Source organism: Serratia sp. JSRIV001, assembly GCF_019968745.1.
In the GTDB taxonomy this organism is placed as follows: domain Bacteria; phylum Pseudomonadota; class Gammaproteobacteria; order Enterobacterales; family Enterobacteriaceae; genus Chania; species Chania fonticola_B.
In genome coordinates this window covers 633,329-748,671 of the sequence record NZ_CP074147.1, presented here as the reverse complement: position 1 = coordinate 748,671, position 115,343 = coordinate 633,329, and the positions used below count along the sequence as shown (strand labels likewise).

Genomic DNA, 115,343 nt, shown 5'->3' with positions numbered 1-115,343 from the left:
CGCCTTTCTGCCTGGCCAGTTCACTGACCTTGGTGACCAGCTCCAGATTGCGAGCAAAGTTTTCCCCTTGAAAACGTGGATTGTCGCGGCGGAAATCGTCTGCAGCCAAGTCCTCGATACTCTGGATCGCCCCGGTCAGGAAGCCACGCCCAAGCGGGCTATAGGCGACAAAGCCAATGCCCAAACGTTGGCAAGCGGCCAGTTGCCCCTGCTCGGCATCCCTGCTCCACAAGGAATATTCAGTCTGCAGCGCGGTGATCGGATGCACCTGGTGAGCGCGTTCCAACGTGGCAACCGAGGCTTCACTCAGGCCAATATGACGGATCTTACCTTCTTTGATCAGATCCGCCAGGGTGCCAACCACCTCTTCGATAGGTACCGTAGGGTCGACCCGATGCTGGTAGTAAAGATCGATGGTTTCTACCCCCAGCCGCTGCAAGCTGCCTTCTACCGAGCGACGGATATAGTCCGGTTTACTGCTCACGCCCCGCGCTGTGGGATCTGCCGGATCGCGCACAATACCGAACTTGGTGGCCAGAAATACCTGGTCGCGTTTGCCTTTGATCGCCTTGCCGATCAGTTGTTCATTGGTGTGCGGGCCGTACATATCTGCGGTGTCCAGCAGCGTCACCCCCAGTTCCAGAGCCCGATGTAGCGTGGCGATCGCTTCCTGCTCGTCATAGCCGGTGAAGTAAAAATCGCTCATCCCCATGCAACCTAAACCCAGGGCAGAGACGAGGGGGCCATTAGTACCTAATTTGCGCTGTTGCATTGTGTGGTCCTTGTTGAACATGGATGTCGAAACAAAGTCTGGTTGTTTATGCCACAAAGATAAATAATGCAGATTGCACATCACTGTTCATAAATCACCAACAATGCGGGCGGAAAAATGGATCAGGTTCAGGCTATGCGCATCTTTACCCGGATCGTGGAACTAGGCAGCTTCAGCCGCGCGGCCGAAAGGTTGCAACTGCCGCGAGCCACGGTAAGCAACGTGCTCAAACGCCTGGAGCAACGGCTTGGCGTCAGATTATTGGTGCGCACCACGCGCCAGGTTCAGGTCACCGCCGAGGGGACGCTGTACTACCAACGTTGTCTGCACCTGCTGGACGCCCTGGAAGAAGCAGATACCCTGTTCAGCCACCACAAGCTGCAACCTACCGGCAAGGTGCGGATCGATATGCCCCATTCGCTGGCGCGGGAAATCGTTATCCCGGCGCTCGATGAGTTCTATCAACGCTATCCAGAAATAGAAATTGCGCTGGGGGCCAACGACACCCACGTTGATCTGCTGCGCGAAGGTGTGGACTGCGTGCTGCGGGCTTGGGAAACCGCAGACGATACGCTGGTTGCCCGGCGGATTGCCCAACTGCCGCAGCTCACCTGCGCCTCCCCCGATTATCTAAAAGCGTTTGGTACCCCACAATCGATCGACGAGCTGCAACATCATCGGGCGGTGGGCTATTTCTCTTTGGTGAATAACCGCAACTACCCGCTGGAATTTTGCCGTGATGGTCACCTTGAGCTTCGCGAATTGCCAAGCAGATTGAGCGTTAGCGGAGCCGATGCCTACACCAGTGCCTGCCGTGCCGGATTGGGCCTCATCCAGGGGGCGCGTTATACGCTCTCTCCCTGGTTGCAAAGTGGTGAAATGGTGGAAGTGCTGGCCGATACGCCACCACCGCCGATGCCGATCTACATCATGTATCCGCCTGGCCGTTTCCTTGCCCCTCGTGTCAGGGTATTGATTGATTGGCTGATTACGTTGTTCGAGGGCCATAAAAGCGCTGATATGCCGTTTTTTACAGCAAACGCCGCTAATCCAGGAAATAACTATTGACGTCCCCGCCAAAATCTCTAGAATTCGCCTCCGTGGTAGCGTTACTCCGGTAACGTATCTGGTATGCGAAGGTGGCGGAATTGGTAGACGCGCTAGCTTCAGGTGTTAGTGTCCTTACGGACGTGAGGGTTCAAGTCCCTCTCTTCGCACCAAATAACCACATGATTTATATTGCACAGCATCGTATGCGAAGGTGGCGGAATTGGTAGACGCGCTAGCTTCAGGTGTTAGTGTTCTTACGGACGTGAGGGTTCAAGTCCCTCTCTTCGCACCAAGCTGGTGATATAAATCGACATCAAAGCAACACATCAAACTGTGCGAAGGTGGCGGAATTGGTAGACGCGCTAGCTTCAGGTGTTAGTGTTCTTACGGACGTGAGGGTTCAAGTCCCTCTCTTCGCACCACTTGATGAGTTCTCTTCTAGCTGTTCCTGCATTAAAACTCACTGAAAAAACCAACACGCTCAGGCGTGGTTTTGTCGTTTCAGTTAAAGCTGAAATGCAGGCTGATTGCGGCCAGTCCTCCGGCTAGAGCCATGCAGGAAGGGAGCAGCAGGTAATGACACCAGCGGCTGTTAAACAGCATCACCAGCGTGGCCAGCATAGCAACCACGATCAGAGTACGTAGTTGCATCATATCCAGGTCGATCAACGCCAGAAACGGCATCAGAGCACAGGGCAGCAACACGCCCCAGGCGCTGGCAAGCCGATTCCCCAGGCACCAACTGATGCCCCACAATCCACAAGCGGTAACCATGGCTGCTAACATGATAACCCCACCCTTTAAGTGATAATGATAACCAATATCATATAACACTTTTTTTGGGCCCGCACTCTTTTCAAGATCCGGCTGAACGCGGATGACAGCCTGCGCGAAAAATGTTAGTTTTATATAAGAAAATTCTTAACATTTATAGTCTGTTAATAATAACCAATTGGAATTATTCAGCAGGCATTGTCCAACATTTTTCCTTCGACCGGCCCCATTGGTAAAGAGTGATCCCCGTATGAACTCGCGTTCTTATCAGCAACTGCAAACCAGCAAACAGCGCTTATCCCTGTTTCTTTTCTTGTTGATGAATGCAGCCTCTGCCATTTTTACTTTATTCGTGCCCTTTAAAGAAATCCCGGCATTCACGCTGCCGCTATTGTGCATTCCAGCAATTTGCCTGGCGGCCATGCTATTTACGCTGTATTCACCGCGCCACTATGTCCAAAGGCTCAACCTGCTCGCCATCACCCTTGGGTTGCTATGGGCAGCGCACATCTATAGCAAGAGTCAACTTATCGCCAGTGACAACCACGGCTTTTTGCTGATCAGCCTGTTCAGTATTTTCTTTATCAGCGCGATCTCGCTGACGGATAACCTGCTGGCCTTCTGTCTGCATGCCGTTCCCTCGGCGCTGATAATCCTGTGGCTGGACGGCATGCATAACACCATGCGTATTCTGTTCACCACCCTGCTGCCAATCGTCGCCTTCTCGGTGCATCATTTGCTGTTGAAGCGCAGCGAAATGTTTACCCAACATCTGGTGGCCAACCTGTATCACGAACGGGATAAGTTCAGCGATCTGAGCATGATCGATCCGCTAACCGGCCTGTATAACCGCCGTGGGCTGGAGAGTAAACTGGATCAGTTGCTCTCGCCGACCTCGGGCAACCACTTTGTGCTGCTACTCGATATCGACCACTTCAAGGTCTACAACGATCGCTACGGTCACACCCTGGGCGATCAAGCATTAGTCCAGGTGGCAACGACCATCCGCGATGCGGTGCGCTCACGGGATATCGTGGTGCGTTACGGCGGAGAAGAGTTTTTGGTTCTGCTGACCAACGTCGGTGAAGATTACGCGGCCTATCTGGCGGAAAAGGTGCGCCAATGCGTGCAGGAATTGACCATCACCCATCGTTTCCACGCGCAGGAGACAACCAGGGTGACGTTAAGCGCCGGGATTTCTGCGCTGGATAAGCTGGACATCGACTCTGCGATCTGTGCCGCCGACGCCGCGCTGTACCGGGCCAAAAACAGTGGCCGCAACAATATTCAGCTAGCCCCCCACCCACAGCCAGTCGCCTGATCTTTTCCCCTTCGCCGGAAGGGGAAAGGTGAAAAACTTTTACCTGTCGCCACTTTTACCACATGCCAATCGCGCCGTAGCGCATTACACTAGCGGACAACTTACGCCTTCCCTGCCACATTTTTATATGGAACACGACCGTTGAAGACCTCACTCTCCACGTTATTGCTGGCGCTTGGCCTGTGTGCCACCCCCTTGGCCAGTCAGGCGACCGACGCGCAGCTCACCTCACAGATTGTCGATCGGTATGCTGAACATATCTTCTATAACAGCGGCGCAACCGGTATGGCGCTGGTGGTGATCGATAACAATCAGGTGGTTAACCGCAGTTTTGGCGATACCAAACCGGGCAACGATCTGCGTCCACGGCCAGATTCCCTGATCCGCATCGCCTCCATCACTAAACTGATGACCAGCGAAGTGATGGTCAAAATGGCGGCAGAAGGTAAGGTTAAACTCACCGATCCACTGCGCAAATATGCTCCCAAAGGCGCCGTCGTTCCTGCCTACAATTCTCGCCAGCCGATTACCTTGCTGAACCTGGCAACGCACACCAGCGCCCTGCCGCGTGAGCAACCCGGCAAGAAACCGCCAAAAACGCCGGTGTTTACCTGGCCCACCAAGTCGCAGCGCTGGCAGTGGTTGTCTCATGCCACCATTACCGTGCCACCGGGCGTGCGGGCGGCCTACTCCAACCTGGCCTACGACCTATTGGCCGATGCGTTGTCACGTGCCGCTGGCAAGCCTTATAACGTCTTGTTGCGCGAGAAAGTCACTGGTCCACTGGGAATGGTTGATACCACGCTGACGCCAAGCGCAGAGCAGTGCTCACGCCTGATGGTGGCTGCCTCTGGGCCAAGCGCCTGCCGCGATACCACAGCCGCCAGTGGCAGCGGTGGCGTTTACTCGACGCCGCGCGATATGCAGCGCTGGATGCAGCAGTTCCTCTCCTCCAACGTAAGCGGCTCGCGCAAGCCAACGGCTTTAACCGAACAAACCATGTATTTCCAGCGCAAAGATCTGACGTCACTGAAAGGCATGGACGTACCGGGTGAAGCCTCTGCTTTAGGGCTGGGCTGGGTCTATATGGCGCCGAAAGACGGTCTGCCAGGGATCATCCAGAAAACCGGCGGCGGCGGCGGCTTCATCACCTATATGGCGATGGTGCCGCAGCAAAATATCGGTGTGTTTGTGGTTGTTACCCGCTCGGAGTTGACCAAGTTCACCAATATGAGCGATCCGGTCAACCGGCTAGTCGCGGATTTGGTGGCCAACAAAGGCTGACCCGCTCCTGGTTATGACAGCACGTGTTGCGTAGCACGATAGGCGGAAGGCGAACAGCCTTCCAGCCGATTGAAGAAGCGTGCGAAGTAGGCGGGATCTTTGAACCCCAGGCTGTAAGCCGTTTCATGTACCGTGCAGGCGCTGAACAGCAGCAGCCGTTTGGCTTCACGCAGCAGGCGATCGAAGATTAACCGCTTGGGTGGCCGATTGGCAAAACGGCGGCACAGGTCGTTGAGGCGTGATTCCGTCACTCCCAGCGACTGGGCATATTCCGGCACCGACAGGTGATCGCGAAAACGCTCGTCCACCATCTTGTTAAAACGCTGGAACAGCTTCAGTTCGCCGCGCACGCCGCTAGCGGCCTTGTCATCCAATGAGGTATTGCGCAGCATCAACGTGAAGACCGCTTGGGCCAGCAATGCCAGCGTCTGCTCGCGCCCGGCCATCTTTTGGCTGAACTCGCGGGCGATCAGTTCCCAATAATGCCCAAGCGCCGCCAACTCTTGCGGTACTGCGGCCAGCGAAAGGCAAATTCCCGGCATATCCAGCGCCAGATTACTGCCCGGATACAGGCGTTCCAGCAACGGCCAGATCAGTTCCTGCCGCACCGTTAACACGTGACCATCACTGTCTGGTTCGGTGAAAAAGGCGTGTGGTACTGAGGGTGGGGTGAGGATAAACAGCGGAGCCTGCACCGAATAGTGCTGATCGTCGAGCTGTAGCTCTATCCTGCCAGTGGCCAGATAATGCAACTGGAAGAAGCGGTCGTGCCAGTGCACCTGCATATCCCGGCCAAAAAATGCCGCCAGCCCGGCAAAAGTTTCGTAGTGCACCTCATCAGCGGCGTAACGCGCGTCATACTCTTTGCCAATATCGATATTGGCGATAAAGCCGTTACTTTTCTGCACGTTATCCTCCGGTGAAAATAAGAGAAGGAATGGGTGAAAAGGAAAATATTACCGATTCAATTTCCCCTCATCCCGACCCTCTCCCAAAGGGAGAGGGGGCGTATCCTCAAGCACTATCAAAGTTTATGGCGTGGCCCGCGGGCGCGAGTCCTTCATCGGGATTCGCCATACCAGCACGGCCCCGATAATCAACAACGCCGAGACAAAATAGAGCCCGGAGTTAAAGCTGCCGGTCACATCCTTGAACCAGCCGATCAGCAGCGGGCTGACCGCCGAGCCGATGTTACCGGTGGCGTTGATCACCGCGATCCCCACCGCTCGAGCTTCGAAGCTGATTGACTGATCCGGCGTGGTCCAGAAGATCGCCATCGCGGTAAACGAGCCGACCGACGCCATCACGATCCCTAATAGCTGAACCATGCTGTGGTTGGTCGCCGAAGCCAACAGCCAACCTGCCGCCGCAAACAGATATGGCAGCGCGGTGTGGAACTTGCGCTCCTGCAAGCGATCCGAACGTTTACTCCACCAGATCATACCGGCGATGGTACAGATTTGGGGGATTGCCGCCAGAAAACCGATCATGATGTTACTGCTGCTCTGGTTGAAGCTCTGCAAGATCTGCGGCGTCCAGATATTAATGGCGCTCAGGGTATTGGTGAGGCAGAAATAGGCCAGCGTATACATCAACACCACCGGCGTCAGCACCTCACGCCACAGGCTGCGCTGTTGCAATGCCCGGTGGCTGCTTGGCCCTTCCGGCTGCACCAGTTGCAATTTGTCGGCTTCCATCATCGCTTTTAGGCTGGCCTTCTCTTCACTAGTCAGCCACTTGGCTTTGGCCGGTGTGTCGTCCAGATAGAACCACACCACCACGCCAAGGATCACCGAAGGGATCCCTTCCAGCAGGAACAGCCATTGCCAGCCTTTCAGGTTCATCATGCCATCCAGCGCCAGAATATAACCGGACACCAGCGACCCCAATGCCATCGTGACCGGCATGGCAATCATAAACAGCGCGTTGGCCCGGGCACGGTAAAACGCCGGGAACCAGTAGGTGAGATACACCAGGATCCCTGGCAGGAAGCCCGCCTCGGTAATGCCGACGATCATCCGCAGCACGTACAGGCTGGTTGGCCCAGTGGCGAACATGGTGCAGGTAGAAGCAATGCCCCACAGCACCATGATGGTAGCGATCCAACGCCGTGCCCCCACCCTGCTCAGCATCATGTTGCTAGGGATACCGAAGATCACGTAGGTGACGTAAAACAGCGTTGCGGCCAGGCCGAACATGGTGGAGCTAAGACCAAGGTCCTGCTTCATGGTCAAACCGGCAAACCCGATGTTGATGCGATCAAGGAAAGAGAAAACAAACAACACAAATAAGAAAATAATCAGGCGCCGAAATAACTTTTTAATCACCGACTGCTCGGTGGCGGTTAACGCTTTATGTTGCTCTGCCGGGTTCAGCGGCTTGAGCGAATCGACGTTGCTCATGATGACTCCGATTAGTAAACGCCCTGGGATGGTGTCCCCGCCGGTTTATCCTGTTTGAAACTGCTGAGCAGGGAGTCTGCCGCCCGCACCAGCAGGGTGGTATCCACGCCAACGGCAACAAACAACGCGCCGGATGCCAGATAGTGCTGCGCCAATTCCTGCTGTGCCATCAGGATGCCCGGTGCCTTGCCTGCGGCACGGATACGGGCAATGGCATCGTCGATAGTGCGCTGTACTTCGGGATGCTGTGGATTACCGGCAAAGCCCATGTCGGCACTCAGATCCGCCGGGCCGATAAAGACGCCGTCCACCCCTTCTACTTCCAGGATGGCATCCAGATTTTTTACCGCCTCTCGGGTTTCTATCTGCACCAGCACGCACATCTGGCTGTCGGCTAGATGCAGGTAATTCGGCACCCGGTTCCAGCGCGAGGCCCGAGCCAGCGCACTGCCAACCCCGCGAATACCGTTTGGTGGATAACGGGTAGCCCGCACCGCCTCCTGCGCCTGTTCGGCGTTTTGGATCATCGGGATCAACAGGGTTTGCGCACCGACGTCCAGCAGCTGTTTGATCAGCACCGGATCGTTCCAGGCCGGGCGCACCACCGGATGGCTGGCATAAGGCGCAATCGCCTGCAACTGGCCCAATATCGTTTGCACATTGTTGGGCGCATGCTCGCCGTCGATCAGTAGCCAGTCGAACCCGGCTCCGGCCAGCAGTTCAGCGCTGTAGCTGCTGCACAGCCCCAGCCACAGACCGATCTGCGGGCGTTTTTCCTGCAGGGCCTGTTTGAAATGGTTAGTTAGCATGGTGTTTCTCCTTAGACAAACCGGCAACTGATGCAGCCCATAGGGCCATAGTCGGCATGGAAGGTATCGCCGCGCCGCGCCGCCACCGGGCGGGTGAAAGAACCGCCAAGAATGATCTGCCCGGCTTCCAGTTCCACGTCATACGGGGACAGCTTATTAGCCAACCAGGCCACGCCGTTGGCTGGGTGATTGAGCACCGCCGCCGCCACGCCAGACTCTTCAATCACGCCATTGCGATACAGCAAGGCACTGATCCAGCGTAGATCCAGCGCGTCCGGCTTGATCGGCCTGCCCCCCATCACCACACCCGCGTTGGCAGCATTGTCGGAAATGGTGTCGAACACCTTGCGTGGCCGCTGGGTTTGCGGATCGACGTTATGACTGCGAGCATCGATGATCTCCAACGCCGGGATCACATAATCGGTAGCGTTATAGACATCAAACAGCGTGCAGTTCGGCCCGCGCAGCGGCTTCGCCAGCACAAACGCCAGCTCCACTTCGACGCGTGGCACGATAAAGCGATCGATCGGAATGTCGCTGCCATCGTTAAAGAACATGTCGTCCAGCAGCGCGCCGTAGTCCGGCTCGGTGATCTGCGAGCTGACCTGCATGGCGCGCGAGGTCAGCCCGATCTTATGCCCCTTCAGAGTGCGCCCTTCGGCGATCTTCAGCTCAACCCACTGGCGCTGGATAGCATAGGCATCTTCAATAGTGATCTCCGGGTGATCCAGCGATAGCGCGCGGATCTGTTCCCGGCTCTGCTCGGCCTGATGCAGGCGCTGCACGGCTCGGCTCAGTACGTCTTTATCCAGCATTTACCACTCCTTGTTCAGTCCTTGCTAAACAGCGCATGGACGTTGTTCTGCTTATAGTTGAGCACCGGATCCAGCTCTTCGATGGTGAAGGAGAGCGCCAGATAACGGTTAGCCATCAGCGCGGCGAAGTGATCCTTGATCAGGATGAACAGCATTTCGCCCACCTGCTGGCGGCTCTCCAAGCTGCGGCCGTGGCCAATCTTCAGCGTCATATGCACAAAGGCATAATTCTGCTTGCCGTCGGCCATCTGCCAGGTATCCAGCCAGATGGCGCGGCTACGGATGCCCGCCAGCGGGAAGATGCCGGTTTCCGCCAGCGCGTGATTAACCTTGTCGAACAGCGCGGGTAAATCCGCCTCCCGGCGGATGTTGTCGGTACATTCAGCGTAAAAATGGGGCATTGGGTATCCTCAGGCTTCAGCAGGAAGAGGGAATATGCCGTTGACCTGGCCGGTTCCGGAACTGGCAAACAGCGGGGTAACAAACTCCACCTTGCCCTGATACTTGTCCCAGCCCAACAGGCCCAGCAACATCACGGTGTCGTGCATATTGCCTTCGCCATAGCAGTAGTCAGCGTACTCCGGCAGCATTTCGCAGAACTCGCGGAAGCGCCCTTCTTCCCACAGTTTCACTACCCTTTCGTCCATCTGCTGGTCGAACTGGCGGGTGTAGCTGTTCATGCCCTGCTCGGCACGTTGATCGTCGATAAAGCGATGCGACAGCGAGCCGCTGGCCAATACCGCCACGGTGCCGTCGTATTTCTCAATCGCGGTTTTAATCGCTTCACCCAGGCGGCGGCTATCGGCAAAATCATGCACGGTGCAGAAGGCAGAAATGGAGATCACCTTGAAGTGGCGGTCGCTGTTCATGTAGCGCATTGGCACCAGCGTGCCGTATTCCAGCTCCAGGCTTGGGATCTCGTGCGCCATGGCACGTACGCCAAGCTTGCGAGCTTCCTCGGCAATCATCTGGCCCAGCTCCGGGTTGCCGTCATATTCGTAAGTCATGTCACGAATGAAGTGCGGCAGCTCGTTGCTGGTATAAAGCCCTTTGAAATGCGAGTTGCAGTTGATGTGGTAGGCGCTGTTCACCAGCCAGTGGGTATCAAACACGATAATGGTGTCGACGCCCATTTCGCGACAGCGGGCACTGATTTCTTTGTGACCATCAATGGCGGCTTGACGGCAGCCATGGTGTTCTCCTGGCAATTCAGACAGGTACATCGAAGGAACGTGTGTAATCTTTGCGGCTAATGCTAATTTACCCATATGTCCTCCTATTCCCTTTATCTTTCAGCCTGCGGCACGGCTGGCCGCAGGCTGATGTCTATCGGGTCTAGTACTTGGTTGTTGTTTTAAAGGGCACGGAGCTATCTCACACTCCCCAACGTGGGATCGGGTGATCCCCCATGGAGATACAAACGTTTTTCATCTCGGCAAACACTTCGAAGCTGTACTCACCACCTTCCCGGCCGGTGCCAGAGGATTTCACCCCGCCAAACGGCTGGCGCAGATCGCGTACGTTCTGGGTGTTGACGAAAACCATACCCGCTTCAATATTGCGGGCCAGACGCAGTACTTTGCTCACATCCTGCGTCCAGATGTACGACGCCAGGCCGTACTCCACATCGTTGGCCATGCGCAGGCCGTCTTCTTCTGATTTGAACGGCAGGAGGCAGGCCACCGGCCCGAAGATCTCTTCCTGCGCGACACGCATATTGTTGTTAACATCGGCCAGCACCGTTGGGCGCAGGAAGTTGCCGTGGGTCAAACCGGCCGGTTTATCCGGGCCGCCAGCCAGCAAAGTGGCCCCCTCTTCGATACCCAGGCGGATATAACCGGAGACTTTTTCCCAATGCTGCTGGCTGATCAACGCCCCAACCTGAGTATTTGGATCGGTTGGATCCCCCACGCGCAGGCGGTTGGCACGCTCGGCAAAGCGTTTGACGAATTCCGGATAAATGCTTTCTTGAATGAAAATGCGTGAACCTGCGGTGCAACGCTCACCGTTGATCGAGAAGATGGTGAACAGCGCCGCATCCAGCGCCCGTTCTATATCGGCATCCTCAAAGATTAGCACCGGCGACTTGCCGCCCAGCTCCATCGAGAACTTCTTCAGCCCGGCGCTTTCAATAATGCGACGGCCGGTTGAGGTACCACCGGTGAAGGACACCGCACGCACGTCTTTATGGCGCACCAAAGCATCGCCCGCCGTCGCGCCATAACCTTGCACCACGTTCAGCACCCCGGCAGGAATACCGGCTTCCAGCGCCAGTTCACCCAGGCGATCCGCCGTCAGTGGCGAAAGCTCGGACATTTTCAGCACCGCAGTGTTACCCAGCGCCAGGCAAGGCGCGGTCTTCCAGGTGGCAGTCATGAACGGCACGTTCCACGGCGATACCAGCGCACACACGCCCACCGGCTGGATCAGCGTGTAGTTGAGCATCTTGTCGTCCACCGGGTAGGTGCGGCCATTCATCTGCTGGCAGATCTCGGCAAAGAACTCAAAGTTGTGCGAGGCGCGTGGGATCAGCACGTTTTTGGTCTGGTGGATCGGCAACCCGGTGTCCGCGGTCTCCATCTCGGCAATCTGCGGCACGTTCTGGTCGATCAGCTCACCCAGGCGACGCATCAGGCGCGCACGCTCTTTCATCGGCGTATTGGCCCATTTCGGGAAGGCTTCTTTGGCTGCGGCTACTGCCTGGTCGATTTCGAGCTGGCCACCGGACGCCACTTCCGCCAGCACCTCGCCGTTAGCCGGGTTGGTGGTGGTGAAATACTCTTTGCTGGCGACGTTCTTGCCGTTGATCCAATGGTTGATGGTTTTCATCCCTTGCTCTCCTCGTAATCTTTTTCACTGATGATGTGGTTAACCAAGCGGCCAATGCCTTCGATCTCCACCACAATTTCATCCCCAGGCTGCACGTCGGCCAGCCCTTTCGGCGTGCCGGTGGCGATCATGTCGCCAGGCTGCAACGTCATAAATTCACTCAGGTATTCGATCAGGAACGGGATGTCGAAAATCATGTCGGCAGTGGTGCCGCGCTGGCGCAGTTCACCGTTAACATAGGTGCTGAGCGTCAGGTTATGCGGATCCGCGACATCGTCACGATCGACAATGTAGGGGCCGATAGGCGTCAAGGTGTCGCGGCTTTTCACCCGCAGGTTGGGGCGGTAGTAGTTTTCCAGGTAGTCGCGGATGGCGTAGTCGTTACACAGGGTGTAACCGGCCACGTAATCCATCGCCTGCTCGCGGCTGACGTTGCGCGCGGTTTTACCGATCACCGCCACCAGCTCCGCTTCGTAGTGCATGTATTCCACCTGCGCCGGTCGCACGGAAACCTGGCGGTGGCCGGTCAGGCTGTTTGGCCCTTTGAGGAACACCAAAGGCTCTTCCGGCGCTTTAAACTCCAGCTCACTGGCGTGATCGGCATAGTTCAGGCCGAGGGCAAATATCGTGCCCTGCGCCGGTGGCAGCCATTCCACATCGTACTCATCGAGCTTACTGCCATCGGGTAGGGTAACGCTTAGCTGGTCGTCTACGGTGACGTTAACAATCTGGCCATGATGGCGGATACGAGCATGTCTCATGGTTATTCTCCTGCCTGCGTCACTGGGTTGGTAAGGGTTGGCAAACCTGCGGCCCGCACCGTCACTTGGTCACCTGGCTTGATCTCAACCCGCTGGTGTGGCGTGCCAATCAGCACCGCATCCCCCGGTTGCAGGGTAATAAAATCGCTGATGGCGGCGATCAGTTCCGGCACCGAACGCACCAGATCGGCCGTTGACCAGCGATCCTGCTCCACGCCATTGATTTCGGTGATGATTTCCAGGCCGCTGGTACTAGCCAGTGGAGCAACCTCTCCCAACGGGCAGAAACCGTCACGGCATTTGGCTTTGATTGCCGGGCGATAGAAGCTGGTTTCCGGCAGGCTGACGTCGTTTGCCAAGGCGTAACCGGCCACATAATCGGCCACCTTATCCGCTGGCACCTTGCGGGCGGTGCGACCAATCACTACTGCCAGCGTTGCGCCACTTTGTACGGTTTCACCAGCCGGGAACGGGATGCTGCCACCGTTGGCAAGATGGGTATTGCGCGGTTTGATGAACCACACCGGCGTCTTGGGCGGCGTTTGGTAAGGGGCGGCGCGAAACGCCTGATCCCAGGCATCAAGCTGGCTGCGGTGGTTAAGTGCTACGGAAAATACGGTGCCTTTCATGCAGACTCCTTCTACGGAACGCCAATCATTAATATGTTAATGAATACTTTTATACGCTGTTCAGCATTTACGCAACGTTGTTAATTTAATTTGTGATCGTGATAACGAAATATTCACAAATTATGCACATTAGCGTTATTAATCAGCAAATTAACCTTTTTTGCAGGATTTTTACGTGACGGATCGCGTTTTACCGTTCTCCGCCGGTCAAAAATTGGCTACTATTAAGTTGTTAATAAAATTAAGCCAAGGCCATCGACATGCATGAATCGTTAACCATCGCCCTGTTGCAGGCGCGTGAAACCGCCATGGGGTTCTTCCGCCCGATCCTGAAAAGCCACAACCTGACAGAGCAGCAATGGCGCATCATTCGCGTATTGGCCGATAACCGTTCCATTGAGTTTCACGAATTGGCCGCAGAGACCTGCATCCTGCGCCCCAGCCTGACCGGCATCCTGTCGCGCATGGAGCGGGATAAGCTGATCTTTCGCCTCAAGCCGGTTAACGATCAGCGCAAGCTGTACGTGTCCTTGACCCAGCAAGGCCAGGAGCTGTATGAACTGGCACGCCACCAGGTGGAACAGGGATATGGGGAAATAGAAGCAGCATTCTCGAAGCAGAAGATGGATCAGTTGATGACGTTGCTCGATGAGCTGATCCGCTTAGGGGATCAACAGGCTAACAACGTGGTTGCTCACAAATAGGGGTGCTGCTCGCAGCCCCCATCAGCACCTAGAGGGTTCCTCAATTAATGACAGGTTGGGTTTCCGGCAATAGCGCACCGCCATCCACCACCAGCGTCTGGCCGGTGATATAACTCGCAGCCGGCGAGGCCAAAAAGACCATCGCTGCCGCAATATCCTCCGGCTCCCCCAACCTGCCCAGCGGCACCGCAGCGGCTATCGCCTGATTCAGCGCTTCCCCGCCCAGATTTGCCATCGCGGGCGTGCGGATCATCCCCGGCTCCACGCCATTTACCGTGATCCCGTCACATGCCAGTTCCAACGCGGCAGCGCGAATAAAACCATTTACCCCCGCCTTGGAAGCCGCATAGTGCGCCAGCCCTGGGTAGGCTACCCTTGGCCCAGTGACCGACGAGGTCACCAGAAGACGTCCGCCCCCCTGGCGCTTCATCCACGGCAACGCCGCCTGCGCCAGAAAGAACGGGGCCATCAAATTGACGCTCAAGGTGCGTTGCAACAGTTCGGCATCTATCTGGTTAAACGGCCTCAGCGGAAAATAAGCGGCGTTGTGGATCACCACGTCCAGCCGTTGATGCCGCTGCGCTGTCTGTGTGACCAGCTCGGCAATCTGCCCTGCATCGTCCATATCACAGGCGGTCGCCTCCACGTTACAACCCCGTTGGCACAGGCTTTCAGCCGCCTCCAGTGCCTTTTGCAGTTGTAAGTCCGCCATCACCACCTTGGCCCCCAAACGTGCAAAGGCGCTGACGATCGCCAGCCCAATGCCCTGTGCACCGCCGGTCACCAGCACCACCTGCCCGGCAAACGCATCACTGGCATAAATCGCCGTCATCGGCTCAGGCCTTAGGGTAATGCGTGGTGTTAAGGATCTGCGCGTGAGCGCCTACGGCAAAGTTGCTCAGGCTGCTGAAATCACTGCCCTGATAACCGAGGATCTTGCCATCGGTGCGCATCTCTTGCAGGTCGATCATCACTACGCCCAGCGTCGGAATGATCTTCTCGCGCCAGACGAACAGATACAGCTTCTCCGCCACTTTGACGTAATGGCAGCGATCGACATCCGCCAGCCCTTTCTCGACCCCGTCCAAGCACTGCCAAGCGTAGAAATTATTGTTCAGATAAATATGCTCATAGCGCTCCGTCGGGCTGTAGGTATACAGATTACGCATCCCGATCAGTTCGTCGGTAAACTGCGGCAACGCTGCATCGTTCTTGTCCAGACGGCCAAAGCGGAATTCGGCATTCACCGCCGTGAGCGGCAACCCCTGCTCTACCCGGCTAAAAGCATCCAGCCGCGCCTGCGATTCCTCCGGCAACTGACCATAGACGGCGGTAAAGTTACCCTGCTGACGATCGCACACCAGCGTAACGCTGCTGTTGGGCCGCTGCGGATCGAGGAAATCGATAAACAGGATCCCCGGGCGAATGCCGGTTGCCCGGTAATCAACCCGTTGCTCTCCCCACTGCAGGGTTTGATCGTCGTTAAAGCTGCACTGCACCGTTTCCCCTTCGGAAAAATGGAACGCCAACGAAGTACCGGCCAAATCCTGCTGCTCCAGCGTATGGCTGTGAGGGGCGAAACCTTCCGCCAGTGCGCCAACCTGAATAAATACCGCTTCTGAACTCATGACAATCTCCTTACAGGGAAGTGAAAGCTAAGGTCGGCACATCGACAATGGTGGAACCGCCATCGGCCACCAGCGTTGCGCCAGTAATAATTGACGCCTGCGTTGAGCAGAGAAAACGACACACCTGGGCGATCTCTTGCGCACTGGCCGGGCGGCGCAGCGGCACATCGCGACAGACATGTTGATAGGCCTGCTCGAGCGTTAAGTTATGTGCCGCCATCAACGGCTGCATCTCTTCATCGGCCATCGGCGTGGTCACCCAGCCGGGGCAAACCGCGTTGGCACGCACGCCCTTTGGGCCATAGTCACGGGCGATGGAACGCATCAGGCCGATTAGCGCGTGTTTGGCGGTGACATACCCACACACCTCCGGCCCGGCGGCCAACGAGGCGATAGAAGCGACAAACAGCAGATTGCCGCCGTGCTTCACCAGCCCCGGCAAACAGGCCCGGGCGCTGGCAAACGCACTATTGAGATTGCTGTCCAACGCCTGTTGCCATTGGACATCGGTGACGTCGGTGATACGACCCAACCCCATCCCGCCAGCGCTGGCAATCAGGCAGTCGATACGTCCGGCCCGCTGTAAAATGGCTGGCAGGATGTCGGTTTGCCAACTGGCTCCGCTGGCGGCGTCTCCAACTACGGCATACGCCCCAATCTCCGCAGCCAAGGCGTTCAGCGGTTCACGGCGACGTCCGACGATAAATACCCGGTCCCCCTCCTGCACCAGCAGACGAGCACAGGCAGCCCCAATGCCGGTTCCGCCGCCGGTGATCACAACCACTCTACTCATCGCATTGCTCCATCAACTGGCTGACCATCAGGAAACTGCTCAGCAGCAAGCGCCGCTGCTCGGCTTCCAACCGCAGATAGCGACGGCTGGCGGGAAGGCGGCTGACCACTTCGGAAGCGGCAAAATGCTCAATATCCAACTGCCAGTTGCCCTCTGTTATCGTGAGCGTGGCGCGGCGGAAATCGAGCTTGGCTAACGTGTCGCCGATTTGTGGGTATTGCCGCAACGCGGCAATCAACTGCTGGGCACCATCATGTTTGGCCTTGGTGCGATAAACCACGCCATTACGACGCAGCCAACCACCAGTGATGATGTTGAGCACCAGCGGCTCGGTAAAACGTGCGTTGCCCTGCAAGCGGAAACGGTGAGTGACGATGTGCGCCAAAAACAGCGACTGCACCTGCTCTGCCACCTCTATTACCGGCCCCTGTGGCAGCGTGAGCCGTAACTGATTAACGGCAACGCGCTCACAGGCGTAAGGCTGCAGGTTCGCCGTCAACCGGGTGAGCGTGGCCCCTGCCTGATAACCTGGAGGGTCACGCCGCCAATAACGATTAAGTGAGGGAAGTAAGCCGATCAAATTCCACCTCCGCAGCTTCTGCCTTGTTGAAGGCGCTCTCCAGCACCTCTTCCACCGGCACCGGTTTAAACGGATTCACCTTCTGTACGCACAAGGTCCAGAACAGCGCATAGGCGGAGGTCAGGCCGATCATGATGCCAAAGGGAATGTAGACATCGCGTGGGTTCATGCCCGGCGGCGTGATGTAGAAAATCGCCAGCACGATCCCGATGCTGGAGACAATCTGCGGCAGCGGGAACCAAGGCGATTTATAGGCGCGTGGCAGATCTGGACGGCGGATACGCAGGATCACCACCGAGCAGGTCACCAGCAGGTAAGCCACGCCCCAGGCACAGACTGCTGCCAGCACCATCGGCATGATGCGGTCCAGATTGCCCTGAATGGCGAAAGCGTGAACGCAGGGGATCAACACCGCAGCGGCAATCGCCACCACAGGGGTTTTAAAGCGCGGGTGCAGATAAGCGAAGATACGTGGCATAGCGCCATCCAGCACCATGCCGTAGATAATGCGTGGCACCGCCGCCATCAGGGTGTTAATGGTGGCCGCCCCAGCTAACAGCAGCCCAACACCCAGCCAGTATTTACCGAAGTTGCCCATGATCTGGCCAGCAAATGCCGGGATAGCCATCGGCGTATCCAACAGATGTACGTTATTGGCAGCATCTACTACCACGTTCTCCACTTGATGGCTAAGTGCTGCTCCGTATAACGCCATACACAACGCTACACCGCATAGTCCCAAGGACATGGCACGCGGGATCACGCGGTGAGAACGTTTGATCTCCGGCGCCATCGGCGTCACCAACTCGCAGCCGACGAACATAAACATCGCCATACCCACCAGGCTGAACACCGCCAGGGGATCGCCGACATCCAGCGTGGTGCCAAACCAACCTTCTAGCGGTACAGCATGCGGTAAAAGCAACCCGGCGATCGAAAAGATCATCAAGGTGCTCCACATGCAGAACGTCAGCACGACCTCAGCCTTACCGAAGGCTTCAATGCCAAACGCATTCAGAATACCGAAAATGATCACCAAGCCCACGCCGATCATCCACGAGCTGTTGTTGCTTTCCATCAGGGTATTGAGGTGCTCAAAGTTCACCAGCGCCATGATGCCGGAAAGAATGGTTTCGGCGGTACCGGCAAAGATATGCACGATCAGATAGGCAGACAGGGTGCCGGTAATGGCAAAAAATCGCCCCATGCCGCAGGAGATATAGTCATACACCGAGCCGGTGGTGGGCAGGATCGCCGCCGCTTCCGAGAAGGTGGTGAGCTGGGCTTGCATCATGATAAAGGCGATCAGCATCGCCAGCGCGAAGGTGTCGCCACCGATACCAAAACCGCTGGTAACGGTGAGGATCACCGGGCTGGCCATGATCACCCCAACCGAACTGGCTAACGTGGTGGGGAACCCGACCTTGCCCCGTTCTAGCTGGGCACTGAGCCGCGACGACAGGTTCATGGTTACTTCCTCTTATAGTAGTTTTACCCGGTGTTGTAGCCGCCAAGGGCGGTAATCTCACTATAGGAAGGAAAGCGAAAGGCTGGCTATCGTCCTTAAGGACGAGAGACGTAAAGGGAGTAAGGGGGAGTTGAGCTACTGGGCAAAAAGCACCATTAGCGAGAAATTACTTTAAATTCAATAGTAACCGCTCGGCAATTTTTATTAATGTGTTAATGAAAAAGCCACTTTCTGTCAGAAAGACACCCCGTCAATCAGCATGGGGATGTTGTTATTAATGTATTTTATTGCAATCCGGCTCACGTTGTTAATATGTTTTCGTTGTGTTGCATAATTGCTACACCTATGCTGATATCGTTCACATATTGTCCAGATACCTTTGCAGGTGTCCTTCAGGGTACTGAGCGATCAACGGAGGAAAATGCATTATGACAACCACATCATCCTTCATGCGTAACGATGCTTTTATCTCGAGCTGTCTGAATACCATTGCGCATCTGATCCCAGTTTCTGCCGGGGTTTTTTATCTGGTGGACCCGGACCTGCGGCCAGATCACTATATTCTTCATGGTATTAGCGCTGATACTCATCAGCAATATCTCGACCATTTTCAACAGTTGGACCCGTTAAAACCGGCCAACTTCCACCAGCAAGACATCCAGATGGTGAACATGACGCCAGCGGCGATCGCCAATAACCGCCACTATTATCACGACTTTATGCTACCCAATCGCATGCGTGACATGACGGAGATTTTTATCCGCCAGCGTAAGCGGATCATTGCCGGGGTTTCTCTGATCCGCGATACGCCGTTCACCGAATTGGAGCGCAGCCGCTTACGTGCGGTGCTGCCGTTGATCGAGTTGGCCACCCGCGATCTACTGCCAGATAGTGAAGCCCAGTTGCTCACCGCCAAAGAGCAGGAGATCGTCAATATGGTGCGTGAAGGGGCCAGCAATAAGCGCATTGCCTTGCAGCTCGGTATCTCTCTATCGACGGTGAAAACCCATATGCGCAACATCTTTGCCAAAACCGCCGTGGTTAATCGTACCGAACTGGTCTCCAGCGGTTTTATTGCCTACGGCTGATCCTGACTAAAGCAGTAACAATCAACCATACGCCAATGCTGGCGCGGCCTCCCCATGCTTAAAAAGCGTGGAGGGTAATGATTGACGAAACTCAAGGATAATGACGATGTCCAGTGATGCAGTTTCTGTGCCTTCTGCCGGGGCCTTGCTCCCCTGCCCACCCAGGCTGTTAACGGCGATTATCGTGTTTGCCGCCATCGCACCGGGGATCCTGATGACCGCCCCCGCCGTCGCTGCCCAGTTAGCTAGCCAGTGGCACCTCACGCCAGGCCAGATCGGCCATCTGTTTTCCACCGAACTGGGAGCCATGAGCATCGCCACGCTGCCTGCCTGGTGGTGGATCAGCCGGATCAACTGGCGCAAAATCGCCACGCTGGCGGCTGTCGTCTTCCTGATCGGCAATCTGGCCTCGGCGATGGCCACCGATTTCAGCCTGCTATTGGCCTTGCGATTTATCGCTTCACTAGCCGGTGGCACGCTGATGATCCTCTGCATTTCCTGCGCGGCGGGCACCGCCAACCCCAGCCGGGTCTATGCCTTTTGGGTGCTGGGCCAACTGCTGCTAGGCGTATTCGGCTTGCTGGCATTGCCCCCGCTGTTTGCTCATTTCGGCCTGATGGCCGTTTATCTGATCCTGGCGGCGATCATGCTGTGTTGCCTGCCGTTACTGGGCGCATTCCCTAGCGGCTTTCGCCATAGCCACAGCGCGGCCAGTCAGATGCCTCCAAGCCCCCCCATCTACAAGCTGTTTGCCGTGCTGGCGGTATTGGCCTTTTACATCAGCCTGAGCGCGGTCTGGACCTTTATCGGCACTATCGCCGAGGCCGCAGGCCTTTCACCGGTGCACAGCGGGCAGGTGCTGGCCGCCGCCACCCTGTTTGGCATCATCGGGGCTGGTGGGGCGGCACTAGTTGGCGCAAGACGCAGCCACAAACCGCTGCTGTGGATCGGCTACGGCCTGCTGATTGCCAGCGTCCTGCTGCTGAGCCGCAACCCGCTACTCATTCGCTTCACCCTCGCCGCTGTGATGTTCAAGTTTACCTGGACCTTTGTGCTGCCATTTATTCTGGCGCGCGTCTCGGTGCTGGATAACAACGGCAAGCTGATGAACAGCATCAATCTGGTGATTGGCGGCGGCATGGCCATTGGCCCCACGCTGGCAGGTTACCTGATCGAATCTTCCGGCGGGATCAACGCATTGCTGATCGGCGCATTGAGCTGTGCGCTACTGTCACTGCTGCTGATCTCGCTGGCTTCACCGCGCGCGCCGCGCCGTTTAACAGGAGTCATAAGGTGAAAAGAACAACCGGTTTTTTCTTCGATGAACGCTGTTTCTGGCATAGCACCGGCCTACATGCCACCACGCTGCCGGTGGGCGGCTGGGTGCAGCCGCCTTCGGGGGCTGGGCATGCCGAATCGCCGGAAACCAAGCGGCGGATGAAAAACCTGATGGACGTTTCCGGCCTGTCGCGCCAGCTCAAGCTGCTGAGTGCCGAGCTGGCCGATGAGGAAGATTTACTGCGCATCCATCCGGCACATTATCTGCAACGGTTCAAACAACTGAGTGATAACGGCGGCGGTATGTTGGGAGAAGAGGCACCTTTGGGTCCAGGCAGCTATGAGATTGCCAAACTCTCCGCCGGGCTAGCCTGCGCTGCGGTCGAGGCGGTGCTGAAAGGTGAACTGGACAATGCCTATTCCCTGTCGCGCCCACCGGGCCATCACTGCCTGCCGGATCAATCGATGGGGTTCTGCTTCCTGGCTAATATTCCCATTGCCATCGAACGCGCCAAAGACCGTTTCGGGCTAGGCAAGGTGGCGGTGATCGACTGGGACGTGCACCACGGCAACGGCACCCAGCATATCTACTGGCAACGTAATGACGTGCTGACCATCTCATTGCACCAAGACGGCTGTTTCCCGGCGGGCTACGCTGGCGAACAAGATCGCGGTGAAGGGACCGGAGCGGGTTACAACATCAATATTCCGCTGCTGGCCGGGACCGGTGACGACGGCTATCACTACGCCATGCAGCAAATCGTCATTCCGGCACTGGAGCAGTTCAAACCAGAGATGATCATCATCGCCTGCGGTTACGATGCCAACGCCATCGATCCACTGGCGCGGATGCAGTTGCACAGCGACAGTTTCCGCGCTATGACCGCGCAGGTGCAAAGCGCTGCGGACAGGCTCTGTGGTGGCAAGCTGGTGATGGTACATGAAGGGGGTTATTCCGAAGCCTATGTGCCGTTCTGCGGCCTGGCAGTAATGGAAGAGTTGAGCGGCATACGCACCGAGGTGCAGGACCCGATGCTGGAATTTATTCAGCAACAGCAGCCCCGCGAAGCGTTTAACCAGTTCCAGCGTGACGCTATCGACCAACTGGCACGCCAATTCGGTTTATAGCTGCATTCGGAGGCGTGGCAATCCACGCCTCTGGCTGTTAGCTAGCGAATAAAGCGGAAGGTTTTCGACTGGCAAGGGGCCAAGTTAGTGAAATCCCCTTTAGCCACATCCTGCTGTGGCAGCGGATGCTCGTCCATCCCAGTTTCCAACCATTCCTTGACTGGCTCTGCCAATGTTAACTGTCCGCCGATCGACACCTGTTCCGAAGGGTTATACACGCGGATAATCAAAGCATCGGCATCCTCGGCTTTCTTCAATACGCTCAACACCGGGCCTGACTCAGGCATCGAAAGCAGGCTAAAGTGCAGCGGCGTGCGGAAGTTTGCCAGATTGAGCTTCATCGCATCAAACGGGATTTTGTTATAACAGCGTACCGGTGTGACGTAGGCCCGAGCCTGCTGCATCACGCCCGCCTGGTGTGGATCTCCTGCAAAACCGAACAGGCTGAACCGGCAATGCAATTTGCCACGCATCTGGGAATCAGGCGTTGGTAGCTTGATGCCAGAAGGGCGACCTGGCCGCCACAGCAATTCTTCTTTACCCAGCACGCCTACCGAACGGAACAGCGTCAGGGCAAAGGTATCGCGGCGCTCACCAACAATCTCGAACTCGCGCAGCCCCTCGGTAAACAACGCCAACCCATGCAGATCGTCATGCAGGGCGGCAAAATTCATCAGTTGCCACACTGGGATCGGCGCTTCTTTCCAGCCCTCTTGCTGCCAAACGGCCATCGCCGGATCGTCCACCGGACGAGTAATGCAGCCAAACTGGTTATCCGCCAGCACGCTTTCACTGGCGAACGGCGTTGGGATCAACACCCGTACGCGGTGATCGTCGGCCTGGTTATCCAGCCACATCTCAATATCGATCCGGCGGCTGTTGTGGGCTAACGTCACTTGGCACAGCACATCCAGATAACCGTCACTACGGCGCTCCGCCCGCTGTTGCAGGTTGGCTGGCAATGCCATACGCAGTTCCAGTGTGGCGATACTCTGCCAAGCCTCATGTTTGATGGAGGTAGCCACTGCGCTTTGCGTGGAATAGATCAACCACTCTTCACGGGAAGGCGAATAGTCATACTCATCGCCATCGTCGGAGCCATCCTCCAGTTGCAGCACCTGCTGATAGAGATAGCCGCTTTGTTTATCGCTAATATCCAACGTACCGTTGGCATTCAGGGCAATGCGGTAATACTCGTTTTCCAACAGTTCTGCCGGTTGCGACGCAGCTTGGCGTTGCTGGCCTGCCTGATTGGGATGAATATGCAGGGTGCAATATCCCATCGCGGGCAATGGCTGACAGAGTTGAATGTCGTACTCCATAAAGGGATCGTAGTTGCCGTAATGCACAATCTGGCGATCTACCAGTCCAGGATCGATCTCCCGCGCGGCGCGGATAAAATACTCCACCGGCTGGCCCTGTTCGTCCACCAGCGAGAACTGCTGGGCACGAATACGAATGGTGGTGTTGATCACCTCTTCACGCGGGTAAGGCAGCAGGTTGAAGAACGTCAGTTTGTCGGCATCTGCGTGCTGTACCGGCATATTGTCGACGATCTTGCGCAAATAGAAGCGCACCAGGTTTTCCGCCATGTCGTCCGCCAGAATAAAGCGCGTCATGATCTCCTGATGTACCTTGTCGCTACAGCAACAGCCGATGCTGTCATGGGCGTGGTTCTTGAGGATCTCTTTCCACATTTTCTCCAGCAGGCCGTGATGGTATTCAAAACCCAGCGACCAGGCGATCGCCGCCAACGGCTCGAGGATATTAACGATTTTGTTCTCGATCTCGGCGTGGGCGATCTTGATGTCCATGCGGGTAGACGAGATGGTGCGGTGCACGCGCATGTATTTGCCGTCGTTAAACTCCCCCTTCAGCGTCACCAAACGTTCACGACTGGCCTCAATCCGTTCGAAGACCTCTTCAAAGCGGCTCATGACAAACTCGCGCTGCGGGTAAATCTCGCGCAGTTTGGCCATCACCTGGAAGATATTCTGTTGCAGCGGCATCTGATCGTGGCCGTTCGGCAACAGGATATCCTTGGTAACCGAGGCGTTTTCCAGCACGGTGAAATAGCTATCCAGCCGTTTGCGCAGCCCGGCTTCATCTTCGGGCAGGTATTTACCAATGGCGTAACCCAGCGGCAGCACCTGTGCCGCAACTTCGCTGCCGTCGTTGCTTTGCCACAGGAACTCGGTCTTGTCGGTGCCGTGGCGCTCGGAGCAGCCGCGCCAGAACATGGCGCGCGTGATACCAAACCCGTTGAAAATATGCGGTAACTGCGAAGACATGCTGAAAGAGTCCGGCAGATAGCCGATCTTCATCGGTTCGCCAAAGGACAGGCAGTCGCGCATGCCATACATCAGGTTACGAACGATCGATTCCCCTGACACCACCATGGTATCGGTTTGGGTATACCACGGGCCAACGATCAGCTTGCCAGCCTGCACCAACGCTTTCACCCGCTCGTGGTTTTCTGGTTTGATGGCGAAGTAGTCTTCCAGCACCGCCGTTTGCCCATCCAATACATAGAAGCGATACTCGGGATCGGTTTCCAGCCGGGTCAGGATCTCTTCCATGTTGTTGATCAGCAGGATGCGTGACTCCTCGGTGGTGAAATACCACTCACGATCCCAATGCATATGCGGTGTAATGTGAACACGTGATACAGCTTTCATAATCAATTCCTAAATAAGACAGCTAATTCGTCTGGAATTACTGCGGCTGAACGAGGGTGTATTTGCCCTGCTTCATCGCCTGACGGCGCCAAAGGATCAGCACCAATGTTGAGATCGCCGTGCCAAGCAGCGCCGCCCCCAGCCAAACGGCTGCCGACAGCAAGCCACCGAGGCCATTATCGTGCAGCAGGAACAGCGAGAAGATCCCCGCGCCCGGCGTCGACAGGCCAATCCCCATCCCACCAACGATCGCACCGGTCACCAGCGATCCCACCAGGAAGGAACCGATCACCCGCACAGGATCTTCAATTGCCATCGGGATTGCCCCTTCGGTAATGCCTGCCAGACCAAGCAACCAGGTCGATTTACCGGTTTCAATCTCGAACTGTTGGAACAGCCGTGGGGCCAGCAACGTTGAAGCGGTAACCGTAAAGGCCGAGACCATTTTGACCGCGCCAAAGATCGCATAAGGACCGAACACACCGTTGGCCATCGCACCCAGGCAGAACGCATAGGCTGCCTTGTTCACCGGGCCGCCGAGGTCGAAAGAACACATAAAACCGAGGATCGCTCCCAGCACCAACGCGTTGGTACCAGACAGGCCGTTAAGCCAGGCGGTCAGGCTGTTGTTCAACCAGGCCACCGGCTCGCCGATCACAAACAGCATCAAGCTGCCCGCTACCAGCGTGCCAATCACCGGGTAAAGATAAAACGTCAGGAAACCGTTGAAGTTGGGGCTGAGGCGCACATGGTTTTTCACCCAGCGCATCAGATAGCCGGCGATCAGGCCGCCCACAATACCGCCAAGGAAGCCGGAACCAATCATGTTTGCCGCCAACCCGGCAGCAAAACCTGGGCCAAGGGCCGGTTTATCCGCCAGCGAATATGCCGTGTAGGCCGCCAATACCGGCACCATCAAGATACCTAGCATGCCACCACCCAGCTTGCGGTACATCCACAGCCAAGAGTTCTCTTGATCGAACAAATGCTGCAGACCAAAGATTTGCGCCAGCAGTACCGAAACAGCCAACACCGTGCCACCCGCCACAATCAGCGGCACTGCAAAAGAGATCCCGCTGAGTAATGCCTGTTTGAGTTCGGTCTTCACGCTATTTTTCTGCACCGGCGCTTCGCTTTGCTGCACCCGCTCAGCACCGTTAGCGGATTGGCCCACAGCCAATGCCTGCTGCAAAATGCGTTCGGCGTGTTTGATTGGCTCGGCGACCGGCGTTTCGATACGGGGGATACCGTTGAAGCGCTCCACTTCTTTAATCGCGACTTCGGCAGCGAACACGCAGGCCGTCGCACTATTTAGCTGTTCCGCCGTCAGGCGGCCTTCGATCCCGTTGGCTCCTTGTTTCTCCACATACACGTTGATGCCGAGCTTGCGCCCCGCCTTCTCAAGATATTCCGCCGCCATATAGGTATGGGCGATACCGGCCGGGCAAGCGGTGACGCACACCACCGTAGGCCGCGAATCATCCTGCGGTTTGGGGGCAGATTCCGGCGTCCCTCCTGCCAACAGGGCCAACAACTGTTCCGGAGTGCTGGCCTGTAACACTGCCGCGCGGATATCGTCATCCACCAGTGCCGTTGTCAGGCTGGTCAGTAATTGCATATGCGTGGTACCGGCCTGCGCCTGCGGGATCGCCAGCAGGAAGATCAGGTTGACGCTTTCCGGCCCATCAATCCCTTCCCACTCCAACGGCGTGTTCAGCGTGGCAACGGCAAATGCGGCTTCCTTTACCGCATCGCTTTTACCATGGGGCACTGCCAGCCCTTCACCCAGCGCGGTAGGGCCTTGCGCTTCCCGGGCAAAGACCTCGCGGAGAAAAGCCGCTTTGTCGTGTAATTTGCCTTGCGCATCTAGTTGGTCGGCAAGCAGATGAATGGCCTGATCGCGCCCCGCAAAGGCTACTTGCAGGTTTATCAGGCTGGGGTGGGTCAGGCTGCTCAGGTCCATCTTAATCCTCACGCTGAAGCCAGGGCGGCTCCGTCAATAAACAGGCGGCGATCATACCAACACAATCCACACCAATTTGTGATCAATTTCAAATCAACGTCATTTTTGTATTAAATTTGTATTAATTCAACTTAAAAACAACTTAACGAGAAATAGCGTTATTGGTTTGTTTATCCCTGGCCTAAGGCTAGAATGCGGGCAGCAGATCCAACAACCAGCCGGGGACACTCAAGCGTGAGCAAAAAGCCTATTTATCGCCAGATTGCGGATACCCTGCGCCAACAGGTTGCGGATGGTGAACTGAAACCCGGCGACGCGTTACCGACCGAGGCTTTACTGCGCGAGGAGTACAACGTCAGCCGGGTAACGGTGCGCCAGGCGTTGAAATTGCTGACCGAAGAGCAGGTGATTGAGAGCATTCAGGGCAGTGGCTGGTACGTCAAAGAGGAAAAGGTCAATTACGATATCTATCAGCTCACCAGCTTTTATGAAAAGTTGGCGGATCGCAACGTGGAAACCCACAGCGACGTGCTGATCTTTGAAGTCGCCAAGGCCAGCCCAACCATCGCCGAAGCATTGCACCTGACTACTGAAGACAAAGTGTATTACGTCAAACGGGTGCGCTATATCAAGCAAAAACCGGTCACGCTGGAAGAGACCTGGATGCCGTTGGCGCTGTTCCCCGACCTCAGTTACGAAGTGATGCAGAAATCCAAATATCACTACATCGAACAGGTTAAAAAGCGGGTGATTGACCGCAGCGAGCAGGAGATCATCCCGGTAATGCCAAGCGAAGAGGTGGTGAAGGCGTTAGGGATCGATCCGCAGAAACCGATCCTGGAGAAGGTCTCCACCGGTTTTCTCAACGACGGCACGGTGTTTGAGTTCAGCCGCAACTTCTTTAAAAGCGAAGATTACAAGTTCACCCTGGTAGCCAAGCGAACACGCTGAGTTTTTCCCATAAAAAAGACGCCCGCAGGCGTCTTCTGAAACTGCAGACATTCCCCACCAAACTCACAAGGGGGCCCGTACGGCCCCCCTACAAACTCCACAATATTGTCAAACTGAGATTGCCGCAGGCGTCTGTGCAATTTTTCTGTACAATAAACCATCAGAACTTGATTGTCGTACTATGTACGAGTATTGTGAATGATATGGAGGCGTCGTAATGGAATACTTTGAGTTCATCGAAACCCCAGTTTTTAGCAGGCAACGCGAAACCCTATTAGACGATGATAGCTTTCGTGAACTACAAACCCACCTGTTAAAATATCACTCAGACGGCGATACTATAAGTAAAACAGGCGGTTGTAAAAAAATCCGATGGAACCGTCCAGGCATGGGGAAACAAGGTGGTGTAAGAGTTATCTATTACGTTATCACCCGCAGCGGCAAGCTTTACCTACTGATTGTTTATCCTAAAAACGCCAAAGACGACTTAACCGAATCCGAGAAAGCGATACTTAAAGCGTTAACGGATAAACTGAATTAAATGGTGCCGCACAAGGTATAGCACTTGCTTAGAGGTTGCACAGTGGACAAAGAACTTTTTAACGATCTGGTCGAAAGCATGGAACAGATGGTCGCGATTGAAAAAGGCGAAATGCAGCCTGCTCGTGTCCATCGCCATCATATCCCCAACGTGAAATCACTACGCGAAGCCAGCGGCATGAAGCAGGAAGAGTTTGCGCAGGCGGTTGGAGTTAGTCCTTCCCTAGTGCAAAGTTGGGAACAAAATCGCCGAATACCCTCCGGCTCTTCACTCAAAATCTTGCTGATGATTGAGCGCCACCCCACAATTGTTAACGATCTACTCACCATCTAAATTCCATAAAAAAAGACGCCCGCAGGCGTCTTTTTCACAGCAACAGCCTAAATCAGTTCACTTTAACCGGCATACCGGAACGAGCCTTGATGGCCGCGTCCACGACGCTCTGGTCAACGGCTGGATCCATCAGCACTTTGCCAACCGGCGCGGTAATGGTGATTGGCACTGGCTCTTTCGACTTCAGCTCTTCTTCGTTGGCAGACAGCGGGTTGTGCACTTCCAGGTAACGTGAACCGTCTGGCTCAACGGAAGCCTTCACCGGCTCGTTGATGAACTGTACGCGAGTGCCTACTGGCACGCTGTCGAACAGGTATTTGATGTCATCAGCACGCAGACGCACACAGCCATGGCTCACACGCAGGCCGATACCGAAGTTGGCGTTGGTACCATGGACCGCATACAGACGGCCAACATAGAGCGCGTACAGACCCATCGGGTTATCCGGGCCTGCCGGGAATACGGCTGGCAGGATTTCACCATCGGCAGCGTACTCTTCGCGCATTTTAGCGGTTGGCGTCCAGGTTGGGCCTGCCTTCTTACGCTGTACTGTAGTGACCCAGTCCAGCGGCGTATCTTTACCCAACTGGCCGATACCAATCGGCAGCACCACGACGGTCTTGGTGCCTTTCGGATAGTAGTACAGACGCATTTCTGCGCTGTTGATGATGATGCCTTCACGCGGGGCGTCTGGCAGGATCAACTGTTGTGGGATGGTCAGCGTGCTACCCGGCAGCGGCAGGAACGGGTCAACACCAGGGTTAGCCTCCAGCATGTTGCTCAAGCCCATCTGGTATTGAGCCGCAAAGCTCTCCAGCGGCAGTTTGCTGTCTGCAGGCACGGTGATCTGAATATTTTCCCCAACCAGACGGCTGTCTTTGGCGGGCAAAGGGTATACAACGGCGAAGGCAGCCTGGCTGAATGCAACCAGAGCGGTAAACAGGGTTAATAACGCGCGAATGCTCATTTTCATCTTCGTAGTAAAGTGGTGGCCGCACTGGCTAAAAATGGTATGTGTTCTGCCCGGCCTGGTTTGACCGGATGCGCATTATATGTGCACTTGCCGCCAAGATGGAAACATTACTCGCGCCGATACCTCACTTTTTTGTAGCCGGATATGGGGAAAAGTGTTCTTTTGGTAAATTCCTGCCTTAGCGTAGCCCATTTCCCCCTCGCCATGGTGGATCGAGATAAGATATTTACAGCCGATTGCCGCCGTTGAAACCTCTGCTGACAATGCCTGATGTCGCCTTTCAGGCTATACGCGGTGACGGATAATCCCTGCTGGAGCAGCGGCTGTTGCGAGTACCCACTTGCCCCAGCGTACAGCTCCCCTGCTGCACGTGTCCCCCTGATTTCATCGGCGGCAGCGCAATCATCTCCACCTCTGGCGTTGGCTCATTGGTCATATGCAACGGCGGCTGCAAACCCTCACCAGGCCAGTCCAGATTGCGGCGATAGGCCGCTGGCGGCACACCAAACTGCTTTTTAAAACTCCGGGTGAAGGTCTGCTGGGAATCGAACTGGTATTTATCTGCGATACAGGCAACCGTGGTGCTGGTCAGGCGCAGTTCACGCGCCGCCGCCGTCAGCCTTCTGCGCCGGACATAGCTCCCCAACATTTCACCGGTGAAGTGTTTAAACATCCGTTGCAGGTGCCATTTGGAATAGCCAGATTTGGCCGCGATGCTACCCACCGTCAAGAGCTGATCCAGGTTTTGCTCAATCCAGGCCAGAAGTTGACTGATGACATTTTCCTGGTGCATAGCCTCTCCTTTTGCGTTATCGGTCATGAGCGCGTTACCACAAAACACGCCAGTGGCGCTTACTCTATCGGCGTTGGCGCTAGACCACATTGCACAATCAAGACATAATATTGCTCAAACACGCCAATGTGATAATTGTTCTCATGAAAGCCACTTGCCAGCATCCCAGACCCGATATCGATAACGTGCCACGCGCCATCTTCGCGGTTCAGGCATCAAGCGTGCAGAAAGACTGGGAATGCACCCATCATCGTCACCGCAAGGCGCAATTGATTTACACGGTGCGCGGCATGATCCGCTGCGAAGTGGAAAATGGCCTGTGGCTGGTGCCGCCACAGTGCGCGCTATGGATGCCCAGTAACGTCAGCCACAACGCGCGGGCCACCAGCCAAAGTGAATGCTATTGCCTGTTCGTTGAGCAGGACGCCATCCCTGGTTTGCCGCAAAACTGCTGCACTCTGACAGTGTCCCCTTTGCTGCGAGAGCTGCTGCTGCAGGCCAGCCAGTTCGATATTCTCTACCCGGAAGAGGGCCCAGAAGGGCGTATTGCGCAGGTTTTGTTGGATCAACTGGCCGCCGCACCGCTGGAGAACCTGCACCTGCCGGTATCCAATGATGCACGCATCCGCCAACTGACCGAACAACTGCTGGCCAACCCCGCCGATAAATCCACTCTGGGCCAGTGGGCACAACGCATTGGCATGAGCGAGCGTTCACTCAGTCGCACGCTGCAACAGCAGATGGGCATGAGCTTTGGCCACTGGCGGCGGCAATTACATGTGATGCTGGCTCTGCAACGCTTAACCCAAGGTGAAAGCGTCCAGACCGTGGCGTTAGATCTCGGCTACGAGAGTGCCAGTGGCTTTGTCACCATGTTCCGTAAAGCAGTAGGTAAGCCCCCTGCCCGTTATCTGGCCGAAAAAGCTGCTGCAGATCAGGCTGTTGCTGGTGCGATTAGGCTGTGAGTTCGTTCTTCGACTGAACATGTTGCCTGCATCTGTTCTGGTCAATTCTCACACAACCTGCTATAACAGAGGATAGTTTGGTTAGAATGGTTAAAACGATTAGCTTTAGCTAACGGGAGAAGAGAATGCTGGCCCGAGAAATCGACATCAACAGAGATGGCCTCAGGATCAGGGAAGATGGGCTGCAGATGGTCATCAGTAAAAGGAAAATGAAGGCGCAGAAGCCTTTCTTTCAGCTGAAAGTTGATATAGACAACTCAACGTCTCTCGGCGTGGTCGAAGAGCACCTGAAAATCATGTTGCAAACTCTCCGCCAGGTTAGAGAAGCTGAAAACGATCATGGCGACATATGCCACATCGACGAAACACGTTTTGAAGCCATGTTTCATAGCCTGGAGCAACAGATCAATCCAGATGACACTGCCCGGATAATTCTTCCGCGGGATACGCAAAAGCCCGTCAACCACAGCGGACTGGTTGATATTTCCAAGGTGGAGCGCGGGCGTGAGCATATCCTGGCGGCCAGTGAATGGCTCACGGCAGAGCAGATTTCCCATCTGGCAGGCTTTGCTACCGAGAACCCCTCGGCCCAGCCAAGCAAATGGAAAAGCCATAACCGCATATTTTCATTGAAGAAAGGGGCAACACAACTCTTTCCCCGTTATGCGCTGGATGATAACTATCGCCCTCTCCCCGTTATGGCAGTGTTACTCGCCAGCTTTAAAAACCTGAAACACGGCTGGGGGCTTGCCCAGTGGTTCGCGACGTCAAACCCCCTGCTGGCTGGCCGCCGTCCCATGGAGATGTTGCAATCATATCCGGCCAATGTGATTGCGGCGGCGGAATATGAAGCGAAAAGGATCGCCGATGGAGCAGAACAAAATTAAACAGAAGGGTGAGCCCAAAAAGGAAGATTTTGGTTCACCCATTTTTCTTGGCCGCAAGATTACTGCCCCTGGCAAGACTCTGCGGGTAAGAATCGAAGTCATCCCCAAAGGCACGGTGTTACATCGCTGCCATGATGCGCAGTACCCCGGTGACAGTTTTAATCCCGGCAGAATATTGCTTCCCCATGAGTATGGAGCCCGCTTCAGCCCTATCAGGGATGCGGCCTTGGATCTGATCCCCACCATGTACCTGGCCAGCAGTTGCGAAGCCGCAATCGCGGAATCGGTTTTTCACGATGTGGTCGCCACCGGCAAAACGGAATTTTTCGACTTACGCCCATTTACCAATATGCACTACATCCAGTTGCAACTAGAGCGGGATCTTAACGTCGTCAGTTGCCGAGCACAGGACTGCATCTATATGGGCATCGATCGTGACGAATTGATCGGTAGTTCCCAGCTCGAATACTCACAAACCCGAGCCTGGTCGCAGGCTATTTATCAACAGCATCATAACGTTGACGGAATGAAGTGGTACTCAAAAAGAGATGACGATCATTTCGCCTTGGTCCTGTTTGGCGGCCAACGGGTCATGGCTAGTGAACTCTCAATAGTCGAACCCTCCAGCCGTCTTCTCAGCCATAAAACCCTTGGCCAAATTATCCAAAAGACCGCCGAGCGTCTGGGCCTGATCCTGACCGAAGAGTAGACACTGGCCGGATATTCTCCTCTCTCTGATTTCCCTAAACGTGACAGTTATCGCCCCAAGCAACAAAAGTGCTCCCCTTCCGTAAGAATAATGATTATCATTCACAAATATAGTGAGCCGCATGCGATGACATGACCGGCCAGATTTTGCTTTCGATTCAATGTTGAGCCCGATTTAGCCGCCGAGCAGCAGCCCGGTGGTGACCTGTATTTTGATGAAATGGAGCTTTTATGAACGCTATGATGACCACCAGCCGTAAGTTTGGCGGACGTGCGGTTTACCCTCTGTTACTGCTCAGCAGCCTGATGTTTTCCACCTCTGTGCTGGCACAGACAGAAACGGAACTGCTGCGTAAGCCGGTAGGTAAAGGCGCTTACGAGATGGTGTACAGCCAGGGCGAGAATGCGCTGTATCTGGCAACTTCACAGAGCCGCAAGCTGGATAAGGGCGGCATCGTCTATCGCCTCGACCCACAAACGCTGGATATCACGCAGATCATTCATAACGATATCAAACCGTTCGGTGCCGCCATCAATACCAAGACCGACACTCTCTATTTTGGTAACACCACCAGTAACTCGCTGACCGCGATCGACGGCAAAACCGGCGAAGTGAAAGGCCGCCTGGTGCTGGATGCGCGTAAACGCTCTGATACCGTCAAACCATTGGCCCCGCGTGAGCTGGTGGCAGACGCGACCACGGACACCGTCTATATCACCGGCCTGGGCGAATCCAGCGTGGTTTGGGTTGTGGATGGCAAGGATCTGACCCTGCGCACCACCATCACCGAAACCGGTAAATACGGTACCGGTCTGGCGCTGGATGCAGCGGCAAGCCGCCTGTATGTGACCAATGCCGATGGCGAGTTGGTGACTATCGATACCAAAACCAACAAGGTGCTGTCACGTAAGAAGCTGGATGAGTCTAAGGAACACTTCTTCCTGAATATCAGCCTGGATCCGGCAAACCATCGTGCGTTTATTACCGACTCCAAACAGCCACAGGTGCTGGTTGTTGATACCAATAACGGCAACATTCTGCAGAAGATCGACGTGCCGGAATCCCTGGCCGTGCTGTTTAACCCAGCGCGCAATGAAGTGTACGTCACTCATCGCAAAGAAGGCACCGTGAGCGTAATCGACGCCAAGAGCTACAAGCTGTTGGAAACCATCAAGACGCCAACGCATCCAAACAGCCTGGCACTGTCACCAGATGGTAAGACGCTGTATGTGAGCGTGAAACAGGCTTCAAGCCGTGAAAAAGAAGCGACCGATCCGGATGATGTGATCCGCATTGCGTTGAAATAACAGCGTTATTCTCCCTCACCCTAACCCTCTCCCCAAGGAGAGGGAATCGAACGTGCAACGGTTTACGCCAGCGTTTGAAAGCCACAGCGCTGGGGGGGGAAGAATAGTCTCAACCTGGCTTTTTACCCTTTGGCTCCCGCTTCTCTCCCGCTAATGTCAATCCACGTCAAGCTCCTTGACGAAGCTTATCACTTAATTACCTGAGCTTATCTTGAGCCAGCGATCACGATGTCCTACGGTATCGGTAGTTTGAATGGATAGCTAACTGACCGTAAAAAGGATCAATGATCATGGGAAAGGTCATCCAGGACGCCGTTAATCTCAGACAAAATCCACGGCCCCCTGAGGCTGCAAACATTTATTCACTGGCTCGCCACGTAGGGGCGCTGCATGTTATCGATGAAAGTAGGCAATCACCGATGTGCCTGGCATAGTAAGTGGCTCAACTAACACCATTAAGTTATGCCACAACGAGGCCCTGATGGTTGCCGTCAATCTCTGGACACGGGAACAGTTGCTGGTAGCTTTTACGCTATACAGCCAAATCCCTTTTGGTAAATTGCACGCTAAAAACCCCGACATTATCCACTATGCAGGGTTAATCGGCCGCTCACCTTCGGCATTGGCAATGAAGTTAGTGAATATCGCCAGTCTGGATCCGTTTATCGTTAACTCTGGCCGTCGTGGACTGACAGGGGCATCCAAAGCAGATGAAGCGCTATGGCGAGAAATGAACCTCGACAGCGACGCCTTTGAACGGCAGTGCCAATTGGCGATGACACAGTTGCGGCCTCCGGTCACGGCCTTACATGACAGCGTAATAGAAGACTTCAGTGGCAGAGAAAGAACCACCATCATCAATGCGCGTGTTGGCCAGCAGTTGTTCCGCAAGCGGGTGCTGGATGCGTATGAAAATCGCTGTTGCCTGACCGAACTGGAAGAACCGATGCTGCTGGTCGCCAGCCATATCCGCCCGTGGAAGCATACCGTTGAACATCGGCTCAACCCCAACAACGGATTATGTCTGTCCAACCTGCACGATAAAGCGTTCGATCGCGGGTTAATCACCTTTAATGAACACCTTGAGCTGGTACTTTCACCGCGCCTTAAACAACTGAAAAGCACCATCAGCGAAGAGAACTTTGCCAAATATGAAGGTCGCAGGCTGAGGCAACCGGTCGATTTCCCTCCGGATGCCAGCCAGTTGGCCTATCATCGGCAAAACATTTTTATCGCTAAAAACTGAAAAGCCCTGAGAATGACTCTCAGGGCGGTTGACCAAACCTACATCGACTCAGGCTGTCGCAATCTTCAGATTTGCGCACAACGCTTGCAGCCGCTCGCGTAACTGCTCATCGGGTTCAATACGTAAGCCCACCAGCAAAGCCTGTAACATTTCAGGTGACCAAGCAGTCTGTGGCCATGCTTCTAAAGCGTTCAGCGTCATATGCCGGTTACGGATCACCTCACTACGTAACCCTACCGCCAACAATGACCAGCCCATGCCGGGGAATTTTTTGAGATCCTGCAGCACAAAATCCAGCGCCTGATGCTGTCGGTAAGCCAACCCTAGCCCCATCGCCGTTCCTGGACCGGAGGCGATAGCCCCTAAATCCAGCTGCTGTTCGGCCAGCGATATCACTCTGGCAATATGCTCTGGTTGGTCGGTCTGCATTAACTGATACCAGTTGTCATCCGTTGGATCTGCTGACTGCCGTGAGTAAATGGCCTCCCACGGATCCTGCTGACGCAGCCGGCTAGCGGCAACGGCCAGATTGAAAAGATACTTGTCACTCCCCTGCAAGTCATTGTCGATAACACCTGGCCATTGCGGCTGTGCCATCACCGCATTGGTCAGTTCGACCAGCCGCCCGCACTGATCCTGAGTCCACGTGGCATTCTCTGCACCACTTTGTTCCTGTGCAAAACGTGCAATATCACCCGCCGCCAGATAATGCTGTATTTCTGCCGGAGGAGCCGCTAACAAGCATCGCAGATAACATTCGCAAGCCTGTGCGCCATCGTCATAATCATGCATATCCCGCGCCGGACCGCCATTAATTAACGCCTGCAAAATCTCCGCAGCGCCCAATAACCGCGCCGCATCAGGTTGCCGCTGCATTGCCTGGAGCAGTTGTCCATGGATAGCGCAATGCCAGGCAGTGTATTCATACATCACCGCGTTGCGATAACCTTCGCAGATCAACCAATCGCGGCTTTGTTGCGTCAAGGGGGTGGGTAAACGCTCGATCAGTTGTACTCTTCCCCAACCATCAGTCCGCTTGGCCAATGCAAGCCAGGCGCTTTCATACTCATCGGCGGGTAGCATTGATCCTAATGCCACTACCGCATAGAGTGTGAACTCGTCATGCCCTCCCAATACGTTGAGTATCTCGCGGTTTTTCTGCGTCGGGAACAGAGCCAACAGCGCCATGGCGACCTTGACCACGTTACGATCCGGGCTTTCGGTGGCCAGCCATTCCACCAAAGCTTGCAATGTGTTGGCGGGCAACTGCGGATCCTGTGCAACCTCAGGCAACAATGCATCGATATAATCTAACGGAGTTTCCTGACACAACAGATTATAGAGCTGCTCGACATTCTGCTGCTGCGGCTTATGCAACACACTTCTTAGTGTAACCATGATGGCCTCAACCGGCGATTCATCTTCGGTTGTGCCCCCATGATGACCAAAAACTCCATCAAGCGCCCCTGCCGACCAACGGATTTTGCCATCAATGGCCGGAGGCTCATCCGGCAAGGTTTGCGCTTCCGCGGGCAATGGCTCGGCCCTATGCTGCCAAGGTGCCAACCAACGATAAATTGCCGTACGGTCGGCCGCCCAAGGAGCCGGGAAAGCCGTTGGAATATCCTTGCCAAATAAACGTGTTAACCATGTTTTCATTTTTTATCCTTATCATTTCATGACCGGGGAGCCTTCCTTCTCCCCGGTTGATTACCCCATCACCGTGCGATAAAGCAGTTCATCCAGCGATTGGTCGCTGCGGGCCGGGCTGTCGGGCAAGGCTTCCTGCCGGGCATCCGCCGTCAGTTCCTGCGCGATAAACGCGTGGATCCTTTCTCTACGCGGGCCATACTCTGCCTCACCTGCGCGCCGTTTCGCCGCCAGTAATTCATGGATTTCCTCCAACAACAGCGGATCCGCCACCGTGCCAGCCAACAGTTGGTCAAAACGCATCGGTGGTACGCCCTTACCCGCTTCTATCCAGCGCACGGCCAGTAACGGACGTAGTACGTAAAAGTATTTCTTCAGCCGTACCTGCTCACCCTGCAAATAGCCACGGAAGTTTTTCCTGGCCATCGACAGATAGTGCCAACGCGCCCGCTGCGCGGAGAACCACTCCGGCACCACATCACGTAACGCCGCGACGCTCTCAGGGGCTTCCTGATACACCACCGGTGAATCCAGCCACTCGATCAGCGTCGGGTTAGCCCGTTTCAGCAAGCCAAGCGCCTTGCGCCATTCCCAGCCACAGACATCCAGCTCATGATCGATTGGCAGCTCTATCACATCCCTCTGCGCTTCTACCCGCAGATACCATTCTGGTGGATGAACATACAAAAAGCGCACGTCGTAGTCGCTGTCCGGCGAGGCAAAGCCCCAGCCGCGACTCCCAGACTCGCAGGCATAAAGCACCCGCACGTCGTAACGTTTTTCTACCTCACCCAACGCTTGCCGGACTCTTTCCCGCATGGCGCTGTCCACGCCGTTTAATTGCTGTTCCATCACGTTATCCTTTTACACACACCACCTGCCGCAGGGTATGGACGATTTCCACCAGTGAAGACTGTGCCGCCATCACCGCATCGATATCTTTATAAGCCATTGGGATCTCATCGATCACCTCGCTGTCCTTACGGCATTCCACATGTTCGGTGGCCCGGATCTGATCGGCCACGGTGAAGCGTTTTTTCGCCGCCGTACGGCTCATGGTGCGGCCAGCGCCATGGCTGCAAGAGCAGAAGCTCTCTTCGTTCCCCAATCCGCGCACGATGAAGCTTTTCGCCCCCATTGAACCGGGGATGATCCCCATCTGCCCTTTCTGCGCAGACACGGCACCTTTACGCGTCACCAACACCGGCTCACCAAAGTGCGTCTCACGTTGCACATAGTTATGGTGGCAGTTCACGGCCTCTTGCTGGGTGGTGAACGGTTTAGTCACGATACGCGACAGCGCTGCCAGCACGTGTTCCATCATCACTTCCCGGTTATGACGAGCAAAATCCTGCGCCCAACCCACGGCTTCCATATAGTCATCAAAATGCTGGCTGCCTTCCTCGAAATAGGCCAGATTACGATCCGGCAGGTTAGCGATATGCTGTTGCATATCCTGCTGCGCCAACGCAATAAACAATGAGCCGATGGCATTCCCCACGCCACGGGAACCGCTATGCAGCATCACCCACACCTGCTGCGTTTCATCCAGGCAAACCTCGATAAAGTGGTTACCCGTTCCCAACGTTCCCAAATGCTGATAGTTGTTGGTTTTCAGCAACTGCGGATATTTGTCGGTCAAACGCTTGAAGCGCGGCAGCAACGTGGCCCAATGCTGATCGACCGTTTGCGGTGGAGTTTCCCAGGCCCCTTTATCTCTTCTGGAACGGGTCGAGGTGCGGCCATGCGGTACCGCCTGTTCGATGGCGCTACGCAGCCCGGCCAGGCTATCCGGCAGGTCGGACGCCACCAGCGAAGTACGCACCGCAATCATGCCGCAACCAATATCCACGCCAACGGCCGCCGGAATAATTGCGCCACGGGTAGGGATCACGCTACCAATGGTGGAGCCTTTACCCAAATGCACATCCGGCATCACCGCCAGATGTTTAAAAATAAACGGCATTTTGGCCGTATTCAGCAACTGCTCACGCGCTTCTGGCTCTACGGGCACGCCCTGTGTCCACATTTTGATCGGTGCGCTGTTAACCGGTGCCATCAACTCATAATTATTCTTCATTCTTTAGTCATCCTTTTTCTTTTGACGTAGTGGATATAGCGAAAGGCGTGCCAACTCGGTCAAAAACACTCATTAAAATCACAACATATTGATATTTAACCAATAAATAATTAATCAAAGATAACTGGCGATAATGCCAACAAGTCGTTATTTTATCTTGCAGGATAGTAATTTATCGCAAGGGATAATATGAAGCGCAGAGTTGTGATCGGCGTGCTGGGCACCACGCTGGATAAACGTGGCAAACGGGAAAACCGCTGGAACAAGTGGCGGCCAACGGTGGGGCTGTGCCAGCAGCCAGACTTGCCGATCGATCGCCTGGAGCTGCTACATCAGCCACGCGATAAAGGTATGGCGCAGCAGGTGGCGGAAGATATCGTGGCAGTTTCGCCAGCCACTCAGGTGGTATTACAGGAAGTAGCACTCAAAGATCCCTGGGATTTGGAAGAGGTGTACAGCGCCTTTCTGGATTTCGCCAGCCGCTATCCGTTTGATACCGAGAACGAAGACTATCTGGTGCATATCACTACCGGCACCCACGTGGTTCAGATCTGCTGGTTCCTGCTGACCGAGGCACGCTACCTGCCTGCTCAACTGCTGCAAACCGCTCCCGGTGAAAAAGCCGATCGCCCGTCCCCGCAAGGGATCTACTCGGTAATCGATCTGGATCTCAGCCGCTATACCGCCCTCACCAGTCGATTCCTGCATGAGCAACAGCGCTCGGTGTCGTTCCTCAAAGCCGGTATTGAAACGCGCAACGCTACCTTTAACACGCTGATCGACCAGATTGAACGCGTGGCCCTGCGCTCCAATGCGCCCATGTTGCTCACCGGCCCCACCGGAGCCGGGAAGTCCTTTTTGGCCGAGCGTATCTACCAACTGCGGCACTCGCGCCATCTGGTGAAAGGCCGTTTTGTCGCGGTGAACTGTGCCACCCTGCGCGGCGATAACGCCATGTCGACCCTGTTCGGCCATGTGAAAGGGGCGTTCACCGGTGCGTTGCAGGCACGGGCTGGTCTACTGCGTGAAGCCGACGGCGGTGTGCTGTTCCTTGATGAGATCGCCGAGTTGGGATTAGACGAACAGGCGATGTTATTGAAAGCCATCGAGGAAAAAACCTTCTTCCCGTTTGGTGCCGATAAAGAAGCCAGCAGCGACTTTCAACTGATTGCCGGTACTCACCGCGATATGCGCGACTGGATAGCCCAAGGCCGTTTCCGTGAGGATTTATATGCCCGTATCAATATGTGGACCTTCCCACTGCCGGGCCTGGCTGAGCGCCGCGAAGATATCGAGCCGAACATCGATTACGAGTTACAGCGCTTTGCCCGCAGCAACCAGACGCAGGTCCGTTTCGATAAAGACGCCAGACAGCGTTACCTGGCTTTTGCCCGTTCCCCGCAGGCAGCTTGGCGCGGAAACTTCCGCGAACTGGGATCTTCCATCGCCCGCATGGCCACGTTGGCGGAGCAGGGGCGTATCAACCAGCCGTTAGTCGATGAGGAAATCGCCCGGCTAAAATCCCATTGGCAGGGATATAGCACTGCGCAATTACCTGTCGAGCTGGCCGATATCGATTTATTTGAGCAAAGCCAGTTGGAGACAGTGCTTAAAGTGTGCCGAACCTCCCCGTCACTTTCCGAAGCAGGTAGACAGCTGTTTGCCGTCTCGCGCCAGCAGAAAAAGCAGCCCAACGATGCCGACCGGTTGCGTAAGTACCTGGCGCGCTTTGGATTAAGCTGGGACGAGCTGCGAAATAGCGGTTGAAAGAGTGCCGCATGCAGCGCCTGTTTAACTATTTCAGCCCCAGATACGCCTTTGCCACCGCCATATCATTGAAGGTGATATCAACCGCAATAGGCGGTTGCCCTTTGCGATAGAGGAAAGCTCCCCAACCGCCCTCATCTTCCGAGTCCGGCTGTGGTTTTTGGCTATCGAAGATCATCCGTTGGTCTTTACCCAACGTAAAGATCAGATAGCGTTTGTCGGTGCTCACCACCTTCACATGTAGCGCTTCAAAACTTTGGGTGATCTCGCTGGCATAATAAGACCAGTCGTCCATGGCGGTAGAGTAATCCATCGCCTGTTCCGAGTTTTCATCGGCAAACGTTTTAAGCTCAGGCTGGATCAGCACCAGCTCCGTTTGCTGCATTGCAAACGCATCCTGTGCGAGCGTTGGGTCATAGGGGCTATAAAGCGTAACCGGGGCAGCAAATGCCATGGCGCTACTTACCGCCAGCACCAGGGCCGAAAGGATACCGAAATTCCGTTTTCTCACGTTCACTCCTCAATGTTCCATCAACCCTCATCGAAACAGAGAGATTATCCCAATATTTGATAGTCGCCCAGTTTTGCCTATAGTAGCAGTCGTACATCGCGATTAAATTGGAATTTTCATGACCCAGCAGCATGTCGTTTTACTTGATGAACAAGGTCAACCCACCGGCGTGATGGAAAAATATGCGGCCCACCAGCGACAAACGCCCCTGCATCTGGCTTTCTCCTCCTGGATCTTCAACCCGCAGGGCGAGTTGCTGATCACCCGCCGAGCGCTGAGCAAAAAAGCCTGGCCCGGCGTTTGGACTAACTCGGTCTGTGGCCATCCGCAGTGGCAGGAGAGCACCGAACACGCCATCGAGCAACGCTGTTTGTATGAAGTGGGCCTGAGCGTGGAACAGATCACCGCCATCGACCCCGATTTCCGCTACTGCGAGACAGACGCCTCCGGCATTATGGAAAACGAAATCTGCCCGGTTTACGCGGCATTGGCTAAGGATGCTGTTGCAGCCAGAGCAGATGAAGTGATGGACTTCCACTGGGTTGATTTACGCGCTTTGCTCTCTGCGGTAACGGTAACCCCCTGGGCCTTCAGCCCTTGGATGGGTCAGCAGTTGGCGAATGCCAAAACGGAGCAAAACCTGATCGCCTTCGCCACTCACACTTCTGCCTAAACCACTCACCCCGCCATTCCAACCGTTCGCCAGCGTATAAAACCGCTGGCTGAAATTCAGATGTCTTTCCCTATCCAGCCTGGCAATGATGAGCTGTTCCTAAACCTGACTCTAACCAGGGGAAGACGCTACAGCTAAATGTCCGACATCTAAGAATCGGATTTATCACTCAATTTTTGCAGATAGGATAAGGATACCTCATGAAACGCGAGGGGATTTTAAAACACCTCCCATGGATGCTGCTGGGGATACTCGGGGCTTCCTGCCTGGGTGTCATCGCATTGCGCCGTGGCGAAAGCATTAGTGCACTGTGGATCATCGTTGCTTCGGTAGCGGTCTACCTGGTGGCTTATCGCTACTACAGTCTCTACATCGCCACCAAGGTGATGCAGTTGGACGCCACCCGCGCTACACCGGCGGTGGTGAACAATGACGGTCTTAACTACGTCCCGACTAATAAAAACGTGCTGTTCGGCCACCACTTTGCGGCGATCGCCGGTGCGGGCCCGCTGGTTGGCCCAGTGCTGGCGGCACAGGTCGGTTATCTGCCCGGTACGCTGTGGCTGCTAGGCGGCGTGGTGTTGGCAGGGGCGGTACAGGACTTTATGGTGCTGTTTATCTCCTCACGCCGTAACGGCGCCTCATTGGGCGAGATCATCAAAAAGGAAATGGGTCCAATCCCTGGCACCATCGCGCTGTTTGGCTGCTTCCTGATCATGATCATCATCCTGGCGGTGCTGGCGCTGATCGTGGTGAAAGCCTTGGCCGAAAGCCCATGGGGCGTGTTCACCGTCTGCTCCACCGTGCCAATCGCGCTGTTTATGGGCGTGTATATGCGCTTCCTGCGCCCTGGCAAGGTGGGTGAAGTGTCGATCATCGGTATCGTGCTGTTGATCGCCTCCATCTGGTTCGGCGGAGTGATTGCCCACGACCCATACTGGGGCCCGGCGCTGACCTTTAAAGACACCACCATCACCTATACGCTGATTGGTTATGCCTTCGTTTCTGCCCTGCTGCCGGTATGGCTGATCCTGGCTCCTCGTGACTATCTGGCCACCTTCCTGAAAATCGGCGTGATCGTCGGGCTGGCGATCGGTATCGTGATCCTCAACCCAGAGCTGAAAATGCCTGCGGTTACGCAGTTTGTTGACGGTACCGGTCCGGTCTGGAAAGGCACCCTGTTCCCGTTCCTGTTTATTACCATTGCCTGTGGTGCCGTTTCTGGCTTCCACGCGCTGATCGCTTCAGGTACCACACCGAAACTGCTGGCCAATGAAATGGACTCTCGCTTTATCGGTTATGGTGCCATGCTGATGGAATCCTTCGTTGCCATCATGGCGCTGGTTGCGGCTTCTATCATCGAGCCTGGCCTGTATTTCGCCATGAACACCCCACCGGCGGCTCTGGGCATCACCATGCCAGACCTGCACCGTCTGGGTACCGAAGATGCGCCGATGATCATGGCCTCACTGCGTGATGTTTCCGCGCATGCTGCCGCAACCGTCAGCTCCTGGGGCTTTGTGATTACCCCAGAGCAGATCCTGCAAACGGCCAAAGACATCGGCGAACCTTCGGTACTGAACCGTGCCGGTGGCGCGCCAACTCTGGCAGTCGGTATCGCTCATGTGTTCCACCAGGTCATCCCTGGCGCGGACATGGGCTTCTGGTATCACTTCGGTATTCTGTTCGAAGCGCTGTTCATCCTGACCGCTCTGGATGCGGGTACCCGTTCTGGTCGCTTTATGCTGCAAGACCTGTTGGGTAACTTCGTGCCATTCCTGAAGAAAACCGATTCGCTGGTGGCCGGTATTGCCGGTACCGCGGGCTGCGTTGGCCTGTGGGGTTACCTGCTGTATCAAGGCGTGGTCGATCCATTGGGCGGCGTCAAGAGCCTGTGGCCGCTGTTCGGTATCTCCAACCAGATGTTGGCTGCCGTAGCGCTGGTCCTGGCCACCGTGGTATTGATCAAGATGAAGCGCACCAAGTACATCTGGGTAACCGTGATCCCAGCCGTTTGGCTGCTGATCTGTACCACCTACGCGATTTGCCTGAAGCTGTTCAGCGACAATCCGCAGTTGGAAGGTTTCTTCTACCAGGCCAGCCTGTACAGAGACAAAATAGCCGAAGGCGGTGCTGAACTGACCGCACAGCAGGTTGCCAACATGAACCATATCGTGGTGAACAACTACACCAACGCCGGTTTGAGCATCCTGTTCCTGTTGGTGGTGTACAGCATCATCTTCTTCGGTATTAAAACCGCCATGGCGGCGCACAAAAACCCGAAACGTACCGATCAGGAAACGCCATACGTGCCGGTTCCTGAGGGTGGCGTCAAAGTTTCGTCGCACCACTGATGGTGATTTGATGGATACCCTGCATAATGATAATACGTTATGTAGGGTATTTTTCTTTGGAGTAAACCCATGTTCGGAAACCTCGGCCAGGCGGGTAAATATCTCGGGCAGGCAGCACGCATGTTAGTGGGCGTGCCTGACTACGATACCTACGTCCAGCATATGAAAGACAACCATCCGGACAAGCCGGTGATGACCTATAAAGAATTTTTCCGCGAACGCCAGGATGCCCGCTACGGTGGCGATGGCAAAGGCGGTATGCGCTGTTGCTAGTTAAGTAAGTACAAGGACCAGGCATGAAACCCATTGCAGTCACCATCCTGACGGGCTTTTTGGGCGCGGGCAAAACCACCCTGCTGCGCCACATTCTAAATGAAAACCACGGTTACAAGATTGCCGTCATCGAGAATGAATTCGGTGAGGTGCCGATCGATAACGCGCTGATTGGCGACCGCGCCAGCCGCATCACTACCCTCAGCAACGGTTGTATCTGTTGCAGTAAATCCAACGAGTTGGCAGACGCGCTGCTGGATCTGTTGGACGGCGTCGATCAGGGACAACTGGAATTCGACCGGCTGATTATTGAATGCACCGGCATGGCCGATCCCGGCCCGATCACCCAGACCTTCTTCTCGCACGACGTCATCGGCCAACGCTTCCTGCTGGACGGCATTATCACGCTGGTGGATGCGGTACATGCCGATCAACAGTTGAACCAGTTCACTATCTCGCAGGCCCAGGTGGGCTATGCCGACCGTATTCTGCTGACCAAAACCGATGTGGTACCGGATAACGAAGCGCTGATCCAACGTTTACAGCTGATGAACGCCCGCGCGCCGGTCTATAAGGTGACGCACGGTGATGTCGATCTCGGCGTGCTGTTTGATATCGAAGGCTTTGTGCTTAACGATAAGCTCAACCTGGCACCCCCCGTTTTCCGCCGCATTCCGCAAGCGCAAAATAATATCCAGTCAATCGTGGTGTATCACGACCAGCCGCTGGAGCTGATGCAGATTTCCGAAGTGATGGAAGGCTTATTATTGAAATTCGCCGATAACCTGCTGCGCTACAAAGGAATTTTGTCGATTAAAGACGAACCGCGCCGCCTGTTGTTCCAGGGCGTACAGCGTCTGTATAACGCCGACTGGGACCGCGAATGGTTACCGGAAGAAGAGTGCAAAAGCACGATGGTGTTTATCGGCATCGATTTACCGGAAGACGAAATCCGCGCGGGGTTTGCTGCGCTGGGTTGAACGTTGGGGGCGATGTTGGTTGTTAAAGCTGCCAAGTCGCCTTGCTTCCATAGAGCTATTACATAGATAAAATGAAACCACTGCCAATCTATTGTAGATAAGTAATAAAATCGAGTAAGGATAGAGCAGAGACTTTACGCTAGCCCTCATAATCTGCAAGTCTCTGCCGCATTTTGCGATCACAATTCCAACCAATGGAACAACTTCTTGTAAATCCATCCAGTCTGTTTTTTGCGCGGATCTATTGCGGTATTGTCTCCCCAATGAAAGCGCCCTGTCATTTTCTTCAAGGCAATAAAAAGGTATATACTTAGTTAGTACCTTGATGAGGATTTATCTATGAGTAAACAGGCCGTTTTTACCATGAAGCTTGAAGCCGAACTACGCGATACTTTTATGGCTGCCGCCGAGGCGGAGCATCGCCCAGCATCACAAGTTGTTCGTGAGCTTATGCGACAATATATTGAACGCCATGAGTATCGCCATTTTTTGGAAGAAAAAGTCAATGCAGCCCGTCAATCTATAGCGAACGGGGAGAGTGTTGAACATGAAGATGCCAAGGCTATTTTTGCAGCGCGAAGGGCAAAAGTTAAGGGTAACTAGTGAGAGTTCATTGGACGAAACAGGCGCTTGATGACAGCCAACAGATATGGGATTACCTTGTCGAAAAAAATCCCGATGCAGCCATCAAGATGGACGAACTGTTTGAAGCCACAGCCGAACGCCTCGCAGCATTTCCTTTCATGGGGCATGAAGGGGAAGTTGTTGGAACACGTGAAGTTTTTCCACATCAAAATTATCGCTTAGTGTACGAAATTCAGTCAAATACAGTTTGGATAGTCGCTTTGGTTCATACATCTCTGCTTTGGCCTAGAACAACTCCATAGGTGTTAGAAAACACAGGCGATAAGCTAAAAATAGTGACTCGGCGAACCAATAAACAACCAAAAGGAATTCAGCATGATCGCCAGGCTTCAACGCGCTAACTCTCTCCGTGATACAACATTGGCCAGCCATGCTTTATCGCGCTTATTGCTCTGCCTATGCCTGGCGTTCGGGGCCAACACGGCGGTGCAAGCCGCTTCTTTCGATTGTGAGAAAGCCACCAGTGATATCGAACATAGCATCTGCAATAGCCCAGACCTTAGCAGTCTCGACAGCCAACTGACCGAAAATTACCGGTTAGCAATGGCAAGCCTACCAGGGGATCAGGCCGACGCGTTACGCACCGAGCAACGTAGCTGGTTGAAGCAGCGGGATGCCTGCAACGCTCAAGAAAGCTGCCTGAGCGATTTATTTAGCCAACGCGCCGCCCAGTTGCAGAACACCGCCAAGCAGGCCGCTTCGGCGCTAGATAACATCATCGCCAGCATTCCGGCAGACCCGGTTACGGCGGCACAGCAGTTGCAGCTTTATCGCGGCCCGCTGGCCTCCGCCTGGCTGATTTACCTGCATCAGTTTGCGCCCACCAGCAAGGTCACGGATGCCGAGGTAGAAACCAGGCATCAAAGCGCGATCAAGGCGATGAACGATGACACATTCTCCCAGTCAGTGTTACGTGATATCGAGAACGATCCCAAGACCGGCCATGATGTCGCTGTTTTAACGCTCTTACGCATGACCATTGAGCGAGCCGGCTACGAAAACGCCGATGGCCGCCCCTATGCGCACTGTTTTATCTTCAAGCAGCAGGGCGCAGCGGCTTATGAAGCCTTTGGGGCGTTATATGGATCATCTCGTGATTCACAGGCTCCCATTTGCTCGCCGCAGGGCGATCTGTTTGAACGGCCAGCCTGGCAGCAACTTACCAAGTCAATAGAACCGATGATTGGCAAGGCCAGTGAGAATTCCGGTACCATCCGCTTTGCCAGCTATGCCGATTGGGCCATGTTCCGCCTGCGCGCCACCGTCTCCCCCGAGGATTTCCTCAAGCCAAGCCAGAATACGCCAGCCACGGGCGATCCTGCACAGCTAATCCGCAGTTGGTCTGACGATAAGGTTTGGCCGCAAGCACAACGCGAGCAACTGCTTGTCGCCATTGAACCGGCGCGTCTGGCGACCATGGGCTGGTTGCAAACCGAGAAACATTTCTCGGCTAGCGATGCGGCCAAAGCTGCCGATGCGATAGTGAACACCTGGCTCAGTGACAGAATGGACTTTATCGGCGAGATGAGCGGGCCGGAGGACTGACTGATAAATGCGGTGAGGGGGATCTCACCGCACGCAATTTTGCCCAGGCTTAAAACGCATCCTGCTGCAAGTAGCTCCATGCATACTGCGCATACAGCTCCGCGCCGGTCGCCATCACGTCTTCGTCGATATTGAAGCAGCCGTGATGGTGCGCCCAGTCGGTGCCTTTCTCCGGGTTGCCGCAGCCCAACAGGGCAAAGCAGCCGGGGATATTTTCAATAAAGAAGCTGAAATCCTCACCGCCGGTCGTCGGTTTCTCGGCAAACAACACCTCGTCGCCGAAGGCCGAGCGCACTACCGATTGTGCCAGCAACGCGCTGCGTTCCTCGTTGATCACCGGCAAGGTGCCGTAAGTGTATTCCACCTGTGCGGTCGCGCCATAAATGGCCGCGGTATGCTCTGCGTAACGTTCAATCGCCGCCTTGATACGCTCACGTGCCTCGACGTTAAAGCAGCGCACCGTGCCGTCCAGCACCGCATTTTCAGCAATCACGTTAAACCGGGTGCCGACTTCCATTTTGCCGATGGTCACGACTGCCGACTCTAACGGCGAAGTTTCACGGGAAACGATCGCCTGCACGTTCATCACGAAGGCCGAAGCAACGACCGCTGCATCCACACAGGCTTCTGGCATTGAGCCGTGGCCGCCGCGCCCTTTGAACTTCACCTTCAGCAAATCCGCAGAAGCAAAAGTAGAGCCGACATTACAAGACACCTTGCCCGATGGGCTGGTGGTCCAGATATGCATACCAAATGCGTTATCCACGCCCTCGATCGCGCCCTGCTTCACCATTTCACGCGCGCCTTGAGCAATCTCTTCGGCAGGTTGGAAAATCAGCCGCACGTTGCCACGCAGGCTTTCACGGTTTTCATACAAGGCTTTCGCCGCCGTCAGTAGCATGGCGGTGTGGGCATCGTGCCCACAGGCGTGCATTTTCCCGTCGGTTTGCGATTTATAACTTAATGAGTCGTTGAGTTCCTGTACCGGCAACGCATCCATATCTGCGCGTAGGGCCACGGTCTTGCCAGGCTGCCCACCGGTAATCTCGGCAATCACGCCCGTTGGCGTCGTCAGACGATAAGGAATACCAATCTCCTCCAGCGCTTGCGCCACCTTCTGGGTGGTACGCACCTCTTCCCAAGGCAGTTCCGGATGAGCATGCAGATCGCGACGGAACGCAATCATCGCCTCCACGTGGGCTTTAATGGATTGCGCGATAGCTTGATTAGTCATAACTGCTTGCCTCTGTGATCTCTTTTACCGTTTGAAAAATAACGTCGATGCCTTTCTGAATTTGCTCATAGTCGGTCCACTCGTCGGGGTGGTGGCTCAGGCCGTCCTTGCTGGGAACAAACACCAGCCCCACGTCGGTGATCCCGGCAAAAATCATCGCATCATGTCCGGCTCCGCTGACCATAGTCCGGTGGCTCAGGCCCAGCGCTTCACTGTGTTTTTGCAGCTGGCTGTGGATACCGCTGTGCAGACGCGTCGGCTCTACCAGCAACGGTTGTTCAATCTGGCAGGCGATCCCCGCCCCGGCCTGCTGTTGGATACAGGCTTTGGTTTGCTCAACCACCTGTTGCAGCTTATCCAAGCGCTTAGAACGGATATCGACGGTGAAAATCACCTTGCTCGGTATCACGTTCGCCCCGTTAGGGAACACCTGAATTTTCCCCGTGGTGGCGACCGTTTCATCACCGGCCTCGCGGGCAAAATCGCCAACGCGAGAGATCACCTGGCTGGCAGCCACTAGCGCATCATGGCGGCGATCCATCGGCGTGGTGCCCGCATGCCCGGCCTTACCGGTGATGGTGACAACCAACTGAGTGATACCGACGATCACGTCTACCAGACCAACGTCTAACCCTTCCTGTTCCAGCACCGGCCCTTGCTCAATATGCAGCTCGATAAACGCCTTGAGGGTTTGCGGCTCCCGCACCACGCTGGCCACCCGATCCGCATCAAAACCGACTTGCGCCATGCACTGTGCCGCCGATTGCCCCTGGCTATCGCGCAGACGATGCAGCTCTTCAGCATCCACCTTACCTGCAATCGCACAGGAAGCCAGCAGGCCACGGCCAAAGCTGGCCCCTTCCTCTTCCACCAGCGCCACCACTTCTAGCGGGTAACGCGGCAATAACCGATGTTCTTGGAACAGCTTGGCCACTTCCAACCCCATCACCACTCCGGCAGGGCCGTCGAAAGCGCCACCGTTGGGCACAGAATCAAAGTGGGAGCCGATCATCACGCTCGGCAATGCCGGGTCCTGCGCCTGGCTCTTACCAAAGATATTGCCGATGGCGTCCTCACGTACGCTGAGGCCCGCTGCCTCCATCTGCGCCTTGATATAAGCCCGCGCCTGTTGGCCTTGTGGGCTGTAACTCATACGCGTCGTGCCTTCGCCCGGCGTAGCCGTAAACTCGGCCAGTTGTTCCAGATGCTGCTGAATACGCAGCTGATTTGCATAGCTCATGACTTATCCTGCGATTGGGGTGATGTAACCGACCATAACGCCTGCCAGCACCACGGAAACCATCGTCACGGAAATAAATCCGCCGACCAGCATCGGTGCCAACATGTGGTGCGTCAGGATCTCACGCTCTTTTTCGTCTTTGGTCAGCGCCGTTATCGCTTCGTTGGTGATGATGTAATCCGCCGGGAAGCCATACATCGCCGTCAGGGAGATCGCGAAAGCCATCTCCATGCTGACGCCAAGGAATTTACCCACGATCCACGAGACGACAAACATGCCCACCACCGCCACGCCGATCAGCACAAGCATCGGGAATACCAGCCGCAGCAGCATTTCCGGGGTTGCTCTGTTCAGGGTGTCAAAGATAAACAGCATCAGCCCCATCACCGCAAACCCGAAGCCGTTGGCCTTCTGCAACGGTTGTTTTTCCAGGAAACCGATCGTGGCGGCCACTACGCCAAACAGCAAACACAGCACGAACGGGCTGATGGTGACCACCGGGGCCAGCAGGTCTGATACCAGATAAGCCAGGTAGCCTACCAGCGCCAGACGCAGAAACTTGAAGTAGCTGGTATTGTAATGAGCCGGGATCAGGCCAAACATACGCGGCATTTTTTCTTCCGCGCTGACCGTGGTTGGCATTTTATCGGCTGGCAGTAGTGCGGCAGATTCGTGCCATTCGCCATTGCGATATTTTTGCAGCACGCGTTTGCCTTCCCGCTGCAGCATGATGGCGGTTAACGGATAACCGGCAAACCCCTGCATTACGTAGATCAGGATAGCGAATACCGAGAGATCAACCAGGCCCGCGCTGGCAGCCCCCTTAGACATGATCAACGCCGAAACGATGCCGCCAACCAATGGGGGAATGGTCACGATGGCGGTGTTCATATCAAACATCAGCATGCAGGTCGCAAACACGGCGGCGATAATGCCAGCAATCCCCGACAGCGAGATCACAATGGTTTTCCATTGCCGCATCAGCTCAGGTACCGAGAGCAGCGTCCCCATGTTAGTGATCAGCAGATACATCAGCATCACCGCTACCGCCGGTGTGATACCGGCCAGGCTGACGATATCCTTCGGGAAAAACGTCCAGTAGCCGAACAGGAACAACACCGCGCAGACAAATACAGAAGGGATCCAGGCTTTAGTACGCACGGATACCGCATCTCCCAGGTATAAAATCACCATTACAATCAAAAGCGCTAACATCTGTGACATAGAATATTTCCGTTCTTATATTTTTTAGAAGTCCGTTTAGGATAGTCAAATCCACTAAGTTACAATAATAATTCAGTTAACAACTCTACCTTGCTGGGCGGAAATGACCGATTTTCAGAAGAAAACCTCAAGAAATGGGGCATTCTCACCAATTCCGATACTAAACAGCTATGGCAGGGGAATAAAGGAAAAAATCAGAAATAAATCTGCTGAGTGATTTTAATTTCTGCCATAGAGGATCCCCAGGCCGCTCTCTCCACCCCATTGGCAAACTACAGCAATCCAATGAGGTGTCTCAATGCTTAACGGTTGCTTATAAATAACTGACCGTCAATAAATTGGGGTGAATCAGCAACGGCTGAATCTGCTGGTTCAGCCTGGCTAAATGTTTTATAACCCTATTTAGTGACCTTGAGTGGCAAACATTTTGAAAAGGACCTTGAGTTTGAAATATGCATCGGTACCGTTAAATCAAAACCAAAATGGTTGGTTAAAACCCGATCTGCGCCCCACCGTTTACCCAACGCTGATCGGCGATACCGAGGCCGACTGGGTGGTCGTGGGCTGCGGCTTTGCCGGGATTTCCTTCGCCAGACGGCTGGCCAATCAAGATCCTAAATTGAAGATCCTCATCGTTGATTCGGCCTGCGCGGCTGAGAGTTCTTCGGCTAGAAATTCAGGGTTTATTATCGGATTACCCCATAATATTGGCAGCTCGACGGCAGAGTTGAAAAAAGCCCAGTCGTATCGCTCTTTATTACAAGAAGGGATCAATCAATTAACCCAGCAAATTGAGCAACAGGGGATCGAATGCGAATGGGAGAATGCCGGAAAATATCACTGCCAGGTTGATGCGACTAATCAGCGGGTGCTCAAAGAATATACCGATAATCTCGATACCATGAACGAACCCTATCAAATAATGGATAAGGAGGCGCTGTATCGAAAATTGGGTACTCGTTTTTACAATAAGGGCATCTATACCCCAAGCTCGATCCTGGTTAATCCTGCCAGCCTGATCGTCGGCCTGGCAAATAATCTGCCGGACAACGTGACGATGTATAACCATACCCCGGTGATGGCGATCCAGCACGGTAGCGTGACGCAGGTGGTTACCCCCTTTGGCACGATTAAAACAGCCAACGTGATGTTAGCCACCAACGCCCTCTCCAGGGAACTGGCTCCGGTTACCAGCCAGCAGGCGGCAATGGCTACTTTCGCCAGCATCACCGCACCATTAACCGCAGAGCAACGCCAAAAGCTGCCAACCATGAACAGTTGGGGGCTGACACCGGTCAACGCGATCGCTGGAGCAACGGTGCGCTATACCCAGGATCATCGTTTCCTGATCCGCCAACATGTGACGCCAGCCTTGAACGGCCGGATCACCGCTGCACAGACCTATCAAGCGACCCTGTTGCATCAGCAGATTTTCAACAAGATATACCCGCAGCTGAGGGATGTGCCGCTGACAAGTACCTGGTCTGGCACCATCAGCGTCACCCGTAATGGCGCGCCGGTTTGGGGCGAGTTAAAGAAGGGCATTTATACCGCCGGGGGCTGTAACGGCGCAGGCGTGTCCAAGCAAACCATTGCCGGGACGTTATTGGCGGACTATGCGCTAGGGATCGACCATCCGCTGATTGGCGCGATGCAGGAACTCGGTAAGGCAAACTACCTGCCGCCTTCGCCAGTGCTGGATATTGCGATTGGCGTTTCTTTGATGAAAGAGCGCTACCTGGGGCGCAAGGAAGTCTAGCTTTGGTGGTGAACTGGGGTGGGGATCCTATCCCTGCCCCTGCTCGAAACACTGCTCCCCAAGACGCTGATACTTGTTGAACCCGATAATAAACTTGCGATTCTGCCCACGCAGATCGGCACCACGATAGCTTTCCCCCGGCAACAGATTGAACACCTTGGCGGTGTCATCCTGCCCGTCGCAGCCCTGATGGATCATCACGCGGAAATAGGTATTGCCGGTGTTTTTCAACACCCCGGCCAGCGGATCATAGTGATAAGTGAAACGCATCTTGCGCGGGCGAATTACCATGATGGTATCTAGCGCCATGGTCGGGGATACCAGCGGTGTCTTGTCTCCCCCCTGCATCTCCATCAAGTTGGCCGGGATCTCCTGGATCACTATGCGATAATAGCGCTCGCGCTCGTCCGCCGGGCCGCGATAGAAGATCTTGAAATATTCCCACGCTCCCGGCTCCAGTATTTTGCGCAGTGGGGTATAGAGTAGTTCGCCCTGTTCTAGGGGCTGAGGTTGTTCATCAACCCCCGGTTTGGCAATCCGATAGGCAGCGATCACATACAGATTGGTCTCTTTGGTGTTGTTAACAAACTGGCGCGAGAAGAAGGTGCGATCGCTCTCCAGAGTAAATACTCCGGACGAGAGATAAATCGCCTGCGCCGGAAACGCCAACATCAGCCCCGCTAGCCACCACCCTAGTCTTATCGTCATTTTCGATCCTATTGGATATCAGGGCCGGTCCAGACCGCTCTGACCCTTACCTCACCGGTGGCGCTGACAATCCCCATCCAATCCCGCCCATCCAGGGTCCACATTGAATTGCCCTCATTCATCGGGAAGCTGAGAGACAACTCGGTGCGATAAAAGCTGCCATCGTTTTGTGAAGGAACCGGCCAGGCGGTTCTTACCCAACGAGCCGCATTCAGGCTGATAGGTGCATCATCACAGCTGGCACGCGTACGGACAACTTGCCCGACGTTGTCGGTATAAGCCAGATAGGCCGAGAACGGCACCCTAAGCTTACCGTCGGTAGAGGAAAAGACGCAGTACGGGCGCCCATTGACCTGCCCTGCCGGACCGTAAACCTGCGCGGTAATGCTATCAGCCTGCCTTGGGCCAGAGGTAGTCACAATATAGTCGAACACGATCGGCGGTTCTGTGCTGCCGACTTTGCCTTCACGCTTGGGATTAAGCACCAGGTCTTTGGAGATAATGCTAATCCCATAATCGCGCGGGATCAGCAAGATAGTGTTCGAAGGCGAGAATTCGTAATATCCGGACTGCGGTGCCACCGTACTGGTAAACAGGAAAGTGAAGAAATCCTGGCTGTGGCTCAGATCCACACCCCGATCGATCAGGTTCTTCAGGAAGGTCTGCGATAAAAAGACATAAATACCGCCGCTACCGGCTTTGATCAAATTCGCCGCGTTGGTCGTGGCGCTGTAGTTCACCCAACCACTGGCACCATCGGCACTCAGGCGAATGGTATTTGCCGCAGGCGTAAACCCAAGCGCAGCAGTGTTGAGCTTCATGTTCATGCGCATCGGCGAAAGGGTACTCCCCTGCATCTGATAAGACACCAGCTTACAGATCGCGCCACTCAGTGAGCCAATGTAGCCCACAGAGCAGAACTGAGAACCCGTTCCCATCACCGGATTGCCATTGCTGTCGATAAAAATTTCCTGCAGTGCGTTGGTAGATTCCAACTGCAAATTACCCGCTTTGGTGATGGTGAACTCATGGCTGGTCTGTGAACCGCCTACGCTGACGCAGCTTTGCCCTGCTGCAGGGTTGTAGTCCGTGCGGGTAGAGCAGAAACGGTATTTATAAATTTCCGTCGAGCCTACCGACACATTTTTAAAATACTCATAAGCCGAATCAGAGAAAATACCACGCCCATAACGCGCTTCACCGCTGCTGGTGTTAACCGCCACGTGATAAACGCCATTATCACCAATATAGCCCGGCAGATAACCGTTCGAGGGGCAACCGCTACCATTATTCATACAGCGGTTACCGATAAATGGCCGAGCGATGGGAGAATCCTCCAGCCAGATATCGGCGAACGAATTGGTCTGGATCAGCCCGGTATAGCCCATATAGCCCAAACTGCGTTGGTCGCCTGACGCATATTTGGTAAACGCGTTGGCCCCGCTGAAACGGGGATCGGTGCTCTGTGGCGTGATGAAGTACTCTCCATCCACCTGATTTTCGATAAAGAAATAACTGTTGCTCACGTTGGCCGCCTGGCTAGAGAAGGCAGCCAGCATCAGTACCCCAACCAACTGGCAAATATTACGCAGTTTCATGTCACACCCTTTGCTCATCGTTGTGCCAGTATGGTCTGCACGTTGCACACCACATCGCCGACCCACTTCACGCCCTTGGCCTTGGCCAAATCCAGATCGACTTCGCAAATACCATTATCTGGCATGGTCAATGACACGCTCGGGTAGCGTTTATCAACGTCCATCTGGAAGGCGCCCGTCGCATCCGTAATGGTTTTACCGATGTGGTTACGCACAGCGGCATTGGCGATCGCCCGGCCATTTTCCATGGTCATACGGCCGAACACCGTCACTAACTGTTTCACTTCCGGCTCATAAACGGCGACGTTGCCCGGATACAGCGTGACATTGCGAGTGCGCCCCTTGACGATGTCAAAGCTGTCCATCGAGTTTTTATCGTTCATCAGTTCAACCTTGTAGCTCGAGTACGGCGGCAACGGGATAAAGTTATTCTTACCGCTCAGCGGATAGCTGCGGCCATCGATCTGAGCCGACAGCACCGCATCGTCGATGAAGCCGGTTTTTACCAACACCCCAGATTTCTCCTGAATACCGCTGGCGGCGAAGTTCTTATCGCTGTAGGCCACTGCACCGCGCGCAGTCAGGTTGCCATTGAGGCGATTGTTGTCAGGCCGTGAGAGCGACAAGGTCCCCGCGCTGTATTTGGTATCGAAGGCAGCATAGCCAGAGGCCGAATAAGCACTGTCACCGTTGTGCTTATCCTTGACCAGCTTGGCCAGGTTGAAACCGGCAGAGGTAAACGCCGAGTCATCGAAGCTCTTGTTGCCGGCCAGGTTGGCCCGCACGTTGCCATTGTTGGAAGACACACCGGTGCTTAACCAGGCGGCCAGCGGCAAAGAGAAGTCCAACGAGATATAGCGCTGGTTGGTGCTATTGGACTGGAAATCATAGCGATAACGCTGGATACCGGCGCGTAGATTGACCGTGCCATAACGCCCGGAGAATAGTGACGTGGAGTATTCCAGGTTGTTAGAGGTACTACGTTCGCGCTTATCTACCGTGCGGCTAAGCGTAAGCTGCCCACCACGTTCAAAGAACCGGCTCAGGCTAAGGGTTCCGCCATAGGAATAGCTGTCCGACTCATAGACCGGCAACTCCTTACCGATATGGCTCTTCTCCCGGTTGGCCCACACGCTGCCGAAGCCTTTCGGTAGCATAAGGCTGGCGCTTAAAATATTGCGGTAACGCCCGCCCTGCGACAGCAACCCCTGCCAGCCCAAGCTCGCGAACTGGTTCACGTTGAGGTTGATCGAAGTTTCATTCACCACCTTCTTGTCGAAGGTATAGGTCGAGGTTTGCACTGCCAGGCCAAATATCGCCGGGACCGAGGCGATCTTGAGAATTTCCGGGATCGACATGGCCGCCGACGCCCCTGCCAGATAGGTTTCGTTGGTGGTGCTGCCATTGGTGCGGTTATTGCGGCTGTCGTAATTAACATATCCGCCATAGAGCTGCCAGTTAAGTTCTTGCGCCACGCCATTATTGCCAGAGAAGGCTTTGTTGATCGTCTGGCGCATACGCGAATGGGTTTTGCCGTCGATCACCACATCGACATCAACGTCATAAATCCCATACGGCAGACGGCTGGTATCAACCTCAAAGCTGCCCATCGGGAAATTCTGGATGTTCAACAGACGCCCCTGCCGGTAGATATGGACTTCACCCGCGCTAGGTAAGAATACGGTAATTGGCGTTAGCGAATATTGGGTATTCTGGATCTGGGTAGCGGACTTATTGCCATAGGTGACGCCGTACACCTTGCTGGAGTTAAGTGCCGATAGGTTCCCCAACGATTGCAGGTTCCAGGTGTCAACCAAGCCAAATGCCAGACGGCGTCCGCTCATGTCCCGTTCATACATGGCGCGGTAAAGCTGAGAATCCTGCTGGGACTCCCCAATACCGTAAAACGAGCCGTTCACATTGAAATGATGCTCCGCAAAGCCGAAGGTGTTATCCAGGGTCAGATAGTTATTCGAGGTGTTCTCGCCCTTTTTTAACTGCGAGCGGTAAACACCGAGATCGTAATTTAGCACCGAACTGAAATGCGGCACCGAAGAGAGTCCCAGAAGACTCGTCCGTGGGATAATTGCGGTCCCCAAGCTTTTTTCACTCACGTCCAGCGTCAGTACAAATGAACGGATATTCAGGTTCAAATCGGCATCGGACGAAACGGCAATATGGGTATTTTGATCAAAGAAACGATCTTTCAGACCACGGATCAATGTCTGGGTCGTCTCGGCCAACGTTGCCCCTTCAGACTCTTCCGCCAGCGTAATTTCTCTTATCATCAGGCGGTCTTTTTCCAGCACCACCAGCGCATCCGCTACCTTTTGTTTTTCTTGTTGGTTGCCACCTTTGTAACGTAGCAATACAGGAATGGTCATACCTTCGGTCAGCGCCTGACCAAATACCCCCGGGATAAGATAATTTCCTAAACGAACATCCTGTAGGTTTCTGGCGTTAGCCTGCATAGACATCAGAGCCGCAGCAATACACAACGCTACGGCCTTGGTTCTTGTCCTTAAGATGAAATTATTACCCATTTGCTTCCCCAAATAGCCTCCTAACCCACACCTGGAAAACATTTACGATGCAGGTAATGAGTAAAGAGGCTATTTCACGTTGATATAATCTTCGTTGTGCCAAATGCCAACGCTGAGTTTTTGATTATTGATATCAACAAATTTCAAATGCACGCCTAATCCCGGCATAACGTAATAACGCTCACGGCACCCTTTATTTTTCTCTTCACTGGTCTGTGGCTGCTTACAGGGACCAAATGCCACCACGCGGAAAGAGCTGTTTCCGGTGTTATAAGCAACACCATCTCGGTATTGATAATCGAACTTATCCTTCCGTGGTGTGACGACCATAATGGTGCTTATGGTTGCCGAGGTGGTTGCCGAAGCGGATTTTTTGGTCTTTGACAGCCCCTCTTCGGTAACCGGATTATCATTCCAGATTAAACGGTAATAACGCTCTTTATCGTCCTTAGGCCCGTAATAGAAAACGCGGAAAACATCTTTCCCCTTGCCGGGCAATATCAGGTTGGATGGCGTGGCCATTATTTCCTGCTTGCTCTCCATTGGGATCACTTTGCCACCTTCCATCGGGGAGGAAATACGCTCGACCCTCAGGCTGACCAGACGGGCATCATCCACGGTATTAATCACCTCCTTGGCGATAACGCTCTGCTCAGGGGAAATGATTGATGTAATCGCGCCAACGTTAATTGCACCGGCGTGAGTACAATAAAATAGTGCTGAGCACATCAGCGTAGGAAACCATCTGTTCATCATGTATTCCATAAGGATCGGGGCTATTCACCCCAATCCTGACTACGTTAAGACAACAAAATCACTTACAGGGTGGTGAAAGTACCGTCCCAAGTTGCTGTGAATTCAACGTTTACGTTGCCATCCCAGTAACCATCGGTCAGGTCTTTGAACGCAGTATCAGCACCGGCAACGGTCGCTTTCGCGATATCAAAGGCGAACACGCCCTGAGTGCTGGTACGGTTAGCACCGGCATAAGCACTTTCCATAGCCAGAGCAGACAGGCCAGCGCTGATGCCTGCTGAAGTATCGATCATCACCATATCGCTGCTTTCAGACAGTGCTTTGCCGTTCCACTTAACGCCAACGGTCAGCGCAGAGTCATCGCTTGCGCGGTTCAGGGTGTTGGAGATGATTTTAGAGGTCAGTTTGAAATCACTCGCGCCAGACTGGCCAGCGATGGTGATATCGAACGCGCCGTCTTGAGAGTTAAAACGCTCCAGACCTTCTGCGTAATTAAAGGTCAGTGACTTTATCGGGGTAACAACCAGCATGCTGCTGGTATCTTTAATGGCTTTTGCATCCCAAGACGCTGTCGCGTTCGCAGTACGAGTGTCCGCATTAGCCAGATTAATTGTTCCCAACGCTGAAGCTGCAATCAAAGCCAGAGCTAACTTCTTCATAAAATTTCTTCCTTTATTTATATCAATTAATTTCCCGCCAATATTTACTGGCGTGGCACAATAAATGCGACACAAGGGCGCATTCGAAAACTAAAATTTTCGAAAAGGTCCTACGGCAATTAAACAACGAAATATCTGCGATATAAAATCACCGCATATTTCATTTAATTTTTATAGCCCTATGATAATAGGTAGTTATAGTTTATCTGACAGAGTGATAGGCCTGAGTGAAAATATCATTCATTTTAGTCAACCCCATCTTGCCTAAAATATTATGGCGTAGGGCATAAACCGTTTTAGGACTAAGCCGCAACCTGTTGGCGAGATCGCCCACGGTGACACCATGTATCAGAGTACGTAATAAACATATCTCACGCGAAGACAGCCTGACTTGCGATGTTGAAGAAACCCGCTCCCCGGCAATAACATGATCGATTTTAGCAAAAATGTCACTGGACTCGCCCGTTCTCTGGATCACAGAATCAACCTGCCGAAACATGCTCTTATAATAATTGGCCAAGGGTAACAGGTAACTATCGGTGACCAGCACAATGCGATTACAAGCAGAATACATTAGCCAGTCCTGCTCCAGAAAAAGGCGCAGGTTAGCTAATTGAAAGTCAACAAATACGACTTTGAGTTGCTCCGGGGAAGTATTAACTGAGTTACAGTAACCTACGATGCCTTCACGGAAATACTTATTGGTATCTGGCCAGGTTAAAGGTCTTTTTGATGGAGAACCGGCCTGCGGCAGGCACCCAAAATCCAATATATTTAGCATAAGGATCCCTTCCTTTCTTTACTATATTACCAACTCCATTACGCCGTTGGATGAGCAGAATACCATTTAGCAAAACTAAGTTATTTCTTAATTTTCAAAACAATATTAATGGCTAAAAACAATTATTCAAAATCGGTTAAAACGATCGCGAATGGCTTTATTCATCGATAATACCTATCAAGTTGTTATTATTCATTATGAAAACTCCTAGGATTAAGAGTATATATTTTAGTTTAAAAAGTTAATTAGGAAGCTCATAGTCAACTAAGAATATTCTTTATACACCCACACTTTATAAATAAGCTTTTTCTTAAAAAATGCTGGTACAGCAGTAGATAAAGGGTATTAGCGGACGAATAACGCACAAGGATGATCAAGAACATTTCCATAAAAGTAACACTATAACGTGTTGCTTAGCTCGCGAATCAGAATAGTCTCACCCCCTCCCGTTTAACAGACACGACAGTGCAACATAATGGCAACGAAATGAGCATTTAATGAGCGATTTAAGGGTCTTTATTTGTGATTAAAATCACTTTTTTCATTGAAAAAAATCCGTTTTATCTCATGAGAGCCCGTCTGAGAGCGGTTTTAAGGCCGCCAACCCGATGCTGAGACCTCACTTTTTAGCTATCGGTGAAGATCAAGCTTGGATCCCCATGGCAACTATCTATTGATCAACGCAATGATATCAACAGCCCGATTAGCGGCTTATAGCAGTCTGCAAACAGCAATAACGCGGACTCGAGATGCTTATATTGAGGTCCTACAAGAGTTTTTCGTTAGAAAAACAGGCTCATAACTGATCAAATAATGACCAAATAATAGTGGATGACCAATGCAGCCCTGAGTAACTACCTCAGATAATGCCAAGAGTGAGGAGCAAGAATATCAATACAGATACCGGGCTGCTGCAATGATCAACGTAAGGCAATACTAATCCTAGACCGAATAATGGTGATAGACAGCCAAAATCCGGCACAGAGCACTTGCCTCAACCAAGAAGATGGCTTTAAGATAATGGCAGTAAAAATTTCCCTGGTGTTGGCCAATGTGGCAACCTGACCCAACGAGGTCAGGTTTTTTTTGCTATTTTATCGAAAATAACGGGAAAGCCAGTATATTATCTGGCGTTCAACAACGGCTAGATTAAATTATTACCCCACAAGTTATGTTAGTAGCGTTATTATTTCATATTGAGGTAATTTGATGTCTACATTTTTCTCTGCTAGCCAAGATGAAAAAAACGCTTTTAAAAACCATCTGGATAAACAAATAGCGGAATTTGGCGATTTCAAATACGCCCATTTGATACTTAACAAGAAAGACTTTATGGAGACATTGATAACCTCCAGTTATCCAAGCCAATGGATTGATATCTATAAAGAAAGGAACTACCAATGCATCGATCCCGTGGTACTCTCCGCCCTGCAGAGAGTCTCTCCATTTCCTTGGGATGAAAGTACACCAATAAACCCAAGGCTAAAGCCCTCAGATATATTCAGCCATGCAAAGAACTATAATATTACCACTGGCTATACCTTTGTATTGCATGACCACGATCATAATCTGGCGATGCTGACGCTGACGCTTAATGACAGTAAATCCATCGATATAGAGGGCCAAATTCACCCTAACAAAGCCCGTTTTCAGATGCTGTTGGCTAACGTTCACGAAAGGTTCGCCACCCGCCTCCAGGAAACCGCACGAAATAATCGCGATAACTCCAGCGAAGAGAAAGCCCCCCTGACAACGCGGGAGAACGAAGTGCTCTATTGGGCCAGCATGGGTAAAACCTATCAGGAAATTGCCATTATTTTAGACGTGAAGGTCCGTACGGTAAAATTCCATATTGGCAATATTGTGAAAAAGATGGGCGTGACTAATGCCAAACATGCCATCAGGCTGGGGGCAGAGTGGCAGCTTGTCAAACCGATCACGCGTTGAAATCAAGACTCCCGCTGACCTTGTAAGAAAGCCAGTAAGGTAGGGAGTGAGTGGCTGATGCTTGCCTAGAAGCTATTGAATCCCTTTCGTTTTGCGAGCATGATCGCAATCACTTTCGCCGCCCGCCAGGATGCACCGATGAAAACCAGCCAGGAACTGCAAACCGCCATATCTAATCTGACCTTATGGCGCAAAGGCGATCAACGTGCACCACATAAGCCACTATTGCTGCTGTATGTGCTCTCCCAATATCAGCAAGGGCACGAGCGGCTGTTCAATTACGGCGAAGAAATCCACGGCCCCTTGCTGGCATTACTCAATAGCTTCGGCCCACAACGGCGTGACCATTACCCCACCATGCCGTTTTGGCGTTTACGCGGCGACGGATTCTGGGAATTACAGAATGCAGAGCTTTGCAGCCCGCAGAAAGGCAGCAAAGAGCCACCTAAGCGGGAAATTATCGAACATGGCGTTAGCGGCGGCTTCGACAAAGAAAGTTATCAGCTGCTACGCAGCCAACCCGCTCTGATAGACAAGCTTGCACAGCAAATTCTCTGTGAGCATTTCCCTGACAGCGTTCAGGAGCTGATAGCCAACCGCCTGGACTTTCAGCTTGATGGAATACGTAAAGCACGCGACCCAGCATTCCGGCAAACGATATTGCGTGCCTATAACTACCAATGCGCGGTGTGTGGCTACAACCTGCAACACGACACTACGCCCGTTGGCTTGGAGGCCGCGCATATCAAATGGAAGCAACACGGCGGCCCCTGCACCGTGACCAACGGATTAGCGCTGTGCTCATTGCACCACTCCGCATTCGATATGGGAGCCATCGGGCTTGATGACAGCATGAAACTGCTGGTTTCTGCAGGCGTGAACGGTACCCATATGATCGAGCAATTGTTCTGGGACTTTGCTGGGAAGACGATTCGGTTGCCAAAGATCGCCGACCATTATCCTTTGGATAAGTTTGTGGAGTGGCATCGGGGACAGGTGTTTAAGGGATGAGACACAAGCCAATGATTTTATATTAAAATCATAAACTTAAAAGCAACACCCTCACTGCAATTGGAAATTGATACTGAAGAAATACTTATGTGTGATAAAGTAATTGCCAACGATATCACAGACATGATGCAAGATTCTTATTAGAATGCTGCTCAATTCAATACCGTTCAAAAAATGGAATGGCAAATTATTAAGGATGAAACGATAAGTGGCGATAATAATACCTACGATTAATAGTTGCAGCGGGAAAATAACTGCAGGGGAAAAGCGCCTGGCTCGCATTTTTGAAAGTAATCTAAGCGATGACGCAATATGTTGGTACGATATCCCAACAGGGGAGGCCCATCGCCACCCAGACTTCATAGTTTTCTCTCCCGAAATTGGTATATTCTTCATTGAGGTGAAGGATTGGTTTGCCAGCAGAATAAAATCCATTTGTAAAAGTCATTTGGTTTATGAAAGCCAAGACGGATCCATAACGCACCAGAACCCGATTGAACAGGTCCGGCGCTATGCGTTTGAAACCACCAATAGTCTAAAAAAAGACCCTCAACTAATACAAGAAAAAGAAAGATACAAGGGTAACTTTTGCTTGCCTTATGGATATGGTGTTTATCTCAGTAATATAACCCGCAAGCAATTTAATCAACTATTTCCTGATGAGACATCAAAAAGCGTTCTGCCTTCAGAGTTGGTCATATGTAAAGATGAACTGACAGAGTTCATGAATGCAGAGAAAATAACCGCCAGATTAAAAAAATTAATACCTCATTACTTTCCGTTTAGCGTCACCTCAGAGCAAATAAATCGTATTCGCTGGATACTATACCCAGAAATACGCATAGGAAATGCGTCTCAAAATTCAACCGACGAGACTGATACCACATATAAATTATCGACACCGAACATTATGAAAATAATGGATACCCAACAAGAGTTGCTAGCTCGCAGCTTGGGGGAAGGACATCGAGTTATCCATGGTGTTGCAGGCTCTGGGAAAACATTAATTCTACTTTATCGATGCCAACATCTGCTAAAAAATAGTAATGTCTGCCAAAAGCCAATACTTGTCATCTGCTACAACATTACTCTAGCAAGAAAGCTTTCAGCCTTAATTCGTAGCCAATTACCAAATGCCAACGTTAAGGTTATTCACTTCCATTCATGGTGCGTTCGACAGGTAAAATTTCATAATGTCCCGGTTAAAGAAAAGTTCGAGTTCCCAGAAAATTATGAAGTAGCATTAAAAGAAGGATTCCAAAGCGGAAAAATACCTTCTGAACAGTACAGCGCGGTGCTTATTGATGAAGGACATGACTTCGATTCAGAATGGCTGAAAATTTTATCCAAGATGACAGCCCAAGAAACTAACTCACTACTTTTCCTCTATGACGATACGCAGTCTATTTATAAGAAACGGAATGCACTGAGTTTCTCTTTGGCCAGCGTTGGCATTCAAGCTCAAGGTCGTACATCAATATTAAAACTTAATTATCGTAATACTCAACAGATCCTCCATTTCGCTAGCGGCATTGCATTTAACTATCTAAATGCCCATTGCTCTGAAGAATTTTATTATGATAAGCCCGATGCAGGTGGCGACATTGGCCCTTACCCCATTGTCAAAAAGCTTAAAACTCACGAAGATGAAGTAAACTATGTCGCTCAATGGTTAACCAAAGAGCATAAGAATGGTATCGCATGGCATGATATGGCTATCTTGTGCCCTTCAACAAAATGCCTTCCTGACAATATTGTGAAGGTACTAGAAAATAATTCCATACCTTTTAACCTCATCATTAAATCTAATGACAAGAAGAAATACGATCCTCTTGAGAATAAAGTTTGCATTATGCCCTTACCTAGCAGTAAAGGACTAGAATTCCATTCAGTTGCCGTTATTGATAGTTGTAATTCATCTAGTAAAGAAGATGACTTAAGTGATGACATTAAAAAACTTTATGTTGGTTTCACCCGTGCAACACGCCACCTGCTGGTGACTTTCAATAGGGATAATAAGCTCAGTGAACATATTATTTCAACGTATGAAAAGATGACAGACCAGCACTTGGTAAGTTAGCTGGTTCTGAATGGCCGCATTGGTTGGAGGTGCGAGATTAAAAAGAGGCTAAAGGGCAAAAATACCAAGGGCTGGTACAGCCTACTGCTCCCTGTGCCCCACCCTCACCCCAAATACCGATACCCCATCCCATGCACGGTGCGAATCAATAACGGACTATTCGCATCGAGCTCAATGGTCTTGCGCAGCTTGGAGATATGCTGATCCAACGTGCGGCTGTTAGGCAGGAAATCATAGCCCCAGGCAGCATCGAACAGCATCTCGCGCGTGACAACCTTATTCTTGTGCTGATAGAGGCACTCCAGGATTTTCACCTCGCGCAGTGAAAGCTCCAACCTCGCCGTCTGGCGCAGAGCGCACAGCTCATTGGGGTACACGGTTAAATCACCAAAGCAAAAGCTGGCATCTGGCTGCGCGGTCTTGCTACGCAGGCAACGCCGGGCGATGGTCTTGATCCTGGCGCGGATCTCGTGAATGCCAAACGGCTTGCTGATGTAATCATCGGCTCCCAGCTCCAACCCGACCACCCGGTCAATCTCTTCATCCTTGGCGGACAAAAAGATAATCGGGATCTGCTCATCTTGTTTGCGGATCTCTCGGCATACCGCGTAACCATCCAGCTCCGGCATCATGATATCGAGGATGATAAAATCCGGTTTTTCCTGCTGATACATCTCCAGCGCCACTTTGCCATTCTCTGCGGCAATCAGGATGTAGCCCTCGCGGGAAAGCGCCTCGACCAATCCCTGGCGAATGTTCGTATCGTCTTCAACGACCAGTATTTTCATCATGACTCCCTGTGGTGATTACACTTGCCGTTATTTTACGCGCCAGCCGCAAGGTGAAGCGTACCCCAGGCGACTGCGGAGCCACCAGGATCTCCCCACCCAGGCTGTGCGCCAGCTGCTGGGCAATCGTCAGGCCAATGCCGGTGCCCGAAACACCCTCGGTAATGGCTGACTTCACACGGTAAAAGGGCAGGAAGATCATCCTGAGCTCTTTCTCGGTAATACCGGCACCATAATCCCGCACATGGATATCCACCGAGTCCGTACTGTACTCCACCTGCATATCGACCTGTTTCCCGGCCGTGGCATACTTTTCCGCATTGCTCAGCAGGTTATTGATAATCTGCGTCAGGCGATCGATATCACTCTGCACCACCACGCTTTCGCATAATGAGAGGGAAATCGTCATCCCCTTGGCCTGATATGACGGAGTGAAAGTCTGAGTAATCTTCGCCAGCAGCGGGTTGAGGTCAATGGGCTGAATGTGCAGCTTCGGCTCGCGGGTAAAACTCAGAATGTTCTGGATCAGGCGCGATAGGCGCTGGCTCTCACCGATTATCACGTCCAGGTAACGCAGTCCTTCATTGTGCTGTTCATCCAGCTCTTCTTTCAGCAACTCTGCATACAGCGTGATATTAGTCAGCGGCGTTTTCAGCTCGTGGGACACCTGACTGACAAAATCCACCTGCTGGCGCGCCAGCCGTGCCGTCTGGGTGTATTCCCGGTAGAGGCGGAAAATGATCAAGCCCATGATGGCCAGCATTAGCAGGATAAACGCCCCGCCCCACAGGTAGACCGCCGTAGTACTGGCCGCTTTGCCGTAATAGCTCACCTGCCAGCCGGTAAGCGGATAAGGCAGGCTCTGTTCGGCCAACGGCGGCTGGTTTCCCAGCTCGACGTAAGGATTGCTTTGGTACAGCAGGCGCCCGTTCTCTACCAGCACCAGCGTGTCTTTGCCAAAATCGAAGTTAACCGCATTGATCACGTCCGATAGCAACTTGATATAAGGAACCCGAAATCCGATGGTCTCGCTGCCGATAGTGCGCCAGTAGATCAACAGCGGCTCATGCACCTCGCCGGTGATATACCAGCCGGATTGTGGGATAGCCATTTCGCTTTTTACGTTGTGGCCATACAGCAAGGAAGGATCGTTCACCAGCGGGGTGATGGCCTGAACCCAGGCTAATTCTTTTTGGCTCAGTGGGCCGTTTTCGTTGGGATACAACAACCGATTTTTCTGCAGGACAAACACGCCATCAATGTCGTGATCCTTCTCGACCAGCTCCTTGAGCGCCTGTTCGTTGTGCTGAATATAGTCGGTGATCGCGTCCAGCCGCGTCGCTTTCTGCCGCAGGATGTCCATAACGCTGTCGCTGGCCTGCGTGACGCGCGTCTGTGCCATGGTTTGGGATTGGTAATGGCGTAGCAGCACTTCGTGCTCAAGGGTGCGCACTCCCAGATAGGCGATCAGGCTGAAGATCGCCACGGTGATGATGATAAAAACCGTCAAACTTCTGGAAGTACGCTGGCTCATTAGGCTCCCTGCTACTGGTTCTTCTGGGTTTTGATGTTGTAGTTCTGCTCTTTCACTGCCTTACGGGTCGACTCCTTGCTGTCGCTTTCCATTTTACCCATCAGGTCTTTGTTCTTCTGCGCGCTGGCTTCGGCTTTTTGTCTGGCTGGCGCGGCGCTGACAGGCAAACTTTCCAAGGCTGCCGCGTTAGCGCTAAATACCTGTTTGGCCTCTTCCATTTTGCCGGCATCCATCAGCTCTACCGCGCGCTCATTTTCAATTGCCGCCTTCTGAATGGCCGAGTCCACCAGCACCTCATCAACCTGAGCGGCACTCACGTCCTTAGCGGATTGGCTATAACGCACCGCCACCTTCTCATTGAAGGTATCGACCTGTTTGGTGCTCAGGTTGGCATAACGCACGTTCACATCGGCCAGCGGTTTGCTCTGGGCGTTGCTGCCCTTGGCCGGGATCACTTCCAGCAGAACATATTTTTCCTGATTGGAATACAGCTGGTTCAGTTTCACGGTGACCGTATTGCCGCTGATGCTGCCATCACGCCCCAACAGACGAACCGGCGTAACCTTATCGGCGGTTTTGATCACCACCACCACATCCTGCGCCACCACGGACATAGCGTCGTTAAACTCGTAGGCGAAGGTCTTTTCCAGATCGCTGGATTGCTCAACAAAGGCATGGTTGCCATCGCTATAGCCAGCAATGGTGGTCATCAGATCTTCGTTATAACCATCACCAATGCCGATAGTGGTAATAGCAATGCCTTTCTTGGCCGCCAGTTTGGCCAGCTCGGCCAGCTCACTGTTGGAGGTTGGCCCAACGTTAGCCTGCCCGTCGGAAAGCAGAACAATTCGGTTAACCTGCTCTTTATCCAGATGCTTGCTTACCTGATCGATACCCTTGCTCACCCCGGCAAACAGCGCCGTCATCCCACGCGGTTCAATACTTTTGTTAATTTTATTAATCAGTTCTTTGGTATCTTTGACCTTGGTGGCAGGGATCACCACCTCAACCCCGGAGTCATAGACAACGACCGAAAGCGTGTCATTACCGTTGAGCATGTTCACAGCGGCGATCGCCGCCTTTCTGGCGTTTTCGATACGATCTCCACTCATTGAGGTGGAGCGGTCGATGACCAGCGCCAGATTGATCGGGCTGCGTTTTTCCTGCGGCAGCGGATAGCCCACCAACGAGATTTTCAGGTAGTTTTTATCCTGGGTATTTTCCAACACCACTGGCGAGGCAACTTCAGACTTTACGACGACCTTGGGGGCAGCCGGAGCGGCACTGGCACTCCATGGCAGCACCGACAGGGTGAATAACGCAAAAATACATTTCAGATCCATGGTGAAGCTCCTTGTCAAAAGAATCGAATCCATTCTTGCCCTTATCGGCCGGAGAGTTGTCTGTTATCTGTATAAAGTTGTAAAAAATGGGTAAAAGTTACCGTTGCTGCTCCCTCGGGTCCGCACGTGGTAAGAAACATATCACTTTTAAGCCCAGAGTGTCGCCTAAAACGCCCCACCCAACACCGGCTAAAAACCCGTTTATTCCTATAATAAGGTTAGCGTAAATCTATTAAAAAGCATTATCATTCCTTTGTACCGGCATGCTCTTAATGAAACTTCACTGATGTTACCGGATGAACTTATCTCTATATATTCATTCACAGGTGACATTATGTTTAATATTTACAGCGTTAACTATGCTTCAATGAGCAATGAGAAATCTGAAGATCTCTTTATGTTAAGAAAAAATACCTTTAAAGACAGACTGCAATGGGCTGTCGACTGCTCTGACGGCAAGGAGGTCGATCAGTTTGATAATGACAAGACCAATTATATTTTCGGCGTGGAGAACGGCATGATTATATGCGGAACCAGGATGATAGACATGAAATACCAAAATATGTTGAACAGTACATTCTCCTCATTCTTTAACAATGTCAACATTCCAGAAGGCAACTACATTGAATCCACGCGTTTCTTCGTGGATAAAGAAAGAACCCACTCGCTGTTAGGCCGTAAATTTCCTGTCACTATGGCTTTGTTTCTCTCACTGATTAACTACGCGCGGCAACATCACTATGATGGCATTCTTGCCGTCGCCAGCCATCCGATGATGCACATCATCAGAACCTCCGGCTGGAATGTCACCGTGTTGGAAACCGGTGTTTCCGAGAAAGATGAGCCGGTCTATCTGTTGCTCGGCCATGTCGACTCTGAGAGCCAGAGGAAGCTAAAAGCCAAGATATTCAGCAAGTACAGCACAGCGGACGAAACCAGGCTGAACGACTGGCCGCTGGCGGCTGAGCCTTCTTTGTAATCAACTAACCGGTTTAATCAGTTGAAGTTCCACACCTAGACGTATTGCATGCCGGGCATTTGCGACTCCAAGCTTTTTGACGATGTTGGACATATGAAACTTGACCGTACGCGTAGTGATCCCCAGGATCATCCCCGTTTCCTGATAGGTTTTGCCCACGCTGGCCCAGTAGAGGATTTCGTTTTCCCGTTCGGTAAATTGGGCGCTTTTTTCCGAGCGAGAGGCGTTTTTTTCTGACAGCGAATTCAGGGTTAGATATATCTCATGCACTGACGCCAGTAAAACAGAGATGTCACCTTTATTCTTGATCAGCGTTTGGGTTAATTCCGCTCTGGTTTCAGGGGCAAGAATAAAAGATAACGTGACCAGGTTATTATTATAATCATGCAATACAAACGTATAGCCGTTATTCAGTCCAAATTTCCTGGCCCGCTCGAAGAGTTCGGAAAAATGAAACCCTCCCCCCGTCATCAGATTTTCATCCCATGAAAAAGGCGTTAGCCGGTTGAGCGCAGTGATCACCACCGGATCGGTATACTGTAAACCGTTGGCTTTATAATGCTCTACCCACTCACCAGGATAGTTGGTTACCCCAAAGATGCAGGACATATCTTTTTTCGATAACACCACATATGCCCAGATAAATTCCCCGAGATCGTTTAATGTCGCTTCGAGGTGCGTTTTTATAATGTTACTGATATGTTCTTCGTTTTCCATTAACGACCTACCCCCGATTGCTTAAATAATTTCCACCTGGCGAATATAGCAGATAAGGACGCCAGGCAGAAGGCTCCTGGTTTTCTGCCCAGGAGCGGTCCCACTCATAGTCAAGCATCTGTTATTCGAAGTACACCTCGGGGTTATCCGCCAGAGAAATGAAATTCTTGGTATTTTTATCCAGCGTGCGGATCTCGCCACTTTCGATGTCGTACACCCAGCCGTGCAGGCGTAGTGCGTTGTCGCGCAGCCCAACGGCAACGGACGGGTGAGTCTTAATATTATTTAGCTGGGCTATCACGTTCTCTTCAACCATAGCGTTAACTTTGTCGATTTCGCTATTCCAGGTTTTCTTCTCTACCACCGCTTTGGCCGCGTCCGCATAGTGTAGCCAGTGAGCAACAGCAGGCATCGGGTCAAGGCACTGGCAAGAAGCGATAGCCTTCATGGCGCCGCAGTTCGAGTGGCCGCAAATCACGATATCAGTAACGCCTAGCGCCACAACCGCGTATTCGATGGTCGCCGACACCCCACCCGGCTCCGGGCCAAAGGAAGGGACGATGTTGCCTGCGTTACGGATAACGAAAAGCTGCCCCGGATCTTGCTGGGTTACCAGCTCGGGTACCAGGCGGCTGTCAGAACACGAAATAAAAAGCGCTTTAGGATTCTGGCTGGAGGCAAGGCTGCGAAAGAGCTCCTTACGCTGCGGGAAAATCTCTTTCTGGAAACTGAGGAAACCTTCAATAATATGTTGCATAGCACACTCTCTAGATCTGTAGTCTCGATAGTATGATAATCCTTGCTGGCTAAGCTGGAAAGCGGGCCAAACCTTAAGCTAGACATCCCAGAGGTTCAGCGGGGTGCTTTTAGTACGAGTTGACTATCTGCAAGGAACATAAGAGCCCAGGTAACACAGACGTTGCATAAATGGACGATGCAGATACGGGGCAGTGAATACGTACAAATCCCCTTCCCTCCTTCGAAGCAGTTTCAAAAGTGCTAATATTCTGGCGTTTTAAACCATTTTTAGTAAAAATATTAGCATCACACGTCATCCCCTTGCTGCTTCATGTCGAAATTATGCTAATATTATGGCGTAATCTGTACTAAAAAGATAAAATATTGACATCATGGCGAAAAAAACAGCACCATTACTTCCTACAACTAACCAATTGCTGACTGATTTTGGTGAGCGGCTGAAACTTGCGCGTCTTCGGCGCAAACTAACGGCCAAACAGGTGGCAGAACGGGCAGGTATGTCGCCAATGACACTGCGTTCGCTTGAGGCAGGGGGAGCAGGCGTTACTATAGGTGCATATTTATCTGTCATGCAGGTGTTAGGGCTTGAAAACGATCTGAATCAGTTGGCCGCCGAAGATCAACTAGGTCGCCAACTTCAGGATTCCCGGCTGATAAAGAACGACATCGTTTTCACTTCCAAGGCAAAACCAAGTAAAGCCCCGGCAGACAAAAAACCGCGCCCTGAGGTTGCCTACAGGTACGAAAGATCAGACAAACAGGCAGCTGCAACAACAAAAGCTGGCTCCGTAGCAAACAATACGGCCCGCAAAACGACAGGCACAACGTCGGCCGATCTGGTTGCTCTGCTAAAACCATTGAAGAAGTCAATCAAAGGGAGCTAACGATGGCGATGATTGGGGTATATGCAGACTGGGATGGAATGCACGGGCCAAAGCGAGTTGGCTTCCTGCATAGCCGACAAACTCGTACGCGAGAGTTATTTGAATTTCAGTATGACCCTCTAGCATTGGCCGATCCCGACCTCAATCGTTTGCAACTTGATCCAGAAATTCTTTTATTCGAAGGTGCCCAGTACCCCACTCACCCACGGGATAAATTCGGCATATTTGGCGACTCCAGTCCCGATCGCTGGGGCCGAATACTGATGAAGCGTCGCCTTGAACGGGATATTCGTGCCGGCATCCAAACTGAAGGAACCAGGCTATACGAATCAAATTATCTCTTGGGTGTACATGATCTTTATCGAGTAGGGGCCCTACGCTACAAGCTTAATGATGAAGGTGAATTTCTTGATAACCGAGCTGACGAAGCGGCTCCTCCCTTTACCGAAATTCACGCTTTAGAAAGGGCAAGCCGCGCACTAGAAGATGATCCAGACAATACATCCCTACAGGGTCAGGAATGGCTGCGGATGCTCATTGCTCCGGGTGGTTCTCTAGGTGGCGCAAGGCCCAAAGCAAGTGTCGTGGACAAGCATGGCCATCTCTATATCGCAAAATTTCCCAGCACCAAAGATGATTACGATGTTGGCGGCTGGGAGATGGTGGCCAATGCTCTCGCCGTGGGTTGTGGGCTGAACGTCGCAACAGCTGAAGCGCATAAATATGCCAGCGATTACCACTGCTTTATGGTCCGTCGGTTCGACCGTACAGGATCCGGCCAGCGCCTTCATTTTGCTTCTGCCATGACAATGACCAGACATCAAGATGGTGATGATGCCTCTACAGGTGTCAGTTATCTTGAACTTGCAGACGTCCTGATAAGACATGGCGCACAAACAAAAACCGACCTGCAAGAACTCTGGTCAAGGATTGTTTTCAATATTCTTGTCTCTAACACCGATGATCACCTACGCAATCATGGTTTCATTTTGGTCCCTGGTAAAGGCTGGCGGCTTTCTGAAGCCTACGATATGAACCCCGTTCCTTGGTCTGACGGCCTAAAGCTTAATATCACCGAAGCAGATAATGCACTAGATCTCGAACTGGCACGTGAAGTCGCTGAATATTTCCGTTTGAGCTTGACGCAGGCCGATGAAATTATTGAAAACTTTATGGGGATCGTGGCTCAATGGAGGACAATTGCTGATGGTTTGGGACTATCTCTTCGGGAGCAGGAAAGAATGTCTGAAGCATTTAGAGTTGCGAATGGATAACCCTAGCAAACATACGACACCTAGCCTACTGTTCTACTAGAGTACTGAGCACTGGTTAGCAATGAAATCACTGAGTTTTTCCGTTCAATCAATCCGGTGGCAAAGCAAATTGCAGACGTTCGTACGTAAACCCCAAGTTGATGTTGATTGAATCAGGTTGTCTGAAAAACCTCAAGAAGCCTTGCGAATACTGAATTTCAGGCACAAAAAAAGCCGCTCGAAGGCGACTTGATTTGCGTACTGACTAATGGTGCGAAGGCCGGACTCGCACATAATGATTAATCCTTTGATTTAAAATAAATAAAAATTTAATTTTTTATATTATACCAACATCGATACCAACACATAAAATCATTGATTTCGGGACTCGAATCGGAGCAGGCCCTACACAGGAAGATACCGGCAACCTACCGAGCGGCCAGCATTCCTGGGTAATGTTTGGTGATAATATCGTTCATCTTATCCACCAACGCCGGTTTCTTAAATGTTAGATGCGCGGAGCCTTTCATGAAGTATTTCATCGAAAAATACTCATCTTCATACACCTTCGCCATCTGCGGATTGGCACGAATATGCTCATAAAGCCGCGTGGTAATATCGCTACGGTTATCAGGCAGCGGTTTGCCATCCAGTAAATGCAGCATCCTCTCCAGATCGGCCAGTTGGTCACGCCGGTAACTGTGATTTAGTGTAAATCCCCATTGGTTGTAACTGACCAGACCGTTGACGATTATTTTTTTGCCAAATTTACAAGGGTGATTAGACTTGTAATCCCATGAGAGCGACTTGAAGACGTTGATCACGCCCCGTTCAAATACCTCACCCTTATCACGGTGCAATTGCTCGAATGTTGTGTAGATACTTTCTTCGCTGATAGCGGGCAAGTCTTTGCTCTCCAGGTTTCTGTACCACTGGTCACGCGCCTGAGCGTCCATCACGCTGAGCATGCCTGATTTCTTCATCAGATCTTGCCATAAATCGCGATCAAGATTGCGGGTGATCACCGGCATGGCCGTTTCTGCTTTCTCCATGAGCCAGCAGCCACAGCGGAACTCTTGTCGCATGGCCCAGTCTCTGGCTATTCCTCCACCGATGCTGTTGGTTATGGCCGAGATATCTTCAAGCTAGTGAATAAGGGCTTCAATCTGCGCCAGCGCGGCATTACGCCCGGTGACGATACGTTCAATGCTGGTAGAGCAAATCACTTCAGTGTGGCCGGTCAATACGTCGGGTTCAATGACGGTATTCAATGTGGTTGGCATCGCTGAATTCCTTAGAAACAAAATACCCGCGTCATCGCAGGCAGGGTTAAAGGTTGGGGGAGTGTGAGGGCTTACGGCTTATACCGGGTTGGGCGGTGTTGTCTGATAAACAGCGATATAGACATACCCAAAACTACCTAGCGAATCCGCTTCACAGCTAAAACCGGCGTGCTGGACGGTGACGCAATGCTGACGGCGTGGATCGAGTTCACCAGACCGCAGACAGGCTTCCAACTGTTCAATCAGCGCAGGGAAAGCGGCATCCAGCGTTTTAAGCGCATCAGGATCAAATGTGCCAACAAAACCGGCACGGTCAGCCAGAAAATGCAGATGATTACCCTGCTGGACCAACCGGGCTCCCAGGCGTGGTGTGATAGCAGATTGTAGGCCCCAGACAGGCGACGGAGTACTGTCGTTGCTGGTGATATTGGATTGTGTTTCCTTCATTGCCAAAATTCCTTGAACTTGAAAAAGTAAAACGCCAGCGGTGAAGCTGGCGTGTTGTTGGATTAGTGAGGTAAGTGAAGGGCTGTCAGGTGAGGCGTCTAATGACCGGGCTGCGCAAGCCCAGCGCACTGCGGGCACGTAACATATCGCCACCGTTCAGGGTCGGGTCTTGTGCCATCAGACTGAATCCGGGGCGATCAATGCGTACCAGGTCGAACTTCTCCACCAGTTCATTGACGGTTTCCCGTACCGTGACGCCATGCTCAATCTGTTGTGCTATGGCCTGATCGTCGTGATAGGGCGTATCGTTAAGCTCCAGGCCGTAACAGTGAGCCAGCAACCAGGCAAGTAGTTGCTGATACTCTGCCAAAGCTTGACGGGCATTCGCGGTAATCGGTGTGGCTGTGTTGATAATCATCATGGTGAATTAACCTCAAGAGAGTGGGGAAACCGGTAACTGACAGTGGTGGGTCAACCAATGGGCGACTTTCCGCCATTGCTTCACAGGGACATCAGATTCAATCGTCCAGGTCGTGGGGCACTGCGTATTGGCCAGAATTAGTACAGTTATCACCAGCCACTGGTACGGATAACCCCGCGTATCGCAGCGGATCAGGGCATAAGGTGTCTGGCGTTGGTAGAGGATGAACGGATCGCCTGCCTGATGCGCAATCCGTTCACCGTTAAAGCCGATCATGCCCAATCCCATCAGGTTGTTGTCGAAGCAGTATCGGCGGTTGCCGGTGTGTTCACAGGTAACGGGTGCTGCGGTTAATCCCAGCTTGTCTGGGTGTTGACACAGTTGCTGGTAAGCTGTGGTGGTGGCCTGGCATAAAGATTGCCAGTCTTGCGATTTCACGTTGCCATGTTGCAGAAAATGGAATACGCCAGGCACGGGCGATGTGCTCGTGTTCATGAGAAAGTGTCCTTTGAAAATAAATGGATAAGGCAAAGGTGAAACTTGGGGATATTACCAGTCGAAGGTGGTAAAGCCGGGCAAGACCTCACCCAGGGCATCAATATGCAGGTAGCTCAGTTTGTGTCGCTTTATCAGCGTGGTGACCAGATGGCGGCAGGACTTGGAAAGCCCCAGTCGTTTGAGTTGCAACACTGGGTGGGTCCACGCATCCAATCGCAGCAAATAGCCGGTGCCCGAAAACGAGATCCATTCACCGTCGCTAAATTCATCCTGACAATGCGAGATCCGGTACAGCACCGCATTGTCGTCTTCACTGATATGTGCCGAACTGCATTGCAGACCGAAACGCAAAAGAGGGGTTGTGGCGATCATCTGTAGTTTCCTTCCTTTATTGCGCCCACTTGTGGATAACAGCGTTGGTGATGCGCCAATACCTTCTCACGCCATTCCGGGCTGATTTCTGGGGCCATAGTCAGGTATTTCTTTGGACAACTGTAGTAACAAGGCTGTACCGATTCATCCATCGCCTTGTAGCCCTAACTTCCGCCGGAACCTTGCATCAGGGTACAGTGGATCGCGGTTCTGGAGGCTTTGGACGGATCTTTCGGTGTGCTTTGGACAACCGACCACAGGACATTGCCTCGTAGCGCATGCGCCAGCGTCACGTGATGATAGTGTTCAGTGTCATCGGTTTGGATCAGTGCCGCGATCAGCTCACGGCGAGAGCGGTGTGAAAATAACCAGCCCATAAAGCATGCTCCTTGAAAATGAGGGTGAGGAAATGAGGGTGATTGCTATCAGCCAGGTAACCAGCCGCGTTCGGTGAATGACACGATATCCAGACCACCGACAATCAGATGGTCCAAGACCTTCACATCAACCAGTACCAGCGCGTTGACCAGCCTGTCGGTGATTTGTCGGTCGGCCTGACTGGGTTCAGTTTCTCCAGAGGGATGGTTATGCGCCAGAATAACGGCTGCTGCGTTGTGGCGAAGTGCGGCCTTCACCACTTCACGGGGATGGACTTCCGTGCTTCTGATACTGCCGGTGAATAACGTTTCACATGCCAGCAGCCGGTGCTGATTATCGAGATACAACACGATAAACACTTCACGCTCCAGCCCGGCGAGTTGCAAACGTAACCAGTCGCGTGCGGTGTTGGTGGAGGTAAATAAGGCTCCTGGTTCACGCAGATGTTTTTCCAGTAATGACAGAGCACGTTTCACCGTGCGTTGCGCCGTTAACGGCAGTGCGGTTGACGCTAATAATGTTGAGGAATTCATGTTGATGCTCTCAGTCAATCAGGGCGAAAATGGCGCGGCTGTCGGGATGGTGCAGTGCGTATTCCCGTAACCGGTAGAAATGGTCAGTCATGGCTTCGCTCTCGGTGCGGCAGGCGTGGTGGCTGTAGGCCATCAGGCAGGCGGTGATCCCTGCGGCTTCCGCACTCATATCTGCCCCGTTGCCGTTCATGAGGTTAAACAGCGTCCAATTTTCATCGCTATCAGCCTCGGGGGCGATATAGGCCCCACCGTTACTGAGCGCGTAAAACGCCCACTGCCCACCGTGGTAATCGGCGCACAGGCGATCTAGCCAGCCGAAGATATGCGCCTCCAGAATGAGCCATTGCGGTATGCTGCCGAAGTGTTGCGGCCAGAAACGAGAGCGCTGGTTGCCAGGCACAACAGTGGCGGTCAGCGTGCTTTGCAGAGGTGTTGCTGTAGACGCGGTAAGATGTGTATTCATAGAAAATATCCTTATTGATGCGATAAATAACAAAACAGGCTCCGCCGGAAAACCGGGGAGCCTGTACGTTGGAGAGTGGTAAGAAAAGCAAGTATTTATTGAATAGAGGTTTATGGAGAAGTAGACGGTTGATTGCTACTTCCTGACCTTCTTAAAAAAACGTTGTGTTTCCCTGGATGTTGGCGTAACAAAAAGTTTTGCTGGAGTGTCATCAATATACCGACAGACAACCACACTCATCTTATCGGCCCATAAACGGCAAAGATAATGGGTTGTGCAGATCAATATCCGGAAACTGATCGTTAAAACCGATCGTCTATTGTCAGGCAGAAGCAGTGCACATTGCTGTATTTAGCCGTTTTGAGGTGTGTTGGGGATTATCAGGTGTAATTCGGTGCAGGATTGGGCATAGCCGTTAGCGTCAAAACGGACAGGCCAGTCACCATCCTCTTCAATTAACCGGCACAGGCTGACTTCACCCGGTCGATAACAAAGATGGCTGCACCAGGCGCACAGATCGTCATCGGATATTGAATGACAATCGGGTGTGTTATCCAGTAGCACCGGATGTGGGATTGTCTGTCTGGCGTTGGCAGGGATTGTCCACATCAGGCCACCGCCAGCCTAAGTTGCTCTGCCATCACCCATAACGCCCGGTTGAGCTTGATATCGCCATCAATCCCATTTATCGCACGGGTCTGTGCCCGTTTTCCTGTGGCACTGCGACCCGATAATCCCCCTTTGCTCAGGTTTTCCTGAACCCGTTGAAAAGTTGTCCACAAATCATCTTTCTTGTCTTCCCAGCGGCGGGGCATCAGGATTTGGCTTTCGGTCACCGGATGATGTTCTTCGCCGTAACGGTAGGTCAGTGCTGCGTGCGCCAGCGCATGTTGATGCTCCGGCGTCAATGTTAATGCCAGCATGCTTTCGCGGCTTTCTTCTATCCGGTCAAATATCCCCAAGACCTCGTAGGCCCCTTCAATGACCTTTTCCACGGCATTCCCCTGGTGTGGCACACGAATTTCGCCAAAACTCTGGCCGCAGACCAGACCGTTACTGCAAATTTGACGGAACCAGCCTGGTAGCATTTGATAGCTCGAAGAGCCATCGTGGCTATTTAGTAGAATGATTTCCTGTACTTCTTTCTGGGTGATTTGCCCTGAACGACGCAGTCGCAGCATGTGCTTGGTATGTTCACGTTTATCCACATCTCGCACACGGGTCTGGCAGGCGAAGAACGGTTCAAAGCCTTCTTCTCTCAACCGGTCCAGCAACGTAATGGTCGGAATATAGGCGTAACGGGCACTGCGGGATTGATGTTTGTCGTCCCCCAGGACGCTGGGCACGTACTGGGCTAACTCATCAACGGTTAATGGGCGGTCGCGGCGAACGGAATTCACCCGACCAAAACGGGAGGCTAAACGTGTCATGAGTCTTTCCTTTTTCAATTATCGCTAAATAACAAAGCAGGCTCCACCGGATAACCGGGGAGCCTGTTGAATGCTGCTAATTTATTTTTTACAGAAATGTCGTTAATAATATGGATGACAATCCGTAAGGAGGGAAACCTCTCAGGAAGGGAGGTTTATGAAGTGTATTAATACGTCAGTATTAATACCTCCTCTTGTGTTAAAGAATGATAGGGATCACAGGCAAGAAGAGCGTCAGTCTTCTTGCCTGATTAAATCCAGTTATTCACGCTGGTATAGATATTTATTGACGGAAAATAAAACGCTGGGGTTTATCAACAATCAATGCCATTATTTTTGCACATGGCATTTATAGTCAGGACCGCCATAGGCAGGAAACGCCTGTTTGAGCCCTTCTGTTGGGAAAGTATAGCGTTTATTCCCCACGGTCATCTCCAGGCTGCGTGCATTGCGGAAGGCGTTATAGAAGGCTGAAAATTTCTGTGGCGTGTTGTACACCTCCTGACTGAATGGCGCAGGGTAGGATTGTCCATCAATCGTCACGGACATAACGTTGACACCGGGAATGGCATAGTTGTAAGCAAGCTGTTTGTTATTCTTGGCATTGACGATTTCGGCTGCCGTTGTGGCAAAACCATCACAGGACAACACGAATTTGACCGAACCACTTTTATCTGTGGTGGTATAGACGTCGTTACCGTTGCTGTAACCACTTTGCCACGGAGAGGCCATTGTCAGCGTGGAGGTAAAAATCAGGCTTGCTACGATAGATTGGGATAATGTCAGTTTCATCAAAGATTCCTTATTGATTATGGCGTGTGAATAAAACGAGTCTGTGAATGGGGCCGTCGGTGGCGTTATTGTTTTTCAGGAGAATGTCCGTTTGATAAGGGCATCTGCCAGACCACCGATAAACAGTGTGGTGATGAAGAGGGCACCTGCTCGCCCAGTACGAATATTTCCTGATGAAAAGGCATTCGCTTTCATTGTGTCAGCGGCGGCTTTTTGTGCCTGGCAGGCAACAAACAGGGTGCCGATAATTCCCGTAGCCGTAGCAAGGTGGCGAAATAGAGACATGATGCTCCCCTAATTAACAAGATAATAGACGATGCTGTGATATTTATTGACCTGATTCGGATGCGGTCAATGCCTTGATATATTGAAAATGCGGTAACGCGGTGATGAATTTCTCTTCGCTGATGATGGTGTTGATGGCCTCCTTTTTGACGAATGTGCTGATGGTCAGCGTGATATCGCTCAGGTGGTGCATGTCAAACACCTGAATGATGTTGTTGATGGCAGCACACAGATACCAATCCCCGGCAAAATAAATCAGTTTGTAGGGTTCTGCGGCTGAGTGTTTCAGTCCTTCGTAAACAAAGCGGATAATGCGGTTTTCCACAATGGCCTGGGTAATGGCATAAAACCCACCGAATAACGACGGCAACCGCTTGGGGGGCGCATTATAGACGATATAGGGCGAGTCTAGTTCTCTGTTGAGCAGCACGGACAGTAACTTTCTGTCCAGTGCGGGAAAGAACTGCTTCACGTCAGTAATGCTGGCAAACTGGATGATGTCCCTGTCGGTACGAAAGGGGCGTTGGGAGTCAGCCAGCCGATAGCAACCCTCGCGGTGATCCATATCCAGACCAACCAGACGCGTGTTGAAATCCCGGTCCAATGTACGTAACGAGACATTGAACTCCCGGGCCAACGCAGCCACGGAGAGGGATTCGCCATTGAAGAGCCGACTGATTATGGAGGCTAGCCGGTAAGCGAGCCTGTCATGGCGACGTTCCTGTGCGGACATAATCGATTCCCTGAGTGAAAAGTTCCCCTGCACGACCGTACAGGGGCGTTGGTTATTGTTGTGCGAGGTGTTTCTGGCGCAGGTAGGCCACAATGATGCAGGCCGGTACGGTGACCCGATAGGCTGGGCCGGTGACGTCGGCAATGAGCCAGGCAGAACTCAGCGTCAAGCCGATGGGACCAGCCAGTACGGTCAGGGCTCGCTGTGCAACAAAGTAAGCCCCCATCGTGGCTATCCCTCCCAGGGCATTGATGACGCTGATGGCCGCCAGTGTGGCCATTTCCAGCGCCGCCACACCCGAGGTGAGAATGGCTGTCTGTACCGCTATCAGAATCAATGAAGGTGTTGGGTTGGACAGGTTTAGTTGCATATCTTGCGACAACTGCTGTAATTCCTCTTCGGTCATTTTTGACAGGCTTTTTTCCATCACTTTCAACAACATGTTCAGTTCTATCGTTTCAATGGTGCTGTCTTTGTTGACATTGACTTTGAGTTTTTTGCACACATCAGTCAGCAACTCCCGGTAGAGTACGCCCTTGTTTCGTCGAGTCAGGGTAGCCAGACTGTTGCCCCCGAACGCCTGGAGTTCAGCCCCGATGGCTGTCCAATACTTCTGGTGGTCGGGGTAAAACAGGCTATATTCCGGGGTGCTGGTCAGGCTTTCGGACCAGCGCTTTTTGCCGTCTTTGGTATCGTGGGTGAGCACAGAGACCAGTGCGCCCAGGTCGTCGTTGGTGCATTGCCCTAAAAATGTCAGGTCGGGGTCGATGCGGTAGGTCGCCATGGTATTTCTCCTGTGTAGGCCGTAAGCCGTGAACTGGCGACTACTGTAACGGAGAGGCCAGACAGGGTATGGCGGTCAAAAAGGTGATTTTCCTGAAACTGAAGGGTTGAATTGGACAGGATGTGACGCGGCAGGTAAGACAAAGATAGGTTCAGGCCTTAGGCAAAAAGGCGGCACAGGCCAATGCCCCTGCAGACCGTACTGCCAGATAATCCAGACCGCCGCTGACGACGCCACTCAGCAGTGGCACAAGATGGCTTAGGTGAGTCGTGGGGAGGCGAGTAGTCAGCCGAGTGGCCAAGCCTGTGGCGGTTTTTTCAGTCATCTGTTCAAGGGAGCGTGTAGACATCTGTTGGAACAAACAGGTGCCATACGCCTGCAAGGCGTCTTTAGCGACAGTGCCGCCGAGGCAGAGATAACTCAGATGACGGGTACGCAAGTCGTGAACATCGTATCCGCCCAGCAGGGCAATAGCGGCAATCAACCTGAACTGGAGCAATAACGGCCCAACCAGGCTGGCGGGTAGCGCAATAGGAAGCGTGACCATGCCACCCACACCCAGCATAAACCCACTGGTAGCCGCCTTGGCGGCTTCCCAGCGAACCAGACTCAGGGCGGCGCTTTGCGGGGTTGAAAAGGTATTGCGGTACAGCTCTGCCAACTGATGAGCAGAACTGATGCCTGGGCCACCTTGTAGGGCTTTGGCGTATAAAGCATCCAGCCATCGTGATAACGGGGAAAGAGAGGGTGTCTCATCATTCATACTGTGACCTGTTTCATTGAGTGGAAAACACACGCCACGCTCAAGGCTGTGGCGTAATTCCCTTCAGTGATATAGGTGTGAAAATGTGTTGATTTAGCACTCAGGTGTTAAATAATTACGAACCCTTGCTTGACCTATTTTTATCTTGGTAGAATCTATGTTATCACCAGATTATAGGCGATTTTTCACACGCCCAAATGAGCGGGCTATAAAAATACCTTTTCCCTAAAAATAGCATTATCGTGAAAAATTAAATCTTCATCATCAGATCATAATAGGAGGCTATTGCGTCACTCAAAACATCCTCCTCACCTACGTCAAATTTCATTGCTATTTCAAGAAGTAATTTAGCATCAGATTCACTGATAACGGGAAGCGTATGAGCCTGTGATTTTCTTACGGTTTTCCTTGGCACTTTGCGTGCTTTATGCTGCGACCAAGCCTTTAATAGCAAATTCATCCTACCAGAAAAATCGGGGTTTTCTCGACACTCAAGATAGATATGCGTGATTAATGCAGGCCGGTTGTCATGATGCGTGAGTGGCATTAGCCCACTTCTTTTCACCGTCCCTTTCTTTTCAAGGTAATCAAGTGCAAAGACAATTAACTCATCGCTTTTTGTTAGGTTATTTATGTTTACTTTATGCCGACACTCTTCTTTTATATTTTTATAATCCTCGAAAATAAAATCCAGATAGTCGATACCCATTTCACTTGGGAAAGGCAGTTTTTCGAAAAACCTCACCAATGTAACATGGCGATTTGAGTGGTCTGGTGAAAAATCGTGAACGCCAAGCAGGTCAATTGCTGTTATTTCATTTTTATTACCCATTTTGTGATAATAACTACTATAGAGACTCACTGGCATTGATGATAGGATATCCTTCCATCTTATATTTATAATGAGCACCCACAGGTAATAGCAAGCCTCTTTATCTTTTTTTAACCATGCCATTTTGTTTTTCGGAAAAACATCTTCTGATAACTTTGTATTTAACCCTATGAGTTTATCCAGAGACTTCTCTTTGTATGTTCTGTATATTTCATTGGCAACACAAAACGCCATACCTTCTTTTGAGTTGACCATTTTAGCGAAATTCATGGCCACGCTTTTTTCTTTTAGTGAAAAAATTATCTTAGACAATGTCATGTGGTTAAAGGTTGCTGCAACTCGTTTAAGTACATCAATGCGATTATCAGAGTTTTCATTGAGATAAAACTCATTTTTATATTCAAAAAAACCTACTTTTGCTTGGCCCCTCATCTCACTGAATGTCATGACCCCCACCTTTTAATCAATACAATACTCCCAAAACCACTTTACATCAAAGAGGGTTACGTGTCGATTTAGTTGTTAAAAATGAAATTATATAGAGATTTTTAGTGGTTTTTCCGTGTCAAAAACAACGTTTTTTAGTAGATAAATCGTGGTTTTTTATCCTTAAAAACCCCATGAAAATGGCTGATTAGCATTCAATCCCATGCATTCACACATGCGTTAAATCCCAGACAATTCGATTTGCATAAAAACGGGGGCGACATAGCCCTCCATGAACTTGCTCAAACAAGTGACCAAGAGGGGCATGAGGTTTGAGTTATGATGGGGATGCAAACGGACAATAGGTTGATAAAATTTTTAACTGAAAATGTACCGGTTGTATGGGAGTACATATGCCCACCACCTTCATTTTTAATGAAATCACAACCAGGCGATTAAGCGATTAAGCGATTAAGCGATTAAGCGATTAAGCGATTAAGCGATTAAGGTTATTTTTTACATGACTGACTGATGTGATAGAGAACATTGTGGCGCATTGGCATAAATCAAAATGCCCACTGACGCTGCCGCAGTCCGTTCTCCATTCACTCATCACCATGGAGAAAAATAACATGCCACCCCCTATCAAAAGTCTACTAGATGACCAGTTTGTCGATATGGCGTTTATCGTCGCGCATACCGGTATGACGGATAAATGGTTTTATAAGTTGATTAGCCTTAAGCGTTTTCCGCCAGCCATCAAGTTTGGCCGTCGTTCACGCTGGCTGAAAAGTGAAGTGTTAGCCTGGGAAGTGGAAAGAATAAGAGAGTCACGCCCGGACTATATTCCCCCAGACTATCAAGAATTATCTGCCGTCGGTCTGTAATCATCAGTCGCACTGCCTGCTGTCTCTAATGTTAAATTTTGGTTACTATTTTAATCAAGAAAGTACACTAACTTACCATGCCGCTTTTTTTTGTTTTATCTTGCTATAGGGTAAGGGGTATTGCTAAAGGCTATCCCATGGCCCCAAGTAACGGTACAGGCCTTTAGGGAGTTTATATTATTGAATGAATATTGATTAAATAAAATTGAATTGACATTGATTGATGCCACTGGGGTAATAATCACATTAACGCTAATAGGTTAACATTGACTGTGTCATTAAACCCATCCAATTAACCCTTAAGCAAGTGAAACTATCAGGCTGAGTCAAGTTATTAAGCTGTGGTTAAACTCAATCAGAACGTGAAACATCTCACGAATTAAATCAGCGACAACCTCTCGCCAATGACTGCAGATGCAATCTGCACTGCCTGTCCATGTAGAGCACATCACCTTATAACGCAGAGTGACTGACGACATTTGTTAATATCCATCTCTTCCCCTACTTCAGCAACAACGCAGAGTCTCTCGTGACTCTGCTTATGTCTCTATCACTCATCACTATTGAGGTAAATAACCATGACCATGAATTATGATAAATACCTGACGCTGTCGACCAGCATCAATGAAGACCCTGTGTCGGCTATATACGTTACCCATGATGGTAATTACCTTGAAGAACTGCTTTATCTCTTCAAAGACATACAATATATCGCCAAATCAGACCGTGATGAATTCAGGGTGCAGTACGCTCCATCGGCCCATTACGCGTCATTAAAATCTACCGCAGCAGGGGAGCGGATATTGCTCGCGCTGAAGGGACTTCGGTCACTGAATGCTGCAAACGACGAGCGACGCGAGTTTCACCCTGCCTTGACGTTATTCCAGCGGTTGGCGGGGCAGCACAACATTCAACAGTATCTGACCATGACGGATAGTACCCCTGATGCCATGGCACGACTGGCAGCGCGCTTGAATACCTTTGTTCGACAATTCAGGTCTGGGCTGAAGACGCCGTCACACAAGCGGCAATCTCGCCAATACCAACGTGCAGCCAGGAAGAATCTGTGCGGTGCCCTTCGGTACACTGAAGCCCTGTTTGAACAGCATGCCCGACTACTGGCTGTCCGGGTTGACCTGTCTTATCGCAATAATACCAAAGCGACGATAACCGCTGAATTAGCCCGCCAGCATCGTCAGCGTTTCTTCAAGAACCTGCAGGCACACCGCCTGTTTCAAGCCTGTGTGGGCTATGTCTGGAAGCTTGAATACGGACGCTACAGGGGCTTTCACTATCACCTGCTGGTGTTCTACGACGGTGCACGGGTCCGACAGGACGTGACGCTGGCTCGGCTGCTGGGCGAATACTGGCGAGACGTCATTACCGCAGGGGCGGGGCATTACCACAACTGTAATGCCGACAAGGCACGTTATCGCTTCCCGGGGATTGGCTTGCTTCACTATACCGACACAGCCAAACGCAAAGGCTTGAACATCGCGGTCCGATACCTGTGCAAAGTCGATACCTACGCCCGCCTGACGTTGCCAAACGGTGCCCGGTCCTTTGGGCGAGGGGAGATAGCTCACTCTTCAGCAATTCGCCGTGGGCGTCCCCGTGCACGATAAGTCGGTTTCAACCTCTTAAGTGACCAACCTTTTCCAATTCAATCAACCACTACATCCAGTAACAAATAAGGCGCTGTAACGCATAGGTATTTTTTTACAACACTCCCCAATTTAATGACAAAGCTTCCCCTCGCGTTTGCGGCTGTAAGTCAGCCGGATTAACCACGCCCACTATACGCTCCACCCTGTTGCTGACCGTTATCCCAGACACCCGGCGCGTTTACCAGCATCGCCGCACCACGACGTCGCTCCGGTCATGCCCAATGGACAGGTATTTGCTACCAGATGCATTCAGGAATCTTTCATGTTCATGCAATTCAAGAAAATCACGACCGGCAGTACCGGGGATGGCAGTACCGTGTCAGCGGACGACCTGTCACTCAATCCTCAGACCCCTTATCACTGTATCAGTTGCGGTAACCCACTGCGGCTCCACCTGACGCATACGGCAGGCCGATACTTTGAGCATGACCTTGAGCACTGCTCGTTCCATACACTCGACACGTGCACCTATTTACTTCCATCGTCACATTTTCAATCTACTAAACCGCCCACTCCCTTTGCGCAGGCAGTTCAGGAAAACAGGCAACGTGACGATGACACCTTGGGTTTTCCAGGGCTACAGCATTACTTCTGTGTGATGTGTGACCGTGACTATTATGGTAAAAAGTCCTGCCTGTATTGCGATGACACCCATTACACCACTGAAATCAGCAACCGGGACGCTGAAATGGTCACTATCGATACGGCCCCTCTGGGATTATCCCCTACCGAACAGAATCGCTATTTCGCCCATCTGACCCTCTCGACCTTGCTCCCTATTGAGGAGCGTGGCGTGCTCCATCCTGGTGTCACAAGTGACCTTGACCGACTGACCGAGCCGTATCTCCTGCTACACAGCCTGTTATCGGGCATGAAGGCAATTCCGATGAATTCTTATACCGCGCACTCGGTGTGCCAGCGGCTGATATCGGTCACGAACGATTGCCTCGAGCATCGTACGCTCCATCCAACCTTGCAGCGATGTGCTGAACTTATCAGTCAAACTGAAGAGGACGCGAGAGGGAATGAAGCCCTTTGCATGAGTCTGATACAAAACCTGCGGGTAGAATACCTCGACAACACGCATCAGCAGGCACTGGCCCACTGGTTGCAAAAGGGATACCAGAACCGACTGGCAGCATGTCGGTGGCTGTCTGAACTCCATACTAGCTCCCCATCTTTCGCCATGGTAGGGATTGAGCTCGCTTATCAACAGACCGATACGCCACTGGCTCGCATCACAGAGGACCTGCAGCATTTCCTGCGTGACATCCACACCCAAAATAAACTGACGCACGCTATAGGAGCCTTCTGGCACCTTGAATATGGCAAGTTGAAAGGGTATTTCGTCCATGTGATAGTTTTCTTTCCTATCGAACAGTCGGATACGGGCCCCGCCTTGGCAGCACTGATGGGTGAATACTGGCAACAGACGGTGACACAGGGTAATGGACGTTACTACGCTAATGAGGCCGAACAGGGAGAATATCGTTATCCGGGGTGCCTTTCGGTATTGCCCCAGCGTGGAGATACCCTTAACGAGGTCAAGTGGGTTTTGACAGCCATGACCGAGATGGATTTTTGCGCTCGCCTAGTGTTACCAAAAGAGCTATCCGCATTCGGTATGATGCGTTTTGATTCAGCGTGTACTCCACCATCATAGCAAGGACTTAGCTCGTCAGGCCCTGAGGTTTTGGTACCCTACGTTGCTGACGATATACATAACGACATACAAGGTACACAACCAGAGCGTCACTAATTAACCCGTATGATGCTAAAAGATTCACCGTATCCCATACTGCTCACAAATCCATTAATGACTATTATCTTTCTGCTTCTTTCAATTCAAAACATCCTGTAATCTGATAAGAAATTGCCAAGTATGGGGGGCATATGGCAGGGAAGGCCGTGATTTTACAAGGCGACAAAACCTCTCATGGTGGAGTGGTGTTACAGGGATCATCAGTGATGCAGTACTGCGGCACCAACGTAGCGCTGGTGGGGCATCTGGTGTCCTGCCCGCTATGCAAAGGCGTATTTCCCATAGTGATGGGGGCCTCAACTGTACAGGTCGTTGGGGTACAGGTGGCAGTGGAAGGAATGAAAACCGCCTGTGGAGCTTCTCTGATAGCTTCACAACACGAATGTAACGCCTGACGGGGATTTCGTTCAGCGCTAATCACTCTGCCAGAACGGCAGGAGCACAGGGAGCAAGGATGCCTTGGCAACGTTAGATACGTTAGAGACCGAACCCACCGTTTTTCAACCGTACACCCCACGGGTTGCCTGGCTGCTCGCACCGTTGAACGGCACTGAATATACGGTGAGCCACGCGGATATCGCGTTGTTACTGGGCACCTTGCCGGAGCAAGGCCGTGGCGTCACTCTCAATATTCTGCTGATTGATCGCCTGCTGCGTGAACTGGATCGGCGCCTGAGTGCCCAGATGGATGCGATCCTGCATGCTCCGGCGTTTCAGCGCCTGGAATCGACCTGGCGCTGGCTGGCCCTGCTGGTCGATAACATCCCGTTTCATGAAAACATTCAACTGACGCTGCTCCATGCCACCCAGGAAGAACTGCTGGCGGATTTCGAATTCTCCCCAGACATTACCTCCTCGGGCTATTACCAGCATGTCTATTCGGCAGGCTACGGCCAGTTTGGTGGAGTGCCGGTAGCGGCGGTGATTGGCTGCTATGATTTCACCCCCGGTGCCGCCGATATCAAACTGCTGCACTACCTGAGCGTGGTCAGCGCCATGGCGCATGCACCGTTTCTGTCGGCGGCAGACGCCACCTTCTTCGGCGTTGATTCATTAGCCGACCTGCCCGCCATTCTTGATTTGGACGCGGTCATGGCTGCACCGACACATATCCGCTGGCAGGCGCTCCGGGCTACCCCGGATGCCCGCTATCTGGGGCTGACCGTGTGCCGATTCTTGCAGCGCGAGCCTTATACCCCGGCGTCACAACAGGTCCGGCAGTTTGTCTATCAGGAACAGATCGGAACCCATCAGCACCTGCTGTGGGGCAACAGCGCCTTTTTACTGGCGCTCTGCCTGGCGGGCAGCTTTGCCCGTTATCGCTGGTGCCCGAATATTATCGGGGCGGAGAGCGGCGGAGCGTTCCGTAACCTGCCCGCTCGCTACTATGCGGCGCTGGGGCGTTGGCAAGAGAAGATCCCAACCGAGACGCTGCTGTCGGACCAGTGGCAGTACCGCTTGTCGATGGCCGGGTTTATTCCACTTGGGGTGCGCAAACAAGGGCAGGACGTGGTGTTTTATTCGGCCAACTCAATCCAGTCGCCGCAATATACCGACCTCACGCCTGAAGGGATGAACGCTCGGGTCAATGACCAGTTGGGGGCGCAACTGCCTTACCTGTTTATCATTACCCGGCTGGCGCACACCATCAAAGTGCTGCAGCGTGAGCGGCTGGGTAGCTGGCGCAATCGGGGAGACCTGCAGCATCAGCTCAACAACTGGTTAAAACGCTTTGTCTCCGATCAGGAGAACCCACCAGCCAGCGTTCGCAGCCGCCGCCCGTTACGCGCTGCACGCATTGAGGTGCAGGAAGTCGCGAATGATCCCGGCTGGTATCTGACACAGTTGCATGTGCAGCCGCATTTCAAACACATGGGCTCCAACTTCGTCCTCGCCTTGACCGGGCGTCTGGATAAATAACCTCCAAGACAGGAAGTCTTGCGCATGAACCAGAACAAACATCGGCAATTCCCTCCAGCCCGTCGGCGCAAAGCGCTACACCAGGCTGCCGAGGTGCTGCAACAAACACATGCCCCGCTGGTTTCCTTCCTGACCGCATCCAACCACGATCCCGATGTGGAGCGGCAATTGGAGGGAATGGCCTGGATGACCGGGCAGTTAGAGGGGCAGTTGGCAGACCAGCTACCGAACCTCACCCACCATATGCTGGCCCTGCTGTGGCCCTATTTTCTGCGACCCACCCCGAGCATGACCGTGCTGGAATGGCAGCAGGATTACCTGTCGGATCCCGCGCAGGCTTGCCCCCAGATCGCCAAGGGGGCCACGGTGGTCAGTATTCCGTTGCCAGTGACAACCGGTGAGGAAACGCTGCGGTGCCATTTCCGCACCTGCCGTGATACCCGGCTGTGGCCGTTACAGATGCAGGCGGTAAGCCGCGAGCAGCGGCACGGCCATGACAGCCTGTGTCTGCAACTGGTCACCACGGCGGATCGGCCCCTGGATCTCACTACCCTGAACGGCCTGCGGCTGTATCTGGGGGAAGACCTGCATACCGGGCAACAGCTGCATTTGTGGCTGAGTGAATACCTGAGCCACGCCACGCTGGAAGTGGGGGGAAAGACGTGGCCGCTGCCTGAGCTCGCACTCACCCCGGTCGGTTTCAACGACGAAGAGGCCCTGCTGCCCTGGCCACAGAATGCCGACCCCGGCTATCGCCTGCTGCAAGAGCACGCCTGCTTCCCCAACGCCTTTTTATTTATGGACGTAACGGGCTTCCCTAGCCTACCTCCGCTATCAGCCTCTCACGGCTTTACCCTGCGGTTCACCTTCTCCCGGCCTTTGCCTTCTGCCCTGGTTATCAACCGCCAGACGGTGCGCCTGCATTGCACGCCCGCCATCAACCTGTTTAGCCATTACGCTGACGGGATCAGCCTCGATGGTACGCAGTCAGAGCTGCCGTTATTCCCCAGCGTGCGCCATCCTGAGGATTACGACGTGTTCTCGGTGGATGAAGTGACCGGCGTATCAGCCCTGAGTGATGTCCCCCGCCGCTATGCGCCGTTTGAACGCTTCAGCCAGCAACAAGATGCGGGGTATTACCATGTGCGGGTCACCTCATCGCCCGTGGGGGGCTTGAACCATCACCTGGCGTTGATCCGCCACGGAGAAAACCTGGACAACCTGCCGCCGGAATCGGTGTCCGTACGGCTCACATGCAGCCACCGCCGCCTGCCGTTGCACCTGAAAGTAGGAGAACTCCGCCAACCGGCCACCGGCTGCCCGCCGGGGGTGCGCGTACACAATATCACCCGCCCGTCGGTCCCCCTGAGCCCAAGGTTGGATGCCACCTTGCAGGCGGCCCTGCTGCGCAATCTCTCATTGAACAGCCGCTCACTGCTGACGCTAACGGCGCTGCGGCAGGTGCTGAGCGCCTGCGATCTACCCGCCTGGCACAGTGAACTGGCGGCAGGGGTCTCCCGGCGGCGCAGGGCGGGGTTACTCAGCCTGACCGTACGCCCGGCTGAACGTCATATCGACGGTGTGCCGATCGATGGCCTGGCCTCGGTGCTTACGGTGCGGCTCCAAGGGGCGTTTGACTCGGAAGGCGAGCTCTATCTGTATGGCCGGGTACTGGCACGGTTCCTGGCCCAGCGCGCCAGCGTCAACCATTTCCATACCCTCACCGTGGTTAACCAAGATAATCAGGAGTCTTACCGCTTTCTATGATCCCCAGTGCAGAGCAGGAGCAGCAGCTCCAGGTTATCGCCGATAACGTTAGCCAGTATGACTTCTACCGCCTGGTGGAAGGGCTGAACCGGCTGGCAGGCATCGATCCGGCCCGCACGCTCGGCCTGCCGCCGAACCGGGAGGCGTTGCGCTTTACCGCCGCTGCCGGGTTGGGCTTTGCCGCCAGCGATGTGGTGGCGTTGCAACATGAGCCAGGTGGGCCGCTGCGCCTGGAGGTGAGTTTTCTGGGCCTGCAAGGCAGCCAGTCGCCCTTGCCCTATTACTACCTGGATGACATTGCCGGGAGCACGGCACAGGGAGAAACGCGGCTCAACGATTTTCTGGCGGTGTTCAACCATCGGCCTCTGTCGTTGGCGCACCAGATTTGGCGCAAATACCGCTATGAGATCACCTTTAAACCGGGGGGCCGCGATGCCACCTCAGGGCGTATTTTTGCCCTGATAGGCCTGGGCCATCCGCAGACGCGAGAGCAGTTGGGAATCAACGCCGAAGCCATGCTGGCCTACGCCGGTCTGCTGGCCTCACCGGGCCGTTCGCCGGAGGTGATCGCTCGCCTGGTCGGTCACTTCTTTTCACTCCCAGACGTGACGGTGCAGTCTTGTATGCCCCACGTCATGACGTTGAGTGACGAGCAGCAAAATCGCTTGGGCCAGGTCACCGCCGTACGCGGACAACGCCATCAACCCCGTTCGCTGCTGGGGGGCAACTTTGTGATCGGCAGCCGGATGCGCGATCGCAGCGTCAAATTTCAACTGTCGATCAATGAGCTCACGCAGGAACAGTACCTGTCGTTTTTACCTGACGGTAAGCAGCATCGCCTGCTGGTCAATTTTGTCGAGTACATCCTGCGCGAACCGCTGGTCTGGGATCTGCGCCTGACGCTGGCACGGCATCAGGCCGGGGGGCTGAAGCTCGGCGACACACAGCGGACCCAGTTGGGGTGGACCACCTTTGTGGGGCAACCCGAAGAGAAACCCTACACCCTGTTGCCTGTGCGCAGGTAGCCAACGTCAAGGATTGATATGAACTTTACCGATCATCTCAGAGAGGAACATGCCTACCTGCGTGCGCTGGCGGACAAGGTGGGGCAGGAAAAACCCGCACTGGCCGCGCAACTGGGTCGCCATGCCGGCGATCCGGATGTGGAATGCCTGATCCAGGGGGCGGCAATGCTGAATGCCGGCCTGCGTCAACGCCTGGAGGACGGCTTCCCCGAGGTCACGCAGGGGCATCTTGAGCGTACCTGGCCCTTCCCCTTGCGGCCTATTCCAGCCTGTGGCGTGGTGAACGTCAGCGCCAAAGCCAGCACGCTGGATGCGCCGTTAACCTTGCCCGCCGGAGAATCGCTCTCCTTGTTGTCCGATGGACGTACGCAGGTGTTCCAGACCTGCCATGCCTTGACGCTGCAGCCGCTGGCCCTGATTGACCGGCAGTTGCTGGTCACCCACTCCCACAGCGAGATCCGCCTCACGTTTCAGTACCAGGGGCCGGGTGACACCTGGCCAACCCAGCCGCTATCGCTGTTTCTGGGCGATGATCCACAGGTGGCAGCGACGCTGACCCTGTGGTGTGAACAGCATCAGGACCGGCCCGTGCTACAGGTGGAAGGACGACAATGGGTGTTGGAGACGGTGTTATCTTCCCCACGGCCAACTGCGGATAACCGCATTCTGCCACACGAGGGGGAAACCACCTGGGCGCTGCAGAGCCTGGCCGAATACCTGTACCTGCCCCATGTGAATGATTTCCTGACGCTGGATTTTGGCCCGATGCACTCAGGGCTGACGTTGGGGAATAGCCGCACCTTTACCGTCATCCTCACGTTCAACGGGGAGATCCCGCTCACCCAGGCCCAACTGGCGTCGGCCTTTATGCTGCACTGCGTCCCGGTGATCAGCCTGGCGGAACAGAAAAGCGCCCCCATACGGCTGCTACCCGGGCAGAGCGTTTACCCGCTACCGTATGCCGACGATCGCTGGGTGTATGCCATCACCGGCGTCAGCATGCTGGAAGAGCCGGATACCCTGCGGCGGGGCCGACGGGTGCAATTCCAACCCGACAGCGAACTGACGCCGGAATCGCGTTATGCACCCGACGCCGGGTTGGCGCTGTTTTACACCGTCCGGGTCAGTGGTGATGTCCTGGGGCGGATGCAGCATGAACTGGTGTTGTGCAACAGTGCAGGAGAACCGCTGACAGAGCCCCCTTGCCGGGCCGTGGTCTGTGACCTGCTCACCACCTCGGCGCAATCTCCCACGTTACCGCTTGGCTCCCCTTTCCTGCTCGGCATGGCGGTGACCGACACTTTGGACGTCACTACCGTCACCCGATTTTCGACCCCGTACCCGGCGGTGGTGGACAGCCATCACCATTGGCGGCTGATGGCCTGCCTGTCGTTCAGCCCCGCGCTCCTCAACCACCGGGAAACGGTACAGCGGGCGATCGACGATTTTTGCCTGCACGCCCGACATAACCTGCCCCAGGTCCGGCACATTCGCCGGGCGGTGGAGGGCATCACCGCCGTCAAGACCGAACCGGTGAATACCCTGATGGGGGAACGGCTGCGGCGCGGTTTGCAGATGACCCTGACGCTCGACGATCAGGCGTTCGACAGCCCCGGCGAAGCCTACACCTTTGCGGCGGCGCTGAGCGTCTTCTTTACCCATTGCCTGACCACCAACAGCTTCCTGCTGCTGGATGTGATAACCGAACCTTCACAACGGCGCTGGGCATTGCCCCTGGCACGCGGCCAACGAGCCATGATGTGAGACACCACAAGGAGTGAACGATGGACAGCGGATTATTTTTCAGCAGCCAACTCGGTGAACTGCCTCCGGACACCTTTGACGTGGCCGGTTTTACCCTGGAAGAAGGGTTGTCGACCCTGTTTACCTTGACGGTAAACCTGGTCAGCACCCGGTCAGACATCGAACTGGAAGCACAGTTGCTGCAGCCGGGGGCATTGACCGTCACCGTCAGTGGCAAGGAACAGCGCACGATCCCTGGGCTGATCGCCAGCCTGACTCAGGGGGAAAGCGGTTTTCGTCGCACCTACTATCAGGCGGTGATCCGCCCGGATGTCTGGGTACTGAGCCTGAAACAGGACAGCCGGATCTTCCATTTCCTGTCGGTACCGGACATCGTCAATCAGGTATTGGACGAACACCGCATCCCTTATCAGAGCCATATCCAGCAGACCTATCCACCGCGTGAGTACGTGACCCAGAAGCGCGAAAGCGACCTGGACTTCATCCTACGGCTGATGGCCGAGGTGGGGATCAGCTTCTGGTTTGAAGATAACGAACTGGTGTATGGCGATTCGCACCTGAGCATGACGGAAGGTATCCCGCTGACCTTCAACCCGCATATCCAGTCGCCAACCCAGGGCGACATTGCCCATCGGCTGACCCTGGGGGCGTTCATGCAGTCACGGGAAAGCGTGCTTAAAGATCGCGAACACCGGCGGCCCGACCATCCTCTGCAGTTTAAGCAGAGCGACCCTGCATTGGGTGGTGAAGCCACCCAATACTCGGTATTTGAGAGCTATGGCCGTTATCAGGATGACCAGACCGGGCCGCAGCTCAGCGCCGTGCGGCTGGAGGCCATGCAAGCGGGCACCCAACAGGGCGCGGCAGAAACCAACAGCATCCGGCTGATGCCGGGCACGATTTTTACCTTGCAGGGCCACCCGGTGCAGGCGCGTAACGATCGCTGGCAGGTGATCACCGTCAGCCACCGTGGGGAACAGCCCGCTGCGCTGGAAGAAGAGAGTAACGGCAGCGGTACCACCTTCACCAACTCGCTGACCTTTGCGCCGGGGAATATCGACTGGCGGCCAAGCTACCGTTACAAACCGCTGGCCGACGGGGACGAGGTGGCCACGATCGTCGGGCCAAAGGGCGAGGAGCTGTACGTCAACGAACTGGGCTGGGTGCGGGTGCATTTCCACTGGAACCGTTACGATCCGGCGGATGAAAAAGCCTCCTGCTGGGTGCCGGTCTCCAACCAGTGGGCGGGGGACGGTTTTGGCTCAGTGACGCTGCCAAGGATTGGCCAGGAAGTGCTGATCAGCTACCTGAACGGCGATATCGATCGCCCGGTGGTGAGCGGACGTTACTACAACGGCCTGAATAAACCGCCCTACCCGCTACCCGCCAACAAGACCAAATCGGTCTGGCGCACCAAATCGCACAAGGCCGAGGGCTTTAACGAACTGTCGTTTGAGGATGAAGCGGGCAGCGAGGAGATTTACCTGCACGCGCAGAAAGACCTCAAGGCCCTGGTCAACAACGATGCGCACTGGGATATCCGCGCCAACCAGAGCAGCAAGATTGGCGGTAACAGCCTGAGTGACATCGAAGGCAACCGGGAAAGCCGCATCAAGGGCGAACTCACTCTGCATACCAGCGGCAAAAAGTCCGAACTGGCCGACGGCGAATCCCATTTGCAAGTCGGCAGTGCCTACGTGGTGAAGGCGGGTCAGGAAGTGTCGGTAGAAGCCGGGGCCAAAATCACCCTCTCGGCGGGCAGTGAGCTGACGCTCAAGGCCGGGGGGAGCTTTATCAAGCTGGCCCCGGGGGCCATTTTCACCTCGTCATCGTTGCAGGTGGGTAGCGGTTCTGCGGGCAGCGGTCAGGGCGTCAATCTGAAGATGCCGGGCGTGGTGCCGTTGCTGGCGGCCCCCACGCTGATCCAGCAAGGTGTGCTCAGCAGTGACGCTCCGTACTGCGAAGAGTGCGAAAAATGCAAAGAAGGCGGCTGCGCGATAGAGGGATCGCCTGCGGCGGCATCGCCCGGCAAGAATATCTCCAGCGGCTTCGTACAGCAATCTGGTGGGGCGATACCGGCAACGGCCAGTGGCGCTCAAGGGATGCCCGGCAGTGGCTGGGCCTCGGCAGGCGGTGTTTCTCACGCATTGCCTGACGTTGGCGCATTGTCCATCAGTGGACTGGCCGCGATGGCTGAGGTAGCCAACCTGTCGGGTGCCACAGGTAAAGATTATTTGACTATGGCCAGCGATAAGCTCACAGGCTCGCAATCTGCGGATAGGGACGCGTTATTCAAAAAGATGGGTAAAAAGTCATGAGCAAAAACCGGGTAAAAGACTGGGTAAGAGACACGGCCGGAACACAGCTGTATGCCATCCTGGCCAATACCAACGGCGCGGAAGGTATCAAAGCCTATTACCGGGAGGATGGCAGCCGCACGCCTTATGGGCTTTATGCCAACACCCCCTATGCCAACTGGTTTGAAGTGATGCCGGTGATGGTGCAGCTCACTGACGGCAGCCCATTCCTGCGCTGGGTGGCTGAAACGCCTCTGCGCAACTGGGGCTGGCTGGCGCGTTCGCCTTTGCCACAGGCTGCCCTGGCGACCCACCTTGCCGGTTTGACGCAGGTGATCATGCCCAGCGGCAAAGCGGTGTTTTTCCGCTATTGGGATGGGCGTTATCTGCCAGCTTACCTGCGCTACTTTGGCGATGAGTGGCGCACTATCCTGCCGGTGTTCTCCGATTACTGGGTGAACGGCGAGGGTTTTACCTGCCCAGTGGATCCTTCTGCGCAGGCCCAGATTAGCCCCTGGTGGCTGGTGCCCCAAGGGATGGTAGATGCATTGCTGGATGAAGATCCAGAACCGCTGATCGCCAACCAGCTGACCTGGCTGCGCGAGAATGAGTTTGAACTCTATCAAGCCGTGCCAGAACCGGTTTTGCGCCAGATAGCGCTGCGACTTTACCCACAGGTCTGGCAACAGACGCCAGATCCGAAGAAGCGAACCGCACGGCTATCCCAGGCCCTGGTAGATGCGCTGAGCCGCCGTACCAATCCGTTCGAGGTGATCACCTTCAACGTTTCCTCTTTTCGACCGTGAGTAATGGACTATGACGACCGAATATATTGCGAGTATTGACAATGCCTTGCTGGGCTTCAAAAACAAGACCCTGATCACCCAAGAGTATCGGCAGATCGTCAAGGAGTGGGCCACGGCCAGCAGCATTTCCGGGCGATTAGGTGGGCCGACGCTGGAGATGGAAAAAACCCTGCGGCTCAACGACAGCAAGACCGTGGTCTCGGAAAACGATCGCAGCTTTGAGAGTAGCGTAGTGACCTGCCCGAAGAGTGGCGAGATCAAGGTCGCCCTCGCCTACGAGTCTACACTCGAACTCCCCATCCCCGATGTGACCATTGAGATCTATGAAGATGTCAGTTTTGGTTTTGACTCGAAGGTGGCTACCCAGCAGACCGATGAGCAAGGCATAGCGCGTTTCCCTGGTCTGACTGCGGGCAAGAAATATTACGTTAAAGCCACCGATCCCCAGCTTGAGCAGCACAATGACCAGATGCTGCAAGCCTATGACGGCCTGATGCTGGAGATGTACGACACCTTGTCAACGCAATGGCAGACCTACAGGCCTCAGTGGCAGCTGAGCCCAATCAATGCAGGCCTGTTGACCGCGCTGGGCGCTGGGCTGTACGACGGCATGTTCGGGCTGTGGGACGACGTAAAACTGGCCTACGACGTGATCACCGACCCCGCAAAGTACGGGCAGAAAATCTATGCGGAAGCGGGTAAGTATAAAGATCTGATCACCCAGTTGGATGAACAGAAACTGAAGTCCCTGCTGGAAGGCAGCAAGCAGATGGCCCGCGAGCTGTTGGCGCTGTTCAATGATGAAGCTGCGTTGTACCTGTTTATGCGTTCGGTGGAACTGCAAGTGCGTATGTACCCCTGGGGTGCACTACTGGAACCGATGGTAAAAATAGGGGGTTCCATTATCAGCGATGCGTTGGTCGGCATTGTCTTCGGGGCGCTGCTGACCCTGGTGACCGCCGGGTTGGGCGTGGCGTTCCTGATCTATAAGGTAGGCAGCTTGCTCAAGAAACTGGGCAGCGCATTGCAGTCTGTCTGGCAGGGGCTGAAGACGATTCTGTTTGCCACCCTGGAACTGGTCAAACGGTTCTTTGAGAAGACTCGCCAAATGAACCTCAAGCGCCAGGCCAATGCCAAGTTGAAACAGGATCGGAAAAACCAGCTGGGTTCGTCAAACCAAACTGGTCTGGTGGATAACTCAGGCACGGTGAAAAACAGCCCTGCGACAAATGCGGCTGACCAGCCCACGGTGAACTCGCAGTGCACCCCCGGCACCGGCTGTCCGGTCTCGCTGATCAACGGCGAAGAGTTGCTTACTCTGGACGATGGGCAACTGATTGGCCTGACGCCCTTTATCTTCCAGCGTCAGTACCGCACCACCGCGGTCGAACGCACATCGGTGTTTGGTTTTGGCTGGAGCCACAGCTTGCAGCATAACGTGGAGTTTATCGGTGATGAACTGCACTGGACCGATCACCAGACCCTCACCACCATTCTGCCGTTACCTACCGAAGTTTCCCCAAGTGGGCTTAACTATGTAGCCGGGGCCGCCGCCTATCTGGACGAGGAGCCCAATAGCTACTGCCTGATGGCCGGTAGCATGGAAGGCTGGGTGTTGCATGTGCATCGGGTTACGGGGCAAACGACCGGGTTCATCACCGGCCTTTCACACCGCCAGTTGCGGTTGACCCTGCATTATCACGATGGCTTACCTGTTCGGCTGGAACATCCGGCTGGAGCAGCCTTGCAGTTCAGCTATCAGGAGCTGCCTCAAGGCTGGCGCCTGACGCAGCTGAGCCTGACCCCTGAATCGGGTCGGGAAGAGGCTCTCCATCCGCTGATGACCTATGAGTACGATGAGCGGGGGCAACTGAGTGCCGCTATCAATGCGGCCGGGGAAGCCGAGCGTTATCAGTATCGTGATGATTATGTATTCAGCCTACGGCAGTTGGCTGGCGGGGCCGAGTTTTATTGGGAATGGCAAGGGGAAAGCAAACAGGCCCGTGCGGTGCGCCATTGGAGCAACCTGCCGAACCTTGACCAGCGTTTTCTGTGGGACGAGCAACCCGGGGCCGTCACCCTGGTCCATCAGGACGGTTCACGGGAGACCTGGCAACATGACACCCGCTTTCGCCGCCTGATAAAGAAGGTCGACCCGGACGGCGCGACCCACCTCAATGAATACGGTGAACGCGGTGAGCTGCTGAGTGAAACCGATCCGTTGGGCAATCGCACCGAATATGGCTATAACGGTGAACTGCAGTGCACCTGGGTGCGAACTCCTGACGGACAAGAGACCCAATACCGTTATTCGCGGGGCCGAGTAGTAGAGAAAACCACCTGGAGCCTCGATCAGGAGGACAAGATCCGTGAACGGTATCGCTACGACACGCAGGGCAACCTGACGGAAGAAACCGATGCGTTGGGCAATACCTGCCACTACCTGTGGTCTGCACAAGGGGCACTCAACGAGGTGCAATACCCGGATGGCAGCCGCGAGCGCTTCGTTCGCGATGCCTTTGGCCAGGTGCTGGAGCACCATCAACGCAACGGGCTGACCCACTATTATCGTTACAACCTGTTGGGGCAAGTGATCCGGCACAGCGACAGCCCACTGGACGAGGCCGGGATCAACGGCACCCTTTATACCTGGAATGCCGCCAACCGGCTGGAGGCTATTCACGCGCCTGACGGCACAGTGCGCCACTACCGTTACAACGCCTACGGCAAGGTGACCAGCGAACGTGATGAAAAGGGGCTGACCACCCAATACGAATACCATCCAAACTCCCATCTGGTGAGCCGAGTCATTTACCCCGACCTCAGCCAGGTGGAATACCGCTATGACAACCCGAAGAACTTCGTCAGCGACATCATCAACCAGAACGGCGAACATCATCGGCTGGCCTATCACCCTAACGGGTTGGTGAGTGAAGAGCACACCGTTGACGGACGCCACTTCCTCTATGACTACGACCTGAACGGGCACCTGACCCAGCGCACCGAGTACGGCACCAGCCAGAGTGAACAGACCGCACTGGTGACTCGCTACGAGCGGGATGCTGCCGGTAGGCTAGTTCGCAAAGTGTTGCCGGACGGCAAGGAAGTCAGTTACGCCTACGATAGTTTTAACCGCCTGCGCCTGGTGGATGACGGGCATTGGCCATTGGCGTACGGCTATGATGAGGTTGGTCGACTGACGGAGGAGTATCAGGGCTTTGCCAGCCTGTTTTACGGCTATGACAGCGCGGGCAACCTGACACGCCAACGTCTGCCCGACGGCAACCTGCTGGCTTACCACTACCAACAGGGGCAAGTCTCACGCATTGACCTGAATGGCCGCATACTGAGTGAACACCAGTATCGCGGCGAGCGGGAAACCCGGCGCATCACCGGTGAGGTGGTAAGCGAGTTTGATTATGACGCGCAGCAACGCCTGCGCCATCAACGTGCTACTGCCGTAGTGCAGGCAGAACTGGAGGGTGACGCCCCAGACGTGACGCCGGTGATGCAGCGCCGCTACGAGTACGACCCGGCAGGCAACCTGACGCAGATCCTCGACCCGCACAAAGGCAACCGGGAATACCGCTACGATAAGCAACATCGCCTGACCGAAGCGCTGCACCACCCGATAGCCTACCCCGAAGCCTTGCCGCAGGCGCTGCGCTGGCGGGGTATCAGTGAACAGTTTACGCACGATGCAGCGGGTAACGTATTGGGGAACGATGCTGCCTCCCGTGGAACACAAGTGCGTGGCAACCTGCTGAAGCAGAAAGGCGATGTGCGGTTCGAGTATGACGAGTTTGGCAACCTGACACGTGAAGTGCGCAGCACCAAGCCACTGTGGGTGCGGGAGTTCCGTTATGACTGCCAGCACCGGCTGGTGGAGTTCATTGAACAACGCCAGGGGCAGAAAACCCATTTTGCCTATACCTATGATGCCTTTGGTCGACGCATCCAAAAGCAGGACCTACTAGCCCAACGGCCTGATGCCATAACCCGGTTCTTCTGGCAGGGTGAGCGGATGGTGGCAGAATGCGCCGACGATGATAATATCTTCACAGCGGACGATCCAAAACCGGCGCACCTGGCGACCTATAAAAGCTACCTGTACAGCCCCGGCAGCTTTGTGCCGTTGGCGCAGTTACTGGGCAAAGGACGCAAGTCAGAGATTTACTACTACCTGAATGACCATCTGGGCACCCCGCAGGAACTGGTCAACGGCAAAGGACAGATTGCCTGGAGCGCGGCGTACCGCGCCTACGGCAATCTGGCGGTAGCGTTCATTGAATCTGTGCCGCAACCACTGCGTTTTCAGGGGCAGTACTTCGATGCTGAAAGCGGGTTGCACTATAACCGGTATCGCTATTACTCGCCGGAGACCGCAAGGTTTATCACCCCTGACCCTATTGGGCTGGCTGGTGGGCTGAACCAGACGCAGTATGTACCTAACCCTACCGGGTGGGTGGATCCGCTGGGGCTGGCGAGTAAGGACTGTGAAGAGCTGCTAAAAGCGAGTGCTCCCCAAGCCTGGGATGTTGGTAGCTACGGTGATTTAAGAGGTTCTGTTAGAGGCAAAAATCTTGGACTGGATGCTCATCATGTCGGTCAAAAAGCTATAATGAAGGACTTAGTTGATCAGTATGATCCCATCACAGCACCTTCAATATTAGTTCCTAACGTTGGTCATACGGTATCTAAAGAGGGGGTTGGTATTGTATCCAGAAGTATGAATAATCCAGCAACAGGAAAACCATTTACTTCTGCAAGAGATGTCATAGCCAGAGACGTGAGGGAGTTGCGGCGAGTATACCCAGATATTTCCAAGGTTAAACTCAAAGAACTTATCGACATGAATAAGTCTATGTATCCTGAAGTAAAAAACAAAAATCTTGGGAGATAATGTATGTCAAGTGATAAAAAAGTAGTTGACGCGATATTTAATGAGCTTTTTTTTGATAATCTCCCTAGATATAGGGAGGCGCTAAGCAAGGCTCCTGACAATAGCAAAGATGTTTATGCCAGAGCAAGGAATGCCATATCAAAAATAAACCAAGAGGATAAGGATGCCATATTTGATTTTTTTAAAATAATCATAGCCGACACTTCCTCAGTTATTCTAGGGACTATTGACGGCTCTCACTTCCCTAATGATATTGATGGTGATTTTAAATTATCCTATGAAAATGAAGAAATCCAAGGCTGCTTACAGGACTACTTTATTGCAGGTGCAGAAAATATAGATACATATAAGTAAAAACCAGGAAGTCCTATGTAGGGGGCCTTATCGGTTGTGTCGCATTAGGAGAGCATGAAAAAAGTGGGGCAGTGTGAGCCATGCTGCCATCCACTTAGCTTTCGTGTAATAGAACGTAGCGCACCTTCGGTGCGAGCATGGCAGCGTTGCTGCCTCAATCGTTTTTAAGACCCTGCCTCACATCAACGTTGGGGCCGGATGACTGCCCTACTGCTCGGTCTGTGGGGCATGCCCACAGCCGCGCTGACACACGCATAAATTAGCACATCTGCGACGTGAGCCAACTGACGCGGATGCCCTTTTGTTGTTCTCTGCCTTATTGTGGATTCTGCATCATGTATAATGTATATCCCGAGCCCACAAATCTGCTGTTCCAGCATAACGACGGCTGGAGCCAGTACATTGATAAATACGGCGACACGCTCAGCGACTGAACAAAATTCTCCGTTGAACACATGCTCGCCTGCGGCACCTGCCTCATGGACTTTTGCCGTTAAAGCAACATAAAGCACCTGGTTCCGTTCAAAAAAATTACATCCAGACCAGAAAGGTGATATGGAGAATTGGGGTGGGGGGGGGAAGAAATAAAAATGATCACATTAAAACTAGCCGCAGTGTTGGACAATCCTGAAGGCATTGACTGGCGACATGCTCTTTATTTGCCTTCAAATAAAGAAACCTGGAATATTAATGTACTTGCATTGGTTATGGATCCAGATGATGTTGATTCAGATGAACCTGACGCTGATCCTGAAGAAGTAAAAAAGATGGGATATATGTATGTTCTTACGATGCAAGATGTAACTTTTGTTGTTGAAAAAATCTGTGAGCAAAAAGATATAATTTCATCGGAGGAGCTTTATGAGGCATTAATGTTTTACTATAGAAATGATGCATTTATTGTATTGTAAAAATTTAAATTCAGTCCTGAGCATAAAACACTAAACTCAGGGCTGTTTCTCTCAGTGGGGTTGCGTGTGGAGAGCATAAGAATCTGTAGGACAGCGAATCATCAATAGAGAGACAGATAGAAATTCGTATTACCGTGTTACCATCCACTCGAATAAACCTGACATGGCGTGATACTGCATGAAATGAGGTATAAACCGATAGCCCTAAGGATGCCCGGGTGGCAAAAAAAGCCACTGGCTTGGTGTCAGATGTAAAAACATTAGTCAGCACCCGATGGGCATGTCGCGCGCATCAAGCCCGTAGTGGCCGCCAAGATCGATCCACAGGTACCGGTGAAGTAGAACCTGTTAGGCAATATTGAACACAATACCTCGACGCAGATCAATTGTGAGAAACCGGTTCATACGCCCGAGTTCAGCAATTCTGTGCCCAACGACAATGCCGGAGCGGTCAGCCCCAATGGCAAGCCCACTCACCCCGTCGGCAAGACCCTGTAGCATGGCGATCCGGTGTCGCTGTTCTCCGGCGAAGAGTTACTGACCCTGACGGATTTCACCCTGCCCGTCGTCCTCTTCTTTGCCTAGCGGCGACTCTACCGCACCAGTACAGTGGAACAACGCGGTAGGATAGGCCCCGGCTGGGTGCACAGTGCCAGCCCTTATCTGTCCTTTGGGCGCGATAGCCAGGGTCAGGAAGAGATCGTCTGGTTCTGCGACGATGAAAACCGTGCTACCCGCTTCCTGCTAGCCTACTGGTACGTTGCAACATGTAATTCTGAATTTAACGGTGAGCATTACTGGCCCGCCTGTCGTATCAGTTGCTTCAGCAACGAGATTGACCAGGAATCAGCAACTTTTGCAGACAAGAGGCACACGTTATGAAATGTAATCTAGCCCTCCAGAGAATCGTGACGATTGGTTACGATTATAGGAATCCCCTCACACTAATCAATTATCGATTAATTACTTAATTATCATTGCATTAGCGATAAAAAACCTATGGATACGTATCTGCTGAATATTTTACTTCGTTGCAATTCATCCCCAAACGGCAGAAAAGCAAGAAAAGTGAGGTTAAAGGGATTCAAAAATTTGGGCTAAAAATCCTCATCGCACTCAAAAATGGAATGCAGTACGCAAAAAAATCACGTAAAAGACTACAAATTCAATCACGCATTACGTAAAATATCACGTAACAGAATTCACTCGATCTTTTATACGGACTACATATGGCTAATGTTGATGCAGATTACTGCTACTCGTTTCCGGCTATACGTGGCATCCAGGCTGGCCGTCCGTTCTACATTGCCACATGCCCAATGCGTATCATTCCGAAAATATTCAGTTTTGATGAAAACGACGTGCCACCAGAACTACGTGCACAACGCACACTTAATAAATCACGCATCCCTGAAATGGTTCGTTATCTCTTGGAAAATCCAAAAGATTATGTGTTCTCAGCATTGACAGCTTCCATTGCCGTCGATGTCCAGTTTGATGAATTCCCCGGCTCCAACAATCTGGGGACATTATGCGTGCCGATGGATGCGCAAATTCTGATCAATGACGGTCAGCATCGCCGTAAAGCGATTGAAGACGCTTTAGACGCTCGCCCGGAGCTGGGGCAGGATAATATCCCGGTGCTGTTTTTTGTCGATGAAGGATTAAAACGCAGTCAGCAGATGTTCGCCGATCTGAATAAATACGCCATTCGTCCCAGCCCGTCGCTGGCATCACTGTACGATCATCGTGATGCCAGTTCAAATCTGGCACGTTATCTGGCAATGTCCGTAGAGCCGTTCGTCGGGATGACCGAGCTGGAAAAATCAGGTATCAGTCAGCGGTCGAATAAATTGTTTACGTTAAGCAGCATCAAGCAAGCAACCCGCGCTTTGTTAGGTAAAGCTCCCAAAGAGGGCAATTTTGAAGAATGCACCCAAATCGCCACCAACTACTGGCAAGCTATTTTTCGTGTAATGCCAGACTGGCAGTTAGCGGCGAGAAAAGAGGTTTCACCGGTTCAGCTACGGCAGGACTATGTTCACGCTCACGGTATAGGTTTGCAGGCACTAGGGCAACTGGGGTATGCCTTGCTGACGGACTACCCAGAGCAATGGCCTGAGAAAATTGCTGCACTCAAAACCTTTAACTGGCGCAGAAACAATCCGGATCTGATCAAACGCGCAATGCAGCACGGTAAGCTGAGTAAATCCAGTACGGCGATCCAGCTCACCTGCAATGCGCTAAAAACCGCGCTCTCAATTCCGCTCACTCCTGAAGAACAGGAGCTTGAAGCTCAAATGGTTGTCTCATGAGTAAATTAGTTCAGGCCTTCGATCTGGCCGAATACGAAGATTTTATTAATCAGGAGCAGTTCGCCGGACGCCCTCTGGCCGAATATGTTGCCGAAGTGCAAAGAATTTATTGTGCGGACAAGCGTCCGTGGGTAATTGGCTACAGCGGTGGGAAAGATTCTTCCGCAGTGATCACGCTGGTGTATCTGGCATTACTCGGCCTGCCCCCGGAAATGCGCAGCAAAGATGTTTTTTTGGTGTCATCCGATACCCTGGTGGAAACGCCAGTGGTTGTGGATCTGATTAAGAAAACGATGTTGCAGATTGAGGCAGGCGCAAAGCGTAATGGTCTGCCGATCACACAGCATGCCGTGATGCCAAAAACCAATGAAACCTTCTGGGTTAATCTGCTGGGGAAAGGATATCCGGCCCCAACCCGAAGTTTTCGCTGGTGTACCGAGCGGATGAAGATCAACCCGGTCAGCGACTTTATTAAAGATAAGGTGAGCCAGTTTGATGAGGTGATTGTTGTCCTCGGCTCACGTAGTAGCGAGAGTGCCTCCCGTGCTCAGGTAATCGCAAAACACAAAATTGATGGTTCGCGACTGGCCCGGCATACTACACTGGCAAATGCATTTATCTATACCCCTATTGATACTTGGGATGTAGAAGACGTCTGGAAGCTGCTGCGCGGCGCATTCCGCTATGCCCCTGAAGATATCGACGAGTGGGAAAGTCCGTGGGGCGGAAACAACCGCCCTCTGTGGACGCTGTATATCGACTCTTCCGCACAGGGCGAATGTCCGCTGGTGATCGATGAAAGTACCCCGTCTTGCGGAAACTCTCGCTTTGGCTGCTGGACCTGTACCGTAGTAACCAAAGATAAAGCGATGGAAAGTCTAATCAAAAATGGCGAAGAGTGGATGTCGCCATTGCTGAAATATCGTGATCTTCTGGCGTTTACCACCGATCCGGTGAATAAAGATACCTATCGCAACTATAAACGCCGCACCGGTAAGGTGAGCTATCAGTATGCTAAAGACGGCGAAGATCGCAGTGCAGAGCGTAAGCATGTTCCTGGTCCTTACTGGCTCAAATACCGTCAGCAGTGGCTAAAAGAGTTACTGGAAATTGAGCGCGATTTAAATGCCCAAGGTCACACGATTACATTAATTACCCAGCCAGAGCTGCACGCTATCCGTCAGGAGTGGTTGAAAGATCCTAACGAGCCAGACTGGCACGACACGTTGCCAGGTATTTACCGCGAGGTGTATCCGCAGGATTTGAACTGGGTGGTTGACGATCAATCACGCTTTGATGCCAGCGATGCTGATTTGCTGGCCCAGATAACGCAAGGGTTCGACGTAGTGCCTGAAATGGTGATGAAGCTGATTGAGCTGGAAACTTCGATGGAAGGGTTAAGCCGTCGCCAGGGGATTTTTGACAAGCTCGGCACAATTTTGAAGCAGGACTGGGGCAGTCTGGAAGAGATCCAGCAGCAACAGGCAACGCTGCAAAAACGCAACGATCGGGATATTCATCAGGACGAAGTTGAAAAGCTGGAAGCTGAACTCCAGATTTTACAGCGCAGAATTGTCGATGCGGGTGAATCATCCGTCCTTATCGATGAGGAAAATGAACGTGCTCATTAAGCAACTGGTATTACGTAATTTTCGGGTATTTAACGGTACACATACCATCGATCTGGCTCCCAGAAAGCGCCCACATGAAGTGACCCCCCGCCCGATTGTGCTGTTTGGTGGTTTAAATGGCGCAGGAAAAACGTCTATTTTATCAGCCATTCGGCTGGCGCTGTATGGCCGTTTAGCGTTTGGCCCGGCAATGCAGCAGCAGGAGTATGTTGAGCAGCTCGGTGCGCTGGTGCACAACGGGACGTATACGGCAGAGCGCCCAGACGAGGCCGCAGTAGAATTGACGTTTACCTACAACCAAAATGGCAATGAGACTGAATTTACTGTCACGCGTAGCTGGAAAAAAGGAAAGAAAGACCGTCTCTCTTTGCAACAGGATGGACAGCCACGCAGTGAACTCAGTTATGACCAGTGCCAGGGATTTTTGAATGAATTAATCCCTCACGGTGTTGCCGATCTTTTCTTTTTTGATGGAGAAAAGATTGCAGAGCTGGCGGAAGATGAATCCGGCAATATTCTGCGTACCGCGGTGCGCCGTTTGTTGGGACTTGACCTGATCGCCAGACTGCAAAATGACCTGATGATTTTTGTCAAACGACAGCAAACCGCCCAGTTGGGTGGATCTCAGCAACAGCAGGTTGAAGCGCTTGAGGCAAAGATTAAAATGCTTGCCGGTCAGGCGGAAAAATTGCTTGAAGAGGCCGATTTCGTCAACTCGCGGATTGAATTTTTATCCCAGGATATTATTCGCCATGAGGGATTGTTAAATGCGCAAGGTGGCGCGTTTGCCCAGACTAAAGTGCAGGAAAAACTGAAAGTTGAAACGCTGTTAAAAGAAAAAGACCGTCTGGAAAAAGCGTTACGACAAGAATGCGATGGATCGCTGCCCTATGCGTTAGCGCCTGATACGTTGTCGCGGTTGCTGGAAAACATTGCCAATGAAGCGCAGATCAAGCAGGCAAAAAGCTTTGAGACAGAGTTAAATCAATTTTTAGCTCAACTCAAAAATGATATCGCGTTTCGTTCTGTGAGTACCGGGAAAATAGCGGCTGAGACGATTGCCGATAACCTGGAAGGTTATATGGCAGCCAAACCCAAAGGTGATTTGCTGTTTGATATTTCTGAACGTGAAGCCGGTATGCTCCAGCAGTCCATTGAGCAGGACAGCAAAAAAGCATGGCAGCGTTTTGATATTTACCGCCATCAGTTAGCGGATATTGAACAGCAACTGGAGCAGGCCGCTGCTAATATTGCTCGCGCCCCGGAAGACGAGCAACTAATGGATCTCTTTGCAGCATTACGCGATCTAGATCATAAGCGCGAAAAACAGCGGCAAAAATACCGCTCACTGCTGGAAGAGGCTAAACGGACGAAACAACAGCAATTGGACTGTGTTCGTCAGGTACAGAAAGCACATGACATCACCCGTAGCCAGCATGGTTTTAGCAGCGCATTTAAAAATGCGCAGGAAACCATTAACTTGCTCGATTACTACAGCGATGTGTTAACGCAGGCGCGAGTGAAAAAGTTATCTGCTAACTTTGAAATCGCCTATCACAAGCTGGCCCGTAAAGAGGATTTACAGCTTAATGCACATATCAATCCGCAGACGTTTGATGTTGAGCTGGTGGATGAAAAGGATTCAGTGATTAATCGTAAGCTGCTTTCTGCGGGTGAAAAGCAGATTTATGCGATTGCCATTCTTGAGGCTCTGGCAAAAACCTCCGGGCGTGATTTCCCGGTGATTATTGATACGCCGTTAGGACGTCTGGATTCTCAGCATCGGGATAAGTTGATTAATCATTATTTCCCGGAGGCCAGCCATCAGGTTGTGTTGCTATCCACGGATACTGAAGTGGACGAGCGTTATTTTGTCGATCAGCTGCGTGATGATATTTCTCATGCCTATGAGATTGTGTTTAATGCACATACCAAATCATCTGCGCTGAAACCCGGTTATTTCTGGGAACTAACCAAGGAGGCTATCTGATGCTCCCGAATCGAATGGCGCTTAGTCGTCAGACTGAAGAACAGCTTAGGAAGTTAAAAGGATATACCGGGATTACGCCCAATGTTGCCGCTCGGCTAGCGTTTTTCCGCTCAGTGGAGAGCGAGTTTCGTTATTCGCCTGAGAATGATAATAGGAAATTGGATGGTACGATGGCGCTGGATAAAATTACGTGGTTGGGGGAAACATTGCAAGCTACGGAACTGGTGTTGAAGATGCTTTATCCGCAACTAGAGCAGAAGGCGATGATTAAGGCGTGGGCAGCTCATGTTGAGGATGGGATTGCGGCGTTAAGAAATCATCGTGGGTTAAAAGATTTCACTCTAAACTTATGATAAAAAGCCCTATGGGAAATAGGGCTCAATCTAGAATTAAAAAATAAAACTTTTCATTATTTTATAAACATAACCTGATGATTTTGAGACAGCATCAACAGTTTCAAAATAAGAGTCAGCCAAATCAATTTCTTTTAGTTTAGAGTAAAACAAGCCCTTATCTATAACATCACCATAGTTTATGACACCCTCATCAACATAAATATTATAAACATCCCTTAATAATCTAATCAAAGAAATAAAACCAACTGTTTTATTAAGTACGGATTTTTTGTTTTTACTATCCCACGCACCAGGCCATAATTCGCTAACCACAGAGAAGAAATTGTATACAACAACTGCAATAGTTGAGTCATCTGAGTTAATGAAATTTTTCCGGAATGGCAATGCTCTAAAACTAGCATTATTATTATCAGGCAATTGCATATTTTTTATTCCGATGAAATTTTTCTTTTTCCCCAATAAGATATCTCGATCTAAGCTTGGTCTCTTAGAAATTAATTTCACAACGTTTTCAACAAAAGCAGCTTGTGTTAGAACCTCCGAATCGACACCAGCTGTTTTTACCCCCAACCGTTTTATTCTTCTAAAAAATGGTGACCCCTCTCTTGAGTTCAAAATAACAGCTATCTGATGTGCTGTTTTTGACGGGTTTCTAGCAAGAGCAAGAGACTCCAGATCATAAACTAAGCTCTTATTAACTTTTGTCTGATTCTGATTGACCATTGTAAAAACTTGCGCTTGAGTATGTAAATCGGCCTCTACAAAAATAGTAACAAGAACTTCAAAATCTACTTTCTCATCATATTGAGAAATAAATGAAAAATCAGTTTCTTCAAAACCAGCCAGCCTATGTTGACCATCTAGTATCTTTGCGATTTTACCACTTTGATAATTTTCAAATTTTATTGTCATTTCATTATCATTTATTTCTAAAAAATCGCCATCGATAGCAACAATAATAGAGTTAGGGAAGGTAGCATCAACGGAACCGATATATTCGCGGATTTTTTTTACTCTATTCTTATTCAGTTCTCGTTGGATCCCCAAATAGGTATCAATATTGTCCTCGGACTGTTCCTCTTCCAATCTTCTAACATCAGAGTAAGATATCGAGTATAAATCTCGAGCATTCATAACACAGCAATAAAACTCACCGATGGGTTGAGTAACTTTTAAGAATTTGGTAGTTATTTTTTTCATTTTTATTTACCACTCAATTTCGCATTTATATCATTTGCCAGTGCATTACGTTGCCTCAAATCTTCCATCGTTGGATCAATACGCTTACTATGATCCTGCCATACACTATAATACCAGACAAATATAGTGGAAAATATAATTGAGACTCCAAGCCATACAAGATTTTCTGCGCTAACACTCATTTTCCTTGACAGCACATCTTCGAGCCTGACAAAACTAAAAACATAGATCCCTGCAAAAATAGAATAAGCTGCCAGTGCAAAAGAAACTATGCTTGTAATACTCTTTTTCTCTCTTAATGCTTTCTTATGTATATAAGGAACCAAAAAAGCTGAAGTATAAAGAAACACCTCTCCATACCTAAAATTTGATATAAATGCTGAGCCGAAACTTGGTTCTGACCAAGACGAAGCGATAATAGCGCCAACTATAATGGGTAATATTGAAAAAAATAAGGTTATAATAAATTCTAGGGTCACTCTCCCTAGGTGACAACTAACCCCACAGCAACCTTTCCAAGTAATCATTTATCTAACTCCCAAAATGCTCGATCCCGCATCTTCTTAACCTGCTTATCCCCATCCACATACAGGCTAAAATGCTTCTCAAGCTGCCGAATCTGCCCCATCAAAGACTCCTGTTCACCTTTATCATCAACGTTAAATACCGCCTTGATATCCGCATTCCTAATCTCAGAAACGCGATGGATCACCCAGGTTAAAATATAGGAGGCGTAATTATTTTCCCCCGTCTTAAAATGAGTGATCTCTTGCGTTGACAAGATCGCACCAACTCCATACTCACGGCCTTCTTTAAGGATCTTACGCAGACTGGAAAAATCCTGCCGCATAAAGTTATCGGCCTCATCAACCAGAATCATTTTAGTGAGCTGGCGATAATCCCCTCGCACTATTGGCTTACCACGCTTTTGCATCTGCGCGTAAAACAGATCCAGCGTGAGAGCGACCACCAAGTTTTGCACTTCTGGCGGGTAGCCTGCCAGTTCAATCACAGTGACGCCGTCAATCAATTCGTACAGACTGGTCATCTTCTCCGGGATGGTTTCGAATATCTTGTAACGCGCCAGTTTGGAGAGTGCCGCGTAAAGCGAATCTTCTTCGACCTTTTCCTGATCAAGGAAGCGCTGCCATACATCTTCAATAGTTGGCGCGGCTCTTGACCATGTTGTCGGATCTTCCGGCGAAATGCCTGCCGCGTCATAGCAATCTAAAATCAGGTTTTCTAGCTTAAGTTGCTGCTTATGGCCTAAGCCATAGGCTTTCGCCATCGTTTCCGATAATCCCCCTGCGGTGTGGATCGGCAGCATTGGTGTATCGCCAAACAGAGATAACGGATTATAGGGCAGCTTAAATAACTTGTACTTTTTAGCCCCCGTAGCATCTAGGAAAGCTTCATCTACATAGTCTGACTTATAGTCGAAGATCAGCATACCTATTGGCTTGCCATCAACGTTACAAGATTGATTGCGTATCAACTGTGTAACCAGTGATTTAGTAAACTGGGTTTTCCCAGTTCCCATAGTGCCAATAATACCAGTATTGGTATTCATGAACTTAGCGGTGTTGGTTGGCTCCCAGTGCAATGGGCTCTGACGCGCAGCGTCATGACCAAACAGGATCTGTAATGGAGTATCGCTGATATCAGGGCCTACCACCACAACAGCAGGTTGTAACGATTCCGGTTTAGAAACGGATTGCGAAGCAGCTGCCGTTGTGGCGTGTACCACGACTTCTGGTTGTAATGGACTGGCATCAACCCCTGGCTTAAGCCGGTATTTTTCCGGCACCCGATAACGTTCGGCAAGCGGTTGTTCATCCCCCTGCGCGGCAATCAGCGATGGCAACAGTGAATAAGGGATTTCGATCTGTAAGATATTCTCCGCCGTCTCTTTATAAGAAAGGTCGAAGCAGGTTCCGCTGTCCACATGCGCTACGACGAAACCGTCCGCATAGTCGGCCAACTCACCTAACTGATAGTCACCCGTTAACCACCATTCACGTCGTTCCAGCAAGGGAGCCAGTTTGTCACTGTCCAGCACACCGTACAGACGCAGTTTCTCCACCTGCATCAGCACCTGGCGAATAAAGAGCGCCCGGTACAGTTGTGATGCCAGCGCTTGTGGTTCCAGAATATCTTGCTGTAAGTAGCGTTTTAGCTCACGAGCCTGTTGGCCTGCATAGCTGTAGTCAGGTCGCGCTCCGGTTTTAACTTCCAGCGGTAACAGATAGAGGCAGTTTTCTTTGAATCCGACAAAGAGCACATCATCAGAGATCGCACCTTTACGATACCCCTGCAAATTCCTCGATAAATCGCTCTCTTTCATTTTCAACCCGACGTTGCCGGACACGCGGATCATTTCAGCCACCGATAGCGGAATCCAGCAAATATCGGACTGGAACAGCATAGATTGCACAAATTTGTACGCGCCAATAATGCCGTGTTTCTCTTTACGCTCCCTTTCACTGGAGCGCAGCATTTTCAGCAGCCATTCGCCGTTAAAAGCGTTAAATTCAGCCAGCAAATGCTGACTGTCAACACCGGGTTGCCCGGACTGACTTCCGGTCTGGAGCAGACGCAGGAACAGATCAACCTGCTTCGTGACAGTGACAGCATCGTAGCCTGCACAACTAGTGTACTGGTCAGAATAGTGGATAAGGACCACATCTTTCTGGCTGGTGAAAAAGTCGAGAGTGACTTTAGGATCAATGATGGTGGTCCAGAGCGCGCTGTTGTAGGAGTAATTGAGTAGCTGTTTAAAATTGCCGCTCACGGCCAGGCCGATCCCTTGTCCGTGGTACTGGCTGTTGCTCTGACGCGCAGGTTGCCACAGGCAGCCGACTAATCGGGCAAGACGCAGGGCGCAGTAGGGCTCGGTATCCACATCACGCAGACCAAACGCGGTAAAGTAGGCATCCCCCTGCGTTTCAGCACCTTCTCCGGCGATCAGCCCATGGCACAGTACCCCGCTGGACGCATCTTCAATGCGGATCTGGCGGCAATCCACAGGTGCCGTATTAGTGAAAAACGCCAGGTGTGCATAGGCCAGCTTGTCGCTTTCTGACGGCAGGACAAATTTGCTGAATGTTAACCGGCTGCGCAGCAGGTCAATCAGCATATCGGCTTCAGCCCGCCATACGCCGCTGTTCAGATCGAGATCGCTTTTAAGCTGTTCATAGCTGCCACTTTCGGCAAAGTGATCGAACATGTTGGGCAGCAGGCGTTCATCATAGCAGTTCACATGCACCGAAATAACGTGCTCTTTTTCCTGCTTAAAATATTCCACTAATCCCAGAAACAGCTCTTTGGCGTTCCCCTGGTTGATTGCATTGATAATCAACGCATTGTTCCCGGCGCTCTGGAAAAGTCGGGCGTAGGCGTCCGTGAACTCATTGAGTTTGTCTTTTACCAGACGTTTAACGTAGTCATGGCTGACTTGCCGCTGGGGAATTGCATCAATCCAGAAGCGGTTTTCCTCCACAGGCTGTAATTGTGCGTATTCATGCTCACTGTGGTAAACAAACGGCATTAAACCGGAAACCATCAAACGATCGAGAGTAATCGGCGGTAGTGTGGCAAATGAAGCTGAAGCGTGC

At 52.6% G+C, this 115,343-nt stretch carries 101 protein-coding genes, 3 tRNA genes and 3 pseudogenes (2 of these 107 running past the window's edge); 50 read left to right on the top strand and 57 right to left on the bottom strand.

The features are described 5' to 3' along the window. A protein-coding gene (locus KGP17_RS03340; protein WP_218519898.1) for an aldo/keto reductase crosses the window boundary here: on the bottom strand, positions 1 to 772 show its 5' portion. The gene continues 221 nt to the left of window position 1, outside the view; the window shows 772 of its 993 coding nt (coding positions 1–772); it begins with the start codon at positions 770 to 772; its stop codon lies beyond the left edge, outside the window. Positions 773 to 889: 117 nt separating this feature from the next. Here KGP17_RS03340 and KGP17_RS03335 point away from each other — a divergent pair, with 117 nt between their 5' ends. The 4 genes from KGP17_RS03335 (at position 890) to KGP17_RS03320 (ending at position 2,244) form a co-directional block, all read left to right on the top strand. After that, positions 890 to 1,840 (top strand): LysR family transcriptional regulator, encoded by a 951-nt coding sequence (locus KGP17_RS03335; RefSeq protein ID WP_021808012.1) that lies wholly within the window; start codon positions 890 to 892, stop codon positions 1,838 to 1,840. Positions 1,841 to 1,905: 65 nt separating this feature from the next. Continuing rightward, positions 1,906 to 1,992: transfer RNA gene (locus KGP17_RS03330), tRNA-Leu, on the top strand. A 35-nt stretch (positions 1,993 to 2,027) separates the two neighbouring features. Next, positions 2,028 to 2,114, top strand: a tRNA-Leu gene (locus KGP17_RS03325). Between the two features lie 43 nt (positions 2,115 to 2,157). Then, positions 2,158 to 2,244, top strand: a tRNA-Leu gene (locus KGP17_RS03320). 79 nt (positions 2,245 to 2,323) lie between these two features. On the opposite strand, the gene KGP17_RS03315 is transcribed toward KGP17_RS03320, so the two are convergent. After that, on the bottom strand, positions 2,324 to 2,608 hold the full coding sequence (locus KGP17_RS03315; protein WP_223498862.1) for a DUF1435 domain-containing protein: 285 nt from the start codon (positions 2,606 to 2,608) through the stop codon (positions 2,324 to 2,326). Positions 2,609 to 2,846: 238 nt separating this feature from the next. On the opposite strand from KGP17_RS03315, the gene KGP17_RS03310 reads away from it, so the two are divergent. Both KGP17_RS03310 and ampH read left to right on the top strand, forming a co-directional pair. Beyond that, positions 2,847 to 3,917 carry a GGDEF domain-containing protein gene (locus KGP17_RS03310; RefSeq protein WP_059199640.1) on the top strand — a complete coding sequence of 357 codons (1,071 nt, stop codon included), beginning with the start codon at positions 2,847 to 2,849 and terminating at the stop codon, positions 3,915 to 3,917. 141 nt (positions 3,918 to 4,058) lie between these two features. Next, a complete protein-coding gene (ampH, locus tag KGP17_RS03305) occupies positions 4,059 to 5,201 on the top strand; it encodes a D-alanyl-D-alanine-carboxypeptidase/endopeptidase AmpH (RefSeq protein ID WP_021808009.1) in 1,143 nt (380 codons plus the stop codon). A gap of 11 nt (positions 5,202 to 5,212) precedes the next feature. On the opposite strand, the gene hpaA is transcribed toward ampH, so the two are convergent. The 9 genes from hpaA to KGP17_RS03260 all read right to left on the bottom strand — a co-directional run bounded on the left by hpaA (position 5,213) and on the right by KGP17_RS03260 (position 13,446). Then, a complete protein-coding gene (hpaA, locus tag KGP17_RS03300; protein ID WP_059199639.1) occupies positions 5,213 to 6,109 on the bottom strand; it encodes a 4-hydroxyphenylacetate catabolism regulatory protein HpaA in 897 nt (298 codons plus the stop codon). A 123-nt stretch (positions 6,110 to 6,232) separates the two neighbouring features. Further along, positions 6,233 to 7,603: a 4-hydroxyphenylacetate permease gene (gene hpaX, locus KGP17_RS03295; protein WP_059199638.1), complete on the bottom strand. Its 1,371-nt coding sequence runs from the start codon at positions 7,601 to 7,603 to the stop codon at positions 6,233 to 6,235. A gap of 11 nt (positions 7,604 to 7,614) precedes the next feature. Further along, on the bottom strand, positions 7,615 to 8,412 hold the full coding sequence (hpaI, locus tag KGP17_RS03290) for a 4-hydroxy-2-oxoheptanedioate aldolase (protein WP_021808006.1): 798 nt from the start codon (positions 8,410 to 8,412) through the stop codon (positions 7,615 to 7,617). An 11-nt stretch (positions 8,413 to 8,423) separates the two neighbouring features. Further along, positions 8,424 to 9,227: a 2-oxo-hept-4-ene-1,7-dioate hydratase gene (gene hpaH, locus KGP17_RS03285; protein ID WP_021808005.1), complete on the bottom strand. Its 804-nt coding sequence runs from the start codon at positions 9,225 to 9,227 to the stop codon at positions 8,424 to 8,426. 14 nt (positions 9,228 to 9,241) lie between these two features. Beyond that, positions 9,242 to 9,628, bottom strand: a complete 387-nt coding sequence (locus tag KGP17_RS03280) for a 5-carboxymethyl-2-hydroxymuconate Delta-isomerase (protein WP_021179191.1) — start codon at positions 9,626 to 9,628, stop codon at positions 9,242 to 9,244. Positions 9,629 to 9,637: 9 nt separating this feature from the next. Then, positions 9,638 to 10,495, bottom strand: a complete 858-nt coding sequence (gene hpaD / locus KGP17_RS03275; protein WP_223498861.1) for a 3,4-dihydroxyphenylacetate 2,3-dioxygenase — start codon at positions 10,493 to 10,495, stop codon at positions 9,638 to 9,640. Between the two features lie 106 nt (positions 10,496 to 10,601). Next, the gene (hpaE, locus tag KGP17_RS03270) at positions 10,602 to 12,056 is read right to left on the bottom strand and encodes a 5-carboxymethyl-2-hydroxymuconate semialdehyde dehydrogenase (RefSeq protein WP_115159038.1); all 1,455 of its coding nucleotides are present in this window, start codon (positions 12,054 to 12,056) and stop codon (positions 10,602 to 10,604) included. Further along, positions 12,053 to 12,817 (bottom strand): fumarylacetoacetate hydrolase family protein, encoded by a 765-nt coding sequence (locus KGP17_RS03265; RefSeq protein ID WP_021808002.1) that lies wholly within the window; start codon positions 12,815 to 12,817, stop codon positions 12,053 to 12,055. The genes hpaE and KGP17_RS03265 overlap by 4 nt, the downstream gene beginning before the upstream one ends. Positions 12,818 to 12,819: 2 nt before the next feature. Beyond that, a complete protein-coding gene (locus tag KGP17_RS03260) occupies positions 12,820 to 13,446 on the bottom strand; it encodes a fumarylacetoacetate hydrolase family protein (RefSeq protein ID WP_059199635.1) in 627 nt (208 codons plus the stop codon). A gap of 260 nt (positions 13,447 to 13,706) precedes the next feature. Between KGP17_RS03260 and hpaR the strand changes: the two genes are divergently transcribed. Then, positions 13,707 to 14,150, top strand: coding sequence for a homoprotocatechuate degradation operon regulator HpaR (gene hpaR / locus KGP17_RS03255; RefSeq protein ID WP_021808000.1), 444 nt, complete (start codon positions 13,707 to 13,709; stop codon positions 14,148 to 14,150). 40 nt (positions 14,151 to 14,190) lie between these two features. Here the strand turns inward: hpaR and KGP17_RS03250 are convergent, their stop codons facing one another. Genes KGP17_RS03250 through KGP17_RS03230 form a run of 5 tightly spaced genes read right to left on the bottom strand, consistent with a single transcriptional unit; the run spans position 14,191 to position 18,619 of the window. Further along, positions 14,191 to 14,982 carry an SDR family oxidoreductase gene (locus tag KGP17_RS03250; RefSeq protein ID WP_223498860.1) on the bottom strand — a complete coding sequence of 264 codons (792 nt, stop codon included), beginning with the start codon at positions 14,980 to 14,982 and terminating at the stop codon, positions 14,191 to 14,193. 4 nt (positions 14,983 to 14,986) lie between these two features. Then, a complete protein-coding gene (locus KGP17_RS03245; RefSeq protein WP_218519903.1) occupies positions 14,987 to 15,778 on the bottom strand; it encodes a MoaF C-terminal domain-containing protein in 792 nt (263 codons plus the stop codon). Positions 15,779 to 15,788: 10 nt separating this feature from the next. After that, positions 15,789 to 16,571, bottom strand: coding sequence for an SDR family NAD(P)-dependent oxidoreductase (locus tag KGP17_RS03240; RefSeq protein ID WP_223498859.1), 783 nt, complete (start codon positions 16,569 to 16,571; stop codon positions 15,789 to 15,791). Beyond that, positions 16,564 to 17,151 carry a DUF3156 family protein gene (locus tag KGP17_RS03235; RefSeq protein ID WP_094982186.1) on the bottom strand — a complete coding sequence of 196 codons (588 nt, stop codon included), beginning with the start codon at positions 17,149 to 17,151 and terminating at the stop codon, positions 16,564 to 16,566. The genes KGP17_RS03240 and KGP17_RS03235 overlap by 8 nt, the downstream gene beginning before the upstream one ends. After that, positions 17,126 to 18,619 carry an APC family permease gene (locus KGP17_RS03230; RefSeq protein WP_021179181.1) on the bottom strand — a complete coding sequence of 498 codons (1,494 nt, stop codon included), beginning with the start codon at positions 18,617 to 18,619 and terminating at the stop codon, positions 17,126 to 17,128. The genes KGP17_RS03235 and KGP17_RS03230 overlap by 26 nt, the downstream gene beginning before the upstream one ends. A gap of 428 nt (positions 18,620 to 19,047) precedes the next feature. Between KGP17_RS03230 and KGP17_RS03225 the strand changes: the two genes are divergently transcribed. The 3 genes from KGP17_RS03225 (at position 19,048) to KGP17_RS03215 (ending at position 22,113) form a co-directional block, all read left to right on the top strand. Next, positions 19,048 to 19,707, top strand: a complete 660-nt coding sequence (locus tag KGP17_RS03225) for a LuxR family transcriptional regulator (RefSeq protein WP_021179178.1) — start codon at positions 19,048 to 19,050, stop codon at positions 19,705 to 19,707. A 106-nt stretch (positions 19,708 to 19,813) separates the two neighbouring features. Further along, a complete protein-coding gene (locus KGP17_RS03220; protein ID WP_059199629.1) occupies positions 19,814 to 21,004 on the top strand; it encodes an MFS transporter in 1,191 nt (396 codons plus the stop codon). Further along, complete coding sequence (locus tag KGP17_RS03215) at positions 21,001 to 22,113, top strand: class II histone deacetylase (RefSeq protein WP_223498858.1); 1,113 nt, start codon at positions 21,001 to 21,003, stop codon at positions 22,111 to 22,113. Before KGP17_RS03220 ends, KGP17_RS03215 begins: the two co-directional genes overlap by 4 nt. A 41-nt stretch (positions 22,114 to 22,154) precedes the next feature. On the opposite strand, the gene mngB is transcribed toward KGP17_RS03215, so the two are convergent. Together mngB and mngA are read right to left on the bottom strand one after the other, a co-directional pair. Beyond that, positions 22,155 to 24,791 carry a mannosylglycerate hydrolase gene (mngB, locus tag KGP17_RS03210; protein ID WP_223498857.1) on the bottom strand — a complete coding sequence of 879 codons (2,637 nt, stop codon included), beginning with the start codon at positions 24,789 to 24,791 and terminating at the stop codon, positions 22,155 to 22,157. 37 nt (positions 24,792 to 24,828) lie between these two features. Then, a complete protein-coding gene (gene mngA / locus KGP17_RS03205) occupies positions 24,829 to 26,754 on the bottom strand; it encodes a PTS 2-O-a-mannosyl-D-glycerate transporter subunit IIABC (protein WP_179253644.1) in 1,926 nt (641 codons plus the stop codon). 234 nt (positions 26,755 to 26,988) lie between these two features. On the opposite strand from mngA, the gene KGP17_RS03200 reads away from it, so the two are divergent. The 3 genes from KGP17_RS03200 to nadS all read left to right on the top strand — a co-directional run bounded on the left by KGP17_RS03200 (position 26,989) and on the right by nadS (position 28,579). Beyond that, entirely contained in the window at positions 26,989 to 27,705 is a 717-nt protein-coding gene (locus KGP17_RS03200) for a GntR family transcriptional regulator (RefSeq protein ID WP_021807990.1), read from the top strand. 217 nt (positions 27,706 to 27,922) lie between these two features. Continuing rightward, positions 27,923 to 28,246 carry a type II toxin-antitoxin system RelE/ParE family toxin gene (locus KGP17_RS03195; protein WP_039995466.1) on the top strand — a complete coding sequence of 108 codons (324 nt, stop codon included), beginning with the start codon at positions 27,923 to 27,925 and terminating at the stop codon, positions 28,244 to 28,246. Between the two features lie 42 nt (positions 28,247 to 28,288). Next, the gene (gene nadS, locus KGP17_RS03190) at positions 28,289 to 28,579 is read left to right on the top strand and encodes a NadS family protein (protein ID WP_071682469.1); all 291 of its coding nucleotides are present in this window, start codon (positions 28,289 to 28,291) and stop codon (positions 28,577 to 28,579) included. Between the two features lie 52 nt (positions 28,580 to 28,631). On the opposite strand, the gene KGP17_RS03185 is transcribed toward nadS, so the two are convergent. Next, positions 28,632 to 29,552, bottom strand: a complete 921-nt coding sequence (locus KGP17_RS03185; RefSeq protein WP_021179171.1) for a L,D-transpeptidase family protein — start codon at positions 29,550 to 29,552, stop codon at positions 28,632 to 28,634. A gap of 435 nt (positions 29,553 to 29,987) precedes the next feature. Beyond that, positions 29,988 to 30,345 (bottom strand): annotated as a pseudogene (locus KGP17_RS03180) (helix-turn-helix domain-containing protein); the annotation flags it as partial. Positions 30,346 to 30,488: 143 nt separating this feature from the next. Here KGP17_RS03180 and KGP17_RS03175 point away from each other — a divergent pair. From KGP17_RS03175 to KGP17_RS03155, 5 genes are all read left to right on the top strand, one after another. Further along, positions 30,489 to 31,310 carry a helix-turn-helix domain-containing protein gene (locus KGP17_RS03175; RefSeq protein WP_021807988.1) on the top strand — a complete coding sequence of 274 codons (822 nt, stop codon included), beginning with the start codon at positions 30,489 to 30,491 and terminating at the stop codon, positions 31,308 to 31,310. Positions 31,311 to 31,435: 125 nt separating this feature from the next. Further along, entirely contained in the window at positions 31,436 to 32,197 is a 762-nt protein-coding gene (locus KGP17_RS03170; RefSeq protein WP_223498856.1) for a hypothetical protein, read from the top strand. Next, positions 32,178 to 32,906 carry an RES family NAD+ phosphorylase gene (locus tag KGP17_RS03165; protein ID WP_223498855.1) on the top strand — a complete coding sequence of 243 codons (729 nt, stop codon included), beginning with the start codon at positions 32,178 to 32,180 and terminating at the stop codon, positions 32,904 to 32,906. The genes KGP17_RS03170 and KGP17_RS03165 overlap by 20 nt, the downstream gene beginning before the upstream one ends. A gap of 305 nt (positions 32,907 to 33,211) precedes the next feature. After that, positions 33,212 to 34,213: a PQQ-binding-like beta-propeller repeat protein gene (locus KGP17_RS03160; protein WP_371822171.1), complete on the top strand. Its 1,002-nt coding sequence runs from the start codon at positions 33,212 to 33,214 to the stop codon at positions 34,211 to 34,213. A 481-nt stretch (positions 34,214 to 34,694) separates the two neighbouring features. Continuing rightward, complete coding sequence (locus KGP17_RS03155) at positions 34,695 to 35,459, top strand: HNH endonuclease (protein ID WP_115158994.1); 765 nt, start codon at positions 34,695 to 34,697, stop codon at positions 35,457 to 35,459. A gap of 48 nt (positions 35,460 to 35,507) precedes the next feature. Here the strand turns inward: KGP17_RS03155 and KGP17_RS03150 are convergent, their stop codons facing one another. The 3 genes from KGP17_RS03150 to KGP17_RS03140 are packed head-to-tail and all read right to left on the bottom strand — an operon-like array spanning position 35,508 to position 39,189. Further along, positions 35,508 to 37,118 carry a hypothetical protein gene (locus KGP17_RS03150; RefSeq protein ID WP_223498854.1) on the bottom strand — a complete coding sequence of 537 codons (1,611 nt, stop codon included), beginning with the start codon at positions 37,116 to 37,118 and terminating at the stop codon, positions 35,508 to 35,510. A 51-nt stretch (positions 37,119 to 37,169) separates the two neighbouring features. Next, positions 37,170 to 37,961, bottom strand: a complete 792-nt coding sequence (locus tag KGP17_RS03145) for a nucleotidyltransferase domain-containing protein (protein WP_094982194.1) — start codon at positions 37,959 to 37,961, stop codon at positions 37,170 to 37,172. 4 nt (positions 37,962 to 37,965) lie between these two features. After that, on the bottom strand, positions 37,966 to 39,189 hold the full coding sequence (locus tag KGP17_RS03140) for an RtcB family protein (RefSeq protein WP_179248431.1): 1,224 nt from the start codon (positions 39,187 to 39,189) through the stop codon (positions 37,966 to 37,968). A 189-nt stretch (positions 39,190 to 39,378) separates the two neighbouring features. On the opposite strand from KGP17_RS03140, the gene rtcR reads away from it, so the two are divergent. After that, positions 39,379 to 40,956: an RNA repair transcriptional activator RtcR gene (gene rtcR, locus KGP17_RS03135; protein WP_223498853.1), complete on the top strand. Its 1,578-nt coding sequence runs from the start codon at positions 39,379 to 39,381 to the stop codon at positions 40,954 to 40,956. 28 nt (positions 40,957 to 40,984) lie between these two features. On the opposite strand, the gene KGP17_RS03130 is transcribed toward rtcR, so the two are convergent. After that, a complete protein-coding gene (locus tag KGP17_RS03130) occupies positions 40,985 to 41,467 on the bottom strand; it encodes a hypothetical protein (protein ID WP_037376596.1) in 483 nt (160 codons plus the stop codon). Between the two features lie 118 nt (positions 41,468 to 41,585). On the opposite strand from KGP17_RS03130, the gene idi reads away from it, so the two are divergent. The 7 genes from idi (at position 41,586) to KGP17_RS03095 (ending at position 47,937) form a co-directional block, all read left to right on the top strand. Continuing rightward, positions 41,586 to 42,140: an isopentenyl-diphosphate Delta-isomerase gene (idi, locus tag KGP17_RS03125; protein ID WP_223498852.1), complete on the top strand. Its 555-nt coding sequence runs from the start codon at positions 41,586 to 41,588 to the stop codon at positions 42,138 to 42,140. A gap of 200 nt (positions 42,141 to 42,340) precedes the next feature. Further along, on the top strand, positions 42,341 to 44,494 hold the full coding sequence (locus tag KGP17_RS03120) for a carbon starvation CstA family protein (RefSeq protein ID WP_223498851.1): 2,154 nt from the start codon (positions 42,341 to 42,343) through the stop codon (positions 44,492 to 44,494). Between the two features lie 69 nt (positions 44,495 to 44,563). Beyond that, complete coding sequence (locus tag KGP17_RS03115) at positions 44,564 to 44,767, top strand: YbdD/YjiX family protein (RefSeq protein ID WP_021179159.1); 204 nt, start codon at positions 44,564 to 44,566, stop codon at positions 44,765 to 44,767. 23 nt (positions 44,768 to 44,790) lie between these two features. Further along, positions 44,791 to 45,747, top strand: coding sequence for a GTPase (yjiA, locus tag KGP17_RS03110; RefSeq protein ID WP_223498850.1), 957 nt, complete (start codon positions 44,791 to 44,793; stop codon positions 45,745 to 45,747). Between the two features lie 339 nt (positions 45,748 to 46,086). Continuing rightward, positions 46,087 to 46,350, top strand: coding sequence for a CopG family ribbon-helix-helix protein (locus KGP17_RS03105; protein WP_021179157.1), 264 nt, complete (start codon positions 46,087 to 46,089; stop codon positions 46,348 to 46,350). After that, on the top strand, positions 46,350 to 46,634 hold the full coding sequence (locus tag KGP17_RS03100) for a type II toxin-antitoxin system mRNA interferase toxin, RelE/StbE family (RefSeq protein WP_039995465.1): 285 nt from the start codon (positions 46,350 to 46,352) through the stop codon (positions 46,632 to 46,634). Before KGP17_RS03105 ends, KGP17_RS03100 begins: the two co-directional genes overlap by 1 nt. Positions 46,635 to 46,707: 73 nt before the next feature. Beyond that, positions 46,708 to 47,937, top strand: a complete 1,230-nt coding sequence (locus KGP17_RS03095) for a lysozyme inhibitor LprI family protein (RefSeq protein ID WP_223498849.1) — start codon at positions 46,708 to 46,710, stop codon at positions 47,935 to 47,937. Positions 47,938 to 47,986: 49 nt separating this feature from the next. Here the strand turns inward: KGP17_RS03095 and KGP17_RS03090 are convergent, their stop codons facing one another. The 3 genes from KGP17_RS03090 to KGP17_RS03080 are packed head-to-tail and all read right to left on the bottom strand — an operon-like array spanning position 47,987 to position 51,635. Further along, positions 47,987 to 49,171, bottom strand: coding sequence for a M20 family metallopeptidase (locus KGP17_RS03090; RefSeq protein WP_021807871.1), 1,185 nt, complete (start codon positions 49,169 to 49,171; stop codon positions 47,987 to 47,989). Then, the gene (locus KGP17_RS03085) at positions 49,164 to 50,411 is read right to left on the bottom strand and encodes a Zn-dependent hydrolase (RefSeq protein WP_059199610.1); all 1,248 of its coding nucleotides are present in this window, start codon (positions 50,409 to 50,411) and stop codon (positions 49,164 to 49,166) included. Before KGP17_RS03085 ends, KGP17_RS03090 begins: the two co-directional genes overlap by 8 nt. A gap of 3 nt (positions 50,412 to 50,414) precedes the next feature. Continuing rightward, entirely contained in the window at positions 50,415 to 51,635 is a 1,221-nt protein-coding gene (locus KGP17_RS03080) for a hypothetical protein (protein ID WP_209524032.1), read from the bottom strand. Between the two features lie 445 nt (positions 51,636 to 52,080). Between KGP17_RS03080 and KGP17_RS03075 the strand changes: the two genes are divergently transcribed. Continuing rightward, positions 52,081 to 53,394, top strand: a complete 1,314-nt coding sequence (locus tag KGP17_RS03075; RefSeq protein ID WP_059199609.1) for an FAD-binding oxidoreductase — start codon at positions 52,081 to 52,083, stop codon at positions 53,392 to 53,394. Positions 53,395 to 53,421: 27 nt separating this feature from the next. Here the strand turns inward: KGP17_RS03075 and KGP17_RS03070 are convergent, their stop codons facing one another. The 6 genes from KGP17_RS03070 to KGP17_RS03045 form a co-directional block, all read right to left on the bottom strand. Then, the gene (locus KGP17_RS03070; protein ID WP_021807866.1) at positions 53,422 to 54,102 is read right to left on the bottom strand and encodes a hypothetical protein; all 681 of its coding nucleotides are present in this window, start codon (positions 54,100 to 54,102) and stop codon (positions 53,422 to 53,424) included. 8 nt (positions 54,103 to 54,110) lie between these two features. After that, complete coding sequence (locus KGP17_RS03065; RefSeq protein WP_021807865.1) at positions 54,111 to 55,700, bottom strand: hypothetical protein; 1,590 nt, start codon at positions 55,698 to 55,700, stop codon at positions 54,111 to 54,113. A gap of 14 nt (positions 55,701 to 55,714) precedes the next feature. Beyond that, a complete protein-coding gene (locus KGP17_RS03060) occupies positions 55,715 to 58,177 on the bottom strand; it encodes a CS1-pili formation C-terminal domain-containing protein (protein WP_094982242.1) in 2,463 nt (820 codons plus the stop codon). Between the two features lie 135 nt (positions 58,178 to 58,312). Next, a complete protein-coding gene (locus KGP17_RS03055) occupies positions 58,313 to 58,996 on the bottom strand; it encodes a hypothetical protein (RefSeq protein ID WP_094982201.1) in 684 nt (227 codons plus the stop codon). Positions 58,997 to 59,061: 65 nt separating this feature from the next. After that, a complete protein-coding gene (locus KGP17_RS03050; protein ID WP_021807862.1) occupies positions 59,062 to 59,658 on the bottom strand; it encodes a common pilus major fimbrillin subunit EcpA in 597 nt (198 codons plus the stop codon). Positions 59,659 to 59,860: 202 nt separating this feature from the next. Next, the gene (locus KGP17_RS03045; RefSeq protein ID WP_037376594.1) at positions 59,861 to 60,439 is read right to left on the bottom strand and encodes a LuxR C-terminal-related transcriptional regulator; all 579 of its coding nucleotides are present in this window, start codon (positions 60,437 to 60,439) and stop codon (positions 59,861 to 59,863) included. Between the two features lie 1,209 nt (positions 60,440 to 61,648). Between KGP17_RS03045 and KGP17_RS03040 the strand changes: the two genes are divergently transcribed. The 3 genes from KGP17_RS03040 to KGP17_RS03030 all read left to right on the top strand — a co-directional run bounded on the left by KGP17_RS03040 (position 61,649) and on the right by KGP17_RS03030 (position 65,477). Beyond that, positions 61,649 to 62,386 carry a LuxR family transcriptional regulator gene (locus tag KGP17_RS03040; protein ID WP_223498848.1) on the top strand — a complete coding sequence of 246 codons (738 nt, stop codon included), beginning with the start codon at positions 61,649 to 61,651 and terminating at the stop codon, positions 62,384 to 62,386. A gap of 138 nt (positions 62,387 to 62,524) precedes the next feature. Then, a complete protein-coding gene (locus KGP17_RS03035; protein WP_223498847.1) occupies positions 62,525 to 63,397 on the top strand; it encodes a phosphorothioated DNA-binding restriction endonuclease in 873 nt (290 codons plus the stop codon). A 208-nt stretch (positions 63,398 to 63,605) separates the two neighbouring features. Beyond that, complete coding sequence (locus KGP17_RS03030) at positions 63,606 to 65,477, top strand: 3'-5' exonuclease (RefSeq protein WP_223498846.1); 1,872 nt, start codon at positions 63,606 to 63,608, stop codon at positions 65,475 to 65,477. A 104-nt stretch (positions 65,478 to 65,581) separates the two neighbouring features. Here the strand turns inward: KGP17_RS03030 and KGP17_RS03025 are convergent, their stop codons facing one another. Genes KGP17_RS03025 through KGP17_RS03015 form a run of 3 tightly spaced genes read right to left on the bottom strand, consistent with a single transcriptional unit; the run spans position 65,582 to position 69,142 of the window. Next, on the bottom strand, positions 65,582 to 66,265 hold the full coding sequence (locus KGP17_RS03025) for a response regulator transcription factor (RefSeq protein WP_223499602.1): 684 nt from the start codon (positions 66,263 to 66,265) through the stop codon (positions 65,582 to 65,584). After that, positions 66,246 to 67,799, bottom strand: a complete 1,554-nt coding sequence (locus tag KGP17_RS03020) for a sensor histidine kinase KdpD (protein ID WP_223498845.1) — start codon at positions 67,797 to 67,799, stop codon at positions 66,246 to 66,248. Before KGP17_RS03020 ends, KGP17_RS03025 begins: the two co-directional genes overlap by 20 nt. 11 nt (positions 67,800 to 67,810) lie before the next feature. Beyond that, the gene (locus KGP17_RS03015) at positions 67,811 to 69,142 is read right to left on the bottom strand and encodes a VWA domain-containing protein (RefSeq protein WP_223498844.1); all 1,332 of its coding nucleotides are present in this window, start codon (positions 69,140 to 69,142) and stop codon (positions 67,811 to 67,813) included. Between the two features lie 334 nt (positions 69,143 to 69,476). Between KGP17_RS03015 and KGP17_RS03010 the strand changes: the two genes are divergently transcribed. Beyond that, positions 69,477 to 70,121, top strand: coding sequence for an acyl-homoserine-lactone synthase (locus KGP17_RS03010; RefSeq protein ID WP_071682435.1), 645 nt, complete (start codon positions 69,477 to 69,479; stop codon positions 70,119 to 70,121). Here the strand turns inward: KGP17_RS03010 and KGP17_RS03005 are convergent, their stop codons facing one another. Continuing rightward, on the bottom strand, positions 70,122 to 70,838 hold the full coding sequence (locus KGP17_RS03005) for a LuxR family transcriptional regulator (RefSeq protein ID WP_021179139.1): 717 nt from the start codon (positions 70,836 to 70,838) through the stop codon (positions 70,122 to 70,124). It abuts the gene before it with no gap. A gap of 121 nt (positions 70,839 to 70,959) precedes the next feature. Beyond that, on the bottom strand, positions 70,960 to 71,595 hold the full coding sequence (locus tag KGP17_RS03000) for a carbonic anhydrase (RefSeq protein WP_021179138.1): 636 nt from the start codon (positions 71,593 to 71,595) through the stop codon (positions 70,960 to 70,962). A gap of 373 nt (positions 71,596 to 71,968) precedes the next feature. Between KGP17_RS03000 and KGP17_RS02995 the strand changes: the two genes are divergently transcribed. After that, entirely contained in the window at positions 71,969 to 72,481 is a 513-nt protein-coding gene (locus KGP17_RS02995; RefSeq protein ID WP_021807854.1) for a helix-turn-helix domain-containing protein, read from the top strand. A gap of 2 nt (positions 72,482 to 72,483) precedes the next feature. Continuing rightward, the gene (locus KGP17_RS02990) at positions 72,484 to 73,755 is read left to right on the top strand and encodes a type II toxin-antitoxin system HipA family toxin (RefSeq protein ID WP_059199595.1); all 1,272 of its coding nucleotides are present in this window, start codon (positions 72,484 to 72,486) and stop codon (positions 73,753 to 73,755) included. Between the two features lie 407 nt (positions 73,756 to 74,162). Here the strand turns inward: KGP17_RS02990 and KGP17_RS02985 are convergent. The 16 genes and pseudogenes from KGP17_RS02985 to KGP17_RS02910 all read right to left on the bottom strand — a co-directional run bounded on the left by KGP17_RS02985 (position 74,163) and on the right by KGP17_RS02910 (position 84,195). Then, positions 74,163 to 75,017, bottom strand: a pseudogene (locus KGP17_RS02985) (DUF4942 domain-containing protein). A gap of 78 nt (positions 75,018 to 75,095) precedes the next feature. After that, on the bottom strand, positions 75,096 to 75,464 hold the full coding sequence (locus tag KGP17_RS02980; RefSeq protein ID WP_223498843.1) for a type IV toxin-antitoxin system YeeU family antitoxin: 369 nt from the start codon (positions 75,462 to 75,464) through the stop codon (positions 75,096 to 75,098). 85 nt (positions 75,465 to 75,549) lie between these two features. Then, positions 75,550 to 75,885, bottom strand: a complete 336-nt coding sequence (locus KGP17_RS02975) for a TA system toxin CbtA family protein (protein ID WP_223498842.1) — start codon at positions 75,883 to 75,885, stop codon at positions 75,550 to 75,552. Between the two features lie 12 nt (positions 75,886 to 75,897). After that, positions 75,898 to 76,380 (bottom strand): hypothetical protein, encoded by a 483-nt coding sequence (locus KGP17_RS02970; RefSeq protein ID WP_223498841.1) that lies wholly within the window; start codon positions 76,378 to 76,380, stop codon positions 75,898 to 75,900. A 54-nt stretch (positions 76,381 to 76,434) separates the two neighbouring features. Beyond that, positions 76,435 to 76,755 carry a DUF5983 family protein gene (locus KGP17_RS02965; protein ID WP_223498840.1) on the bottom strand — a complete coding sequence of 107 codons (321 nt, stop codon included), beginning with the start codon at positions 76,753 to 76,755 and terminating at the stop codon, positions 76,435 to 76,437. Next, positions 76,752 to 77,132: pseudogene (locus KGP17_RS02960) on the bottom strand (hypothetical protein). The gene KGP17_RS02965 and the pseudogene KGP17_RS02960 overlap by 4 nt, the downstream one beginning before the upstream one ends. A 48-nt stretch (positions 77,133 to 77,180) precedes the next feature. Next, positions 77,181 to 77,666, bottom strand: a complete 486-nt coding sequence (gene radC / locus KGP17_RS02955; protein ID WP_223498839.1) for a DNA repair protein RadC — start codon at positions 77,664 to 77,666, stop codon at positions 77,181 to 77,183. Between the two features lie 10 nt (positions 77,667 to 77,676). Continuing rightward, positions 77,677 to 78,129, bottom strand: coding sequence for an antirestriction protein (locus tag KGP17_RS02950; protein WP_223498838.1), 453 nt, complete (start codon positions 78,127 to 78,129; stop codon positions 77,677 to 77,679). A 351-nt stretch (positions 78,130 to 78,480) separates the two neighbouring features. Next, positions 78,481 to 78,738: a hypothetical protein gene (locus KGP17_RS02945; RefSeq protein WP_223498837.1), complete on the bottom strand. Its 258-nt coding sequence runs from the start codon at positions 78,736 to 78,738 to the stop codon at positions 78,481 to 78,483. Further along, positions 78,738 to 79,559, bottom strand: a complete 822-nt coding sequence (locus KGP17_RS02940; RefSeq protein ID WP_223498836.1) for a DUF932 domain-containing protein — start codon at positions 79,557 to 79,559, stop codon at positions 78,738 to 78,740. Before KGP17_RS02940 ends, KGP17_RS02945 begins: the two co-directional genes overlap by 1 nt. 330 nt (positions 79,560 to 79,889) lie before the next feature. After that, a complete protein-coding gene (locus KGP17_RS02935) occupies positions 79,890 to 80,351 on the bottom strand; it encodes a hypothetical protein (RefSeq protein WP_223498835.1) in 462 nt (153 codons plus the stop codon). A 75-nt stretch (positions 80,352 to 80,426) separates the two neighbouring features. Then, on the bottom strand, positions 80,427 to 80,636 hold the full coding sequence (locus tag KGP17_RS02930) for a hypothetical protein (protein WP_223498834.1): 210 nt from the start codon (positions 80,634 to 80,636) through the stop codon (positions 80,427 to 80,429). A gap of 43 nt (positions 80,637 to 80,679) precedes the next feature. Continuing rightward, the gene (locus KGP17_RS02925) at positions 80,680 to 81,369 is read right to left on the bottom strand and encodes a YafY family protein (protein WP_223498833.1); all 690 of its coding nucleotides are present in this window, start codon (positions 81,367 to 81,369) and stop codon (positions 80,680 to 80,682) included. A 52-nt stretch (positions 81,370 to 81,421) separates the two neighbouring features. Beyond that, positions 81,422 to 82,153: a DUF3944 domain-containing protein gene (locus KGP17_RS02920; RefSeq protein ID WP_223498832.1), complete on the bottom strand. Its 732-nt coding sequence runs from the start codon at positions 82,151 to 82,153 to the stop codon at positions 81,422 to 81,424. A gap of 151 nt (positions 82,154 to 82,304) precedes the next feature. Next, complete coding sequence (locus tag KGP17_RS02915; protein ID WP_223498831.1) at positions 82,305 to 82,916, bottom strand: EcsC family protein; 612 nt, start codon at positions 82,914 to 82,916, stop codon at positions 82,305 to 82,307. 250 nt (positions 82,917 to 83,166) lie between these two features. After that, entirely contained in the window at positions 83,167 to 84,195 is a 1,029-nt protein-coding gene (locus KGP17_RS02910) for a hypothetical protein (protein ID WP_223498830.1), read from the bottom strand. A 611-nt stretch (positions 84,196 to 84,806) separates the two neighbouring features. On the opposite strand from KGP17_RS02910, the gene KGP17_RS02905 reads away from it, so the two are divergent. From KGP17_RS02905 to dndE, 17 genes are all read left to right on the top strand, one after another. Further along, positions 84,807 to 85,061 (top strand): AlpA family transcriptional regulator, encoded by a 255-nt coding sequence (locus tag KGP17_RS02905; RefSeq protein ID WP_223498829.1) that lies wholly within the window; start codon positions 84,807 to 84,809, stop codon positions 85,059 to 85,061. A gap of 635 nt (positions 85,062 to 85,696) precedes the next feature. After that, positions 85,697 to 86,686 carry an inovirus-type Gp2 protein gene (locus KGP17_RS02900; RefSeq protein WP_223498828.1) on the top strand — a complete coding sequence of 330 codons (990 nt, stop codon included), beginning with the start codon at positions 85,697 to 85,699 and terminating at the stop codon, positions 86,684 to 86,686. Positions 86,687 to 86,990: 304 nt separating this feature from the next. Then, positions 86,991 to 88,391: a zinc-ribbon domain-containing protein gene (locus KGP17_RS02895; protein WP_223498827.1), complete on the top strand. Its 1,401-nt coding sequence runs from the start codon at positions 86,991 to 86,993 to the stop codon at positions 88,389 to 88,391. 230 nt (positions 88,392 to 88,621) lie between these two features. After that, positions 88,622 to 88,885 (top strand): PAAR domain-containing protein, encoded by a 264-nt coding sequence (locus KGP17_RS02890; protein ID WP_223498826.1) that lies wholly within the window; start codon positions 88,622 to 88,624, stop codon positions 88,883 to 88,885. A 64-nt stretch (positions 88,886 to 88,949) separates the two neighbouring features. After that, positions 88,950 to 90,410, top strand: coding sequence for a type VI secretion system contractile sheath large subunit (gene tssC, locus KGP17_RS02885; RefSeq protein ID WP_223498825.1), 1,461 nt, complete (start codon positions 88,950 to 88,952; stop codon positions 90,408 to 90,410). 24 nt (positions 90,411 to 90,434) lie between these two features. Beyond that, positions 90,435 to 92,177 carry a type VI secretion system baseplate subunit TssF gene (gene tssF / locus KGP17_RS02880; protein ID WP_223498824.1) on the top strand — a complete coding sequence of 581 codons (1,743 nt, stop codon included), beginning with the start codon at positions 90,435 to 90,437 and terminating at the stop codon, positions 92,175 to 92,177. Next, a complete protein-coding gene (gene tssG / locus KGP17_RS02875) occupies positions 92,174 to 93,202 on the top strand; it encodes a type VI secretion system baseplate subunit TssG (RefSeq protein ID WP_059199175.1) in 1,029 nt (342 codons plus the stop codon). Before tssF (KGP17_RS02880) ends, tssG begins: the two co-directional genes overlap by 4 nt. A gap of 18 nt (positions 93,203 to 93,220) precedes the next feature. Continuing rightward, a complete protein-coding gene (tssF, locus tag KGP17_RS02870) occupies positions 93,221 to 94,966 on the top strand; it encodes a type VI secretion system baseplate subunit TssF (RefSeq protein ID WP_071682752.1) in 1,746 nt (581 codons plus the stop codon). 20 nt (positions 94,967 to 94,986) lie between these two features. Then, a complete protein-coding gene (tssI, locus tag KGP17_RS02865; RefSeq protein ID WP_223498823.1) occupies positions 94,987 to 97,284 on the top strand; it encodes a type VI secretion system tip protein TssI/VgrG in 2,298 nt (765 codons plus the stop codon). Then, complete coding sequence (locus KGP17_RS02860) at positions 97,281 to 98,069, top strand: DUF4123 domain-containing protein (RefSeq protein WP_223498822.1); 789 nt, start codon at positions 97,281 to 97,283, stop codon at positions 98,067 to 98,069. The genes tssI and KGP17_RS02860 overlap by 4 nt, the downstream gene beginning before the upstream one ends. 10 nt (positions 98,070 to 98,079) lie before the next feature. Then, a complete protein-coding gene (locus tag KGP17_RS02855) occupies positions 98,080 to 102,972 on the top strand; it encodes an RHS repeat-associated core domain-containing protein (RefSeq protein ID WP_223498821.1) in 4,893 nt (1,630 codons plus the stop codon). A gap of 3 nt (positions 102,973 to 102,975) precedes the next feature. Continuing rightward, a complete protein-coding gene (locus tag KGP17_RS02850) occupies positions 102,976 to 103,326 on the top strand; it encodes a hypothetical protein (protein WP_223498820.1) in 351 nt (116 codons plus the stop codon). 590 nt (positions 103,327 to 103,916) lie between these two features. Next, on the top strand, positions 103,917 to 104,237 hold the full coding sequence (locus KGP17_RS02845) for a hypothetical protein (protein WP_223498819.1): 321 nt from the start codon (positions 103,917 to 103,919) through the stop codon (positions 104,235 to 104,237). A 1,229-nt stretch (positions 104,238 to 105,466) separates the two neighbouring features. Continuing rightward, positions 105,467 to 106,552, top strand: coding sequence for a DNA sulfur modification protein DndB (gene dndB / locus KGP17_RS02840; RefSeq protein ID WP_223498818.1), 1,086 nt, complete (start codon positions 105,467 to 105,469; stop codon positions 106,550 to 106,552). Beyond that, complete coding sequence (gene dndC, locus KGP17_RS02835) at positions 106,549 to 108,183, top strand: DNA phosphorothioation system sulfurtransferase DndC (RefSeq protein ID WP_223498817.1); 1,635 nt, start codon at positions 106,549 to 106,551, stop codon at positions 108,181 to 108,183. The genes dndB and dndC overlap by 4 nt, the downstream gene beginning before the upstream one ends. Then, positions 108,173 to 110,173, top strand: a complete 2,001-nt coding sequence (dndD, locus tag KGP17_RS02830) for a DNA sulfur modification protein DndD (protein WP_223498816.1) — start codon at positions 108,173 to 108,175, stop codon at positions 110,171 to 110,173. Before dndC ends, dndD begins: the two co-directional genes overlap by 11 nt. Continuing rightward, positions 110,173 to 110,526: a DNA sulfur modification protein DndE gene (gene dndE, locus KGP17_RS02825; RefSeq protein WP_223498815.1), complete on the top strand. Its 354-nt coding sequence runs from the start codon at positions 110,173 to 110,175 to the stop codon at positions 110,524 to 110,526. Before dndD ends, dndE begins: the two co-directional genes overlap by 1 nt. 36 nt (positions 110,527 to 110,562) lie before the next feature. Here dndE and KGP17_RS02820 read toward each other — a convergent pair whose 3' ends face one another. The 3 genes in view from KGP17_RS02820 to dptH are tightly spaced (at most 2 nt apart) and all read right to left on the bottom strand, a layout consistent with a single transcriptional unit that may run on beyond the window. Beyond that, complete coding sequence (locus KGP17_RS02820) at positions 110,563 to 111,729, bottom strand: DGQHR domain-containing protein (protein ID WP_223498814.1); 1,167 nt, start codon at positions 111,727 to 111,729, stop codon at positions 110,563 to 110,565. 2 nt (positions 111,730 to 111,731) lie between these two features. Continuing rightward, the gene (locus tag KGP17_RS02815) at positions 111,732 to 112,256 is read right to left on the bottom strand and encodes a hypothetical protein (protein ID WP_223498813.1); all 525 of its coding nucleotides are present in this window, start codon (positions 112,254 to 112,256) and stop codon (positions 111,732 to 111,734) included. Beyond that, on the bottom strand, positions 112,253 to 115,343 hold the 3' portion of the coding sequence (gene dptH / locus KGP17_RS02810) for a DNA phosphorothioation-dependent restriction protein DptH (RefSeq protein ID WP_223498812.1). The gene runs 1,997 nt beyond the window's last position; the window shows 3,091 of its 5,088 coding nt (coding positions 1,998–5,088); its start codon lies beyond the right edge, outside the window; it ends in the stop codon at positions 112,253 to 112,255. Before dptH ends, KGP17_RS02815 begins: the two co-directional genes overlap by 4 nt.

Excerpts from the sequence above, each read along its gene's own strand:
- KGP17_RS03335 (WP_021808012.1), top strand. The coding sequence starts at position 890 with ATGGATCAGGTTCAGGCTATGCGCATCTTTACCCGGATCGTGGAACTA.
- KGP17_RS03315 (WP_223498862.1), bottom strand. The coding sequence starts at position 2,608 with ATGTTAGCAGCCATGGTTACCGCTTGTGGATTGTGGGGCATCAGTTGG.
- KGP17_RS03310 (WP_059199640.1), top strand. The coding sequence starts at position 2,847 with ATGAACTCGCGTTCTTATCAGCAACTGCAAACCAGCAAACAGCGCTTA.
- hpaX (WP_059199638.1), bottom strand. The coding sequence starts at position 7,603 with ATGAGCAACGTCGATTCGCTCAAGCCGCTGAACCCGGCAGAGCAACAT.
- hpaI (WP_021808006.1), bottom strand. The coding sequence starts at position 8,412 with ATGCTAACTAACCATTTCAAACAGGCCCTGCAGGAAAAACGCCCGCAG.
- hpaH (WP_021808005.1), bottom strand. The coding sequence starts at position 9,227 with ATGCTGGATAAAGACGTACTGAGCCGAGCCGTGCAGCGCCTGCATCAG.
- KGP17_RS03280 (WP_021179191.1), bottom strand. The coding sequence starts at position 9,628 with ATGCCCCATTTTTACGCTGAATGTACCGACAACATCCGCCGGGAGGCG.
- hpaD (WP_223498861.1), bottom strand. The coding sequence starts at position 10,495 with ATGGGTAAATTAGCATTAGCCGCAAAGATTACACACGTTCCTTCGATG.
- hpaE (WP_115159038.1), bottom strand. The coding sequence starts at position 12,056 with ATGAAAACCATCAACCATTGGATCAACGGCAAGAACGTCGCCAGCAAA.
- KGP17_RS03265 (WP_021808002.1), bottom strand. The coding sequence starts at position 12,817 with ATGAGACATGCTCGTATCCGCCATCATGGCCAGATTGTTAACGTCACC.
- KGP17_RS03260 (WP_059199635.1), bottom strand. The coding sequence starts at position 13,446 with ATGAAAGGCACCGTATTTTCCGTAGCACTTAACCACCGCAGCCAGCTT.
- hpaR (WP_021808000.1), top strand. The coding sequence starts at position 13,707 with ATGCATGAATCGTTAACCATCGCCCTGTTGCAGGCGCGTGAAACCGCC.
- KGP17_RS03250 (WP_223498860.1), bottom strand. The coding sequence starts at position 14,982 with ATGACGGCGATTTATGCCAGTGATGCGTTTGCCGGGCAGGTGGTGCTG.
- KGP17_RS03245 (WP_218519903.1), bottom strand. The coding sequence starts at position 15,778 with ATGAGTTCAGAAGCGGTATTTATTCAGGTTGGCGCACTGGCGGAAGGT.
- KGP17_RS03240 (WP_223498859.1), bottom strand. The coding sequence starts at position 16,571 with ATGAGTAGAGTGGTTGTGATCACCGGCGGCGGAACCGGCATTGGGGCT.
- KGP17_RS03230 (WP_021179181.1), bottom strand. The coding sequence starts at position 18,619 with ATGAACCTGTCGTCGCGGCTCAGTGCCCAGCTAGAACGGGGCAAGGTC.
- KGP17_RS03225 (WP_021179178.1), top strand. The coding sequence starts at position 19,048 with ATGACAACCACATCATCCTTCATGCGTAACGATGCTTTTATCTCGAGC.
- KGP17_RS03220 (WP_059199629.1), top strand. The coding sequence starts at position 19,814 with ATGTCCAGTGATGCAGTTTCTGTGCCTTCTGCCGGGGCCTTGCTCCCC.
- mngB (WP_223498857.1), bottom strand. The coding sequence starts at position 24,791 with ATGAAAGCTGTATCACGTGTTCACATTACACCGCATATGCATTGGGAT.
- mngA (WP_179253644.1), bottom strand. The coding sequence starts at position 26,754 with ATGGACCTGAGCAGCCTGACCCACCCCAGCCTGATAAACCTGCAAGTA.
- KGP17_RS03195 (WP_039995466.1), top strand. The coding sequence starts at position 27,923 with ATGGAATACTTTGAGTTCATCGAAACCCCAGTTTTTAGCAGGCAACGC.
- KGP17_RS03185 (WP_021179171.1), bottom strand. The coding sequence starts at position 29,552 with ATGAAAATGAGCATTCGCGCGTTATTAACCCTGTTTACCGCTCTGGTT.
- KGP17_RS03175 (WP_021807988.1), top strand. The coding sequence starts at position 30,489 with ATGAAAGCCACTTGCCAGCATCCCAGACCCGATATCGATAACGTGCCA.
- KGP17_RS03170 (WP_223498856.1), top strand. The coding sequence starts at position 31,436 with ATGCTGGCCCGAGAAATCGACATCAACAGAGATGGCCTCAGGATCAGG.
- KGP17_RS03165 (WP_223498855.1), top strand. The coding sequence starts at position 32,178 with ATGGAGCAGAACAAAATTAAACAGAAGGGTGAGCCCAAAAAGGAAGAT.
- KGP17_RS03160 (WP_371822171.1), top strand. The coding sequence starts at position 33,212 with ATGTTTTCCACCTCTGTGCTGGCACAGACAGAAACGGAACTGCTGCGT.
- KGP17_RS03155 (WP_115158994.1), top strand. The coding sequence starts at position 34,695 with ATGGTTGCCGTCAATCTCTGGACACGGGAACAGTTGCTGGTAGCTTTT.
- KGP17_RS03150 (WP_223498854.1), bottom strand. The coding sequence starts at position 37,118 with ATGAAAACATGGTTAACACGTTTATTTGGCAAGGATATTCCAACGGCT.
- KGP17_RS03145 (WP_094982194.1), bottom strand. The coding sequence starts at position 37,961 with ATGGAACAGCAATTAAACGGCGTGGACAGCGCCATGCGGGAAAGAGTC.
- KGP17_RS03140 (WP_179248431.1), bottom strand. The coding sequence starts at position 39,189 with ATGAAGAATAATTATGAGTTGATGGCACCGGTTAACAGCGCACCGATC.
- rtcR (WP_223498853.1), top strand. The coding sequence starts at position 39,379 with ATGAAGCGCAGAGTTGTGATCGGCGTGCTGGGCACCACGCTGGATAAA.
- idi (WP_223498852.1), top strand. The coding sequence starts at position 41,586 with ATGACCCAGCAGCATGTCGTTTTACTTGATGAACAAGGTCAACCCACC.
- KGP17_RS03120 (WP_223498851.1), top strand. The coding sequence starts at position 42,341 with ATGAAACGCGAGGGGATTTTAAAACACCTCCCATGGATGCTGCTGGGG.
- KGP17_RS03115 (WP_021179159.1), top strand. The coding sequence starts at position 44,564 with ATGTTCGGAAACCTCGGCCAGGCGGGTAAATATCTCGGGCAGGCAGCA.
- yjiA (WP_223498850.1), top strand. The coding sequence starts at position 44,791 with ATGAAACCCATTGCAGTCACCATCCTGACGGGCTTTTTGGGCGCGGGC.
- KGP17_RS03105 (WP_021179157.1), top strand. The coding sequence starts at position 46,087 with ATGAGTAAACAGGCCGTTTTTACCATGAAGCTTGAAGCCGAACTACGC.
- KGP17_RS03095 (WP_223498849.1), top strand. The coding sequence starts at position 46,708 with ATGATCGCCAGGCTTCAACGCGCTAACTCTCTCCGTGATACAACATTG.
- KGP17_RS03090 (WP_021807871.1), bottom strand. The coding sequence starts at position 49,171 with ATGACTAATCAAGCTATCGCGCAATCCATTAAAGCCCACGTGGAGGCG.
- KGP17_RS03085 (WP_059199610.1), bottom strand. The coding sequence starts at position 50,411 with ATGAGCTATGCAAATCAGCTGCGTATTCAGCAGCATCTGGAACAACTG.
- KGP17_RS03080 (WP_209524032.1), bottom strand. The coding sequence starts at position 51,635 with ATGTCACAGATGTTAGCGCTTTTGATTGTAATGGTGATTTTATACCTG.
- KGP17_RS03070 (WP_021807866.1), bottom strand. The coding sequence starts at position 54,102 with ATGACGATAAGACTAGGGTGGTGGCTAGCGGGGCTGATGTTGGCGTTT.
- KGP17_RS03065 (WP_021807865.1), bottom strand. The coding sequence starts at position 55,700 with ATGAAACTGCGTAATATTTGCCAGTTGGTTGGGGTACTGATGCTGGCT.
- KGP17_RS03060 (WP_094982242.1), bottom strand. The coding sequence starts at position 58,177 with ATGTCTATGCAGGCTAACGCCAGAAACCTACAGGATGTTCGTTTAGGA.
- KGP17_RS03055 (WP_094982201.1), bottom strand. The coding sequence starts at position 58,996 with ATGAACAGATGGTTTCCTACGCTGATGTGCTCAGCACTATTTTATTGT.
- KGP17_RS03050 (WP_021807862.1), bottom strand. The coding sequence starts at position 59,658 with ATGAAGAAGTTAGCTCTGGCTTTGATTGCAGCTTCAGCGTTGGGAACA.
- KGP17_RS03045 (WP_037376594.1), bottom strand. The coding sequence starts at position 60,439 with ATGCTAAATATATTGGATTTTGGGTGCCTGCCGCAGGCCGGTTCTCCA.
- KGP17_RS03040 (WP_223498848.1), top strand. The coding sequence starts at position 61,649 with ATGTCTACATTTTTCTCTGCTAGCCAAGATGAAAAAAACGCTTTTAAA.
- KGP17_RS03035 (WP_223498847.1), top strand. The coding sequence starts at position 62,525 with ATGAAAACCAGCCAGGAACTGCAAACCGCCATATCTAATCTGACCTTA.
- KGP17_RS03025 (WP_223499602.1), bottom strand. The coding sequence starts at position 66,265 with ATGAAAATACTGGTCGTTGAAGACGATACGAACATTCGCCAGGGATTG.
- KGP17_RS03020 (WP_223498845.1), bottom strand. The coding sequence starts at position 67,799 with ATGAGCCAGCGTACTTCCAGAAGTTTGACGGTTTTTATCATCATCACC.
- KGP17_RS03015 (WP_223498844.1), bottom strand. The coding sequence starts at position 69,142 with ATGGATCTGAAATGTATTTTTGCGTTATTCACCCTGTCGGTGCTGCCA.
- KGP17_RS03010 (WP_071682435.1), top strand. The coding sequence starts at position 69,477 with ATGTTTAATATTTACAGCGTTAACTATGCTTCAATGAGCAATGAGAAA.
- KGP17_RS03005 (WP_021179139.1), bottom strand. The coding sequence starts at position 70,838 with ATGGAAAACGAAGAACATATCAGTAACATTATAAAAACGCACCTCGAA.
- KGP17_RS03000 (WP_021179138.1), bottom strand. The coding sequence starts at position 71,595 with ATGCAACATATTATTGAAGGTTTCCTCAGTTTCCAGAAAGAGATTTTC.
- KGP17_RS02995 (WP_021807854.1), top strand. The coding sequence starts at position 71,969 with ATGGCGAAAAAAACAGCACCATTACTTCCTACAACTAACCAATTGCTG.
- KGP17_RS02990 (WP_059199595.1), top strand. The coding sequence starts at position 72,484 with ATGGCGATGATTGGGGTATATGCAGACTGGGATGGAATGCACGGGCCA.
- KGP17_RS02980 (WP_223498843.1), bottom strand. The coding sequence starts at position 75,464 with ATGAAGGAAACACAATCCAATATCACCAGCAACGACAGTACTCCGTCG.
- KGP17_RS02975 (WP_223498842.1), bottom strand. The coding sequence starts at position 75,885 with ATGATGATTATCAACACAGCCACACCGATTACCGCGAATGCCCGTCAA.
- KGP17_RS02970 (WP_223498841.1), bottom strand. The coding sequence starts at position 76,380 with ATGAACACGAGCACATCGCCCGTGCCTGGCGTATTCCATTTTCTGCAA.
- KGP17_RS02965 (WP_223498840.1), bottom strand. The coding sequence starts at position 76,755 with ATGATCGCCACAACCCCTCTTTTGCGTTTCGGTCTGCAATGCAGTTCG.
- radC (WP_223498839.1), bottom strand. The coding sequence starts at position 77,666 with ATGAATTCCTCAACATTATTAGCGTCAACCGCACTGCCGTTAACGGCG.
- KGP17_RS02950 (WP_223498838.1), bottom strand. The coding sequence starts at position 78,129 with ATGAATACACATCTTACCGCGTCTACAGCAACACCTCTGCAAAGCACG.
- KGP17_RS02945 (WP_223498837.1), bottom strand. The coding sequence starts at position 78,738 with ATGTGGACAATCCCTGCCAACGCCAGACAGACAATCCCACATCCGGTG.
- KGP17_RS02940 (WP_223498836.1), bottom strand. The coding sequence starts at position 79,559 with ATGACACGTTTAGCCTCCCGTTTTGGTCGGGTGAATTCCGTTCGCCGC.
- KGP17_RS02935 (WP_223498835.1), bottom strand. The coding sequence starts at position 80,351 with ATGAAACTGACATTATCCCAATCTATCGTAGCAAGCCTGATTTTTACC.
- KGP17_RS02930 (WP_223498834.1), bottom strand. The coding sequence starts at position 80,636 with ATGTCTCTATTTCGCCACCTTGCTACGGCTACGGGAATTATCGGCACC.
- KGP17_RS02925 (WP_223498833.1), bottom strand. The coding sequence starts at position 81,369 with ATGTCCGCACAGGAACGTCGCCATGACAGGCTCGCTTACCGGCTAGCC.
- KGP17_RS02920 (WP_223498832.1), bottom strand. The coding sequence starts at position 82,153 with ATGGCGACCTACCGCATCGACCCCGACCTGACATTTTTAGGGCAATGC.
- KGP17_RS02915 (WP_223498831.1), bottom strand. The coding sequence starts at position 82,916 with ATGAATGATGAGACACCCTCTCTTTCCCCGTTATCACGATGGCTGGAT.
- KGP17_RS02910 (WP_223498830.1), bottom strand. The coding sequence starts at position 84,195 with ATGACATTCAGTGAGATGAGGGGCCAAGCAAAAGTAGGTTTTTTTGAA.
- KGP17_RS02905 (WP_223498829.1), top strand. The coding sequence starts at position 84,807 with ATGCCACCCCCTATCAAAAGTCTACTAGATGACCAGTTTGTCGATATG.
- KGP17_RS02895 (WP_223498827.1), top strand. The coding sequence starts at position 86,991 with ATGTTCATGCAATTCAAGAAAATCACGACCGGCAGTACCGGGGATGGC.
- KGP17_RS02890 (WP_223498826.1), top strand. The coding sequence starts at position 88,622 with ATGGCAGGGAAGGCCGTGATTTTACAAGGCGACAAAACCTCTCATGGT.
- tssF (WP_223498824.1), top strand. The coding sequence starts at position 90,435 with ATGAACCAGAACAAACATCGGCAATTCCCTCCAGCCCGTCGGCGCAAA.
- tssG (WP_059199175.1), top strand. The coding sequence starts at position 92,174 with ATGATCCCCAGTGCAGAGCAGGAGCAGCAGCTCCAGGTTATCGCCGAT.
- tssF (WP_071682752.1), top strand. The coding sequence starts at position 93,221 with ATGAACTTTACCGATCATCTCAGAGAGGAACATGCCTACCTGCGTGCG.
- tssI (WP_223498823.1), top strand. The coding sequence starts at position 94,987 with ATGGACAGCGGATTATTTTTCAGCAGCCAACTCGGTGAACTGCCTCCG.
- KGP17_RS02860 (WP_223498822.1), top strand. The coding sequence starts at position 97,281 with ATGAGCAAAAACCGGGTAAAAGACTGGGTAAGAGACACGGCCGGAACA.
- KGP17_RS02855 (WP_223498821.1), top strand. The coding sequence starts at position 98,080 with ATGACGACCGAATATATTGCGAGTATTGACAATGCCTTGCTGGGCTTC.
- KGP17_RS02850 (WP_223498820.1), top strand. The coding sequence starts at position 102,976 with ATGTCAAGTGATAAAAAAGTAGTTGACGCGATATTTAATGAGCTTTTT.
- KGP17_RS02845 (WP_223498819.1), top strand. The coding sequence starts at position 103,917 with ATGATCACATTAAAACTAGCCGCAGTGTTGGACAATCCTGAAGGCATT.
- dndB (WP_223498818.1), top strand. The coding sequence starts at position 105,467 with ATGGCTAATGTTGATGCAGATTACTGCTACTCGTTTCCGGCTATACGT.
- dndC (WP_223498817.1), top strand. The coding sequence starts at position 106,549 with ATGAGTAAATTAGTTCAGGCCTTCGATCTGGCCGAATACGAAGATTTT.
- dndE (WP_223498815.1), top strand. The coding sequence starts at position 110,173 with ATGCTCCCGAATCGAATGGCGCTTAGTCGTCAGACTGAAGAACAGCTT.
- KGP17_RS02820 (WP_223498814.1), bottom strand. The coding sequence starts at position 111,729 with ATGAAAAAAATAACTACCAAATTCTTAAAAGTTACTCAACCCATCGGT.
- KGP17_RS02815 (WP_223498813.1), bottom strand. The coding sequence starts at position 112,256 with ATGATTACTTGGAAAGGTTGCTGTGGGGTTAGTTGTCACCTAGGGAGA.